Source organism: Pseudomonas sp. GW821-FHT05H12 (assembly GCF_059419385.1).
In genome coordinates, this window is sequence record NZ_JBWKRS010000007.1 from 125621 (window position 1) to 224204 (window position 98584).

Consider the following 98584-nt stretch of genomic DNA (forward strand, 5'->3'; position numbering starts at 1 on the left):
GCTTGCCGGCGATAGCGGTGGGTCAGTCGCACAGAGGTCGACCGACACGCCGCCATCGCCGGCAAGCCGGCTCCTACATTCAACGCCGGAAGGAAAAATCCTACGATTTGCAGGGATTGGTCCTACGCCAACGCTCCAGTCCAGTGCCCATCATTCGCCTTCCTCAATGATTGAAGGACGATCGACGTTCCTCGTGTGTTGCACCCACCGAACAGCCAAGGGGAGAGCCGACTGCCGATTTGTGTTGCAGAAAGGAAAGCTATGTCTAGCGCGTTAGTTGTGGACGACCACCCCTTTATCCGCGCCTCGGTCAAAATGCTGCTGGCCAGGGAAGGGTTCACTGATATTGCCGAAGCCGGTGATGGCGCCGAGGCGGTCCGCTGCGTTCGCGAGCGGGTGCCGGACCTGATCATTCTTGAACTGACCCTCCCCACACTCGACGGGCTGGAGCTGATTGCCCGGGTCACGGGTAAGAATGGCCCCAGCAAAGCCCTCGTGTTGACCTCCCAGCCTGCGCTGCGCTACTGCGCGCGCTGCATGAAGGCGGGCGCGGCCGGGTTTGTCTCCAAGAGCAATGAGCTGGGCGAGTTGGTGAAGGCGGTCGCCGCCGTGATGAACGGTTATACGTATTTTCCCGACCTGGCCAGCAACACCGTGCGGCGCAGTGACACCCAGCGATCGGACCATGACCTGGTGCAACGCCTGTCGGACCGCGAACTGAGCATCCTGCAGCAACTGGCCCTGGGCATGACCAACAAGCAGATCGGCGATGCCATGCTGATCAGCAACAAGACGGTCAGCACCTACAAGACCCGCCTGATCGAGAAACTCAACGTCAAGTCGGTGGTGTACCTGGCGGACTTTGCCAAGCGCAACAACCTGGTGTGAGTGAAAACCTTGGCCTGAGGAAATTTCCTACAAGTTGGTGGGAAATCGGCTGCGCGTTGGGTGATATCGATTTCCCATAATCGCGCCTCTTCTGGCCTTGGCGCCCGACCTCGATCATCCGGCAGGCTGACGGCAACCTATGCCCACAGTCGTGCTCAGCAGGATTTCAAACATGAATTTCAGATCACGACTGCTCAGTTGCCTGGGGGCATCGTCCCTGTCGCTAGCGGCGGTGCCAGCACTGGCCGACTGCAGCTGGACATCGGGCGGTACCACGGCCAAGCCGCTGATGTTCAACGCGGGCACTTACTTCGCGCCGCGGGATATTCCGATCGGCAGTTCGTTGAACAGTCGCCCGGCCGCGATCCAGACCGTCAACTTCGGTGACACGCTGCGTTGCACGGCTTCGGCGTTCTACACCACCACGCTGATCGGCCCGCTGGCCATGGGGGTGCCGGTGGACTACGCCATCGTGCCAGCCAATGCACTCTTGCAGACCAACGTGCCCGGCATTGGCCTGGCCATCTACATGACCGGCTTCACGCCAGAGTGGGCCCTGCCACCGGACAACCCGAACCGCTTTATTCCGTTCACGCTCACTTACGATGCGCCGGCGCCGGTGACAATGCCTTCCATGCGGTTTCGCTTCGCGTTGTTCAAGACCGGCGACATTGCGGCGGGCACCCACAGCATCAACCAGGTAGTTGCCTCCGGTACATCGAACATGGGGCCGATATTCGACCTGACATTCGCCGCCAGCATCACCGTGGCCGGCTGTTCGCTGCCGGCTGCTCCCGGCAATCAGATCGACGTACCCATGGGCACCTGGGAAAAGCGCGTGTTCAGTGGCAAACACTCCACCACGCCGGCCCAGCCATTTGCCATCACCCTGACAGCGTGCATTGCCGGCACCAATTACCCCAACAACGCGGGCGGCTATTTCAACGGCAACTACGCCAATATCCAGATCGATGGCAACAACACCTCTACCATCCTGGACGCGGCCAACGGCATCTTGAGCCTGTCGAGCGATTCTACCGCCCAGGGCCTGGCCATCCAGGTACTCAGGGCTGATGACACGCCCATGAACCTGGGCCAGCCGGTACGCCTGAATCGCATCGCCGACGGCACCACCACGGTGCCGCTCAAGGCGCGCTATATCCAGACCGGCGACGGGCCGACGCCAATGCCGGGGTCTGCCAATGGTTATGCGAGTTTTTCGGTGACCTATCGCTGAACCCGTTCTGACAGTTTGTTTTACGTGCATCCCTGGGTTTCCTGGCCTCATGCCGGCACCCGTTTCCAGCAGGACATCAATCATGCATTTCAGATCACGGCTCTTGAGTTACCTGGGTACTGCGGCCCTGTTGTCTGCTGCGATCCCTTCGGTGGCCTGCACATGGAACTCTGGCAGCACGACGGCCAAGGCGCTGACCTACAACGCCGGGACAGTGTTCTCACCGCGCGATGTGCCCATCGGCACCACGCTGAACAACCCTTCGCCGATCCGTGCCGTCAACTTTGGTGACGGCCTGCGATGCGGCTCGTCGTCGATCTACAACGTCAGGCTGCTCGGGCCGCTGGCCGCCGATATACCGGTGGACTACCTCAACGTGCCCGCCAATGCGTTGTTGCAGACCAACGTGCCCGGGGTTGGCCTCGCGATCTACATGACGGGCTTTGCCGCCGGCTGGCGCACCCCGGCGGACAACCCGAACCGGTTTGTGCCGCTCAACCTGACCTACGCCTCGGGGACCATCGCCGAGATGCCTTCCATCATGTTTCGCTACCTGCTGGTCAAGACCGGCGATATTCCGGCCGGCACCCACAGCATCAACCAACTGGTCGCCTCGGGTACGACCAACACGGTCCCCATGTTCGACCTGACGTTCACCGCCACCCTCACCGTGGCCGGTTGTTCGATGCCGGCCGCCCCCGGCAACCAGATCGATGTGCCGATGGGTACGTGGGAAAAGCGCGTGTTCAACGGCAAGAACTCCACCACGTCGGCAACGTCGTTTGCCATCACGTTGAGTTCGTGTATCGCGGGCAGCAACTACCCCAACAACGCCAACGGCTACTTCAATGGCAACTACGCCAACATCCAGATCGATGGCAATAAGACGTCCAGCATCGTGGATGCGGCCAACGGCATCCTGAGCCTGTCGAGCGACTCCACCGCCCAGGGCGTGGCCATCCAGGTGTTGCAAGCCAATGACACGCCGATGAACCTGGGCCAGCCGGTACGCCTCAATCGCATTGTCAGTGGCACCACTTCGGTACCGCTCAAGGCGCGCTATATCCAGACGGGTGATGGGCCGACGCCGGTGCCGGGCACCGCCAATGGTTACGCGAGTTTCACGGTGACCTACCGCTGATCGTAGGAAATTTCCTACGAATTGGCGGGAAGTCGGCTACGGGTTGGGTGATGGCGATTTTCGATAATCAGGTTTCACCCGGTTTTTATGCCTGCTCCCTCTGATGAGGCCAAAGACCGTCCATGCCTGCAGTTGCTCTTACGAGGACTTCAATCATGAAACAGAGATCCATACTCACCACCGGCTTTGCCGCCTTCGCCCTGGCGCTGGTGGCAAAGCCCGCCATGGCAGCCTGCACCTGGGACTCCAACAACGGCACGCCCAAGCAACTGACCCTGGCCGCCGGTACCGTATTTGCGCCGCGTGACGTGCCGATCGGCACCACGCTCAACAACAACGCGCCGATTCGCACGGTGCCGTTCAACGACCGTCTGGTGTGTGGCCTGGTCGCGCGTTACGCCACCACGCTGGTCGGCCCCGTGGTCACCGATGTCCCGGTGGATGTGGTGCGGGTGCCCGCCAGTTCGTTGCTACAAACCAATGTGCCCGGCATCAGCCTGGCGATCTATATGACCGGTTTTGCCGCCGAGTGGAGAGGGCAGGCGGATAACCCCAGCCGCTTCATTCCGTTTGAACTCAACATGAATATTTCCTATGCCGTCAGCGGAATGACCGGGGCTTTGATGCGCTATACCCTGGTCAAAACCGGCGATATCGCACCGGGCACCCATACCATCAATCAACTGGTGGCCACGGGGACTTCTGATCGTGGCCCGATTTTCGACCTGACCTTTACCGCCTCGGTGACGGTCGCCGGCTGTTCGATGCCAGCCGCGCCGGGTAATCAGATCGATGTGCCGATGGGCACCTGGGAAAAGCGTGTGTTCAACGGCAAGAACTCCACCACGCCCGCCCAGCCGTTCGCCGTCACGCTGGACTCGTGCATCGCGGGCAGCAATTACCCGAACAACGCCAACGGCAATTTCAATGGTAACTACGCCAACATCCAGGTCGATGGCAACAAGACCTCGACCATCCTGGATGCGGCCAATGGCGTGCTGAGCCTGTCGAGTGATTCCACCGCCCAGGGCGTGGCCATCCAGGTGTTGCAGGCCAATGACACGCCGCTGAACCTGGGCCAGCCGGTACGCCTCACGCGCATCGTCAACGGCACCACCACGGTGCCGCTCAAGGCGCGCTACATCCAGACGGCCGACGGACCTACGCCCACCCCGGGTTCGGCCAATGGTTATGCGAGCTTTTCCGTGACCTATCGCTGAGGTTTTCCAGCGCTGCAACGCCAACGCCACGGGGGCATCGCACCTGTGGCGTTGGCGTTTCTGCAGCCCGGTGAAAGGTAGTTATTCGTGGGAAATTTCCTACAACCACAAGGACGTTTCCTACATAGGTGTACCCCTCCAACTTCCAATAATGACACCAGACGAAACGCGCTGACCCGCAGTCGGGTAGCCCCGTCGCTCCGTCTGGATGCCTCCTGCAGGCGCACAGATAACCCCTCTCTTTACTGTGGATGTGATCATGAAAAAGTACGCTCTCAAAGGTTTGACCCTGGCCCTGGTTCTGGGCGGTGCTTCGCAAGCGGCCCTGGCCGCTGATGGCGAAATCAACTTCATCGGCAGCGTCACCGACAACACCTGCCCGGTGGTGGTATCGGACCTCAACGGTTCGGCCGGCGCGGGTGACGTGACCCTGGGCAGCGTCCCTGCCACTTCCCTGGCAAGCGCTGGCGCAGTCGCCGGTGGCGGTGCGTTCACCCTGACCATCGACACCACCGCGCCAGGTTGCAGCGTCACCGGCAAGAAAGCCGTGGTCAAGTTCCTGTCCCTGAGCGGCAACGCCGGCGCCAGCGGCCAGTGGATCGGCCTGACCCCGGATCCGGGTGTGGCTACCAACGTCGCCGTACAGATCAAGGACGCCACCGGCAAGGACGTGCAACTGGGCCTGGAGTCCTCGCCGTACCTGGACCTGACCCAACCGTTGCGCTTCACCGCCAACTACATCGCCACCGGTGCTGCGACCTCGGGCCCGGCCAACGCCAAGGCCGCGTTCACCGTCGACTACCAGTAAGCCCTGTGACACGCCCCAGCCCAGCCGGGTTGGGGCGCCAAGAGGATGACCGATATGAAACGTTTTGCGACCCCATTCAAAGCCACAGCGATGCTGGCCGTGTTGCTCGCCACGACGCTGGTTGGCACCGCAAGCCAGGCCGGTGTGATGCTCGGCGGCACGCGTATCGTGTTCGACGGCAGCAAGCGCGATGCGTCCATCAGCGTCGGCAACACCACCACACAGCCCTATGCGGTACAGACCTGGATCAACACCGAGGCTGACGACAACACCAGCGCAACGCCTTTCGTGGCCACGCCGCCCCTGTTTCGCCTGGACCCGCGCAAAGAGCAGATGGTGCGCATCCAGAAAGTCCCGGGCGCGCTGCCGGAAGACCGCGAGTCGGTGTTCTACTTCAACGCCCAGGAAATCCCGGTGGCCGGCAAGGCCGACGAGAACACCCTGAAGATCGCCATGCGCACCCGCATCAAGCTGTTCTATCGCCCGGCCAGCCTCAAGGGCAACCCGCTGGACGCACTGCCACAACTGCGCTGGAGCCTTGCGCAGGAGCAGGGCAAGACCGTGCTGGTGGTCAACAACCCGTCGGCGTTTCACGTGTCCTTCATCGGCGTGAAGGTATTGGCCGGTGCACACAGCGTGGAAGTCGACGAGCCCAAGATGGTCGCGCCGATGAGCAGCCAGCGTTATGCCTTGCCCGGCTTCAGTGGCAGCGGCGGTGAGGTGATGTTCTCCGCCATCAATGACTACGGCGGCTACAGCGAACCAACCAAAGTCGCGCTGACCCGCACGCCCTGATCCCACTTTTCTTGTCCTTGCGAAGGTGCTCCCGCGTTGCCCCGGCAACGTGATGGCAGCCCATTGAGTATTGTCATGCGAATCGATGCCCTGAACCTCGACTGGTCCTCACTGCCGTTTGCCCCGCTGCGCCTGTCCGCCGCCATCCTGGCTGCGTTGATGGCCGGTGTGGCGCAGGCCGATGACGCAGTGAAGTTTGACTCAAGCTTCATGCAATCCTTTGGTGGCACCGATGCCGGGCCGAACCTGGACCTGGATGCGATTGCCAACAGCGGCAGCCTCGGCCCTGGCACCTACCCGGTGGTCATTCGCCTGAACCAGAGCTTTTTTGATCGCCGCGACATGACCTTCAGCCAGGACGAAAAAACCGGCGACGTGCGGGCGTGCCTGTCGGCAGCGTTTCTCACTGAGCTGGGGGTCAAGCTGGAGGCCTTCCAGGTGCCCGGCGAAAGCCTGCCCGAGTGCATCGACCTCGCGGCGCTGGTGGACGGCGCTGCGGTCAGCTTCGACGCCAACCACCTGGCCCTGGACATCAGCGTGCCGCAGATCGCTTTGCGCCGTGACGCGGCCGGCTACGTGGCGCCGCAGGAATGGGACAGCGGGATCAACGCTGCGATGCTCAACTATCAGTTCTCGGCGGCACAGACCCAATCCAACGCGCGGGGCAGCGGTACGCAATACAACCTCTACAGCAACGGCGGTTTCAACCTGGGCGACTGGCGCTTTCGTACCAGTTCGTCGTTCCGCCAGGACGAGGAGGGCAAGCAGGATTGGCAGCGCAGCAACACCTATGCACAACGGGACGTGACGGCCCTGAAGGGCACGCTGACCGTGGGCGAAAGTTTCACGCCGGGGGATGTGTTCGACAGCATCCCGTTTCGCGGTGTGCAGTTGGCCTCGGACATGGGCATGTTGCCGGACTCGATGCAGGGCTATGCGCCGATCATTCGCGGTATCGCGGAAACCCAGGCCAAGGTCGAAGTGCGCCAGAACGGCTACTCGCTGTACACCACCTATGTGGCACCGGGCGCGTTCGAGATCGATGACCTCAACGCCGCCTCCGGCAGTGGTGACCTGGAAATCGTGATTACCGAGGCCGACGGCCGCGAACGACGTTTCACCCAGCCTTACGCGACCCTGGGCAACATGCTGCGTGAGAAGACCTGGCGCTACAGCATGACCGTCGGCGAGTACAACGCTGTCGATGGCGGCCAGCGCCCGTCGTTTGCCCAGGCCTCGCTGGCCTATGGCTTGCCGTTCGACCTGACGCTGTACGGTGGCTTGCTCGGCGCCAATTTCTACAACGCCGGCGTGGTCGGCATGGGCAAGAGCCTGGGCAGCCTGGGTGCGGTGTCGATGGACGTGACGGCAGCCAAGACCGAAGTGCCGCAGGCGTCCGGCAACCCGGCAGGCAAACAGAATGGCCAGAGTGTCAGCGTGCGCTACGGCAAGGCTTTCGAGACAGGTACCTCGGTGCGTTTTGCCGGTTATCGCTATTCCACCGAAGGCTACCGGGACTTTGACGAGGCCGTGCGCCTGCAAGAGCCCGACAGCTACTACAACCTGTCCCGGCGCTCCAAGGTCGAGGCGAGCATCAACCAGGCGCTGGGCAGTGCCGGTTCGTTTTACCTGAACATGAGCCAGCAGAACTACTGGGGCTCGTCGCGCCAGGACAAGCAGATGCAACTGGGCTTCAGCAGCCAGTACAAGGGCGTGACCTATGGCGCCTATGCCAGCAAGACCCTGACCGACAACTACGGCCAGAACAACCAGGTGGTGTTCACCGTGTCGATGCCGATCGGCCAGACCCGCAGCACCGCCACCTACGCCGTCACACGCAACACCGACGGCAGCCTGGACCAGCGCGCGGGCCTCAGTGGGCGCGATGGCGAGATGACGTACAACGTCAACGCCAACCGTTCGGACAACGCCGGCAATAACGGCTCGGCGCTGATTGGCTACCGCGCACCCTTTGCCCAGTTGGGCGCTGGCGTCAGCGTGGGCAGTGGCTACCGCCAGACGTCGGTGAGTGCGGCAGGTTCGGTGTTGGCCCACAGCGATGGTGTCGAATTCGGGCAGAGCCTGGGTGAAACGGTAGCCCTGGTGGAAATCAAGGACACGCCGAACGTGGGTGTGCTCAACGCCCCTGGCACCTTGACCAACAAGAAGGGCTACGCGCTGGTGCCGTATGTGATGCCGTACCGCAAGAACCGTGTGGCACTGGACACCAGCGAGCTGGACAGCCAGGTGGACATCGAGGACGGCGTAACCAATGTGGTGCCGCGTCGCGGTGCCGTGGTCAAGGCGACATTCGCCGCCAGCCGTTCGGAGAAAGTCGTAGCCACGGTGCGCCTCGCTGACGGCGGCCTGCCACCGTTCGGCACTTCGGTGCTGGATGCAAAGGGCCTGAGTGTCGGCGTGGTCGGGCAGGCCGGGCAGGTGTTGATGGCGGTGGGTGAGGGCACCCGGTTCAGCATGAAGTGGGGCGAAAAGGACGCGCAACGTTGCACGTTCGAATTGGATATCAGCAAGACCGAGCCGGTGGATGGGTACCGTGTGATGGCGGCGACTTGTGCGGCGCCATGAGGCGCAATAGGACAAATCTGTAAGGGGTGCCCCAGGGAAAATTCCTACAGTCCGAGCGGAACGAGCTTACATTTCAACTTCCGCATACACCGCATTATTTGTCCCGCACTACAGATGTTTGAAGTTATTGAATACCGATGATGTTGGCCGCACTTTAACTGACTGAACAACGAAAACACTCAAGCTGATACTTGAGTTGTTTTAACGGATGAATGTTGTTTGGCGGGGGAACTAGTGATGCAGCAGGGTTGTGTATTAAGGCTCCAGCATCTTTGTGCCAATCCCACTATTAATTCAAGAGTTGTACTCATGAAAAAGCTTGTTGCTGTTACTGCCGCTACTGTTGTTATGGGTCTTGCTTCGTTCGCCAACGCTGCCACGCCGGCCACCGGCAACCCGGGCACCGTGCGCTTCATTGGTGAAATCGTTTCCGGCGCTTGCGGTATCGATGCCAACTCTCTGGACCAGACCGTGTCCCTGGGCCAAGTGCCGTCGAACCAGTTCAAGGCCATTGGTGATCGTTCGACCCCGACCAAGTTCGACATCGTCCTGACCGAGTGCGACACCTCCACCCAGAAGAACGCCCGCTTCACCTTCAGCGGCGTGCAAGACCCTGTGGTTCCAGGCCTGTTCGCCACCACCGGCCTGGCCCAGAACGTCGGTATCCGCCTGCAGGCCAGCGCTGGCGAAATGCTGGACAACGGCACTGAGCAAGTCGCACCGGTAGTGCTGCAAGACGGCAACAACACCGTCACCTTCGCCGCGATGTACGAAGCCACCGCCGCTTCCGTCACCACCGGTGAAGCCGACAGCGTTGCCAACTTCACCGTCGCCTACAACTGATACGTGCGCGGGTGGGTTCGCCCTTGATCATGTAGTGAGCGGGCTCGCCCCGCGCTGCGCCGGCACAGGTCCTGAGTGTCTTTAGTTGGAATGAGGTGGCTGGACTAACGCCGCGCGGGGTAAACCCGCTCACGACAGGTTTTGTCTATCAGTGTTCGTTGTTGGTGTTGTAACACTTTGGGACGCAAGCCCCTTTTTTATTGTCTCTTTCGGTGCTGATAAAAGGGTAATGCCCGTGTACTGCCGCACACTTATTCTGTCTTGCGTATTACTGCCTTGCACGGGTTATACCTATGCGCTGGAGTTTAATACTGAGTTTTTAAATATTGACGGTCATGACGGTGTCAGTCTCGGGCAATTTACTCATGCGCATTACACTGTGCCGGGCAACTACGTATTGGATATCGTGGTTAATCAACGTTACTTCGGAACACGTTCCATTGAATTCAAGAGCGGTGATCAACCGCAACAAAGTTATGCCTGTTTGCCACAGTCGCTGGTCGAGACGTTCGGGCTCAAGCCCGACCTGTTCAAGCGCCTGCCACGCATTGCCGATGGCCAATGTGTCGACCTGAGTGTGATCGAAAACGCCAGCGTCACCTACGCCCAGAACCTGGGACGGTTGCTGATCAGCCTGCCCCAGGCGTCATTCGAATATGATGACCCCAATTACATCCCGCCGGCCGCCTGGAGCGAAGGGCTGGATGGCGCGTTGCTCGATTACCGGGTAATCGCCAACAGCCGCCAGACCACCGGCTCGGCGTCCAGCGGCGACTCCACCTCGTTACAGAGCTACGGCACCGCAGGCCTGAACGTCGATGCCTGGCGGCTGCGTGCCGATTACCAGGCCCAACAGGTCACCGGTAACCAAGGCGGCGGCAACAATGGCCAGGCGTTCCAGCTGAACCGCTTGTATGCCTATCGCGCGCTGCCGTCGATCCACTCGAAACTGTCGGTGGGCGAGGACTACCTGAACTCCGACGTGTTCGACACCTTCGCCCTGCGCGGCGCGAGCCTGAGCAGTGACGACCGCATGCTGCCGCCGAACCTGCGCGGTTACGCGCCGCTGATCAGCGGCCTGGCGCGCACCAACGCCACGGTGACCGTGTCGCAGCAAGGCCGCGTGCTGTATTCCACCACGGTGACCCCGGGTGCGTTCAGCCTCCAGGACATCAACAGCAGTGTGCAAGGCACGCTGGATGTGACCGTGCGCGAAGAAGACGGCACCGAGCAGAAATTTACCGTCACCACCGCCGCTGTGCCGTTCCTCGCCCGCGAAGGCGAGTTGCGCTACAAACTCTCGGCGGGCCAGCCACGTCTGACGGGCAGGGGCGGCACCGAACCGAGCTTTGTCGCCTCCGAACTGGCCTACGGTTTATCCCGCGACTGGACGGTGTACGGCGGCATGCTGGCGGCCACCGACTACCTGTCCAGCGCCGTGGGCGTGGGCCGCGACCTGGGGGTGTTCGGCGCGGTGTCGGCAGACGTCACCACCTCGCGCGCCAAATTGCGCTGGACCGGTGAGACGGCAGTGGGCAACTCCTACCGCATCAACTATTCCAAGCATTTCGACGCCATCGGCACCGACCTGCGCTTTCTCGGTTATCGCTTTTCCGACCGCACCTTCACCAATTTTTCGCAGTTTGTCGGCGACCCGGATTCCTACGCGTTGAACTCGGGCAAACAACGCTATTCGGTGATGCTCGCCAAGCGTTTTTCCTGGCTGTCGACGAGCCTGTCCTTCGACCACTCGACCTTTTGGGACGCTGCCCCTTCGGACCGCTTCGGCCTGACGCTGGCGCGCAGTTTCACCCTGGGCAACGTCAAGAACATCAACCTCAACCTGTCGGCCTACCAGACCCGGAACGCGCAAAACAGCGACTCGCAACTCTACCTGGGCGTGAGCATTCCATTGGGCGGGCGCTCGATGATGTCGAGCAACTTCCAGCGCGGCAGTTCGGGCACATCCTCTGCCAACGTCGGCTTCAGCCACGATGACGGCGAAGGCATGAACTACCAGGTCTATGGCGGGTTGGGCGACAACAAATACGTCAACGCCTACGTGGGCCAACGTGCGTCGACCTATCGCGCCAATGCGTCGGCGACCACCGATGGCAGCACCTACCGCTCGCTCACCGGCGAACTCGACAGCTCGCTGGTGGTGACCCGTTATGGCGTGACCGCCCACGGTAATGGCTCGAATGGGGACACGCGGTTGCTGGTGTCCACCGATGGCGTACCGGACGTGACGTTCACCGGCCAGGCGCGCACCAATGCGCAGGGCTACGCGGTGATGGACGGCCTGCCGTCGTTCCAGGCGTATGAGGCGCGGGTCAATCTGGAGAAGTTGCCACTCAAGACCGAAGTTTCCAACCCGATCCAGCGCCTGGCATTGACGGAGGGGGCCATCGGCTACGTCAGTTTCGCCGCCGCCCAAGGCCACAACGCCTATGTCGAACTGATCCAGCAAGACGGCCGGCCGGTGCCTTTTGGCGCATCGGTGCAGGACAAGCACAGCCATAAGGAAGTGGGCATCGTCGGGGAGGCGGGCGTTACCTATTTGCTGGGCGCCAAGACCGGCGGCGAACTGGTGGCGCGCTGGGACGACAGCAAGTCCTGCGCCCTTGAGGTGCTGCCCGATGCAGACGTTGTCACCAATATCGCCGCGTCGGTGCGGTGTTTGTGAACCCTCTTTCAACCCTTTTGGAGCACCCTGATGTCTCGATTGATGTTCAACCGTTTTGCCCGCCTGGTGCTGGTCTGTGTGCCATTGCTGGCGAATGCCGCCGTGGTGCCCGACCGCACCCGGGTGATTTACGAAGAGGGCGCCACCTCGGTGAGCGTCACCGTGAGCAACAAGAACCTGCAACTGCCCTTTGTGGTGCAGTCGTGGATCGAAGATGCCAGCGGCAAAAAAATCAGCTCGCCGTTCATGGTGCTGCCGCCGCTGCAACGCATCGAGCCCAATGAAAGCAGCATGCTACGCATTGTGAAGCTGCCCGAGGCCACGTTGCCCAAGGATCGCGAGTCGGTGTTCTACCTCAATATCCGCGAGATCCCGCCCAAGAGCGAGGCGGTCAACGCGATGCAGATTGCCTTGCAATCGAAGATCAAGCTGTTCTACCGCCCGGCATCGGTCAAGCGAGAGCGCGGTGAAGACCTGGCCCAGCGGCTGAACCTGAAAATCGACCCCATCGGCAAGCAACTGTTGATCGACAACCCGTCACCGTTCCATATCACCGTGGTGGGCCTGCTGGCCGGGCCGCAGATGACCAAGCTGCCGGTCGAGACCGTGATGATCGCGCCGTTCAGTGGCGCACGGTTGCCGTTGAGCACCACCGCTCTCGGTGAACTGCGGGTGTCGAACATGAATGACTTCGGCGGCCAGACCGACACGCTGTTCCAGTGCGCAGCCGAGGCGTGCAAGGCAGTGAAACCGTGAACATCAAACCACTGCTGAGCGTGGGGTTGGCGCTGCTGATGCTGGGATTTTCCAGCGCGTCGTGGGCCCTGATCTGCAAGTCGCAGTCCGACGGCGATTTTCTCAGCGAATACATCGGCCCGGTGTCGGTGCCGGACACAGTGCCCGACGGTACGATCATCTGGCGCTCGCAAACCCATGTGGTGCCGGCCAAGTGCTGGAAGCTGCGGGACATACACTTCAACGAAGACGACCCGATCTATTTCTATGGCAACCCCGCGGGGCTCAATGCCACGGCCTGGGGCATCGAGTTCGGCCTGGTGTACCGGCAGGTGACGGCCTGGGATGGGGATTGGAGTTCCGACCCGACCCTGGGCGTCAATACCGGGTTCGTGTCTCGTGGCTGCCCGGCGGCCACCAACAATGAAGAGATGCTGCCGTGTTCATTGGCCACGCCGAACATTGCGTTTCAGGTGGTGATCCGCAAGCGCGGGCTGCTGCCCTTGCAGCGCCCGTCCCAGGACACCTACGACGTCTTCCAGTTTGACGGCCAGTACGGTCTCAACGGTGGGGTGGGCAACCCGTTCAACAACTTCCGCTTCAAGCTCAGCGGCCTGCAGAACATTGTCGGCACGGCGTGCACGGTCGACGTCACGGTGACGCCGGAACCGGGCATTGTCGATTTCGGCGTGATCCAGAAAACCGCCACGGGGCTGTCTCCGCCCAGCCCGACCAAGCCGTTCAGCCTGGCCCTGGAGAAAAAGTGCAGCAGCGCCATCAACGTCGGCGCCACCTTCGTGACCGCCAACCAGCAAGGCCTGTACACGGTGTTGCCGACGGCCGACAGCGGGTTTGGCATTCAGGTGCGCGATGGGCGTAACGCACTGGTGCCCATCAACGAACCGTTCCCCCTGGCCACCTTTGCCGCCAATGTGAGCCACATCGATGTGCCGTTCAGCGCAACGGTGGTGGCCCAGGGGGACCCCCAGGTCGGCGCGTTCGAAGCCATTATGGTGGTGCAGATCATCTACTACTGAGGCGCCTTAGAAGCTCGCCTTGACCTGCAACCCCAGCACCAGGGCATTGTCGATGTCGCTGCCGGAAAACGCCCCGGGCTCGATGATGTATTGCACGTCCGGGCGCAGGGTCAGCCACGGCGTGGCCTGGTAGCCGTAACTCAGCTCGATCAACTGCTCGGCGTTGTTCAGGTTGGGGTAGTCGGTGCCGGCGTTGAACGCGGCCAGTTCCTGCGCGTCACGGCTGCGCGGGTTGGGCACGGCGCGGCCATAGCCCAGGGCGAGGGTGTCGCGCGGGCGGCCTTCGAACGGTTTGTACAGCACCACGCCCGCGCCATACCACCGGGTGAAGGGTGATGCGGCCAAGCTTGCTGCCGAGTACTGGCCGAAGGCGTGCAACACGCGGCCGGCAGAGGACTCCGAAGCCCACACCGCCTGGTCGACCAGCAAGTAATGCCCGCTGCGCCCGCTGACTTCCTGTTTACTACCGATGCGTTTCACGTCGGAGCTGTCGTAGTAATACCCCACCTTGTATTCACCCGGCAGGGTGCCCGCGTGCTTGTAGATCAGCTCGATGGGCAGCACGGTGCCGGTGGTGCGTTTCGGGTCCAGGCGCCAGGCGCGGCTGGAGTTGCCGTTGCTGTCCGGGTCCACGTTGAAGGCGGCGACGCGCAGTTGCCAGTTTGGTGAAAAGTCGTATTTCACCCGCGCACCCAGGCGTGCGTTCGGGTAGTTGGTCCAGCCGCTGCCACCGGACATGTTCAGCGGGTGGCCGCAGAAACCGGCGTTCATGAAGTTGCACAGGATGCCGCTGTCGAGGCCGCCAAGGTCGTTGCCCATGGCCATGTAGCCGAGCTTGACGTTGAGCGCCGGGGTGAACAGGGTTCGCTCGTAGCTCAGCTCGGTGAGGCGGGTGTAGAGGCCGCCGTAGTTTTCCTGGATCGGCAGGCGGTTGCCCACCAGGTCCTCTGAAGCGCTGTTGCCGCGACGGTCGTTGATCGTGACCTGGATGCGGTCGCCATTATTGAAACCGTAGAGCTTGCCCAGGTCGAACTGCACGCCGAGCTTGATGTTTTGGGAGTAGCGCGCCGAGCGGTGCAGGCCGCCATCGGCGTTGTAGGCGGTCTCGCCGCTGTAGTCGCCGGTGAAGCGAATGCCTTGTTCGTCGAGTTCGCGGCGCAGGCCGCCCCAGTCGCCGGTCAAGGTGGTGTCATCGGCTTGCACGGGCAGGGCTGCGCCCAGGGCCAGGCCAAGCAACAGGCGCCCAAGGGAAATCTGAGAAGTGGGGGTCATGCGAAATTTTCCAAAAAAAAGCGCGGCGCCGGGGGAGGCGCCGCGCAAACAGAAGGGGTTATGGCAGGGCGTAGGCGATCACATAGTCGCCACGGTCCGTGGACTGGCGTGCGCCGCCAGCGGTGATGACGATGTACTGCTTGCCGGTCTTGGGCGACACGTAGGTCATCGGACCGCCTTGGCTGCCCACGGGCAGGCGGGCTTTCCAGACTTCGTCACCGTTGCCGCTGTTGAAGGCGCGCAGGTAGAAGTCCTGGGTGCCGGCGATGAAGATCAGGCCACCTTGGGTGGACAGGGTGCCGCCGAGGGTTGGCAGGCCAATCTTGATCGGCAGGTGCATGCGGATGCCCAGGGGGCCGGTGTCTTCAACGGTGCCCACCGGCACTTGCCAGGCGATCTTCTGGGTTTTCATGTCGATGGCGGTCAGGGTGCCGAACGGTGGTGCCTGGCACGGAATACCGGCCACCGACAGGAAGCGGTTTTTGTTCACCGCATACGGCGTGCCCTTGAGCGGCACGGCGCCCATGCCGGTGTTCAGCGCTTCGCCACCGGAGGAGGCCTGGGCCTTGTTCTGCGACGGCACCATCTGGATCCACAGGCCCAGGCGCATGTCGTTGACGAAGATAAAGCCATGCACCGGGTCGGTGGAGAGGCTGCCCCAGTTCATGCCGCCCAGGGAGCCCGGGAAACTCAAGGATTTGTCGGTGCCCGGCGCGGTGTACAGGCCGTCATAGCGCATGCCCTTGAAGTCGATGCGGCACAGCAACTGGTCGTACGGCGTAGCGCCCCACATGTCCGATTCGGTCAGGGTTTGCGCGCCGATCTGCGGCATGCCGACGGATTTTGGCTGGGTGGGCGAGTAAGGCTCGTTAGGGATGTTGGCGGCCTTGACCGGCACTTCACGCACGTCGGTCAACGGCTTGCCGGTGGCACGGTCGAGCACGTAGATCTGGCCGGCCTTGGTGCCGATCACCACCGCAGGCACCGCCTTGTCGCTGCCCGGTGGGGTGAAGTCGATCAGGCTGGGTTGCATCGGCAGGTCGAAGTCCCACAGGTCGTTGTGGACGGTCTGGTACACCCACTTTTCAGCACCGGTGGAGGCGTCCAGCGCCAGCACGGAAGCGCCGTATTTGTGGTTGAGCTGGGTACGTTCCACGCCATAGATGTCGGTGGACGAACTGCCCATCGGCAGGAAGACCGTGTTCATCAGCGGGTCATAGGACATCGGCGCCCAGCTGTTCGGGGTGCTGCGCACGTAGGTGCTGCCGGCGGTCGGGGCTTGCTTGTCTTCTGGGTTGCCCGGGTCGAAGGCCCAGCGCATCTGGCCGGTGATCACGTCAAAACCACGGATCACACCGCCAGGCATGTCGGTTTGCACGTTGTCAGCCACACGGCCGCCGACTACCACGGTGGTTCCGGCCATCAGCGGGGCGGAGGACAGTTGGTAGTAGCTGTCGGGGACGTCGCCCAGGCCGGCCTTGAGGTCCACTTGGCCGTGGGTGCCGAAGTCTTCGCAGAACTTGCCGGTGTCGGCGTCTACGGCGATCAGGCGCGCGTCGATGGTGTTGGTCAGCAAACGACGCTGGCACTGCGCACCGGCCGGTACGCTGGCGGCGATGATCGGCGAGCTGTTGGGCTGGGTGGGCGCGGCAATCGGCGCGGTGGCGTCGAAGTAAGCCATGCCGCGGCAACGCTGCCACACCGCTGACTTGGCGTTGACTTCGTTCTTCCACAGCTCTTTGCCGGTGTCGGCGTCGAGGGCGATCAGGTTGTTGTGCGGGGTGCAGATGAACACCTTGTTGCCGATCTGCAGCGGGGTGAGCTGGTCTTCGGCGCCGTTGCCGTCGCTGATGGCCACGTCACCGGTGTGGTAAGTCCAGGCTACTTTCAGCTTGTTGACGGTGTCGCGGTTGATCTGGTCCAGCGCGGCGAAGCGGCTGCCACCTTCGGTATTGCCGTAGTGCGCCCAGTCTTTCTGCGCATCGGCCGAGGCCACGGGCGTCACGCCCGGGCCTGCGCCGGTAGGGGCGACGCTCGGGTGCGCGACGAACATATTGCCCGCCGCAACGGCCACGCCAACGGCCAATACGGCGGCAACGCCATAGGCGCCACGCGCCGGCTTGCCCGCGAGCAGCGGGTACACCAACGCTACCACCAAGCCAATCACGCTGAACATGAACAGGCGTGAGAACAGCGGCCAGAACACCAGGCCCACATCCGCCAACGCCCAAACGGCGGTGCCCACCAGGAACGCCGCAAACAGCCACGCCCCTGCAGGCTTGCGCCGGGCAATCAGCACGCCGGAAACCGCCATGGCCAGGCCGCCGATCAGGAAGTACCAGGAGCCGCCCAGGCTGACCAGCCTGGCGCCGCCAACGGCCAGCGCCACGCCGAGCAGGGCGATGACGACGCCCAGGCCCAGCAGGATAAATCTAGAGACGCCAGCGGCGCGCGATGCTCGTTTCATATCGATAAATGCTCGAAGGTGAGAGGGCAAAGACGCGATTTTAGCAAGATAAGTAACTGGTTAGTACATTTAGCTCCGCAATAGACTATTACAGGTAATGCGATGATGCGGTGTGGCCAAATGTCGCCTGGGGTGCGATGCGGCTTTTTTTGCCTGCATCGCACCGCGTGCTGTACGCGTCTGTAAAAGACGCTAGACGGTTTTTTTACCGCGGGGCTTTTTTTGCCCGGGTTCGGTGTCGGCGCCCGCCAGTGCATCGCCGCCCAGGCTGCGTGTCAGCTCGACGGCCGCTTGTTGGAAGAGCGGGTGAAGTGTCTGCGCTTGCTCGGCGGTCAGGCGGCTGGCCGGGCCGGACAGTACCAGCGCGCCGATCAGGTTTTCGCCGGGGCCAAAAATCGGCAGGGCCATGGAGGAGGCGTGCGGGTCGGTGGCGCCGTGGGAGAAGATCGGCTTGATCATCTTCGCGGCGAGCGAATAAGGCGTGCGCAATGCTTCGGCGCCCGCCGCGCCGTCCATGGGCCGGGTATCGCCCGGTTGCAGGTGCAGGCGCAGGTGATGCGGGGAGTTCACGCGGTAGAGGCACATCCGATAGGCGCCGTGGCGCACATAGAAAGACGCGGTTTCCCCGGTTTCCTGGGTCAGGCGGTGCAGCAGGGGGGTGATGTGGCGTTCCAGGTCGAGCCCGTCCTGGTACACGGTGTTCAGGCGCATGATCTCGGTGGCCAACTGGTAGCGGCCGTCTGCCAGGCGGGTGATCAGGCCGTGGTCTTCCAGGGAGACCATCAGGCGCATGATGGTGCTTTTGATCAGGCCGGTGCGGGCGGCCAGTTCGGCCAGTTCCAGGGCGGTGTCCCCCATTTTGAAGGCGGTGAGCACGGTGAGTACCCGATCGGCCGAGGCCACCCCGGTGACTGCGGGGCGTGGGCGGGTTTTTACCATGGGGGGCTCCTTGTTGGGGGTAGGCTGCAAAATACTGGTATTGGCGGGTGGGGGCAATGTTGGGGTGGTTCTGCGATCCAAGTGTGGGAGCGGGCTTGCTCGCGAAGGCGGTCTGTCAGGCGACTGATTTTTATTGGGTGTACCGCGCGCTCTAATTGTAGGAGCTGGCTTGCCAGCGATGGCTATGTGTGTGGCGCTGGAGCTTTTTGGTTGGAGTACATATCCGTTGCTGCGGTAACGGCGGCTATGGGTTCCGCTCTTACAGCGGCTCACTTTTGATAGAGCGCAAAAGTAAGCAAAACGCTCTTGCCCCAACACTCGGCACCTCGCCTAGGCTCGGTGTGCCCGTAATCCGACAGGTATTTGGGGGGGCGCCGCCACGCGCCATCCATGGCGCGGGGCGGCTAAACCGGCATCCCTGCCGGTTTACCCCCCAAATCCCTGCCGAATTCCGGCCAGCGTGTTTGATGGGGCGCCTGAGATCAAAATCAACAGCAGATCAACAGCCTGGTCCTGCGGTTAGCTTGCGTTCGCGGGTTTGTTGAATTCAGCCGCTTCACTCACTTCTTTCATCTGTTTACGGCCCATCAACAACACCATCACGGCGCCCGCCGTGCACAGCGCGGCGAGTGGCAGCAGCGCAATGGCGTAGCTGCCTGTAGCGTGATGAATTGTGCCGTAGACGTTGACCATGATCCCGCCGCCTATCAGGTTGGCCATCGCGCCGACAGCGGCCAGGCCAGCGGCGGCGGTGGAGGAGGACAGCCAGGTGGAGACCAGTGCCCAGAACGGTCCCTTCATGGAGTACGCACCAATCAGCACCATCGACAGCATCAGCACGGTGGCGACCAAAGACGACGTCACCAGCGCCATCAGCAAGCCGGCGGTGATCAGCAGCAAAGTGGTCGCGGTGTGCCAGCGGCGTTCACCGGTTTTGTCGGAGCTGCGGCCCCACACGATCATCAGGATTGAGGCCAAGCCGTAGGGGATGGCGTTGACCAGGCCGATTTCCAGGTTGTTCAGGCCAAAGGTCTTGAGCAACTGCGGCGCCCACACGCTCATGGTGCTACCCGCTGCCGAGGCGCCGGAGTAGATCAGGGCCAATACCCAGATGTGTTTGTGGCGCAGCAGTTTCCACAGCGAGATATGCCCGATTGCGGTTTTGCGGCTGCGCTCTTCATTCAGTCGGCTGGTCAGCCAATGACGTTGTTCGTTGCTCAACCAGGTGGCGTGTTCAGGGCGGTCGGTGAGCACGAACAGGCAAGCGATACCCAGCAGTACAGCCGGAATACCTTCAATAATGAACAGCCAATGCCAGCCGCGCATGCCGAACCAGCCGTCCAGGCTCAGCAATAATCCCGACAGGGGCGAGCCGATGAAGTTGGCGCCGGGAATGGCCACCATGAAGATCGCGACCATGCGTCCACGGTAGGCCGCCGGCAGCCAGTAGGTGAGGTAAAGCAGTACGCCTGGAAAGAAGCCCGCCTCAGCCGCGCCCAACAGGAATCGCATGACGTACAGGGAGTTGGCGCCGGTGACAAAGGCGGTGCCGGCGGAGATCAGCCCCCAGGTGATCATGATCCGCGCAATCCACACCCGCGCGCCGAAGCGTTGCAGGGCCAGGTTGCTCGGCACCTCCACCAGGAAGTACGAGACAAAGAACAAGCTGCTGGCAAAACCGAAGATCGCCGGGGTGAGGCCCAGGTCCTGGTTCATCTGCAGGGAGGCCATGCCGATATTGCCGCGGTCGATGATCGCGAGCAGGTAGCAAACGATCAGGAACGGCAACAATCGCCACGCCACCTTGCGCATGGTTGCGCGCTCGAGTGCGCTGATTTCGGTAGAACGGATAGGCATGACTCTCTCCCGTGTTGTTTTTTTTGGAGATAGGTAATGAACCCGCACCCAAAGTGCGGGCGATGTCAGTGTGCGTAGAGGTGGCGGTTGACCACCGCTCGCGGCTCCGGTGCGGTGCCATCCCAGAAATCGATGATTTGTTGCAGCGCCAGCAGACCCACGCGGTCCCGTGCTTCGGCGGTGTTGGCGCCGACATGCGGCGTCGCCACCAGGGTCGGCAAACCCCACAGCGCCGAGTCCGCAGGCGGCGGTTCGGGGTTGAACGTATCAAGGCCGGCGCCGGCGATCTGGCCGGTGCTCAGGGCGTGCACGAGGGCGTCGGTGTCGATCAACTCACCGCGCGCCGTGTTGATCAGAATGCTGCCCGGGCGCATACGCTTGAACTGCGCCGGACCAAAGAGGTTGCGGTTCTGTTCGGTCAGCGGGCAATGCAGGCTGATGATATCGCAGCTCGTCAGCAGCTCATCAACGCTGTCGACACGCTGCACATTGGGCAGGTCTGCGAGATACGGGTCGAACACCTTGACGGTCATGCGCAGCGGGGCCACCAGCTCCATCAGGATCCGGCCAATGGCGCCGAGGCCCACCAGGCCGAGTGTCTTGCCCGACAGCTCGATGCCCACCGACGTCGCCTTGTCCCAATGCCCATCACGCATGCGCGCATCGAGCAGGGCGGTCTGGCGGGCGACGCTGAACATCAGCGCCAGTGCGTGCTCGGCCACGGACTGGGCGTTGGCGCCCAGGGCGATGGTTACAGGGATGCGGCGCTCGGCGGCGGCGGCAATGTCGATGGTGTCGTAGCCCACGCCGTGTTTGGCAATGATCTTCAGCGAGGTCGATGCGTTGATCATCTCCCGGGTCAATTTGCCCTGGCGCACGATGATCGCGTCGGGCTGTTCGCGGGCAATGATCGCGGTGAGTTCCTCGGCGGGTGCGTAGGGCGTCGTGGGGATGACACGCACGCCATGGGCGGCGGCGTGGGCCATGGCTTCGACGGTCAGTTCCAGGCCGGTCAGCAGCAGGGTTCGGGTCATTTTGTGCACCTTGGTGTTCTTATCGGTGTGCAGTTGGAGCGCGTTGCAGCGTTCAACAGTGGTTGAAACCTATCATAATGAAATGGCGTTGCAATAAATAAATTTTTAGAACAGCACCGGAATACACGCGATATTTTTGGTTAAGTCCTTTGCCCACTGAGATTTAAGGGCTTTTTGGCGTTTGTTTACCGTTGGTGGCAAGCGATCTGACGTCAGCCTGGAGTCTTGTTGATTTCAATTCATGATGTTAATTTTGAAATGGCGTTTCAAAATTAAATAAAAATTAGCAGAGGAATACCCCATGTCCATTGGATTCAGAGTGCTCAAGCAGCAACGCAAAGTCGCTGCCGAATGGGTCGAACGTTATCGGGCCGTGCCTGTTGCCAATGTCAGCGACTCGATGAACCGCATGACCGCGGGCGGCGCCAGCCTGCAACCGATGCATCGCTCTGGTGTGCTGGCGGGGCCTGCACTCACGGTCAAGGCGCGTCCCGGGGACAACCTCATGCTGCACCACGCGCTGGATATCGCAGAACCCGGCGACGTGATTGTGGTGGACGCCGGCGGTGACCTCAGCAATGCGTTGATCGGCGAAATGATGGTGGCTTACGCGATCAAGAAAGGCGTGGCGGGCATTGTCATCAATGGCGCCATCCGTGATGCGGCCAGCATTGGCGCGGGAGAGTTTCCGGTGTTCGCCGCCGGCGTGACCCATCGCGGCCCTTACAAAGACGGCCCGGGCGAGGTCAATGTGCCGATTGCCCTGGATGGCATGGTGATTGAACCGGGCGATCTGATCATCGGCGACGAGGATGGTTTACTGTGCGTGCCGTTCGAACAGGTCGGCGAGGTGTATGATCGCGCCTACGCCAAACATGCCGCCGAGCAGAAGCAGTTGGAACAGATTGCGCTGGGCGAAAACGACCGCTCCTGGGTCCTGAAATCCCTTGTACAAAAGGGCTGCGAGTTTATTTGAACCCTGCTTCTACCTCCCGCTGGCCCGCGCCCATCCGCGCGCTGAGCCATCGCAATTTCCAGATCTACTTTGTCGGCCAGGGCCTCTCCACCCTGGGCAAGTGGGTGCAACAGGTCGCGCTGTCCTGGCTGGCGTACCACCTGACGGGCTCGGCCGTGTTGCTGGGGGCGATTGCGTTTCTGACGCTGTTGCCTCAATTGCTGGTCGGGCCATTGGCGGGTGCCTGGTCCGACCGGCATGACAAGCGCCGTCTGTTGATGGGGGTACAAGCCATACTGGCGCTGCAATCACTGGCCCTGGCCGTGCTCACCTGGCAGCAGTTGATGGGGCGTGAAGTGATCATCGCGATGGCGCTGCTGCTGGGCTTGCTCAACGCGTTGGAAACGCCCTTGCGGCAAGCCTTGATTGGCAGTTTTGTCGACGACCCCAAGGACCTGCCCAACGCGCTCGTGCTCAATGCCATGTTGATCAACGCGGCACGCTTTATTGGCCCGCCCTTGGCGGGTTTGTTGATTAACTGGAGTGGCGAGGCCGGCTGCTTTTTGCTGACCGCCTTCGCGTTCGGCATGTTGCTGATTGGCCTGGGCAAGGTGCAAAGTCGCGCCCAGGCACGGGCCCAAGGCTCGACCGGCGAGATCTTCCGTGAAGGGTTGCGTTACCTGTGGGGCACGCGGTCCATTCGGCAACTGCTCATCAGCGTGGTGATGGTCAACCTCCTGGCGTCTTGCTACACGGTGCTACTGCCGATTCTGGCCAAGCACGTGTTCAGCGGTGACGCACAAACCCTGGGCTGGTTATGGGGCGCAGCCGGTGCGGGTGCGTTTGTGGCCACGATCTTCCTGGCGTTCGCCGGCAGTTCGTCGAACCTGAGCCGTATCATCGCGGCGGGCACGACTGTCTGCGCGGTTTCATTGTGCGCAGTGGCGGCCGACCCGCCGTTGTGGTTCACCCTGGCGGCGCTCGCCGGGCTGGGCTTCGGGATCACCGTGAGTAATGTCAGCAGCAACATGACCCTGCAAAGTGCCGCACCGGAAACGCTGCGGGGCAGGGTGATCGCCTTCTACATCGCCATGCGTTTCGGTTTTGAAGCCATCGGCGGCTTATTGGCCGGCCTGCTGGCGGCGGCGTTGAGCGTGCAATGGACATTGCTGCTGGCGGGGAGCTTGCTGGGGGGCTATCAGCTAGTCAGTTGGCTCCTCGGCCGTGGGCGCGGCTGAAAACAACCACCGGCCCACGGCGCCTTGTCAGCGGAGCGCGGGTTCTACCTGCTGCAGAAACTGCCCCACACACGCCATGCACGCCTCGCGCTCTTCCACGTGAGGCATGTGGCTGGACTGCTCGAAAATCTGCCAGCGTACGTCAGCGATGCCGTCGGCGAACGGCTGCACGGTCGCCGGGGTGGCTTCATCGTAGCGCCCGGAAATCAGCAGCGTCGGCACCTGAATGCGCGACAGGCGATCGATGATGCTCCAGTGACGCATGCTGCCGATCACGTGGAACTCGTTGGGGCCATTCATGGTGTGGTAGACGGTGGGGTCGTCTTCGATGGCCGCGTCGGTGCGCGCCACCTCGTCGGGCACCGGGTTGAGGCGGCACACATGGCGCGCGTAATACACGTCCGAGGCGGTGCGGTATTCAGCGCTGTCGGTGGTGCCGGCAGCTTCATGCCGTTGCAGAGTGGCCTGCACTTCGGCCGGCAGCGCCCGACGCAGCTCGTCGGCCGCCTCGCACCACAGGCCCATGGAGGCGGGTGAGTTGGCGATGATCAGTGCTTTGAGGCCGGCCGGTTGGCGCACCGCGTGTTCGGCGCCGAGCATGCCGCCCCAGGATTGGCCCAGCAACACGTAGTCGCGGATGCCCAGGTGAGCGATCAGGTTGTTCAGTTCGGCAAGGAACAGCTCCACCGTCCAGAAATCGCGGGTCGCTTCGCGCAGGTGGGTCGAGCGGCCATTGCCGAGTTGGTCGTAGTGCACCACGGCGCGGCCGGTGCTGGCCAAGTCCTTGAAGCTGTCGACGTAGTCATGGGTGCAGCCGGGGCCGCCGTGGGCAATGATCAAGGGCAGGCGCCCTGAATCCAGGTCGCCCGTGACCCGGAACCACGTCCGATGGCCACGGAAATCGGCATAACCTTCACGGACTTGCATGTTCTGTACCTCCTTGGTGAGCAATGAGGTACAGGCTAGCCAAAAGTGCGCGAGAAGGGCACTGGCAAAAATGATAGGTTCTGTAGGCGCCCTTAAGATCGCTATCGCCGGTAAGCCAGCTCTTACACAAGCAGAATGGGGTGCGCCGCGAACCTGTAGGAGCCGGCTTGCCGGCGATGGCGTCCGCAAAGTGGCTATCGCCGGCAAGCCAGCTCCTACACATCGATAGCGTCCGCAAGGTCGCCGCCGCCGGCAAGGTCAGAACTTGAAGCGGCCCACCAACCCTTTGAGTTGACCGGAAATATCCGTCAACCGCCCGGAACCGGTCTGTGCCGAATGGGCAAAGCCTTCGACCAACTGCGCATCCGCATGGATCTGCGCGATGTGCCGGTTGATCTCCTCGGCCACCTGATGCTGCTCTTCGGCGGCGGTGGCGATCTGGGTGTTCTGGTCGCGGATCGAATCCACCGACCCGCGGATCTTGTCGAAACTGTCGCGGGCCTGTTGGATGCGTTCCACGCTGGTGTGGGACACCAGCAGGCTGCCCTGCATCTGCTGCGTGACTTCCTGGGTGCGGCGGGCGAGGTTGCCCAGCAGGCTGTCAATCTCGCCGGTGGAGTCGGCGGTACGGCGGGCGAGGGCGCGCACTTCGTCAGCCACCACCGCAAAACCACGGCCCTGGTCACCGGCGCGGGCCGCCTCGATTGCCGCGTTGAGCGCCAGCAGGTTGGTCTGTTCGGCAATCGAGCGGATGGTGTCGAGGATGGTGTTGATGTTTTTGCTGTCCTGCTCCAGCTGCTGCATGGTCTGGGTCGAGCGCTGCAGGTCTTCACTCAACTTGAGCACGCTGCCGGTGGCTTCGCCGATGTGCTGCTGGCCGTCATGCACGTCGCGGTAGCCTTCGTCGGCACTCGACGCGGCAGCGCTGCAGGAGCGGGCTACTTCGTTGGCGGTGGCGACCATCTCGTTGAACGCGGTGCTCACCAGTTCCACGGCTTCCCGCTGGCGCCCGGCCGCCTGGTTCATGTTGTGCGCCACCTCGCTGGTGTCGGCGGCGGCGGTCTGCAGGTCGGAGGACGCGTTGCCGATGCGCTGCACCAGCTGGGCAATCATGCTCAGGAACTGGTTGAACCAGCCCGCCAGGCTCGCGGTTTCGTCCTTGCCCTCGACCTTGAGCTGGCGCGTCAGGTCACCTTCACCTTCGGCAATCTCCTGCAGGCCGTCGGCAACCCCACGGATCGGACGCACGATCACCCGGGCAAAACTGGCACCGACAATCGCAAAGATTACCGCCAGCACCGCCGCGATGGCGGCGATCAACCAGGTGAGGCTAGCGGCCTGGGCCATGACCTCATCGCGCTTGATCAGGCCGATAAAGCGCCAGCCCAGGTCTTTGGAACTGACCACGTTGGCCATGTAGGTCACGCCGTTGATGTCGATCTGGGTCACGCCATCGCCACGCTTGGCCAGCTCGGCGTAATTGGCGCCCAGGTCAGCCAGGGGCTTGAAGTTGTGCTTGGCATCGCTGGGGTCGACCAGCACGTTGCCATTGGCTTCGACCAGCATCAAGTAGCCGCTGTCGCCGAGCTTGATGTTGCGCACCAGCTCAGTGAGCTGCTTGAGCGACACGTCCAGGCCGACCACGCCAAGGATATTGCCGCTGGCATCGGCCACGGTGTGCACGGTGCCGATCAGCGTCACGTCGTCCGGCGCCCAATAATAGGCGCCGGTGCGCACGGTCTTGCCCGGCGCGGCGATGGCCGCCTGGTACCAGGGGCGCACGCGTGGGTCGTAGTTGTTCAGCTTGGTGTCGTCGGGCCAGCTGGCGTAGCCGCCATCCTTCAAACCCAGGGACAGGTAGGCGGTGCTCGGGTGGCTCTTGGCGAACTGGTCGAAAATCTCCAGCAGCGTCTTGTTGGTCGGGGTGAGGGGGATTTGCGCGGCGTCGGCGCCGGCGTAGCTCTTGAGGTCCTTGGCCGCGACAACGCGCGGGTCCTTGGCCACGTAGTCGACGTTCTGGCTGATGCCGTCGAAGAACTGCTTCATGCCATTGTCGATCTGGCGGATCTCGCGGCCGCTGCTGTCGAGGAAATTGGCCAGGGCCCCCTCGCGCAGGTTCAGCACAACCAGCACCGCGACCAAAATAACCGGGACGCACGCGATGGCGGCAAACGCCCAGGTCAGCTTTTGCTTGATATTCATGACTTCACCTGCGGGTATTTATAATTTTGGCAAGGAGAAAACAGTAGCGTCGAGCGTCGCATGTGTTGTTTTGAGGGGATAGGGCCCATGCGTACCCCCTGTATATCGACTGCGGGGGAACGCACTTTAGGCCGTAAGGCGGGTTTAAACGATACGCTCGCCGCCCAGCGCATCACGCTGCATCGACTGCAGGTTTTTCTCGATGGTTTCGCAGATCGTTTCCATCTGGATCTGGTGTTCGCTGGAATGAAACGGGCTTTGCAGGTCGGTGCCGATGCGCTCGATGGCCAGCAGCATGAAGCCCACCACCGTGGAGGCCAGCGGGGTGAACCAGCCCAGGGATTCCACCAGACCCACCGGCACGATCAGGCAGAACAGCGAAATGAACAGGCGCGGGAAATACACGTAGGGGTAGGGCAGTGGCGTATTGGCGATGCGCTCCATGCCGCCCTGGGCGTTGGACAAGTCCACCAGCGTCGACTCCAGCCGCGCCAGGCGGATGCTGTCCAGGTGGCCGGCCTTGTATTCCTTGGCGAGCAACGCGGCGGAGCCGGTGAGGATGTCATTGGCAAAGTTGTTGGTCGCGCCGCTGCGGGCGAACTCCTCTGGCGGGATAAACGCACGCACTTCGTCGGGGCACGGCTGGCCCTTGAGGTGGGCGGCCAGGCAATTCACATAGGCCACATGGCGGCGCAGCAAGGTGGCCTTGACCGGGTTGGCCTCGCTGCCGTGATCGTCCAGCAGCGTCAGCACCTGGCGCGCAAAGCTGCGCGAGTTGTTGACCATCGCGCCCCACAGCGTGCGTGCCTCCCACCAACGGTTGTAGGCGCTGCTGTTGCGAAAACTGATCAGCACCACCAGGGCCGAACCCAGCAGGGTCAGTGGCATCAGCGGCAGGTTGATCTTGGCGTTGAGGAACAGCATGAAATCCACCGTCACGGCGATGTCCCACAACAACAGCCAGAACAGGGCCCAGCCCACGTAGCCCATGGTCTTGATGATCAGGCGGTACTTCTTGAGGATGGCGGCTTTCAAACGAGAACCTCGCGGCGGTTGGCAACAGTGCCTTAGCTCGGACGCAGGTTCATGCACAAAGGTTCGACGCCGCTGAATCGTTTCTACTGCCCGGCCGCCAAGGGTTCGATGATATGCGGCCCCTCGTGGCGCGGGTTGCCCACCGCACAGTCCACCTTGAACCACTCAAAAACGTCCGAGGGCTCGCCCTGCAACAACACCATCTGCTCGGCGCGGCCGCGCGGCGTCGCCGGGTCCAGCCATTCTCGTGCAAGCGTGGGGTTCAACACCACGGGGCGGCGATCATGGATGTCGACCATGCCACCGGCGCTGTCGGCGGTGATGATCACAAACCCGTCGTGTTCGCCCGCGCCCTCATCGGCGTCGGGCAATTGGCCGATGGCCGCGCAGAGCACGGGCGCGCCATCGCGTCGACGAACCAGGTAGGGCTGTTTTTTCGGGCCGCCTTCGTCCACCCATTCAAACCAGTTGTCGACCGGGGCGATGGCGCGGTGTGGCCAGATCGCCCGAAAGAACGCGCCATTCGCGACTTTTTCCACACGGGCATTGATCGGCGGCGCGCGGTCCTTGGCCCAGTGCGGGCGCCAGCCCCAGCGCACACGGTCGGCATGCAACACCGCCTGCTCCAGGTGCAACAGGGCAACCCCTGTCGAGGGCGCCACGTTGTAGCGCCCAAGCGGTTGCTCGCCCACGCTGTTGACCAGGGCATTGGGCATGCTCAAGGCCGCCACGAAGTCATGGATACCGCGGTACTGCGAGAGTCGTCCGCACATGGCCGCTTCCTCCGGCTGAACCCTGAGCGTAGACGCTGTTGCAGTGGCCGTTATTCGATGGGGTATTTCCTAAACGCCGGGTGCTCCTCCAGCCGCTCGGCATGGCGCTTCAGGTGGGGGAACGCATCCGCCTTGACCACCGACGCCACGGTGAACTGGCTGAACGACCAGGCGACGGCGGCCGTAATCGACGCCTGGGTCAGTGCCTCGCTGTCAGGCAGTTGTTTTTCCAGCAGCGAGTAGGCCGCCAGCAATTGGCCGCTGACCCGATCCAGCCACGGTGCATGCTGTTTCTCGGCCGGGCGCAGGTTGTGTTCATAGACGATCTGCACGCTTTTCTCGCAGGCCGCCAGGGCCAGGCCCAGCAACTGCAAGTCACGAGCGCGGGCGGCGGGCGCCTGGGGCAGCAGCTTTTTGTCGGCTGGGGCGAGGGTTTCCAGGTAGTCGAGGATCAGGCTGGAATCCATCAGCACCGTGCCGTCGTCCAGCACCAGGGTCGGGGCCTTGACCACCGGGTTGATCTGGGCGAACTCATTGAAGGTGCGAAACACCGACAGCGGTTCATGCACGAATTCCACGCCGTACAGCTCCAGGGAAATGGCCACGCGGCGTACGTAAGGCGAGTCCAGCATGCCGATCAGTTTCATGAAGCCTCCATTGCTTACAGTGACGGGCTCAAGAGAGTAAGGGCTCAGGATCGGCGTGCGCAATGGCCTCGTGCAGGGCTTGATAAGCCTCCACCAACTGCTCCAGATTGAATGCCAGGTTGCGCCCGCTGGGGTTGGGCAGCACCCACACCGCTGCGCCGCCGAAAGCCTGTGGCTGCAAACCCCAGGCGATGTCGCGCTGGCCTGACAGCGCGCTGTAACCGGCCTTGCCCAGGAACGCCACGAAGCGGGGCGCGCAACGGCGGGTTTTCTGTTCGAACGCTGCTGCTGCATCCTTGAATTCATGCCGAGCCAACTCGCCCGCGCTCGCCGTGGGGCGCTCCACCACGGTGGTCAGACCGCAGCCATAGTGCAACAGCGTGAGGCCATCCTGCGGGTGGAGTTCATGGGGCGTGAAGCCGGCGAGGTGTAAGGTGCGCCAGAAGCGGTTGCTGCGATTGGCAAAATGCAGGCCCAGGGCGGCGGAACCCTTGCCGGGGTTGATACCGCAGAACAGCACGTCCAGGTGATCGGCGAGGATATCGTCGAGGCGGTCGTTCATGTCGGGCTCCTGCTGCGCTGACGGCTGGCCCCCGGTGGTTGGCCGGTAATGCGCTTGAACGCACGGCTGAAAGCTGCCTGCGAGGTATAACCCAGCCGCAGCGCCACTTCTTCGATAGGCAAACGCTCCAGGGTCAGCCATTGGCTCGCCAGGCGCATGCGCAACTCTGTCACGTAGCGCAGGGGCGGGATGCCCAGGGTGGCCTGGAAGCGCTCGGCGAACACCGAGCGTGAGGTGTGACAGTGCGCAGCCAATTCGTCCACGCGCCAATCGCGACCCGGTTGCTGATGCAGCGCGAGCAGGGCACCGGCCAATCGCGTGTCGCGCAGCGCCGCCACCAACCCGGACGCATTACCGCAGGCGCATTCCACCCAGCCTCGCACGATCATGGCGGCCACCACATCGGCGAGCCGCGCGAGGATGCCCGAGTAGCCCATACGAGCAGCGGACACCTCACGTTCCATCACCGCCAGGATCGGCATCAGGCCGGGGTAACGCTGGCCCTGGGCATCGATCAGCATCAAGGCTGGCATCAGGCTGCCAAGCCCCTGGAGGCTGCCAAGTTCGAACGCCATGCAGGCGCTGAACAGCAAGGTGTTGGGGGGCGTATCGGGAGATGCATCCACGGCACACACGGTATCGCCCAACGGGGTCGCGCCAAAGCCGCCAATGTCTTGCACAGGCGCGTTTGCGTCGGAGGACAGCGCATGGGCGCCGCCGTGGGAGATGAACACGGCATTGCCCGCCGACAACTCAAACAGGCTGCCGTCGTCGGTGCGCAGGGTGGCCGTTCCCGCTGCCAGGAAGTGGAAGTAGGCGTGTCCGGGTTTGGCCTCAAAGCCCATGCCGAACCTTGGCCCGGCCTGGATGCGCCGGTACTGCACCCCGCTCAGGCGCATGCCGCGCAGCAGTTCGTCGATCAGGTCGGAAGACAGATTGAAAGGGGCCAATGCGCTCATGTTCGGGGTTTTGGTCAAAAACTCAAGGGTATGCATCATAGATCATCCGGATGGGCGAACCTAGACTGGCCGTCGCGCTAATTTACCGAGGATGTCGTGTGATGAATGATTGTGTCGCTCATGCCGCTAACCCTGCCCACGTGGAGCCTGATGCGCCTGCCTGGATGGCGGTGTTTTCCCTGGCCATGGGGGTGTTCGGGCTATTGACGGCGGAGTACCTGCCGGCCAGCTTGTTGACGCCAATGGCGATGGACCTGGGCGTGTCCGAGGCGCTGGCGGGCCAGGCCGTGACCGTAACGGCAGTGGTGGCGCTGTTTGCCGGGCTGCTGGTGCCCGGCCTCACGCGGGGGATCGACCGGCGCGTGGTGCTGCTGGGCTTCTCCGTGTTGATGATTGCCTCAAACCTGTTGGTGGCGTTCTCTTCAAGCCTGGCGGTGTTGCTGCTGATGCGCATCTTGCTGGGCATCGCCCTGGGCGGTTTCTGGAGCATGGCGGCCGCGGTGGCCATGCGCTTGGTGCCGGCGGCACTGCTGCCCCGTGCGCTGTCGATCATCTTCAGTGGTATTGCGGTGGGCACGGTGGTCGCCGTGCCGCTGGGCAGCTACCTCGGGGGGCTGTATGGCTGGCGCAGTGCGTTCGTTGCCGCCGCCGCCGTCGGTGGCGTGACGCTGGCGTTCCAGCTGTTCACGCTGCCACGCCTGGCGCCCACGGGTGCCGCACGTCTGCGCACGGTACTGGAGGTGTTGCTGCGCCCGGGTATTGCCATCGGCATGTTTGGCTGCGTGCTGGTACACACCGGGCACTTTGCGCTGTTCACCTACATCCGGCCGTTCCTGGAAAGCACCACGGGCGTGGGCACCGAAGGGCTGGCCCTGATGCTGCTGGGATTCGGTGCAGCCAACTTTGTTGGCACGCTGTCGGCCGGTTGGATGCTGGTGCGTTATCCGCGTGGCACCTTGGTGTTGATGCCGGTGGTAGTGGGCGTCGCGGCACTCGCCCTGGTGATGTTGCCTGCGTCCCTGTCAGGGCAGGCGGCGCTGCTGATGCTGTGGGGCATGGCCTTTGGCGCAGTGCCCGTGGCGTGGTCGAACTGGGTGGCCCGCGCCGTGCCGGATCAGGCTGAAAGTGCCGGTGGCATGGTCGTGGCTTCGGTGCAGTCGGCCATCGCGGCAGGAGCGGCCGGTGGGGGCGCGATGTTCAGTCTCAGCGGCATAAGCGGGGTGTTCCTGGGGGCGGGGGGACTCATGCTGTTGGCTGCCTTGTTGATCGCACTGCGCGTGCAGGTACCACGCGCCGAAGCAGGCGTGGGCGTGGCGCTGCACCTGTGAGCTAGCTGGTCAGGTTGGCCAGCAGCCACGCCGTGAAACTGCGCGCCAGCGGGTCGTGTTCGCTGTCGCGATGGGTCAGCAGCGCCCAGCTCGGCCCGCGGATTGTCGCTTCCACCAAGGGCACGAGCAGGCCGTCTTGCTGCGCTTGGCGGCACAGCAACTGGCTGACCAAGCCAATCCCCAGGCCGGTGCACACGGCGTCCAACAACAGGCCAGGGTCGGAGAAGTTCAGTCCCTGGTCTAGTTGGCCCACATCAATCCCGGCTTCCACCGCCCAGTGGCTCCAATCCATTTCGCGCTCGCCGTGCAGGGTGGTGCGTTGCTCTTTGGGCTGCTCCAGCACGCGCGGGTGGCAGGCGGGAAACAAGCGATCGGCATGCAGCACCCGGAAGCTGCATTCGGCCTGGGAGCTGATGTCGTCGCGCACCGCCAGGTCGATGGTCTGGCTGGCCATGTCGGGGACTTCGTCGGTGCTGAAGATCCACAGGTCGACTTCCGGGTGTTGCCGGCGAAAATCCGCAAGCCGTGGCAACAGCCAATGGCGCGCAAAGGTGGGGGTGGTGTTGAGCACCAGTTGGTTGGGTTTGCGGTACTGGCCCAGGCGCCGCACGCCCACCGCCAGTTGTTGCAGCAGGGCCTGGGTGGTGCTGAGGAAGTCATGGCCGGCGTCGGTCAGGCTCACGCTGCGCCCGCTGCGGAAAAACAGCGGCTGTTCCAGGTACGCCTCCAGGCTGCGGATCTGCTGGCTGATCGCCGATTGGGTCAGGTGCAGTTCTTCGGCAGCCTTGTGGAAGCTGCCCAGCCGGGCCGCGGCTTCGAAGCCGCGCAGGGTGCCGAGGGGCGGCCAGTGGTTGAGCATGCTGATAAGTTCCTCTAATCAGTTTTCTACAAAATCCATCGTTTGTCCGGCTTTGCAGCCCGCCATAGCATGTACGCCAAGACTCCGTGGGCAGTTTTCACTGAACACAATGACTTAACTGAAGGGTACTTGTCATGCAGCAGAATGCAATGCAAAGCAATGGTTGGTGGATGCCTGCGGAGTGGGCTCGGCACGCGGCGACCTGGATGGTCTGGCCGCATAACCGCGCCTTGTGGGAAACCACCTGGGGCGTGACCCTGGCGCAGGTGCAGCAGGATTTCGCACGGGTCGCCAATGCGATCGCCCGCTTTGAACCGGTGAAGATGCTGGTCGATCCGTCCGCAGTCGCGGGCGCCAGGGCCCTGTGCGGTCCCGGCATCGAACTGATCGAGCAGGCCGTCAACGACAGCTGGTGCCGCGACTCCGGCCCGAGCTTTGTCTGTCACCCGCAACTGGGCACGGCCGGGGTGAGCTGGCGCTTCAATGCCTGGGGCGGCAAGTCGGCCCATGATCTGGACGAAAGCCTGGCGCGCCGGGTGCTCAATCACCTGGGCCTGGAGTGCTTCGGCACGCCGCTGAGCAACGAAGGCGGGGCGATCCATGTGGACGGCGAGGGCACCTTGATCACCACCGAATCGGTGCTGCTCAACCCCAACCGCAACCCCGGCGTGACCAAGGCCGAGATGGAGGCGATTTTTGCGCGGCTACTGGGCATCAAGAAGACCATTTGGCTGCCCGGCGACCCGGACTACGTCACGGGCGACATGACCGACGGCCATGTCGACGGTGTCTGCGCATTCGCCCGTCCCGGAGTGTTGCTGGTCGATGCGACCCATGACCGAAGCTCTGTCTACGCCGAGGTCGTGCGGGAAAACCGCCGCGCCCTGCAACTCGCCACCGACGCCCAAGGCCGGCGTTTCGAGCTGATCGACTTGTATGAAGCCACCGACGCGGTCGACACCGAGGCCGAGGTGTTCTGCGCGTCCTATACCAATTTCTACATCGCCAACGGCGCAATCATCATGCCGGCGTATGGCATTGCTGCCGATCAGGTGGCGGCCGAGGTCCTGGCCGGGGCGTTCCCGGGGCGCGAAATCGTGCCGGTGCAGATCAATCACCTGGCCCATGGCGGCGGTGGCGTGCACTGCATCACCCAGCAACAACCTGCGTGGGTGCAGCCATGAGCCTCCTGACGATTGCGACGACCCAGATGCCTTGCACCTGGGACTTGCCGGGCAATCTCGACCGTGCCGAGCAGTTGGTGCGAGAGGCGGCGGCGCAGGGCGCCCAGGTGATTCTGTTGCAGGAGCTGTTCGCCACGCCGTATTTCTGCATCGAACAGCATCACAAGCACCTGGCGCTGGCCGAGGAATATCAGCACAGCGGTGTGCTCAAGCGCTTCGCCGCGTTGGCCAAGGAGCTGGGCGTGGTGCTGCCGCTGAGCTGGTTCGAACAAGCCGGCAATGCGTTCTTCAACTCCCTGAGCGTGGCCGATGCCGACGGGCGCTTGCTCGGCGTGTACCGCAAGACCCATATCCCAAATGCCATCGGCTATCAGGAGAAGGAGTATTTCAGCCCCGGCGATACGGGTTTTCGCGTGTGGGACACGGCCTTCGGGCGCCTCGGCGTGGGAATCTGCTGGGACCAGTGGTTTCCCGAAACCGCGCGTTGCCTGGCCTTGCAGGGCGCCGAGGTGCTGCTGTTTCCCACGGCCATCGGCTCGGAACCGGGCTGCGCGACCCTCGATTCCCGCGACCATTGGCAGATGACCATGCGCGGCCACGCGGCGGCGAACCTGTTGCCAGTGGTGGCGGCCAACCGCGTCGGGCGTGAAGTGGCGACCACAGATCCTGCCTTGCAAATGGACTTCTACGGCTCGTCGTTCATCTGCAACCACAAGGGCAAGCTGCTGGCCGAGGCCGACCGCGACAGCACCGGCGTGCTCGTGCACAGCCTGGACCTGTCTGCCATGCGCGAAGACCGCCTGACCTGGGGCATCTTCCGCGACCGCCGCCCGGAAATGTACGGCGGCCTACTCACCCTGGATGGGCGCCCATCATGAAACGTCTATTGAGTTGCGTACTGATGCTCACGAGTGCCTGCGCCCTGGCCGACGACAAAACCCTGAGGCTCTACAACTGGGCCGACTATTTTGCCGCCGACACCTTGGCCAAGTTCACGGCCGAGACTGGTATCCAGGTGATCTACGACGTGATGGATGGCAGCGAAACCCTGGAAGCCAAGTTGATGGCGGGCGGCAGCGGTTACGACTTGATCTTCCCCGGTGACACCGTGGCCGAGCGCCTGATGCGGGCGGGCAGCCTACAGGCACTGGACCCTGCCAAGCTCACCGCGTTGAACGATATCGAACCGGGTCTGCAAACGCTGCGCACCCATTACGTCAATTCGAACAAGGCCACGGTGCCCTACACCTGGGGCACCATCGGCCTGACCTACAACACGCGGCAGATCGAGCAGCGCTTACCAAATGCGCCGGTCAACAGCCTGGACCTGCTGTTCAAGCCTGAGCTGGCGGCTAAATTTGCCGATTGCGGCATCTCGCTGATTGACTCGCCGGACGAGGTGTTGGCCGTGGTGCTCAACTACCTGGGCCGCGACCCGCGCAGTGCCAAGCGTGAAGACCTGGCCGCTGCCAGCGACGTGTTACTCAAGCTGCGCCCGTACATCCGCAAGTTCCAGTCGCAACCGGTGACCGATCTGGTCAACGGCAACCTCTGCCTGTCCCTGGGCTACAGTGGCGACATGACCCAGGCCCAGCGCGCCGCCGATGCCGCCGGCAAGCCGGTGACCTTTGGTTATCACATCCCCCGCGAGGGCACGACGGTGTGGATGGACACCATGGCCATTCCCGTCGACGCCAAGCACCCGGAATACGCCTACGCGTTTATCAACTTCGTGATGCGCCCGGAAAACATGGCCGCCATCACCAACTTCACCGGTTACCCCACGGCCAACGCCAAGGCCCGGCCGGAGGTGGAGGCCAGCATGCGCGACAACCCCGACATCTACCCGGACGCGGCCACGTTCGAACGGTTGATCGCCGGCAAAGACATCCCCCAGGCGGACATGCGTGCACGGATGCGCGTGTGGACTAAATTCAAAACCCAACAATGAACGTTTTTCAATTCAATACCGTATGCAGGAACCACCATGCCAACCCGTCGTACCTTCATCAAACAAGCCAGCGTGGTCTGCGCCATGACATTGCTCACTACCCACGTGCGAGCTGCCGTCAAAGGCCGCTTCTACATGCCCGACGAGGGTGAAAAACACCGCCAGGCGTTCATTGCCTTTGGCGCCCAGGATGCTATCTGGGAAGATTTCACCGCCGACGTGCAGGTCGCGTTGGGCCGTATCGCCAGGGCGATTGCCCAATACGAACCCGTCACCGTGTTCTGCCGCGAAGACGAGCGCGCCCTCGCCGAGCAGCACTGCGGCACGCGCAATATCACCTTTGTGGAGACCGAACTGGACGACATCTGGATGCGCGACACCGGCGCCAATTTTGTCATCGACGGCACGGGCGGCCAGGCGGCGGTGGACTTCAATTTCAACGGCTGGGGCAACAAGCAGCAGCACGCAGACGACGCGCACGTGGCGGCCCTGGTCGCCGAAGAAACCGGCGCGCGCCACATTCGCAGCGAACTGGTAGGCGAGGGCGGTGCCATCGAGGTGGATGGCCTGGGCACCGGCATCATGACCGAAAGCAGCTGGATCAACCGCAATCGCAACCCCGACTGGAGCAAGGCCGACGTCGAAGCCGAACTCAAGGAGCGCCTGGGCTTGCGCAAGATCATCTGGCTGCCCGGCATCAAGGGCAAGGACATCACCGACGCCCACGTGGATTTCTACGCGCGCTTCGTCGCCCCGGGCGTGGTGCTGGCCAACCTCGACACCGACCCCGAGTCCTACGACCACAAGGTCACCCTGGCGCACCTGGACATCCTCAAAAACGCCACCGACGCCGACGGCCGGCCGCTGACCGTGCACACCGTGTCGCCACCGCTGAACCCACGCAAAAGCAAGTTCAGCCGGGGCAATGAGGATTTCGCGGCGGGGTACATCAATTACTTCGTGATCAACGGCGCGGTGATTGCGCCAGAGTTTGGTGATGCGGTGGCCGACCGCAAGGCGCTGGACCTGCTCTCGCAGCTCTACCCGAACCGCAGGGTGGTGCAGCTCAATATCGACGCGATCGCGGCGGGTGGCGGTGGCATTCACTGCGTGACCAACCACCAGCCGATGGCTTAGTCGTCCTTGGCCAGCAGCACCTTGGCAAATTCGTCGGAGGCGATGAAGTCCAGGGTCTGGCGCAACTGCGCCGCGGCTTCGCGGCCGAACGCCTGATCGAAGCGTTCGGCCATTTTCAGCGACACCTGCCGGGCCACCGCGTGGGTCTGCACACCGGCTTCGGTCAGCAGCACGCGGCGGGTGCGGCGGTCCAGTTCGTCCACGCGCAACTCCACCAGCCCGTCACGCACCAGCGGCTTGAGCGTGTGGCCCAGGGCCGACAGGTCCATCACCAGGTTTTGCGCCAACTCACCCATCTTCGGCGTGCCGGCCTTGGCAATCTGATTGAGCACTGCGTACTGGGTGGCTTTCAAACCGCAGGGGGCATACGCCTCGTCATAGATCTGACCCAGGCGGCGGGACGTGCGACGCACGGCACCGTTCACGCAGGCGCTGGGGCTCTCGGAGCAAGGCTTTGCAGCTTTCAAGGGCGGATACTCTCTGATACAAAAAACGACGTGGCAATTATGCCGTTCGAACCCTTCAGGACAAGGCTTTTCGGCCGGATATGCCCTTCCAGATGAAGACTGAGACAGCTTGAAACAAATTAGTTGCGTACGCCACTAAATTCGATATCGTGGCGTATGCCTCTTTGTGACTCGGATGTCGTTGCAAATTCCCCAGGAAGCGCATGGGGTGAGGCGGAAAAAAGGCGCGGCCCTGCCGGCTTGAACATCCAACCCCCTGTCTGGATCACCTCCTATGCTGAGCCTCGTGCGCATCGCGTTGCGGCGCCCCTATACCTTTCTGGTATTGGCCATTTTCATTCTGATCATCGGCCCGCTGGCGGCCTGGCGAACACCCACCGACATCTTTCCGGAAATCCGCATCCCGGTGATTGCCGTGATCTGGCAGTACACCGGTTTGCCGCCAGACCAGATGGCGGGGCGCATCACCTCGCCGTTCGAGCGGGTGCTGACCACCACGGTCAACGACATCCGGCACATCGAAGCGCAATCGATGAACGGCTACGGCATCGTGAAGATCTTCTTCCAGCCCGGCGTCAACATCAGTACCGCCAACGCCCAGGTGACCTCGGTGTCCCAGGCGATCCTGCGCCAGCTGCCGCCGGGCACCGTGCCGCCGCTGGTACTCAACTACAGCGCATCCACCGTGCCCATCGTGCAGTTGGCCTTGTCGGGCCCGGGCCTGAGTGAGCAGCAACTGGGCGATATCGGCATCAACTCCGTGCGCCTGATGCTCACCACCGTGCCGGGGGCGGCGCTGCCGTACCCGTTCGGCGGCAAGAGCCGGCAGGTGCAGATCGACCTCGACTCGGCGCGCATGCAAGCCCGTGGCCTGTCGGCGCAGGACGTCGCCACCGCCCTGGCCACCCAGAACCTGATCACCCCGGTGGGCACGCAAAAGATCGGCAGCTACGAATTCAACCTGCAGTTGAACAACTCGCCGTCGGACTTCCATGACCTGGAAAACCTGCCGATCAAGACCGCCGACGGCACCACCGTGCTGATCCGCGACGTGGCCACGGTGCGCGACGGTAACCCGCCACAAACCAACATCGTGCACGTGAACGGTAACCGTTCGGTGCTGCTGACCGTGCTCAAGACCGGTTCAGCGTCGACCTTGGGCGTGATCGCCGGGGTCAAGGACAAGCTGGCCGACAACAAGGCCGCCTTGCCGCCCAACCTGAACATCGACCTGATCGGTGACCAATCACTGTTCGTGCGCTCGGCCATCGGCGGCGTAGCCCGTGAAGGCTTGATCGCAGCGGCGCTGACCAGTCTGATGATCCTGTTGTTCCTCGGCAGCTGGCGTTCCACCGTGATCATCGCCACGTCGATTCCCTTGGCGATCCTGGCCTCGATTGCCACGCTCTCGGCCCTGGGCGAAACCCTCAACATCATGACCCTCGGCGGCCTGGCGCTGGCCGTGGGGATCCTGGTGGACGACGCCACGGTAACCATCGAAAACATCAACTGGCACCTGGAGCAGGGCAAGCCGGTGGAGACGGCGATTCTTGACGGCGCGGCGCAGATCGTGACCCCGGCGTTCGTCTCGCTGCTGTGCATCTGCATCGTGTTCGTGCCGATGTTCTTCCTCGACGGCGTGGCGCGCTTCCTGTTCGTGCCGATGGCCGAAGCGGTGATCTTCGCGATGATCGCCTCGTTCATCCTGTCGCGGACCCTGGTGCCGACCCTCGCCAACTACCTGCTCAAGCCCCATGTGCACGGCGAAGACGGGCATGCACCGTCGCGCAACCCACTGGTGAAATTCCAGCGCGGGTTCGAGCGGCACTTTGAAGCGTTCCGCGAGCGCTACCACGGCGTGCTCGACACGGCCTTGCATCATCGCCGCGCAGTGGTGGTGGGCTTGCTGGCGTTTGTCGCGGTGTCGTTTGCGCTGGTGCCGTTTTTGGGCCGCAACTTTTTCCCCGAGGTCGACTCCGGGCTGATCCTGTTGCACGTGCGTGCCCCGGTGGGCACACGAGTGGAAAGCAATGCGCACCTGATCGCCGACATCGAGAATTCGATCCGCCGCAAGATCCCGGGCGAAGACCTCAAGGCCCTGGTGGACAACATCGGCCTGTCCATCAGCGGTATCAACGTGGTGTACAACAACACCGGCACCGTGGGCTCCCAGGACAGCGACATCCAGATCAGCCTCAACGAAGGCCATCGTCCGACCGCCGAATACATGCGTGAGCTGCGCGAAAGCCTGCCACGGGAATTCCCGAGCGCGGTGTTCTCGTTCCCGGCGTCGGACATCGTCGGGCAGATCCTCAACTTCGGTTCATCGGCGCCGGTGGACGTGCAAGTCACAGGGAACAACCTGGCGGCCAACTTCACTTATGCCAGCGCGTTGCTACGGGATATCCGCCGCGTGCCCGGGGTGGTGGACGCGCGTATCCAGCAGTCGCGGCAGTTGCCCACGTTCAACATCGACGTGGACCGCACCCGTGCGCAACTGGTTGGCCTGACCGAGCGTGATGTGACCAACAGCCTGGTGGTCAACCTGGCTGGTTCCAGCCAAGTGGCGCCGACGTTCTGGTTGAACCCGGCCAACGGCATTTCCTACCCTATCGTCATGCAAACCCCGCAGTACAGCCTGGAAAGCCTGGCGGCCCTGCATAACCTGCCACTCAGTGGCAGCGCCGGCGCGGCCACCGATCAGACCCTGGGCGGCCTGGCCAATATCCAGCGCAGCCACAGCAACTCGGTGATCACCCAGTCGGATATCCAGCCGGTGGTCGAAGTGCTTACTGCGATCCAAGGCCGTGACCTCGGCGCCGTGGCGGCCGATATCCAGAAGATCATCGCCGCCCACGCCAGTGAAGTGCCCACTGGCTCCAAGGTGCTGTTGCAGGGCCAGGTGCAGACCATGAACGCCGCGTTCAGCGGCTTGTTGTTCGGCCTGCTGGGGGCGGTGGTGCTGATCTACCTGTTGATCGTGGTCAACTTCCAGTCGTGGAGCGACCCGTTCGTGATCATCACCGCCTTGCCGGCCGCATTGGCGGGGATCGTGTGGATGCTGTTCGTCACCCATACACCGCTGTCGGTGCCGGCGCTGACAGGGGCGATCATGTGCATGGGCGTGGCCACTGCCAACGCCATCCTGGTGGTGAGCTTCTGTCGCGAGCGCCTGGCGGTGCATGGCGATGCCGTGCAGGCCGCATTGGAAGCCGGCTTTACCCGGCTGCGGCCGGTGTTGATGACCGCCATTTCGATGATTATCGGCATGGCGCCCATGGCCCTGGGCCTGGGGGAGGGCGGCGAGCAGAACGCGCCGCTCGGCCGTGCGGTGATTGGCGGCCTGGCGTTTGCCACCATCGCCACGCTGATTCTGGTTCCGCTGATTTTCAGTCTTGTCCACGGGCGTCGCCAGCACGCCACGCTGGCGACCACCGTTACCCAAGGGGTTTGACATGTCCGTTTCTCTTTCTAAACCGAAGTCTTCCCGTGGGCTGCTCTGGCTGGTCGTTGGCGGGGTGGTGGTGGTTGCCATCGTGGGCGTGGGCATCGGCGTGCGCGCCAATGAATCCCGTGACCTCAAGACCTGGACCGATGCGCAGGCGCTGCCCAGCGTGAAGTTGATCAAACCGTTGGTGCAGGCCCAGGGCCCGGTGCTCAACCTGCCGGGGCGCATGGAAGCCTATTCCCGTGCGTCGATCTTTGCGCGGGTCAACGGCTACCTCAAATCCTGGAACGTCGACATCGGCACCCGGGTGAAAGCCGGCCAAGTGCTGGCTGAAATCGACACTCCGGAACTCGACCAGCAACTGCTGCAGGCCCGTGCCACCTTGGCCTCGGCCCAGGCCGATGCGCACCTTGCCGAAACCACCGCCAAGCGTTGGCAGGCGATGTTGGCGACCGACTCGGTGTCGCGCCAGGACGTGGACGAGCGCACCGGTGACCTGACCGCCAAACAAGCCAAGGTGGCGGCGGCCAAGGCCAATGTCGACCAGTTGGTGGCGACCAAGGGCTTCCAGCGCCTGGTGGCGCCGTTTGCCGGCGTGGTCACCGCGCGCAGCACCGACGTGGGTGCGCTGATCAGTGCCGGTGGAGCTGCCGGCAAAGAGCTGTTCGCCGTGGCCGACGTCAGCCGCCTGCGCGTGTACGTGCAGGTGCCGCAGACCTTTTCGCCGCAGATCCGCGAAGGCACCACGGCGCGCCTGAGCGTGCCGGAATACCGCGGCGAAACCTTCACCGGCAAGGTGATCGCCACTGCCGACGCGGTCAATGCCGCGTCCGGCAGCACCCTGGTGCAACTGCTGGTGGACAACCCGGGCGGGCGCCTGCTGCCGGGCGGCTACACCAGCGTGCAGTTCGATTTGCCGGTGCAAGCCGATGTGCTGCGGGTGCCTTCCAGCGCCCTGGTGTTCGATGACCACGGCATGCGCGTCGCCACCCTCGACAGCACGGATCACGTGCGCTTCAAGACCGTCAGCATTGCCCGCGACTTTGGCGATAGCGTGGAAATTGCCAGCGGCCTGCAAGCGAACGAACGTGTGATCGACACACCACCCGATGGCCTGGCCGACAACGATGCGGTGCAATTGGCGGCCGCTCCCGCCGAGGTCAAACCCCATGGCTAAGCGCACTTTCTTCGGCCTGGTCGCCACCTTGAGCCTGGGGGCGTGCTCGTTGGCGCCGCCGCTCAAGGTGCCCGAAACCCCGGTGGCGGCACAGTTTCATACCCAGGCCCCGTGGACCGTCGGCACCCCCAACGACCAGGCCAACCGCGATGGTTGGTGGCACATCTACAACGACCCGCAGCTGGACGCGATGCAGCAGCAGTTGCTGAAAAACAACCCCGACCTGAGTGCGGCACTGGCCCACTACGAGCAGTCCCAGGGCTATGTGGCCCAAGCGCGTTCGGGGCTGTTCCCGACGATATCGGCCATCGGCAACGGCCAGCGCATTCGCCAGTCCGACACCAAGCCGCTGCGTTCGGCCACCTCGCCAAATGTCTACAACTCGGCCACCCTGGGCCTGGAAGTCGACTATGAAGTGGACCTGTGGGGCCGCGTGCGCGACACCGTCGCGGCCGGCACCAGCGATTCCGAAGCGGCCAAGGCCGACCTCGCGTCGGTGCGCCTGAGCCTGCAGGCGCAATTGGCCGACAGCTACATTCGCCTGCGCGGCATCGACTGGCAGAACCAGCTGCTGGAACAGACCCGCGACGCCTACGCCAAAGCGTTGGGCCTGACCGAAGGCCTGCACGGCGGCGGGATTGTCTCCGGCCTCGACGTGGCACGGGCGCGCACGCAGCTGTCCACGGTCAAGTCGCAATTGAGCCAGAGCCTGGTGCAGCGCGCGGTGCTAGAGCATTCGATTGCGGCGATGCTGGGGGAGTCGGCGTCGACCTACTCGGTGGCGGTCAACGTTGCGCCGATTGCCTTGCCGAACGTGCCCACCGGTGTGCCGTCGAGCTTGTTGCAACGCCGGCCAGACATCGCCGCCGCCGAGCGCCGCATCGCCGCAGCCAACGCACGAATCGGCGTGGCCAAGGCCGCGTGGTTTCCGCAGATCACCTTGAGCGCCCAGGGCGGCTATCAGAGCGATGAGTTTGCGCGGCTGCTCAGCGCGCCGAACCTGTTCTGGGCCATCGGCCCGTCACTGGTGGGCACGCTGTTCGACGGCGGTGCACGCCAGGCGCAGGTCGACATTGCCAAGGCCGCCACCGATGAAGCCGCCGCCAAATACCGGGGCGTGGTGCTGGGGGCGTTCGAGCAGGTGGAAGACAACCTTTCGCAGATCGCCGGGCTGGGTAGCGCCCTGGACGACCAGCGTGATGCAGCGGCCGCTGCGCAGTACGCCGAGGACCTTTCCACCTCGCGCTATCGCCAGGGCGCCGTGGCCTACCTCGATGTGGTGACCGCCCAAGTGGCTGCGCTGGAAGCCAAGCGCACGGTATTGCAACTGCAAACCCAGCAATTGAGCGCTAATGTGGGCCTGATCAAGGCACTGGGTGGCGGCTGGAACGTGGCGCAACTGGCGGCGTCGAACCCTATTCAACCCAAGGAGCAGTAACGATGACTGACTACGTACCCCCGAAAGTCTGGACCTGGGACACCGAAAGCGGCGGCACTTTCGCCAGCATCAACCGGCCCATCGCCGGAGCGACCCACGAGCAGGAATTGCCGGTGGGCAAGCACCCGCTGCAACTGTATTCACTGGCCACGCCCAACGGGCAAAAGGTCACCATCCTGCTTGAAGAACTGTTGGCCCTGGGGCACAGCGGCGCGGAATACGACGCCTGGCTGATCAAGATCGGCGATGGCGACCAGTTCGGCAGCGGCTTTGTGGGTGTCAACCCGAACTCCAAGATTCCCGCATTGCTGGACCGCAGCGGCGCCACGCCGATCCGGGTGTTCGAGTCGGGAGCGATCCTGCAATACCTCGCGGAGAAGTTCGGTGCGTTCTTCCCCACCGAGCCGGCGGCACGAGCCGAATGCCTGTCGTGGCTGTTCTGGCAAATGGGCAGCGCGCCGTACCTGGGCGGTGGTTTCGGGCATTTCTATGCGTATGCGCCGAGCAAGATGGAATACGCGATCAACCGCTTTGCCATGGAGACCAAGCGCCAACTCGATGTGCTCGACCAGCGTTTGGCCGTGAGCGAATACATTGCCGGGGATGAGTACACCATTGCCGATATCGCGATCTGGCCTTGGTACGGCGGCCTGGTGAAGGGCCGGTTGTACGGCGCGGCAGAGTTCCTGTCGGTGCATGAATACAAGCATGTGCTGCGCTGGGCGGACGCCATCGAGGCCCGGCCTGCGGTACAGCGTGGACGCCGGGTGAACCGCGTGTCCGGCGAGCCGCACGAGCAACTGCGCGAGCGCCACGACGCCAGCGACCTGGATTGAATATCTGCCTGCAGGCGCCTCGGTGCATCAGGTACACCGGGTAGAGGCCATCGCCGGCAAGCCGGCTCCTACAGGTGACTGCGCTCGGCCGCCTTTTTGTAGGAGCCCGGCTTGCCGGCGATGCAGGCGGCTCGGTGTATCAGGCAAAATCGGTTGCGCGGGAAACGCTTTCCCAGGCGCTGATCTCGGCTTGCAACGCCGTGAGCTTGGCCGTCACATGCTCCACCGCGTCATTGCCCAGCAGCAAATGCGCCGGTGGCTCGGTGCTTGCCACCACCTGCATCATCGCCAGGGCTGCTTTTGCCGGGTCGCCGTCCTGTCGCCCGCTGCGGGCTTGTCGTGCTGCTCGCACGGCATCAAACGAGGCGTCGTAGTCGGCGATGCTGCGTTCGGCCCTGACCATCGAACGACCCGCCCAATCGGTGCGAAAGCCCCCCGGCTCAATCGCGGTGACGTGAATGCCGAACGGTTTCACCTCCTTGCCCAGCGCTTCGGAGATACCTTCCAGCGCAAATTTGCTGCCGTGGTACACGCCCAGGCCGGGGAAGGTGGTCAGGCCGCCCATCGAGGTGATGTTGAGAATATGCCCACGGCGGCGCTTGCGCATAAACGGCAGCACCGCCTGGATCATCGCCACCGCGCCGAACACGTTGACTTCAAATTGCTGGCGTACATCGTCCAGGGACGACTCTTCCAGCACGCCCTCAAAACCGTAGCCGGCGTTGTTGACCAGCACATCAATCGCGCCAACGTTCTTTTCGATCTCGGCCACCACGGCCGGGACAAACAGGCTGTCGGTGACATCTAGCAAGCGCGCAAAGGAGTAGCCAGGTTTGATGCGGTCGAACGCGTCGATGGCCTCCGGCGTGCGCACGGTGCCGACGACGCGCTCGCCGGCAGCCAACAGGGTCTCGGCCAGGGCTTTGCCGAAGCCGGAACTGATACCGGTGATAAGCCAGGTTTTCTGGGGTTGTGCAGGCATGGTGATCTCCCGTGAGTGTGCCTGGGATCTTTCTCCGTTAAGGCCAGGCACACAATCGGGCAGACGCTGCTCAGGCTTTGAAGCCGTGCTTCACAATGCCTGCTTGTAGCGCTGCTCAAACACCGCCACTTGCTCGGGTTTGATCAGCTCGAAGGGCACCCAGACTTCTGGCTCGATGGGCTCACCCTTGATCATCCGGATGGCCGCCTGCACGGCCTGGGTCGCCTGAGCCTTGGGGTCCTGGAACACCGAGGCGGTCAGCAGGCCACGCTTGATGGCCGCGAGGCCATCCGGCAAGCCATCGATGCCGATAATCGCCACCTCGCCCTTGGCCTTGCCGGACTGTTGCAATGCCATGGCGGCGCCGATGGCCATTTCATCGTTGTTAGCGACGATCGCATCGAACTGCGTACCCGCCAGCAGCCAGTTGCTGGTCAGGTCCATGCCCTTGCTGCGCTGCCATTCGGCGCTTTGCTGCTCCACCACCTTGATCCCGGGGAATTCCTTGAGCACCTGCCTGGCGCCTTCGGTGCGGTCATGGGTGGCGTTTTGCGCGAGGTCGCCCATGATGATCGCCACGTTGCCTTTGCCACCGAGCTTTTCTGCGAGGTAGCGCATTTGCAACTGCCCGGCCTCGATGTCGTTGGAGGCCACGGTGACCACGCCCTTGGGCAGGGTGCGTTCATCCGGGTGGCGGTTGACGTACACCAGCGGCGTCTTCGCGGCGACGGCGGCGCGAGTCATGTTGGCGGTGGCGGCGGTGTCCACCGGCAACACGATCACGGCGTCGACCTTCTGGTTGAGAAAACCCTCGACCTGATTGAGTTGGCGCACCACGTCGCCCTGGGCGTCTTCGAACTGGATCTGCACATCTTGCTGTTTGGCGGCGGCTTCGAGGCCGGTGCGCACATAGGTCATGAAGTTATCGTCGACTCGGGCGATGCTCACGCCAATGCGGTAGGCGGCGAAGGTCCATTGGCTGAACAGCAGCAACAACGTGGCAACGAGCAATGAATAGCGATGCATGAGGGTGGTCCTTTTATTGTTATAGGGTGAAGGCCTGGCGGAAACGCTCCAGGGCCAACTCGCTGTCGCCACTGGCCCAGCCTTCCAGCCCGACCACGCCGGTATAGCCCATGGCGTGCAGGGCCCTGGCAATGGCCGGGTAGTGGATTTCGCCGGTGCCGGGCTCCTTGCGGCCAGGCACATCGGCCACCTGGATTTCACCGATGGAACCGCCGGCGCGCTGGATCAGTTCGATCAGGTTTCCTTCGCCAATCTGCGCGTGGTACAGGTCCAGGTTCATCTTCAAGTGCGGGCTGCCCACGGCTTCGATGAGCGCCAGGGTGTCGTCGGCGCGGGCGAAGGGCGTGCCGGGGTGGTCGACCTCGGTGTTGAGGTTTTCCAGCAGGAACACGCGGCCGGCGTCCTCTCCCAGGCGGGCGATTTTTTCCAGGGTCTTGCAGGCGCTCAGCCACATGCGCCCGGTGGTCTGGTTGACCGGTTGCACGGGCAGGCCGCCTTCACCCAGGCCGGTGCCGTGCAGGTTGAGGCTGGGGCAGTCGAGTTGCTCGGCGATGCCGATGGATTCGCGGGCGCTGTCGAGCAATTGGCGGACGCCGTCGGGGTCGGTGAGGGTGCCGCTGATGTAGCCGGTCATGGAGGTGAAGTCAGCACCGGTGGCGGCGAGGGCGCTGATGTCCTTGTCGGTCCAGTTCCAGATTTCCGCACTGAACCCCAATTGATGAATGCGCTTCACGCGCTCGATGAAGGGCAGGTCGAGAAAGACCATTTCGGCGCTGACCGCCAGCTTGAAAGGGATCATGGGCGGGTTCCCTGTACAGCCACGGCCTTGCCGGTTTCGAACGACTCGATACAGGCGCGAGCAATTGCCAGGGCGGCGCGGGCGTCTTCGCCGCTGGCCATCGGCTTGGCGCCCGTGCGCAGGCAGTCGGCGAAATGGTTGAGTTCGGCGATGTAGGCGTCGCGCAGCAGGTCGGTGTCCATGCGTTGGGTGTCGGCCTGGATGCCCTGGGCCAGGTAGCGCACCAGGTCGGAATCGTTGAGGCTGCCCATGCTCAACATGCCCTCGCTGCCGAACACTTCGCCGCGCACGTCGTAGCCGTACACCGCCTGGAAGTTGGCTTCGGCGGTGGCGATGGCGCCGTTGTCGAAGCGGATCGCGACCACGGCAGTGTCGAGGAAGCCTTTGCTTTTGAAGGCCGGGGCGATCAAGGCGTCGGCCATCACATAGACCTGCACCGCCTCGGCCCCGGGGTTGAGGTAGCGCAGGGTGTCGAAGTCGTGGATCAGGGTTTCCAGGAAGATCACCCACTGCGGCGAAGCGGCCGGGTTGTTCAGCGCCGGGTCGCGGGTCAGCGAACGCAGCAACTGCGGGGTGCCGATACGGCCGGCAGCGACATCCAGGTGAGCGGTGCGAAAGCTCTTGGCGAAGCGCCGGTTGAAGCCCACCTGCAACGGCACCCGCGCATCGGCCGCAGCCGCTATGGCACGGTCGGCTTCGTCGAGGGTGATGGCCATGGGTTTTTCGCAGAAGATGCCCTTGCCGGCGCGGGCGGCGCTAATCACCAGTTCGGCGTGGCTGCGGGCGGGGGCGGCGATGATCACGCCGTCGATGTCCGGGTCGTCGAGCAGCTGTTGCGGGTCGGTGTAGACCTTGGCTACCCCCAATTCAGCGGCGAGGCGCGCGGCCTGGCCTGGTGTCGGGTCGGCAATCGCCACCAGGCTGGCGCCGGGGATGTGCCGCGCAGCGGTCAGACCGTGGAAGCTGCCCATGCGACCGGCACCGATCAGACCCAGGCGGATGTTCTGTGTATTCATGAATTGACCCCTTCTTATTGTTGGCCTCAGGACGGTCCTGATGGGCAATGAGGTAGGAGCAAGGGCTGTGCCAATTCATAAGCTGCTGATATTTATCGATTAATTAATCTTTATAAACAAAAAGTGTTCATTTAAATGACATGTCTATACTGACATGTCGAAAATATGAACATGGGTACCCCGGATGAGCATGGCGTTCAGCGTACAAGACCTCGATTACCTCACGGCCCTGGGGCCTGCGGCGCTGAATGACGGCCCCGTTCCAGCCCTGGAGCAGGCGTGGCGAGCATGCCTGGCGGGTGAGGTCGAGCGCCCGGCCGGGGTGCGGCAGGTCATCTGGGATTCGTGGCGGCGCAGCGTCGAGGCGGGGCTCGACCCGGCTGACGGCGCGTATCGCTTTGTCGCCGACGAAGCACTGGCCGCCACCCTGGCCACTCACCGCGTCCTGATCGCCGCCGCCGCGCACGTCATGCATGGGCTGCTGGCCTATAACCCACGCGGGCATATCAACCTCACCGATGCTCACGGCACCACCTTGTACTTCTGCGGGCTGGATATCACGCCGGTCGGCAGCCGCCTGCTGGAGTCGGTGCAGGGCACTAATTGCACCGGCCTGGCCCTGGCCGAAGACCGCCTGGTGTATGTGCTGGCCGAAGAAAACTTCGCCACGGGCTTGCGCCAACGCCGCATGCACTGCGCCGCCGCGCCGATCAAAAACGCCCAGGGCCAGACCCTGGCGATGCTGACCCTCACGGCCGAGCCTGGCTGGTTTCATTTCCATACCCTGGGCACCGTGCAGGCCGCAGCCGAAGCAGTGTCGCGGCAGATGGCGCTGCACGGTTTGCTGGAAGAGCAGCAAGCCGTGCTCGAAGTGCTCAACGAAGGCCTGGTGGTGCTGGATGAGCGCGGCTGCATCAAGGCGCTCAACCGTTATGCGCGGCAATTGTTCGGCGTGGGCCCGGAGCTGGTCGGCAGCCCGTTCCAGCGTTTGGGCCGCAGCGAGTTGAGCGACGTGCTGGGCGAGCCGGTGCGCGACCTCGATTGCACCTTTCACCTGCAGGACCGCAGCCAGCTCGCCTGCCTGGTTTCGGTGTGCCCGCTGGAACAGGGCGGGGTGATCGTCTCGCTACGCGAGAACCGGCGGATCCGCGAGATTACCCGGCGCATCATCGGCACCCAGGCCCGCTACACCTTTGAGACCATCCAGGGCAGTTCGCGGGCCATTCACGACGCGTTGCACCTGGGGCGCATCGCCAGTCGCAGCGATTCCACCACCTTGATTCTCGGCGAAAGCGGCACCGGCAAGGAGCTGTTCGCCCAGGCGATCCACAACGGCAGCGACCGTCATAAAGGCCCATTCGTGGCGGTCAACTGCGGTGCGATCCCGCGGGATCTGGTGCAAAGCGAGCTGTTCGGGCATGTGGAAGGCGCGTTCACCGGTGCCACCCGTGGCGGTTCGGCGGGCAAGTTTGAATTGGCGGATGGCGGCACGATCTTCCTGGATGAGATTGGTGACATGTCCTTCGATGCCCAGGTGAGTTTGCTGCGGGTGTTGCAGGAGGGTGAAGTCACCCGCGTGGGCGCGAAAAACTCGCGGCGGGTGGATGTGCGCATCATTGCGGCCACCCATCGCAACCTGAGCCAGGCGGTGGCGGAGGGCGCCTTTCGCGAAGACCTCTACTATCGCCTCAACGTGCTGAACCTCACCGTGCCGCCGCTGCGTATGCGCCGCGAAGACATCCCATTGCTGGCACGGCATTTTCTTGCGCGCTTTGCCCGCTCACTGCGTAAATCGGTGCAGGGTTTTGCGCCGGAGGCGCTGGCATTGCTGTCGGCCTACGGTTGGCCGGGCAATGTGCGCGAGTTGGAAAACAGCATCGAACGGGCAACCAACCTGGCCACGGGTGAGTTGATCCAGGCGAGCGACCTGCCGCTGGAGACCCGCCACCGAGCGCCGGCACGCGCTTATGAGCCGCAGCCTGCCCAAGACCTGAGCAGTCATGAAATGCAGGCGATTGCGGCGGCTTTGCAGAACACCGGAGGCAATATCCGCCTGGCTGCGCGGCAGCTCAACGTGTCGCGGGGCGGGCTGTACAACAAGATGAGCCGCTTGGGCCTGAATGCCGCCGATTTCCGAACAAGCACCCCAGCCCCGTAGGAGCCGGCTTGCCGGCGATGAGGCCATTGTTTTCAGCACATACCTTGAGGCCGCCATCGCCGGCAAGCCGGCTCCTACAAGGGTTTGAGTTGCTTCCAGTCGATGCCGAAGCGCGCCAGGTATTTGCGCAGGCGGTCTGCGTCGTTCGGCTGGGCCTTGGCTTGGCGCGAGACGCCGAACAGGCGGCGGCCGGCGTCGGAGAGGCTGTCGGCCTGCAGGCACACATCGATCACCGCCTTGAGTTGCAGCTGGTCGAACAGGTCCAGGTCGTCGGGCAGAAAGGCCTGCGGTTCGGACAGTCCCCAGGCGTAGCGCAGGCGCCGAATTTCTTCTTCGACCTGGGTTTCATCGATGCGCCCGCTGTCGGCCAGGGTGGCCATGCGGGTGATCGACGCGGACAGTTCGCGAAAGTTACCCAGCCACGCCGCTTCGCTGGAGCTGGCGAACGCCAGGTAGCGACGCCGCGCTTCCAGGTTGAAGCGCACGCGGCGGCCTTGTTCGCGGGCATGGCGTTCCAGCTCGAAGTCGAGGTTCGGCTCGATGTCTTCCCGTCGGCCCGCCAGGCCGGGCAGGTCGAATGTCCACAGGTTGATTCGCGCGTACAGGTCTTCGCGAAACAGTCCCTCGGCCACGCGCCCGCGCAGGTCGCGGTGGGTGCCGGCGATAATCAGGAAGTCGCTGGCCACTTCGCGGTCGGCGCCCATGGGGTAGAAGCGTTTTTCTTCGATGGCCTTGAGCAGCATCGCCTGTTCGTCCAGGCCCAGCTCGCCGATTTCATCAAGGAACAGCATGCCGCCGTCCGCCGCGCGCAGCAGGCCGTCGCGGGCGTTTTGCGCGCCGGTGAAGGCGCCTTTGATATGCCCGAACAACGCCGACATCGCGCCGTCGCCGCGCAGGGTGGCGCAGTTCACTTCGACGAAACGCCCCTGCACTTGATGGCGGCTGCGCTTGAGCTCAAAGATGCGCCGGGCCAGGAAGGATTTGCCCGCGCCCGTCGGGCCGATCAACAGCATCGGCGCGGTAGAGCGCACGGCCACCCGTTCGATTTGTTCGATGGACGCATTGAACGCGCTGTTGCGCGTGGCGATCCCGGATTTCAGGAAGGCCAGGCCCTCCAGGCGCTGATGGGCAAAACGCGAGGCGATGCGGTCGTAGCGCGACAGGTCGAGGTCGATCAGGGTATGGGTGCCGGTGGCGGGCGCCGTTTCGTCCAGGCGGCGCGTGGGGGAGGTCTGGACCAGTCGCGCTGGCAGGTTGCGCGCCTCGGTCAGCAGGAACCAGCAGATCTGCGCCACGTGGGTGCCGGTGGTGATGTGGACCAGGTAGTCCTCGTGCTCGGTGTCGAAGCGGTAGTTGGCGGTGAAGTCGTGCAGCGCGCCGTACACTTCTTCGAAATCCCAGGGGTTGTTCAGCGGCATCGGGTGCAGGCGCACGTCGGTGTGCGGCGAGACTTGTCCGATGTCGGCGCGTATCCGCTCGGCAATGCTGACGTCGCGGGCGTCGATGTCGTGGATCAGCTCCAGGCGATCAATTTGCAGGTTGTCCTGCTGGCACAAGCCGACGCTGGGGCGCCAATGGTTCCAGCGATTGGCGCCCTTGCCGATGCGATCCAGTTTGGAGCCGATAAACCCGATGGCGACCGTGCGCTTGTGTTTCATGGATAGACCAAAATATAAATGACGATAGGTAAGGATATGGATGTGATGAAAGGGCTGTCATGGTTTTTTCGTAGAGATTTCTTGATTATGAAAAATACCTATCAAAAACAATTGGTTAAAAATTTTATGTGAACTTTCTGAATATCTGGCATGACCGCTGCTATATCCCAGCCAACGCCGCAGTGACGGCTTTCAAGAAAAGAATCGAGATCATGCAAGAGAAGACCTACCAACTGCTGGAAGTGGCCAACGGCAAGCCGATCAAACTCTGGACCCAGGGCGTGCCTGTTGAACCCGAAGCCCGCCAGCAATTGATGAACACCGCCCAGATGCCGTTCATCTTCAAACACCTGGCAGTAATGCCGGATGTGCACCTGGGCAAGGGGTCGACCATTGGCAGTGTGATCCCCACCGTGGGCGCAATCATCCCGGCAGCGGTGGGGGTGGACATCGGTTGCGGCATGATCGCCGCCCGCACCACATTGATGGCCGGTGACTTGCCCGACAACCTGTTTGGCTTGCGCTGCGCCATCGAGGCCGCCGTGCCCCATGGCCGCACCCGCAGCCGAAAAGGCCGCGATAAAGGTGCCTGGGAAGACGTCCCGGCCGAAGCGGATCAGGTGTGGGCGGCGTTGCACCCGCGCTTCAAGGCGATCACCGACAAGTACCCGCAACTGGAACGCGCCAACCACCGCCAGCACCTGGGTACATTGGGCACCGGCAACCACTTTGTCGAGGTGTGCCTGGATGAAGCCAACCGTGTCTGGTTCATGTTGCACAGCGGTTCCCGTGGCGTCGGTAACGCGATCGGTAACTTGTTTATCCAGCTGGCCCAGGCCGATATGCGCCAGCACATCGCCAACTTGCCGGACCGTGACCTGGCGTATTTCGAAGAGGGCAGCCAGCATTTCGATGACTATGTAGAAGCGGTGGGCTGGGCCCAGGATTTTGCCCGGCAGAACCGCGAGTTGATGATGCGCGCCGTGGTGCAGGCCACGCGCCAGGTGATCAGGAAGCCGTTTGAAGTGGCGTTGGAAGCCGTGAACTGCCATCACAACTATGTGCAGAAAGAGCGGCATTTTGGCGAAGAGGTGCTGGTTACGCGCAAAGGCGCGGTGTCGGCGAAGAAGGGCGAGCTGGGGATTATCCCGGGCTCCATGGGCGCCAAGAGCTTCATCGTGCGCGGCCTGGGTAACGAAGAGTCGTTCTGCTCCTGCAGCCACGGTGCCGGCCGCACCATGAGCCGCACCAAGGCGAAGAACACCTTCACCGTGGCCGACCAGGTGCGTGCGACGGCCCACGTGGAATGCCGCAAGGACGCCGATGTGATCGATGAAATACCGATGGCCTACAAGGACATCGACCAGGTCATGCACGCCCAGCGCGAGCTGGTGGAAGTGCTGCACACCTTACGCCAAGTGGTGTGTGTCAAAGGATAGGAGGAGGGGAATCAGGATGGAAAGGGAAGAGCGTCACCCACTCTGCGACGCCATGCGTGCGCGGGTGTTGCAAGAGCTGGAAAGGATCGAGCGCGAGCGCAATGTCACGGTGTTGTACGCCTGTGAGTCCGGCAGCCGGGCCTGGGGCTTTGCCTCCACCGACAGTGACTACGATGTGCGCTTCGTCTACGTGGAGAAGCCCGATTGGTTCATGCAGGTGGACACGCCACGGGACGTGATCGAGCGCCCGCTGGATGACGAGCTGGACATCAGCGGTTGGGAACTGCGCAAAACCCTGGGGCTGCTGCGCAAATCCAATCCCACGTTGCTGGAGTGGCTGGATTCGCCGCTGGTGTATCGCCAGGACGCTACCGCCACTGCGCAATTGCGTGGGTTAGCCGAGGCGTTCTACAGCCCGCCGGCTGCGCGCAGTCATTACTTGTCGATGGCCAAGAAGAATTTTCGCGGTTACCTGCAAGGCGATTCGGTGCGTTTCAAGAAGTACTTCTACGTGCTGCGACCGTTACTCGCGGTGCGTTGGATTGACCTGGGCCTGGGCCGCCCGCCGATGACCTTTGCCGACCTCCTGGGGACGGTGGATGACGCGCAACTGTTGGATGAAGTAGCGGCCCTGCTGGTATTGAAGCGCAATGCCGACGAGGCGGCCTACGGGCCACGGCGCCCTGCATTGCATGCCTATATCCAGCGTGAACTGGAGCGCCAAGTGCCGTCATTGCCACGCACCCACGCAGACTCACAACAACTGGATGACTACCTGCGCAGCACCGTCAAACACTTTGCATAAGGAAATACGAAATGATTGAACTTGACGGCGCCATGGGCGGTGGCCAGGTACTGCGCAGTGGCTTGAGCCTGGCGATGGTCACAGGGCAAAACCTGCACATCCGCAACATCCGCGCCAAGCGCAGCCGGCCGGGGTTGATGCGTCAACACCTGACGGCTGTGCTGGCGGCGGCACAGGTGTGTGGTGCCAAGGTGGAAGGGGCCGAGTTGGGCTCCCAGACGCTGCGCTTTGAACCGGGCGCGATTCAGGGCGGTGAATACCGCTTCAGCATCGGCACTGCCGGCAGTTGCACCCTGGTGCTGCAAACCTTGTTGCCAGCGTTGTTGCGCGCACCGACGGCCAGCCGCGTGACGATCTGCGGCGGCACCCACAACCCACTGGCGCCGCCGGTGGACTTCCTGCAACGGGCCTGGCTGCCGTTGTTGCGCCGCATGGGCGCGCGCATTGAACTGAGCCTGAATCGGTATGGGTTTGCCCCGGCAGGCGGTGGCGAACTGGAGGCTTTTATCCAGCCGTCCGAACTGGCACCGCTGCACCTGATGCAGCGCGGCAAGTTGCTCGAATCACGCGCGATTGCCCTGAACGCGGGGTTGCCCGCCGAGGTCAGCGAGCGTGAGCTCAAGCGCGTGGGCCAGCGCCTGGGGTTCGACGACACGCAACTGCTTTCGGTCGCCATCGACCCGGAACAAGGCCCTGGTAATCTGCTGATGCTGGAGTATGTGCACGAACACGTCACCGAGGTGTTCAGCGCCTTCGGCATGCACAGGCTGCGTGCCGAAAAGGTGGCCGACCAGGCCATCGAGCAGTCGCAGGCATGGCGTTGCACGCAGACGGCAGTGGGTGAGCATTTAGCCGATCAATTGCTGCTGCCGATGGCAATGGCCGGTGGCGGCAGTTTTACCACGCCGCACATGAGCGACCATTTGCACAGCAATATGCACGTGATCCAGCGCTTCCTGCCGGTGGCGATTGACAGCCATGTGCTGGAAGAGGGTGGGCTTAAAATCGAGTGCCGCGCGCTTTAAAGGTTCTCCGAGGTCACGATCTGCGGCGCAATGTACATCCGGTGCCGCACCGGGTCGAAGGTCTCGGCGGTCTGCAAATCCACCAGCAATTCGATCAGCGCCGTGGCCGTCTGGCGCGGTTGTGAATCCATCACCACATCGATCAGGCCTTGGCGCAACGCCTGGCGCGACAGTTCGGTGGACTCCTGCAGGATGCAGCACAACGCCGGTCGTTTGGGCAACTGCGCCAGGGCGCTGATGATGCCGTCTCCGCCGCCACCCACTACGCACAGGCCGCGCAGGTCTGTGTGGCGGGTGATGAGGTCGAGGGTGGCCTCTTCGGTGATGTCGCTGTTATCCAGGTTGATCAGCGGTTCCAGTGGCTTGAGCCCCGGCGCGTGTTCGGCCAGGTAGCTGTGCAAACCTTCGACCCGCGCCTGGTGGCCGAGGAAGCGATGGCCGCCCAATAGAATCCCCACACTGCCTTTGCGCGCCCCACAGGTGCGGGCCAGCAACCAGCCCATGGTGCGCCCGACCACATGATTGTCCTGGCCCACATAGGGTTCGGCGGCGTGTTCGTGGATATCCGAGAGCAGCGCCACCACCGGCACGCCGGCTTCGCGGATTTGCGCCAATGTGGCGTTGATCAGCGGGTGGGCAAAGCTGACCACGGCGAGGGCGTCGCATTGCACGGCCAGTTGTTCGATTTGGGCGGCGATCACGCTTGGCGTGCGGTCCACGATGTACTCGAACTGGCAGGTCAGGTTGGCACCGGCGTGACGCTGCGCCGCTTCGCCAATCGCCTGCGCCAGGCTGGCGTAGAACGCTTGAGCGGTGGCCAGCAGCAGGATGCCGAAACGGTAGGTTGGCCTACGTTCGCGAATGCGCTGGCCGATCAGCCGCGCGGCAAAATAACCCACGGCTTCGGCGGCCTGGAACACCTGCTCGGCGGTCTGTGGGTTGACCGGCGCGCGGGCGTTCAACACCCGGTCGACGGTGGCCACGCTCAGCCCTGCATGGGCGGCAACGGTGGCGATGGTTGGGCGTTTGTTGTTGTTCATGGCTGGCCCTGTCTGCGTCTTGATAGAAAACTATCAAGCCCCGCTGGACCTGGATGATAGCTTGATAGGGAATGGATTCAAGGCCTTGAGGGTGAATCACCCGTTCTCTATCGTGGGTTTCGCAAAGCCCCTGAAACCCACGCTTGCGGAGAACAATAACAATGCCTCAACCCACCCGACGCGACTACAGCCTCACAGGCCCCGAAGCGGCCCGCGCGGCCGAAAAGGGCCTGGTATCAGCCAACTGGTACCAATCGCCGATTGCCCGTAAACGCATGAAGGAACTGATGCAACGCCGCGACGGCCCGGCCTTGCGCGACACCGCCCTGTGGGTGGCCACACTGTTCGCCACCGGCTTTGGCGGCTACTGGTTCTGGGGCACCTGGGCCTGCGTGCCGTTCTTCATCGCCTATGGCGTGCTGTACGGCACCGCCTCCAACCCGCGCTGGCACGAAACCGGCCACGGCACCGCGTTCAAGACCCGCTGGATGAACGACGGGCTGTATCAGGTCGCCAGCTTCATGTGCATCTTCGAACCCCATGTGTGGCGCTGGAGCCATGCGCGGCACCACACCGACACCATCGTGGTGGGCCGCGACCCGGAGATCGTCGAGCCGCGCCCGCCCAGCTTCCTGATGATGTTCCTCAGCCTGTTCAACCTGCCCCTGGCCTGGAAAACCTTCAGCGGCGTGGCGCGCCATGCCATCGGCAAGATGAGTGCCCAGGAGGCGGATTTCATCCCTGAATCCGAATGGCCCAAGGTGTTCCGTGCGGCGCGGATCTGGGTGGGTATCTATGCCGTGATCATCGGCGCCGCCCTGTATCTGCACAGTTGGCTGCCACTGATGCTGGTAGGCCTTCCGAGCCTCTACGGTGCGTGGCTTGGCTACCTGTTCGGCCTCACCCAGCACGTTGGCCTGGCCGAAGACGTGCTGGACCATCGCAGCAACTGCCGCACGATCTACATGAACCGCGTGCTGCGTTTTATCTACATGGACATGAACTACCACCTCGAGCACCACATGTACCCGATGGTGCCGTACCACGCCCTGGCCCAGTTGCACGAAGAGATCCGCAACGACTGCCCGCCGCCCTACGCCAACCTGCTGGAGGCCTACAGGGAAATCCTCCCGACGATCTGGCGCCAGCGCCGCGACCCGAATTACTTCATCCAACGCCCGGGCCCTTGTAGTGAGCGAGCTTGCTCGCGCTGGGCCGCGCAGCAGCCCCAATAACGCCACCGCGTTTTCCAGACAATTCTGCGGCATGTTTACGGCCGCCGCGCGAGCAAGCTCGCTCACTACAGGAACCCTCATGAACGACCAATGGATCGACGTCTGCGCCGTGGGCGAAATAGACGAAGAAGACGTGTTGCGCTTCGACCACGGGCCGCACACCTACGCGGTGTACCGTTCGGCCGATAATGAATTCTTCGCCACGGCGGGCCTGTGCACCCACGAGAAAATCCACCTCGCCGACGGCCTGGTGATGGACCACATCATCGAATGCCCCAAGCACAACGGGCGCTTCGATTACCGCACCGGCAAAGCCATGGGCGCACCGGTGTGCGTCAACCTCAAGACCTACCCGGTGCGGGTCGAAGCGGGGCGAGTGCTGCTCGCTGTCATGGCCTGATGATGAACGCCCCCCTGATTATCGTCGGCGCCGGCCATGCCGGTGGCCGTGCGGCGCTGACCCTGCGCGAAGAAGGCTACACCGGACGGCTGATCCTGATTGGCGATGAAGCGCACTTGCCCTACGAGCGACCGCCACTGTCCAAGGGATTGTTGCAGGGCGCCACGGACCTGGCCGGGTGCAGCCTGCTCAGCAGCGAGCGACTCGCCGAGTTGGGCATCGAGCATATTGCCGGTAACCCGGTGAGCCGGTTGGAACCCTCGCAACATCGCCTGCAATTGGCTGACGGCCAGTGGTTGTCTTACGCCGGGCTGTTGCTGGCGACCGGGGGCAGGGCGCGGCGTTTGCCCCAGGAACAGGCCAATGTGCTTTACCTGCGTACCCATGATGAAGCCCTGGCCCTGCGCAGCGTGCTGAACCCCGGCACGCGGCTGGTGGTGGTCGGCGGCGGCTTTATCGGCCTGGAAGTGGCGGCGACCGCACGTGGGCTTGGCTGTGCAGTCACGGTGCTGGAAGCCGGGCCACGGCTGGCGGGCCGCGTGCTGCCGGCGATTATCTCCCAGGCGCTGCTGGACCTGCATCGCGAACACGGCGTGGACGTGCGATTGAATGTGGCGCTGGAATCGATCCAGGCCGACGCCGTATTGCTGGTCGACGGGCAACGCTTGCCCTGCGACCTCATCGTGGTCGGTATTGGCATGCAGCCGAATATCGAACTGGCCGCTGGCGCAGGGTTGGAGGTGGGGCAGGGTATTCGAGTCGATGAATACCTGCGCGCCAGTGCGCCCAACATTTATGCGGCGGGTGACGTGTGTGAGTTTCGCCTGGGGGGCCTCTATCAACGCCAGGAGACCTGGCGCAACGCCGAGGCCCAGGGGCGCCATGCGGCACTCAATTTGTTGGGGCGTGAAGTGCCGTTCGAAACGATCCCGGGCTTCTGGTCCGATCAGTACGACTGGGGCTTGCAGACCGTGGGGGTGCTGACGCCGATGACGATCAGCCGCCCACTGCCGGGAGGCGGCATGCTGCTGTTTTGCCTGGATGCCGATCAGCGTTTGCAAGGTGCCTGCGGCTGGGCCTCGGGCAACGGCGTGGCCAAAGACATCAAGCTGTGCGAGCGCCTGATCACCGCACGCATTGCCCTCGACGCCGCCGCGCTGGCGGACCCCGGGCAGTCCCTTAAACACCTGCTGCGAGGCTGATATGCGCCAACTCCTGGTATTCCAATCCCTGTGGGCCATGCAAACCGAACCCGGCCCGCTGGAGGCGCAGCTCGATCGCATCAAGGCTGCGGGATTCGATGGCATCACCGACCACTACTGGCAGCCTGCCGACGTGGCCCGACTGCACGCAGCGGCCACGGCCAGGGGCTTGCAGATCGAAGGCCAGCTGTTCCCGCAAAGCGTCGACGACCTGGCGGCAGCGTTGGACGTGATCAGCCGCCATGGTTGCCATCACCTCACCCTACAAGCCGACGTGCGCCCGCGCACCCAGAGCGAAGCCGCGCGGTTGGTGGAGGGTTGGCAGCGATTGGCCGAGCAGGTGGACTTTCCGGTACTGCTGGAAACCCATCGCTATCGCCTGACCAACGACCTGCTGTTCACCCTCGACCTGCTGGCGCAAATGCCCGACCTGAAACTGCTGGCCGACCTGTCCCACTACGTGGTCGGGCGTGAATTGCCCGAACCTGGCGCGCTTGAAGACGACGAGCAGATCCGCACGATCCTGCGCCATAGCTGGGGTTTTCACGGCCGTGTCGCCAGTAGCGAACAGGTGCAGGTCTCGCTGGAGTTTCCCCAGCACCAGGCCTGGGTACAGCGGTTTACTGAGTGGTGGCGCTACGGGATCAACGACTGGCTGGCCCGCCCCGACACGCCGCAGAGCCTGTCCTTCACCTGCGAACTCGGCCCGCCGCCCTATGCGATCACTGGCGCCGATGGCCACGAGATCAGTGATCGCTGGGCCGAAGCCTTGAAACTGCAGGCGCTGATTCGCACCCTATGGCACCGCTGCACCCACCCCCTGTAGGAGCCGGCTTGCCGGCGATGGCGTCCGTAAAATCGCCATCGGATCTGCTAATCTGCCCGGGTCTTTAGCCCCCAGCCCGGAGCTTCACCATGTCGACATCCTCCGTTCAGCCGCCCCTGGAACCGCAATCCGTCTGCCACCCCATCACCAGCAGCGCCATCTTCATGGTCGCCACCATCGCTCCCGGCAGTGAAGACACGGTGCGCGGCTGGTGCGCCGACATCGCCGGGCTGGTGCGTTCGGTGGGCAAGCGCGTGCCGGCGGGCAACCTCACCTGCGTGTGCGGGTTTGGCTCGGATGCCTGGGATCGACTGTTCGGCGCGCCACGCCCGGCCGCGCTGCACCCGTTCCGCGAATTCGGTGTGCCAGGGCGCCTGGCGGTGTCGACACCGGGGGATATCCTGCTGCACATCCGCGCCGAGCAGATGGACCTGTGCTTCGAGCTGGCCACCCATCTCATGGCGGCCCTGGGCGACGCGGTGAAGGTGGTGGATGAGGTGCAGGGTTTCCGCTACTTCGACATGCGCAGCATCATCGGCTTTGTCGACGGCACCGAGAACCCGGTGGGGCGCAAGGCCGAGGGTTTCACCATCGTGGGCGATGAAGACAGCGAATTCCGTGGCGGCAGCTATGTGCTGGTGCAGAAGTACCTGCACAACATGACGGCCTGGAACGGCCTGACCGTGGAGGCCCAGGAGAAGGTGATCGGGCGCACCAAACTGTCGGATATCGAGCTGGACGAGGAGGCTAAGCCGAGCAATTCCCATAGCGCGCTCACTGTCATCACGGACGAGAACGGTGAGGAAGTGAAGATCCTGCGCGACAACATGCCCTTCGGCCGGCCGGGGGCAGGGGAGTTCGGCACCTATTTCATTGGGTATGCACGCTCGCCGCAGCCGTTGGAGTTGATGCTGGAGAACATGTTCGTCGGGCGCCCGGTGGGCAATTACGACCGCTTGCTGGATTTCAGCACGGCGGTTACTGGCGGGTTGTTCTTCGTACCCTCGGCCGACCTGCTCGAAGCATTGGCCGACCGCTAACCACGATCCCCTGTAGGAGCCGGCTTGCCGGCGATAGCGGTGTATCAGGTAAAAAACAGGCTGCCTGACACACCGCCATCGCCGGCAAGCCGGCTCCTACAGGGGGTGGTGTCAGCTCAGCAGGCCGGTGCTGACCGCCACAATCAGGAACACCCCGAGCAACGCCCGGTAGATCACGAACGGCCAGGTGGAGAACCGCTCCAGGAACTTCATCAAGCCCCAGATCGCAAAGAACGCCGAGACGCTTGCCACCACCAGCCCGAAGATCAGGTGTGGCCAGGCGTGGGCCGGCATGTCCGCATGCAACAACACCCACAGCTCCTTCAAACCGGCGAGGGCGATGGCCGGCAGGCCCAGCAGGAAGGAGAAGCGCGCCGCTTCTTCACGCTTGAAGTTGAGAAACAGCGCGGCGGTGAGGGTGGAACCGGAGCGCGATACGCCGGGGATCAACGCGCCAATCTGTGCGATACCCACGATCAACGCATCGCGCAGGCGCATTTCGCTCACCTCGCGGGTGTGGCGTGCGCGTACTTCGGCCACTGCCAGCAACACCGCCATGACCACGCAGGAAATGCCGATCACCATCAACCCGCGCAACGGCGAGTTGCAGGCGTTGAGGGTCGAGGACAGCGCGAGGCCGGCAATCCCGATCGGGATGGTCGCCAGCACAATCGCCACCGCCAGCTTGAACCAGCGGTCGTTGTAGTCGCCCCGGCGCACCGCGCCGATGCTGCCGGTGGTCACTTGGCGCACATCACGCCAGAAGTAACTGACCACCGCCGCCAGCGCCGCCAACTGCATGGCCGCCGAAAACGCCGAGCCCGGGTCCTGCCAGCCGAGCAGGGCCGGCACCACCCGCATGTGGGCCGTGGACGACACCGGCAACAGCTCGGTAATGCCCTGGATCACGCCCAGGATGAAGATCTGCAGGTAATCCAGGGAGGCAAAGCCCACATCCAGGCCGGCGGTACAGACGTTGGTCAAAATACATGTCCTTAAAATGAATAACCGGAACCTGTAGTGAGCGGGCTCGCCCCGCGCCGCGCCAGTCCTGGCACCGCACACTCATGGGAGAAACCCGGAGCCTGGTCTGGCGCCGCGCGGGGCAAGCCCGCTCACTACAATTTGGGGAAGTTTATTCTAAATGTTTCAGGATTTTGGGCGGGGCCGGGCAAATCCGCAATCGGTTCAGCAAACAGAAAGGTTATGCAATGTATTGGCCTGCGCAGGGCTTTTGTGAACAATGGCGCCCTGCGTTTTTTGACCGAGAGCCCCATGCCTGAAACCACCGTCGAATTGATCCAGACCGGCCCTGACGCCCTGGAGCTGATCCGCAATCTCTACCAGTACTACGCCTATGAGTCCTCCGACTGGGAACAGGAAGATGTCGAGTCCGACGGACGCTTCTATATCCACGACGAGCACCTAGTGCGCTACTGGGAAGACCCGCAGTGGAGCGCCCACCTGCTGCTGGTGGAGGGTTACATCGCCGGTTTCCTGCTGATCGAAGGCAGCGAGTTGCCCGGTGTTGATGCCCTGGAGCTGGCCGACCTGTTCATCCTCAAGCGCTATCGGCGCAAAGGCATTGGCCGCGCCATCGCCACCCAGGTGCTGTGCAGCGGCGAGCGCAACTGGCTGGTGCGTTTCTATGACCAGGACGAAGTGTCCCAGGCGTTCTGGCGCACGGTGCTGGACAACCTGCCACGCCCGGTGCAGGCCCTGGACCTGGACGATGACCCGCAGCTGGTCAATTACCTGATCACGCGGGTGGCGCTGCATTGAGGATTGGCGGGTTCATCTAAAAGAGGCTTCGGCCTCTTTTTTTTGTCTGCGTTTCAGCCTATTCGCTGTAGCTGTCTCTGACCTTAATGTTTTTATGTGCATAAAAAAACATTTACAAGCATGGTGCATGCTGTGAATATGTCCCGGCGAATTTAAAAAAACAAAAAACATCCGCGGCCATGACCTCGCTCAGGCCATAACAATAACGACCTAACACAGGCTTGAAGCCGGCTCCTGCCCCAGGCCGGTCTTCTCAGCGAAGGAGAACGTCTCCCGTGAATCGCTTACTCAATGGAACGCTGTGCCTCACCCTCGCACTGGGCGCCGGCCTCGCGCAGGCCCAGAGCACTTTGCGCGTGGGCTTGAACGCCGATATCCGCAGCACTGAACCGGGCGTCAACCGTGATGAGAACACCGACACGGTGATGCTGCACATCGTCGAAGGCCTGGTGGCTCATAGAGAGGATGCCTCCGTCGGCCCGTTGCTGGCCCGCGAAGTGCTGCGCTCGGACGACGGCATGACCTACACCTTCAAACTGCGTGAAGGCGTGCACTTCCAGAATGGCGCCACCCTGACCGCCCAGGACGTGAAGTGGACCTGGGAGCGTTACCTCAACCCCAAGACCCAATGGCGCTGCCTGGCCGAATTCGATGGTCGTGGCGGGGCGAAGATCACCGGCATCGACACGCCGGACCCACTCACGGTGGTGTTCCACCTTGACCAGCCCAGTGGCTTGTTCCTGGCCTCGATGGCACGCCCCGACTGCGGTGGCAGCGGCATCCTGCACCGCGACTCGCTGGCGGCCGATGGCAGTTGGAAGGCGCCGGTGGGCACTGGCCCGTTCAGCCTCACCGAATGGAAGCCCGGCCAATACGTGGTGTTGTCGCGTTTCAAGGACTACAGCCCGCGTGACGAAGCCGGGCCGGATGGTTTCACCGGCAAGAAGCAGGCGCTGGTGGATGACCTGCGCTTCATGGTGATACCCGACCCGTCGTCGGCCAAAGCCGCCTTGATGTCCAACAACATCGACCTGCTGCCCAACGTCAGTGCCAGCGATGCCGAGGAGCTGAAAGCCACGCCGGGAGTGCAGATTTCGTTCAGCCCGATCATGGCCATCTGTGGCTTGCTGTTCCAGACCAACGACCCGCTGCTCAAGGATGTGCGTATCCGCCGGGCCATCGCTGCCTCCCTCGACTATGGGCAGATGGTCACCGCGCTGTCCAATGGCACCTCCGAGCCGAACAACTCGGCGATCCCGCAGACCAGCCCGTTCTACAGCGCCACCGCCAAGCAGGGTTACCACCACGACCCGCAACTGGCCCAGCGCCTGCTCAAAGAGGCCGGCTACAACGGCCAGCCGATCAAGATGATCGTCAACAAGCGTTACTCGCAGATGTTCGACATGGGCCTGCTCAGCCAGGCCATGGCGGTGGCCAGCGGCTTGAATATCCAGATGGAAACCCTGGAGTGGGGCACCCAGCTGGAGCGCTACCAGAGCGGCAACTACCAGATGATGGCGTTTTCTTATTCCTCGCGCCTGGACCCGGCCACCAGCTTCGACTCGCTGATGGGCGACAAGACCAAGGAACCCCGCAAAGTCTGGGACAACCCCCAGGCCCAGGCAGTGCTGCGCGAAGCGGTGCGTGAGAGCGACACGGCCAAGCGCCAAGCGCTGTTCGACCAACTGCACACGATGATGATCCACGACACGCCGATGGTGATCATCTACAACGGCACGGTCGCCGCAGCGCTGCGCGACAGCGTCAAGGGCTTCCATTCGTGGCCGGTGTCGTCGCCACGGTTGTGGGGCGTCAGCCTCGCGGCACAGTAACAGGGCCTGAACATGTTGCGTTTTATCCTGCAAAAACTCGGCATGGCGGTGCCTACGCTGTTGCTGATTTCGGTGATGGTGTTCGCGTTGATCCGCCTGATTCCCGGCGATCCGGCGCTGCTGATGTTGGGTGATATGGCCGACCCACAAAGCCTGGCGGACATGCGCCACACCCTGGGCCTGGATCACTCGCTGGTGACCCAGTTCCTGATCTGGTTCAAGGCCGTGCTGAGCTTTGACCTGGGCTTCTCCATCAGCACCAAACAGGCGGTGCTGCCGCTGATTCTCGACCGGTTCAGCGTCAGCGCGACCATCGTGCTGGTGGCGGTGTTGCTGGCCACGTTGATCGCGGTGCCGATCGGCTTGGTTGCCGCCTGGAAGCAGAACAGTGCCCTCGACCTGGGGTTGGTGTCCGTGGCGACCTTGCTGCTGTCGATCCCCAGCTTCTGGCTCGGCTTGTTGTTGCTGCATGCCTTTGGCATCCAGTTGGGCTGGCTGCCGGTGGTGGGCTACGTGAGTTTCGCACAGGCTCCCTGGCAAGCCATGAGCTACATGGTGCTGCCGGTTGTGACCCTGACTCTGGTGGAAGTCGGCGCGATCACTCGCATGGCGCGGGCCAGCACTATCGAAGTGCTGCGTCTGGAATACATTGCCCATGCCCGGGCCAAGGGCCTGTCGGAGCGTGCCGTACTGTGGAAACACGCCTTGCCCAACGCCTTTGCGCCCACCTGGACCCTGGTGGGGTTGATCCTCGGCAACCTGCTGGGGGGGATTGCGGTGCTGGAAACGGTGTTCACCTTGCCGGGTATCGGCCGGTTGATGGTGGACGCGATTTTCGCCCGCGACTATCCCGTGCTACAGGGCTGCCTGTTGCTGATCACCTTTATCTACGTGCTGGTCAACCTGTGTGTGGATCTGCTCTATCCGCTGTTCGATCCAAGGGTGAAGTTATGAGTTCGACAATTGCCGTGTCGGCGCCCGCCAAGCGCCGCCGCGCTTGGGCACCGGCTAACGCCTTGATCGGCGGCGGGTTACTGGTGGCTCTGGTGGCCCTGGCCTTGATGGGGTTGGTGTGGTCGCCGTACGACCCGCTGAAGATCGACTTGCTGTCGCGCTTCCAGGCGCCATCGGCCGCCCATTGGCTGGGCACCGATGAGTTCGGTCGCGATGTGTTCAGTCGCTTGTTGATCGGTGCGCGCACCAGCCTGTGGGTGAGCCTGCTGACGGTGAGTGTGGCGGTCGTCGCCGGCACCTTGATCGGCATGCTCGCCGGTTACCTGCGCGGCTGGACCGACCGCCTGTTGATGATGTTCAACGATGCGCTGCTGGCATTCCCCGGCATCCTCATGGCCCTGGGCATCATGGCGATCATCGGCGCGAGCAAGTACGGCATCGTGTTGGCCCTGGGTATCGCCTATACGCCTTCGGTGGTGCGCGTGGTGCGCGGCACGGTGTTATCCCTGCGCGAGCTGGAGTACATCGAAGCGTCGCGGGTCATCGGCAATTCCGAGCTGTACACCATGCTGCGGCACATCGCACCGAACTGCCTGGCACCGCTGTGCGTGCTCGCCACCAGTATGTTCGGCTGGGCATTGCTGTCGGAAAGTGCCCTGAGCTTCCTTGGCTTGGGCGTGCCGCCACCGGCCGCAACCTGGGGCAACATGCTCGCCAGCAGCCGCCCCTACATCGCCTCTGCACCCTGGCTGGGCGTATTCCCCGGGCTGTTTATCTGCCTGACGTTGCTGGCGATCAACCTGTTTGGCGATGCACTGCGTGATCGCCTCGACCCACGGATGAGGAAGTGAACATGTCGACCAATCCTGTTTTGCTCAACGTGGAACACCTGAAAATCCGTGTGGGTGAGCACGGCCCGTTGGCGGTGGATGACTTGAGTTTCAGCATCGCCCCCGGTGAGATCGTGGCGTTGGTGGGCGAGTCTGGCAGCGGCAAGACCATGGCCGCCCGCGCCGCCATCGGCCTGCTGCCGTTGCCCATGCAGGTGTGCGGTGGGCGCCTGGATTTTCAGGGGCGTGACCTGGCCAGCGTGAGCAGCGAAGAACTGCGCGGCATTCGCGGCGCGAGCATCGGCATGGTGTTCCAGGAACCCATGGTGTCGCTCAACCCGGCGTTGAAGATCGGCCAGCAGATGAGCGAAGCGCTCAGGCTGCACACCGACCTCGATCCGCCGCAGATTCGCGAACGTTGCCTGACCATGCTGCGGCGCATCGGTATCAAGGCGGCCGAACGTTGCCTGGAGTCTTACCCGCACCAGTTCTCCGGTGGCATGCGCCAGCGCATCATGCTGGCCTCGGTGATGCTGCTGCGCCCGGCGTTGTTGATCGCCGACGAGCCCACCACCGCGCTGGACTGCCTGGCGCAGTTGGACGTGATCGAGTTGATGCTGGAACTGACCCGCGAGCAGGGCACCGCGATCCTGTTTATCAGCCATGATCTGTCCCTGGTCGCCCGTTATGCCCACAAGGTGGTGGTGATGCGCCACGGCAAGGCCGTGGAGCAGGGCAGCATCGACGACATCCTGCTGGCTCCCAGGGCCGACTACACCCGCCAACTGCTGGAAGCCTTGCCCCGGCGTGGCGAGCTGGCAGCGCTGCCGGCGAGTAATGGGCCATTGGTCGAGGTGGACCAGGTGTGCATCGAGCACCCCGGGCCGACCTCGTTCTGGGGCAAGCGCCAGTTCAATCGTGTGGTGCATTCGGCCAGCCTGGTGATCGCCCCGGGCGAAACCCTGGCGCTGGTGGGTGGCAGCGGTTCGGGCAAGACCACCCTGGGGCGTTCGCTGGTGGGGTTGATCAAGCCCTGCGCCGGGGCGATCCGCTTCAAGGGCGTGGACATCCTCAAGGCGGCCAACCGTACCCATCGCTTGCAGTGCCAGATGATTTTCCAGGACCCGTATTCGTCCCTGAACCCACGGATGAAAATCGGTGAAATTCTCGCCGAACCGTTGCGCCACGAGCCCGGCCTGAACGCTGCCGAGCGCCGCGAGCGGGTGACGCAGACCCTCAAGGACATCGGCCTGGGCGAGCAGTTTGTCGAGCGCTTCCCCCATCAGCTCTCGGGGGGGCAGCGCCAGCGCGTGGCCATCGGCCGGGCCCTGGTGCGTCACCCGCAACTGGTGATCGCCGACGAGCCGATCTCGGCCCTGGACATGACCATCCAGAAGCAGATCCTCGAGCTGTTCGAGCGTTTGCAGGCCCAGTACGGCTTTGCCTGCCTGTTCATTTCCCATGACCTGGCGGCGGTGGAGCGCATCGCCCATCGGGTGGCGGTGATGCACCAGGGCAATGTGGTGGAAGTGGGTTCGCGCGAGCAGATCTTCGATCACCCGCAGCACCCGTACACCCGGCAGTTGCTGGCCGCCGCCAGCCCGCTGGAACAGTTGCCGGACGGCGGCTACCGAATACGCCCGGCCATTTAAAACCCTGATTTCACTCGGCGCGCAGGCCGTGAAGCCTGCGCGATGGGGAACGTCGTGCCCAGAAAAACAATAAGACCTACTCACTCCCAACGACTGCCAGGAGCCAAGACCATGCATAACAACAACACGCTCAACCTGATCCTGAAGGGCGCCGGCCTCGTGAGCGGGGGCCTGCTGTGCGCCCCCGCCCAGGCGGACTTCATCAAGGACAGCAAGGCGGATCTGGAGCTGAAAAACTACTACTTCAACCGCGATTACCGTGAAGACGCCGGGCAATCCAAGCGCGAGGAATGGGCCCAGGGGTTCATCCTCAACCTCAAGTCGGGGTTCACCGAGGGCACCGTGGGGTTGGGTATCGACGTGGTCGGCATGCTCGGGCTGAAGCTCGACTCCAGCCCGGATCGTTCCGGCTCGGGCCTGTTGTCCCGGGACAACGACGCCACGCCGGACAAACCGAGCTACGCCAAGCGCGCCCATGACGAATATTCCAAATACGGCGTGACCGGCAAGGTGCGCTTTGCCAAGAGCGAACTGCGCAGCGGCTACCTGCTGCCCGACCTGCCGACCTTGCAGCCCAACACCAGCCGGTTGTTCCCGCAGACCTTTCGCGGTACCCAGGTGACCTCCACCGATATCGCCGGGCTGGCCCTGATCGGCGGGCAGATCGACCAGACCAGGCAGCGCGAGTCCACCGACTACGAAGACATGGCGCTGACCAGCCAGAACGGCGCTTATAAAAGCACGGGCAAGAGTGATCGTTTCCGCTTTGCCGGTGGTGATTACAAGCTCACTCCGGGCATGACCCTCAGCTATCACTTTGCGCAGTTGGAGGACATCTACCAGCAGCACTTTGTGGGCGTGAAAAACAGCTTTGCCCTGGGCGGCGGCACGCTCAAGACCGATATCCGCTATTTCGACGCCGACAAGTCCGGCGCCGGCCTGGCCGGCAAGGTGGACAACCGTGCGCTGAGTACGCGGGCCATGTTCAGCTACAAGGGCCACAGCTTCGGAGGCGGCTATCAGGAACAGTACGGTGAGACGCCGTTCACCTACGTGGACGGCACCAACACCTACCTGTTTTCCGAGTACCAGTTGAGCAACTTTTCCCAGACCAACGAGCGGGTCTGGCATGCGCGTTATGACTTCGACTTTGCGGCACTCGGGGTGCCCGGGCTGACGTTTTCCACGCGGTGGGCCAAGGGTGACCAGGCCGAGGTGAAGGGGTTTGCGGGGGAGGGGCGTGAGTGGGAGCGGGACATCGACCTGGGCTATGTGTTTCAGTCCGGAGCGCTCAAGGGGGTGTCACTGCGCTGGCGCAATGGGCTGAGCAAGGCCAACTATTTCCGGGACATGAATGAGAACCGGGTGATTGTTGGCTACACCGTGGCGCTCTGGTAATGACGATGGGCGGGGTGTGGCGTGCTCGGTCCACATGTGGGAGCTGGCTTGCCTGCGATAACGGTCTCTCGGTGTGCGTATCCGTTGCGGCAGTCAAACCTGCGTTCGGCCAGCGTGCTCGGTCTCCCCGCACGACGCCAAGGTCATTAGCCCTTGTTCCTGGCCACCCGCAACTTGCTCGCCACATCCAAATGCCGGTGCAACAACGTCGACGCCCACTCGTTATCCCCTTGCTCCAGCGCATCCAGGATTGCCAGGTGCTCGCAGCACGACACCTTGACGCGCTCCGGGTTGTTGACGGTGTGGAACTCGGTCAGGCGGCGCAGGCGGTTCTGCTGCTGGATGGCTTGCAGGAGGTAGCCATTGCCCGATGCCGCCGCCAGCAGTTCATGGAACTCGGCGTTGTACTCGATGAAGCGTTGCCCATCGACCTTGCCTTCAAGCAGTTCCATCTGGCGTTCGCGGCAGCGGCGGAACTGTTCGGGGTTGATCTTGAAGGTCGGCTCCATCAACCCCGCAGGCTCCAGCAGCATGCGAAAGCGGTAGCTCTCGAAACGGGTCTGTGGGCTGTTCAGGGTCGGCAGGAACTGCCAGCCGTGGCCGTGCTTGCGTTGCATCACGCCTTCGTCCGACAGGCGCAGCAGGCAGCGGCGCAACACGCTTTTGCCGACGCCGTAGCGGCGCAGCAGGTCGCTTTCGGAAATCTGATCGGGCAGCACCTGGTTCAGCCGGTCGTCAATCAGCCGGGTGTACAGCGCGTCCTCTTCGTTGTGCAACTGCGTGAACTGTTGCACCAGGCCATCGGCCGCTTCCAGTGGCACGCGATAGCCCTGCTGGGGCAGCGGCTCGATGGCCTTCTGTTCGGCCAGGTACACCAGCGCGCTGCGGATCGGCGAGCGCGATACCCCCAGGCGCTGGGCCAACTCCACTTCCTTAAGGTGCAAACCGGGTTGCAGGTCGCCGCTGGTGATGGCGGCCAGGATCTGGCCGGCGACTTTGGTCTGCAGCGAAGTGAGTGAGGACATGGCGCGTGATCGTTCCTGTGACAGGGAGGGCAAGGATACCCGGAAAGTCTGGATTATAGAGGGCTCAAATACATCTGGGCCGCTGCGAACAAATCTTTATCTGCATTATTTGAAATATAAAAACATTTTCGAGGACCCATCATGACCTACATCCCGCTGCCAAGGGCCTTGCCCGCCGACCGTGGCGTCGATCCCGCCGGCGTTGTCGACTTCCTCCAGGCCGTCGCCGACATCGGCCTCGAACTGCACAGTTTCCTGCTGTATCGCCAAGGCGCCGTGGTGGTCGAGGCCTATTGGCAGCCCTATTCGGCCCACCGCATGCACGTGCAGCATTCGGCAACCAAGAGCTGGACCGCCACCGCGATCGGTCTGTTGATCGACGACGGCCGCCTGAGCCTGGATGCCAAGGTGGTCAGCTTCTTCCCCGAACTCTGCCCGCAGCCCATCAGCGCCAACCTCGCGGCAATGACCGTGGAAGACCTGCTGACCATGCGCACCGGCCACTCTCGCGGAATCTCCGGGGGCGACTGGCGCAACCTGCAGAGCAGTTGGGTCGAAGCGTTCCTCAATGAGCCGGTGGATGAGCCACCGGGTCAGTCATTCATTTACAGCAGCGCGTCGAGCTTCATGTTGTCGGCCATTGTGACCCAGGTCACTGGGCAAACGATGCAGGCGCTGTTGCAGGAGCGCGTGCTCGGTGACTTGGGGCTCGACCACCTGGAATGGGACCTGGCCCCGGAAGGTTTCAACTCCGGGGGCAATGGCCTGAGCTGCACCAGTGAAGACTCGCTGAAATTCGGCGTGCTGCACCTCAACCGGGGCCAGTGGCAGGGGCGCCAGTTGTTATCGCCACACTGGGTGGCCGATGCCACGCGTAACCAGGTGGACGACGTGTGGATGGGCGAGTTCGACGGCAAGCAATACCTGCCGCGTGACAAGAACAAGGCCAATGAGGCCCAGCGCGAAGGCTACGGCTACCAATGGTGGATGACCGAGCACGGCGGCTACTACGCCTCGGGTGTGTTCGGCCAACACTGCATGGTACTGCCGGACCAGGACACGGTGATTGTCTTCACCAGTGGCTTGCGCCTGGGGGAGAAACGCTTGCACGCGGCGCTGTGGCAGCACCTGTTCCCGGCGTTGGGCCGCACGGCCATCGATGCCCAGGCCAGCCAGGCAAAGCTGGAGGCGCTGATCGACGGCCTGCGTTTGCCGAGCTTGCATGGTTTGAAAACTTCGCCGGCCAGCCAGGGCTTGCAAGGCCGTTTCGCCATGGAGCCGAACGAAGACGGCGTGCGCGAAATCGCCTTTGATTTCCAGGGCGATCACTGCGATTTCACCCTGGTGGATCATCGCGGCACTCACCACGTGCGCGCCGGTTTCCAGCAGCCGCTGGAGACGCTCACCAGCATCACCGGCAACTACCTGCACCACCAATACCAGCCGGAACAGACCCCGGTGATCGCCCAGGCACGCTGGTCCACCGAGGGGGCGCTGATCATGGATTGGCGCTTTGTCGAAACGGCCTTCGGTGACCATGTCAGCTGCCGTCTGCAGGACGGTCGCTTGCGCTTCGACCGTGGCGTCAACACCAACGCCGGCAGCCTGCAACGTCCGACCCTGAGCGGGTCGCGCATCCAGCTTTAAGGAGTACACCTCATGACCTCATCCCTGTGGGCCCCGTTTACCGCGATGCGCCCGTTCAACCGCCAGCCGATGTTGTTCGACCGCGCGGCCGGCATGCACTACACCACCCCCGAAGGCCGTCAGGTGCTGGATGCCATGGCCGGGTTGTGGTGCGTCAATGCCGGGCACGGTCAGGCGCAGATCGTCGAGGCGATTCGTGAAGCGGCGGGGCGCCTGGACTTCGTGTCCTCGTTCAAGATGAGCCATCCGGCCGCGCTGACCCTGGCCGACCGCCTGGTGGACACGGCCCCGGCCGGCCTGGACAAGGTGTTTTTCACCAACTCCGGTTCCGAAGCGGTGGACACTGCGCTGAAGATCGCCCGTGCCTACCACCAGGCCCGGGGCGACTGCCGCAGGACCAAGCTCATCGGCCGTGCCAAGGGCTATCACGGCATGGGGTTTGGCGGGTTGTCGGTGTCGGGGATCGGCCGGCAGAAACGGGATTTCGGCCCGTTGCTCGGCGACGTGGCGCACTTGCCGTTGCCCTATGACGCGGGTTCGCGGTTCAGTGCCGGCCAGCCAGAGCAGGGTGCGCACTATGCCGATGCGCTACTGCAACTGCTGGAGGTCCACGACCCGGCCACTGTGGCGGCGGTGATTGTCGAGCCGGTCACCGGTTCCGGTGGGGTGTATGCACCGCCACTGGGCTACCTGCAAAAGCTGCGCGAGCTGTGTGATCGCCATGGGCTGCTGCTGATTTTCGACGAGGTCATCACCGGATTCGGGCGCGTGGGGCATTCGTTCGCCGCCCAGGCGTTCGGTGTGACGCCAGACCTGATGTGCCTGGCCAAAGGGCTCACCAACGGCGCCGTGCCCATGGGCGGTGTGCTGGTCAGCGGCGCGGTGTATGAGGCTTTCATGCAAGGCCCGGAACAGGCCATCGAGCTGATGCACGGCTACACCTATTCAGCCCATCCGCTGGCCTGCGCGGCCGGTTTGGCCACCCTGGAGGTGCATGCGGTACTGGGCATCAATGCCCGTGTGCAGCAGATTGCACCACTGTGGCAGCGCACCGCCCTGGGGTTGCGCGATAACCCGTGGGTGCAGGACGTGCGCGCCATCGGCTTGCTGTGTGCCGTCGAACTCAAACCCCGCGACGGTGCCCCGGGCGCCAGGGCGGGCGAGGTGGCGCAGCACTGTTTCGACGCCGGTGTGCTGGTACGGGCTTCCGGGGAAAACATCGTGCTGTCGCCACCGTTGATCATCGACGAAGAACAGGTCGCGCTGGTGTTCAACACCTTGCGCCACGCCCTTGAGGCCACCCGATGAACAGCCTGGATTTCTATATCGACGGTGCCTGGGTCAAACCGTCGGGCGGCGAAACCTTGTCGGTGATCAATCCCGCCACCGAACGCCCCATCGCGACCATCAGCCTGGGCACTGCCGTCTACCTTGACCGTGCCGTGGCTGCGGCCAGGCGCGGATTCGACGGCTACGCGCAGTGGTCCCGCGAACAGCGCCTTGACCTGCTGGCGGCCATCATCGACGGTTACCGCCAACACAGCGAAGCGCTGGCGCAGTGTGTGCACCAGGAGATGGGCGCACCGTTGTCCCTGGCTCGCAGCGCGCACGTTCCGGCAGGTCTGGGCCACTTGCAGCGTGCCCATGAGGTGCTCAAGGACTATGCCTTCGACCAGATCCACGGCAGCACGCTGATCAGCCGCGAGCCGATTGGCGTGTGCGGCTTGATCACACCGTGGAACTGGCCGCTCAACCAGCTCACCTGCAAACTCGCCCCGGCCCTGGCGGCGGGGTGCAGCGTGGTGCTCAAACCGAGTGAAAAAGCGCCGTTGTCGGCCATGTTGCTGGCGGACATCCTGCATCAGGCCGGCGTGCCCAAGGGTGTATTCAACCTGATCAACGGTGATGGGCCGACCCTCGGTGACGGCATCGCTCGGCATGCCGGTATCGACATGGTGTCGTTCACCGGTTCCACCGGGGCGGGCATTGCAGTGGCGAAGGCAGCGGCGGATACGGTCAAGCGGGTGTCCCAGGAATTGGGTGGCAAGTCGGCCAACCTGATCCTGGCCGACGCTGACTTTGAGGTTGCCGTGCGCCATGGCGTGAGCAGTTGTTTTCGCAACAGCGGGCAGTCGTGCAATGCGCCGACGCGCATGCTGGTGCCCCGTGCCTTGCAGGCCCGTGCAGTGACGATTGCCCGGGACGTCGCTGCTGGCATCTGCTTTGACGATAGCCACCCTGGGAGCGCCATGGGCCCCTTGGCCAACCAGGCCCAGTTCGAACGGGTCCAGGCGTTGCTGGGTAGCGTGGACATTGCACCGGTGTGCGGTGGTGTGGGGCGGCCCGAAGGCATGACCACAGGCTTCTACGCACGACCGACGGTGTTTGCCGATGTGCACCCTGAGTCGCCCATTGCCCGTGAGGAAGTGTTCGGCCCGGTGCTGGTGATCATCCCCTATGACAGCGAAGAACACGCCATCGCCCTCGCCAATGACAGCCCCTATGGTCTGTCGGGCTATGTCAGCGCCGGCAGCCTGGAACGGGCGCAGGCTGTGGCACGGCGCTTGCGCACCGGTATGGTTCATCTCAATGGCAGCAAGGCCGACAACGGCGCGCCGTTCGGTGGCTACAAACAATCGGGCAACGGTCGCGAGTGGGGGGTGTTCGGCCTGGAGGATTACCTGGAGGTGAAGTCGCTGTTCGGCTACCAACCGGGAGAGGGTTGGCGATAAGGTTGAACTTAGCCGAGCCTGCTGGCTCCTAGACTCGTCGGCCGCTCTGGCCATTAATTTCACAAGGAAGCGAAATGAGCCTGTTCCCTTTGCCAAAAATGCTTGTCAGTGCCGCGTTGCTGTTGACCCTGGGCGGTTGCGTGACGATGTCCGGCGATTACAACGTCACGGCCGTGGACGCCAATGGCCAGCCGATCAAGATGGTGATGACCAGCCATGGCAGTGCGATCTACTCCTCGCGCAACGCGTTCTGCAGCAATTTCCCGAAAGCCACGGTGACCATCCGCGACGTCCACACCGGCGAAGAACTCAAGAGCGAAAGCCCTTACCACTGCCGCTAGGCGTTCTAGCTCCTGAACACCTGCTGCATGGCCTGGGGCGGTTGCCCGAAGGCCCGCAGGAACGCCTGACGCATGCGCTCGCGATCACCGAAGCCGGTTTCGCGGGCTACCACCTCGACCGGGTGTCGGCTGGTTTCCATCAGCACCCGGGCGGCTTCCACCCGCAGCGATTCGATGGCCTTGGCCGGCGTTTGCCCGGTTTCCTCGCGGAACACCCGGCTGAACTGACGTGGGCTCAAGCGCGCCACATCGGCCAGGGCGTCCACCGACAGGTCGTGGGTGAGGTTCTCGCGGGCATAGGCCAGGGCCAGTTGCACGCGGTCGGACCTGGGGTCCAGCTCCAGCAGGGCCGACACCTGCGACTGCTCGCTGCCCCGACGCTGGGCGATCACCAGCTTGCGTGCGATGCGTCGGGCGAGGTCGTTGCCCAGGTCGTTCTCCACCATGGCCAGTGCCAGGTCCACGCCGGCGCTCATGCCGGCCCCGGTCCACACCTGGCCGTCGACCACGAACAACTTGTCCTCTTCCAACTGGATATGCGGATAACGCTTGCGAAAGGCCGGCGCGTGGATCCAGTGAGTGGTGGTGCGCTTGCCCTCCAGCAGGCCGGCGTCGGCCAGCACGAAGATGCCCATGCACAACGAAGCCACGCGCCGTGACTGGGCCGAAGCGGCCTTGACCTGCTCCAGCAGGCTGGCTTCCGGCAGGCGGAACTCCATGTAGCCGCCGACGATCAATGTGTCATAGCCCTGTGGCCGGATCGGTGTGGTGTTCACCGAGAAACCCTGGGACGTCATCACCGCGCCGCCGTTTTCCGACACCAGGTGGAATTCGTAGGCTGGCTCGCCCTGCAACAGGTTTGCGCATTCGAACACCGAGGCCACGCTGAGGCTCAGGCATTCGAAATTCGGGTAAACCAGCAGCGCAACACTGTGCATCGTCATTCTCCAGGGGGCATGGCAAGGAGGGGATTGTCGGCGGCGGGTGGGCAAACGGCAACTGCCATCGGGCATGTCCGAAAACCTTGCGGATATGACGTTGTGGCAACACTCCCTGGCTCCTAAGCTTCAACCCACACTCATCCCGAGGCACTCGACAATGAAAGTATTGATGGTATTGACCTCTCACGATCAGTTGGGAGACACCGGCCGCAAGACCGGCTTCTGGCTTGAAGAGTTTGCCGCACCCTATTACGCGTTCAAGGACGCCGGTGCCCAGATCGTGCTGGCATCCCCGGCCGGTGGCCAGCCGCCGCTGGACCCGGTCAGCGACCTGCCGGACTTCCAGACCGAGCAGACCCACCGCTTCGCCGCCGACCCGGCTGCACAACAGGCCCTGGCCAACACGGTGAAGCTGGACACGGTCAAGGCTGCCGACTTCGACACGGTGTTCTACCCCGGTGGCCACGGCCCGCTGTGGGACCTGGCCGAATCGCCCACCTCCATCGCCCTGATCGAGGCGTTCGAGCGGGCCGGCAAGCCCATCGGTTTCGTGTGCCACGCGCCGGGCGCCCTGCGCCACGTCAAGGCCGCCAACGGTGAGCCGCTGGTCAAGGGCCGTCGCGTGACCGGGTTCTCCAACTCGGAAGAAGCCGCCGTGGAACTGACCGATGTGGTGCCGTTCCTGGTGGAAGACGAATTCAAGACACTGGGCGGCCTGTACGAGAAGGGTGCTGACTGGCAATCCTTCGTGATCGTGGACGGCACGTTGGTCACCGGGCAAAACCCCGGCAGCTCGAGTGACGTGGCCAAGGCCCTGCTGAAACTCACCGCTTGATCTAATTAATCCCCTTATTGATTGGCGACTCCCAGGAGTCGCCAATGCTTTTGCTCGTCCAAAATTTGGAAAACCTCCCATGACAGACCCCATTTTAAGCACCCCGGTAACGCTGGGCGGCCATACCTTGCGCAATCGTATTGTGCTGCCGCCGCTGACCCGCCAGCGCAGCGCCCAACCCGGTGATATCGCCACTGACCTGATGGCGCAGTATTACCGCCAGCGCGCCACGGCGGGTTTTATGGTCAGCGAAGGTACGCAGATCGAACCCCGTGGCCAGGGTTATGCCTGGACGCCGGGCATCTACACGCCGGAGCAAATCGAGGGTTGGCGCAAGGTCACGGATGCCGTGCATAGCGAAGGCGGGGTGATCTTTGCCCAGCTGTGGCATGTGGGGCGTGTGTCTCACCACGGCTTGCAGCCAGAGGGTGAGGCCCCGGTAGCACCGTCGGCGCTCCCGCCCCGGCAGGTCAAAGCCTTTATCGAAACCGGGCCAGGGGCAGGGGAGTTGGTTCAGCCGCCGGTTCCTCGCGCGCTAAGGACTGAGGAGGTCAAGGACTTGGTTCGCCTGTATGCCGAGGCCGCACGCAATGCGATGGCGGCGGGTTTTGACGGCGTGGAGATTCATTCGGCCAATGGCTACCTGGTCAACCAATTCATTTCGGCGCATGCCAACACCCGGGACGACGAATACGGCGGCTCGGTGCACAACCGCCTGCGTTTCCTGCGTGAAATCGTCGCTGCCGTGAGTGAGGTGGTCGGCCCGCAACGCCTGGGCGTGCGGTTCTCGCCCTTGTTCAGCGGCACCGACCTGGACCGTGTGTACATCGGCCTGGTGGAAGAGGACCCGCATTACACCTACCTCGAAGCGATCAAGCTGCTGGAGGCGGCGGGAATCGCCTACGTGTCCATCGCCGAAGCCGACTGGGACAATGCTCCGGAACTGCCGGACACGTTCCGCCGTGATGTGCGCGATACCTTCAGCGGGCGGATCATCTATGCCGGCCGCTACACCGCCGAGCGTGGCGCGCGGCTGATCGAGGCGGGGCTGGCGGACTTGATCGGCTTTGGTCGCCCGTTCATCGCCAACCCGGACCTGCCGCAGCGGCTGTTCAACGGCTGGCCGTTGAATCCATTGCGGGTGAAAGGGATGTACGGGGGCTCGGAGCAGGGTTATACCGATTATCCCGCCTATCGCTAGCTGTGAAGTCAATGTGGGAGGGGGCAAGGCCCCTCCCATTTTTTATCGACGGTGTTGTTAGATAACCCGCAACACAATCTTGCCGATGTGATCCCCACCTTCCATACGCCCATGCGCCTGGTCGGCCGCGGTGTAGTCGAACACCTGGTCGATCATCGGCAGGCAGCGTCCGGCCGACAGCAGCGGCCATACGTGCTCACGCAGTTGGGCAGCAATCGCTGCTTTTTCTTCGCCGGTGCGCGGGCGCAGCAATGAACCGGTGACGACCGCACGCTTGCCGAGGATGGTCAGCAGGTCCACATCATTGGCCCGGGCGCCGCCGAGGAAGCCCAGCATCACCAGCCGGCCGTCCATGGCCAGGGCCTTGAGGTTATTGTTGAAGTAGGAGCCACCCATGATGTCGAGGATCACATTTACGCCCTGGCCCTCGGTTTTCTGGGCGATGACCTCGGCAAAATCCTGCTCGCGGTAATTGATCGCTTCGGCGCCCAAGGCACGGATGGCCGCGCATTTGTCTTCGCTGCCGGCTGTGGCAAAGGCCTGGATGCCCAGCTCGCGGCACAGCATCAAGGCGGTGGTGCCGATACCGCTGGTGCCGCCGTGGATCAACACGCGCTGGCCTTTATGCGCGCCACCCAAGCCGAACAGGTTGGCCCAAACGGTAAAGAAGGTCTCCGGGATCGCGGCCGCGTGCACCCAGTCCATCCCGTCGGGAATGGGCAAGGCCTGGCCGGCCGGTACCGCACAGAATTGCGCATAGCCACAGCCGTTGGTCAGGGCGCAGACCTTGTCGCCAATTGCATATGCACTCACACCATCGCCCAGCGCTACTACTTCGCCGGCCACTTCCAGCCCGGGAAACGGGCTCATGCCAGGGCGCATCGGGTAGGTGCCGGCGCGCTGCAAGGCGTCGGGGCGGTTGACCCCGGCGGCGTGCACGCGAATCAGGATTTCGCCCGGGGCCGGGGAGGGCACGGGCTGCTGACGTGGCTTGAGCACCTCGGGGCCGCCCGGGGTGGTGATTTCAATCAGGGTCATCTGTGCTGGCAGGGTCATGGTGCGAATCCTGTGACGGTGAACGTATGGGGTGGGACCGCAAGGCGCGGTCATTGATTCAGTGGTGTTTCCATGGCGCCCAGCATAGCGGCGATTTTTGATGCAATAATGCTGCGAATTGGCAAGCCATTGATGCATATATGCAGCGGGGAGGCGCGTATGAACTGGGATGATGCCCGGGTGTTCCTGGCGGTGTGCCGCGAGTCGACCTTGCGCGGCGCCGCACGGGTGTTGGGGGTGGACCAGGCGACGGTCGGTCGACGGGTCAATGCCCTGGAAAAGTCCTTGAACGCGACGTTGTTTTTGCGCACCTCCGAGGGCTATGCGCTGACGGCGGTGGGCGAGGCGGCCCTATTGTCGGTGGAAAAGATGGAGCGCTCGGCGATTGAACTTGAGCGCCAGATCCAGGGCCTGGATGACCGCCTGACCGGCACCGTGCGGGTCAGCACCACCGATTCCCTGGCCATCGACTTCCTGATCCCGGCGATTGCCTGCCTGCACGACAAGCACCCCGACGTGCGCGTGCAACTGGACGCCACCACCCAGATCCTCAGCCTGGCCAAGCGCGAAGCCGATATTGCCGTGCGCAACACCCGCCCGGAAAACCCCGACCTGATTGCCCGGCGCATCGCCCGCTGGCCGGTGGGGTTGTTTGCGTCCCAGGGTTATATCGACCGCCACGGCCTGCCGGAACCGGGCAGCGTGTTTGAAGGCCACGACCTGGTGGTCTATCACCCGCACCTGCACAGCCAGAAAGACCTGGCCCTGGTCAACGAGCCGCTGGGGCGCGGGCGCATTGTGGCAGCGGTGGGGTCCAGCCTGTTGGTGCGCCGTTCCATCGCCGCCGGTATTGGCCTGGGTGAATTGCCGGTAGTGACCGGTGAGCGCGACGGGCTGGTGCGCGTCTGGCCCGAGCGCACCCGGGTTTTGCCCTACGACGTCTGGCTGGTGACCCATGCCGACCTGCGCCACACCGCACGGGTGCGGGCAGTGATCGATGAAATTGTCGCAGCGTTTGCGGGGCTGGCCGTGTGACGCCAGGCCCGCTCACCCCAATCAGCGGTTAAGGAAGGCCAGCAGGTCTTCGTTCAGCGCTTGGGTGTGGGTGGCTGCGAAGCCATGCGGCGCATCCTTGTAGACCTTCAACTGGGCGCCCTTGATCAGCTCGGCGGCGGCCTTGCCGGTGGTCTCGAACGGCACGATCTGGTCGCCATCACCGTGGATCACCAGGGTAGGGACATCGATCTTCGCCATGTCCGGGCGGAAGTCCGTCTCGGAGAACGCAGTGACGCAATCCACCGTCGACTTGAGCGAGGCCTGCAAAGCGATTTGCAAGGTTTGGGTCAGCACGCCGGCGGAGACCGTCTGGCCCTTGTTGATCCCGAAGAACGGGGTATTGAAGTCGGTGATGAACTGCGCGCGGTCCTTCAGCAGCCCGGCCTTGATGCCGTCGAACACGGCGGTGGGCACGCCTTGCGGGTAATCCGGTTTCTGGCCGAACAGCGGGGTGACTGCACCCAGCAACACCAGGCCGGCCACGCGGGCGCTGCCGTGGCGTGCGATGTAACGCGCCACGTCGCCGCCGCCCATGGAGAAGCCCACCAGCGTCACGTCCTTGAGGTCCAGGTGCTCGATCAACTGCGCGATGTCATCGGCGAAGGTGTTGTAGTCGTTGCCGGACCACGGCTGGTCCGAACGCCCGAAGCCGCGACGGTCGAACGCGAGGGTGCGAAAGCCGCGGCTGCTCAGGTATTCCATCTGGTATTCCCACATATCGGCATCCAGCGGCCAGCCGTGGCTGAACAGCACGGGCTTGCCGCTGCCCCAATCCTTGAAGTAGATCTGCGTACCGTCTTTGGCAACGAATGTGCTCATGGGAAACTCCTGGGAGGGTGGGATGAAAGCATTACGTCGCACTATTGCGCCAAACCGGACGAAGGGCTTGTACGGATGTGCTCGGTTGAACGGTTCAGCGTCTATGCTGGTCCACTGACCTCCAACGTCAGATCACACAGGTGAACGAAATGGCCAAGACTTACAGCTACGCCGCCCAGAACGCCAAGGATTCCCTCAAGCCCTACACCTTCGAACGCCGCGCGCCGGGGGCTGATGACGTACAGATCGACATTCTCTTCTGCGGAGTCTGCCACTCCGACCTGCACACCGTGCGCAACGAATGGAACAACACCCTGTACCCGTCGGTGCCGGGCCATGAAATCGTCGGTCGCGTCACGGCGGTGGGCGCCAATGTGAAGACCTTCAAGGTCGGCGACCTGGCCGGTGTTGGCTGCATGGTCGACAGTTGCCAGCACTGCGCATCCTGCGCCGAGGGCGAGGAGCAGTATTGCGAGAACGGTTTTACCGGCACCTACAATGGGCCGATGTTCGGGGGCGAGAACACCTTCGGCGGTTACTCGGACAATATCGTGGTCAAGGAGAAGTTCGTGCTGCGCATCTCCCATGGCGATGCCAACCTGGCCGCCGTGGCACCGTTGCTCTGCGCCGGGATCACCACCTATTCACCGCTGCACCACTGGAAGGTCGGCCCGGGTAAAAAAGTTGGGGTGGTCGGCCTTGGCGGCCTGGGCCACATGGCGGTGAAAATCGCCCACGCCATGGGCGCCCACGTGACGCTGTTCACCACTTCACCCAACAAACGCGAAGACGGCCTGCGCCTGGGCGCCGATCAGGTGGTGGTGTCGAAGAACCCGGATGAAATGGCCAAGGTTGCCAACAGCCTGGACTTCATCCTCAACACCGTCGCCGCACCGCACAACCTCGACGCGTTCATCAGCCTGCTCAAGCGCGACGGCACCATGACCCTGGTTGGCGCACCCGACAGTCCGCACCCGTCGCCGGCGGTGTTCAACCTGATCTTCAAGCGCCGCAGCCTGGCGGGTTCGTTGATCGGCGGCATCCAGGAAACCCAGGACATGCTGGACTTCTGCGCCAAGCACAAGATTGTCTCGGACATCGAGATGATCGATATCCAGGGCATTAACGAAGCCTATGAACGGATGCTCAAGGGCGACGTGAAATACCGCTTCGTCATTGACATGCAGAGCCTGAAAAAGGAAAGCCACGCCGCCTGACAACCGCCATCGCCGGCAAGCCACCGCCGATCTCCTGTAGGCGCTGGCTTGCCAGCGATAGCTATCTACCAGACGCTGGTACCGTTCAGGCCGACAGGTGCTCATACAAAATAGTCGCACCCACCAGCATCAACACCACGCCGCCGACCATCTCGGCGCGTTTGCCCACCACGGTACCCAGCACACGCCCGAGCATCATGCCGATCGTGACCATGGTCATGGTCGCCAGGCCAATGGCGGCTGCAGCCACCAGGATATTCACGTCGACAAACGCCAGGCCCACGCCAACAGCCAGGGCATCGATGCTGGTGGCAAACGCCGTCACGGCCAGGATCATGAATGAATGCTGGGTCGGTTTCTCGACCTCTTCATCCTCGGCCTTGAACCCGTTGTAGATCATGTGCAGGCCCAGCGCGACGAGCAGGGTAAAGGCGATCCAGTGGTCCCAGTGTTCAACCCAACGGGTGGCAGCGTGGCCGATGGCCCAGCCGATCATCGGCGTGATGGCCTCGATCACACCAAAGATCAGGCCGGCGCGCAGGGCTTCGGTGAGGCGTGGTTTGTGCAGGCTGGAGCCTTTGCCGATGGCCGCCGCAAAGGCGTCCGTGGACATGGCCAGGGCGAGAAGAATCAGGGAAATGGGGTTCACGGTCAGGCTTCCAGTCGGGCTGCATGAGTCAACGACACACCCACACGCCCGACTTCCGGCATGGATATGTCGCTGGTCTCACCAACCACAACGGTGTTCGTACCACGGCAGGTTGCCGAATATGTTGATACGAACGCTTCTGAACGGGTCAGAAGCCGGTTACTCCCCAACGAAGGGCTGCATCATAGAGGGCCAAACATGAAAAAACCGTCAACGCCTTTCACCCGCGCTTGATGTTCAGCTCTATCAGTTGGTCGGGATGATCTTCGACACCAGCTCCACCACCGTTTTGGCCTGCAACTTCCTCATTAGCCGCGCGCGGTGCACTTCCACCGTGCGATGGGAGATCGCCAGGCGCTGGGCGATTTCCTTGGACTTGTAGCCGTTGACGATCAGCAGGGCGATTTCCCGCTCCCGTGGCGTGAGGTCGCCGGTGCCCTGGTGGGCGCGATCCAGGCGCTCGAAATGCCAGATCATCAGCTTGAACGGGTCCTCGGGCGTGAGGGTGTAGCCGTGGGACTTGGCCCAGAACACCTCACCGTTTTTGTGCTGCATGAAACGCTCGTCGGAGTAGAAACCGTTGTCGCTGTCGAGCAGCCAGTCGTGGCTGCGCTTGCCGATGGCGTGGTAGTCGGCCTGGGACGGGTAGATCAACAGGGTCAACTGGTTGAGCAGGGCTTCGCGCGGGTAGCCGAACAGCTGCAGGAAGGCTTCGTTGCAGTCGATCATCACGCGGTGGCTGGTCACCAGCTGCGGTGCGGGGGAGCGTTGGAACGCCAGGCGTTCGATGTCGGGAAATTGCCGGGTAAACACGGTCATCAGGCATCCTGCCTCGTTGTTTTTCTCACCTGGAGGCTACTTATCCGTGTAAGTAGTTACACGAATTGGCGAGCGACCAGTGGTGGGGCATTGTAGGGAATGTACGCACCAAAAACAGAAGAAATTGATTATGACTGCTCAAAGCGTCTCCATTGTTGCCGCCGGTCATTCGCGTTTTGGACGCCTGGAAGGCACCACCCTTGAAGACCTGATCGTGCAGGTCACCCGCGAAGCCCTGGTGGATGCGGCCATCGATGCCGCGCAAATCGATGCGGTGTTCCTCGGGCATTTCAACGCGGGGCTGGTGCCTGACGGCTTTGCCTCTTCTCTGCTGCTGCAGGCCGACCCGGGGCTGCGCTTCAAACCCGCCACGCGTTGCGAAAACGCCTGCGCGTCCGGCTCGGCAGCGATCCAGGCCGGGGTTAACGCGATCCTGTCCGGCAGCGCCGAGCTGGTGCTGGTGGTCGGTGCCGAAAAGATGACCCACACCTCCACGGCGGCCGTCACTCAGGCCCTGGCCGGCGCCGGCTATCAGAATGACCCGGCAGAAGCCGGCCTGAGTTTCCCGCAGCTGTTCGGCCGCGCGGCGCGGCAGTACGCCGAGCGCTACCACTGTCCGCTGGGCTCGATGGCGGCCATCGCCACCAAGAACCACTCCAATGCCATGGCCAACCCGCTGGCGCAGATGCACCGGGTGATGGATTTTGAGCACTGCAACAATGTGTCGCCGAGCAACCCGTTTGTGGCCGACTCCCTGCGGCTCACCGACTGCTCGCTGATCAGCGACGGCGCCGCCGCCATCATCCTGGCTTCGCCCAAGCGTGCCCGTGCCTTTCGCCGTGACGTGCAGATCTGCGCGATGACCCAGGTCAACGACTGCCTGCCCATCGCCCAGCGTGACATTCTCGCCTTCGAAGGCCCGCAACGGGCGATCCACGCAGCGTTGCGCGGGGCGAACATCACCCTGGCCGACCTGAGTTTCGCCGAGGTGCACGACTGCTTCACCATCGCCGAACTGCTGATCTATGAAGCCATGGGCCTGGCGCCCAAAGGCGAGGGCCATCGCGTGCTCGACAGCGGCGTAGTGCGCGCCGGTGGACGCTTGCCGGTGAACCTGTCCGGTGGCCTCAAGGCCAAGGGGCACCCGGTGGGGGCGACCGGGGTGTCGATGCATGCCTTGGCGTTCCACCAATTGACCGGCGAACCGATCGGTCTGGCAGTGCCCAACCCCGAGTTCGGCCTGGTGTTCAACATGGGCGGGATGGCGGTGGCCAACTATGCCTCGGTCCTCCATGCGCGGCGCTGCTGAACCATGAACATTGCCAACTGGCTGCACGACACCCAACGCCGCGATCCTCAACGCCCCGCGCTGTTCGACGGCACGCGGCAAACCGCGGACTATTCCACCTTCGCCGCCCATGCCCGCCAACGCGCCGCCTGCCTGGTGGACCAGCACGGGCTGGTGCCCGGCGATGCGGTGGCGGTGCTGATGAAAAACAGCGGCGACTACCTGGAATTGCTCTACGCCATCTGGTGGATGGGGGCGGTCGCGGTACCGATCAACGCCAAGCTGCACCCGGCCGAGGCGGCATGGATCGCGACTAACGCCGAGGCGCGCCTGATCTTCACCGATGGCGGCAGGGTGTTTGCCGCACGCGACCTGCCTACAGTCTGCAAGGAGCTGGACGGCCACGTGTTGCCCCCGACACGCCCCTGGCCCACCCTGGAACACCCGGTGCCACGCCAGGACTCAGACCTTGCCTGGCTGTTCTACACCTCCGGCACCACGGGGCGTTCCAAGGGCGTGATGCTGTCCCATGGCAACCTCATGGCGATGTCGCTGTGTTACCCCACCGATGTCGACTCGGTGAGTGGAGATGACGCGGTGGTGTATGCCGCGCCGATGTCCCATGGCGCAGGGCTCTACAACTTCATCCATGTGCGCTGCGGTGCACGGCATGTGGTGCCGGCTTCCCATGGCTTTGACGCCGCCGAGCTGTTCGGGCTCGCGGCCGAGTTGGGCAACGTTTCATTGTTTGCTGCGCCCACCATGGTCAAGCGTATGGTCGAACAGGCGCGGCGCCAGGGTTATGCCGGCGAGGGCATCAAGACCATCGTCTACGGCGGTGGCCCGATGTACTTGGCGGACCTGCGCGAAGCCCTGGACACCTTCGGCCCGCGCTTCGTGCAGATCTACGGCCAGGGCGAGAGCCCGATGACCATCAGCGTGCTGCCACGCGCACTGATCGCCGACCGCCAGCGGCCGGATTGGGCGACCCTGGCTGCGTCCGTCGGCCACGCCCAATCCTGTGTGGAAATCCGCATTCTGAATGCAGAGCACCAGCCAGTGGCCACCGGCGAGCGGGGTGAAATTGCCGTGCGCGGAGCCACGGTGATGCAGGGCTACTGGCGCAATCCCCAGGCCAGCGAGCAAGCCTTGTTAGACGGCTGGCTGTTGACCGGCGATATCGGCTTTCTTGACCCGGCCGGCTACCTGACCCTCACGGACCGTTCCAAGGACGTGATCATCACGGGCGGCAGCAACGTGTACCCGCGTGAAGTCGAGGAAGTGCTGGCCCAACATCCCGAGGTGTTTGAAGTGTGCGTGGTGGGCGAGCCGGACGCGCAGTGGGGCGAGTCGGTGGTGGCGTTTGTGGTAACCCGCAGTGGTCAGGCCCTCGACGATGCCGAATTGACTGCCTGGTTTCTCGAACGCATGGCCTCGTTCAAGAAGCCCAAAAAATATGTGTTCCGCGATGAGCTGCCGAAGAACAGCTACGGCAAAATCCTCAAGACCGACTTGCGACAGTTGTTGAAAGCAGGGAGTATCGCCGCCGTTCGCTGAACCCGTTTTCCATGGATAGATAACAGACAAGGAGTCCCTTCAATGGGCATTCACGTGCAAGACACGGTCCGCAAGCGGCGCCGTGCGTTTCTCGGTGCCACCTCCGGCCACTTGATCGAGTGGTACGACTATGGCGTCTACGGCTTTCTCGCCGTGTACATCGGCCAGGCGTTTTTTGTCTCCGATGACCCCACCACCAGCCTGCTGGCGAGCTTCGCCGCGTTTGCCCTGAGCTTCTTCATCCGGCCGCTGGGCGGCCTGTTCTTCGGCCCGCTGGCCGACAAGATTGGCCGTCGCAAGACCCTGATCATGGCGCTGGTGATGATGACCGGTTCCACGGTGTTGCTCGGCCTGTTACCGACTTATGCCACCCTTGGCATCGCCGCGCCGATCCTGTTGATCCTGGTGCGCTGCGTGCAGGGCTTCTCGGCGGGTGGCGAGATCGGCACGGTCACCAGTTTCATCTCCGAATACGCCGGCCCCGGTCGACGCGGCTTTGCCACCTGCTGGCTGATGGTCACCGCCGTGCTCGGTCTGTTGCTGGGCGGCGCCGTGGCCAATGGCATGACCTGGGTGCTGGGCGCCGACGTGATGCAGGAGTGGGCGTGGCGCGTGCCGTTCCTGATTGCCGCACCGCTGGGCTTTATCTCCATGTACATCCGCCTCAAGCTTGAAGACAGCCCCGAGTTCCTCGCCCTGCAACGCGCCGGGCAAACCTCCCGCGCGCCGCTGCGTGAGGTCTGGCAGTGGAAGCGGGCGATTGCCCTGGTGTTTTTCATCATCACCCTGCACAGCTCGATCTTCTACCTGGTGCTGACCTTCGCCTCGACCTACATGGCCAAGATCCTCAAGTTCGACAGCGGCACCACTTTACTCTACGTGTTCGTGGCCAGTTTCTCGGCGGCGTTTGTGATGCCGTTCGGGGGGGCGTTCACCGACAAGTACGGGCGCAAGCCGTTCCTGATGGTGATCGGCACCCTGGCCACCCTGGCGATGTTCTGGCTGTTCAAGTCGGCACCCACCGCCACACCGGCGTCGTTCTTTGCACCCTTGATGGCGGTGGCGATCCTGTTCGGGCTGTATGCATCGTCCACCTATGCGCTGATGAGCGAACTGTTGCCCACGCGCATCCGCTCCACCGGGATTGCCGTGGCGTACAACGTGCCGGTGGCGGTGTTCGGCGGCAGCGCGCCGTTGATCTCTACCTGGCTGATCAAGGTGACAGGCGACATCACCTCGCCGTGGTACTTCTACGTGGCCACCGGCGTGGTGTCGTTGATTGCCCTGGTGGTCTTGCGCAAGGAAGACTTTGTCGCCAGCAGCCGCCCGGCCGTGGTGCAGGCACCAGAGGGGCTGGCCAGCGCGGCCTGACGTTCAGGGACGCTGCGGCTTGACCGACGTCCCGAACGTGTTACCCATGCGCACACTGGTCGCCGCCGGCGTGGATAAACCCACCTGGTTCGGCGGCCGCTTCTCTACCGGAATGTTCTGGGCCTCGCGGTTTTTCTGCGCGGCCCTGGCGGCGTCCGGCGTGTTGCCCATCTGCTGGCTCAGGCAGCCATAATCGGGCGCCTTATACCCATCCACCGTGACTTCCGTGCAGCTTGGGGCAGCGGTTTCGGCGTGGGCGACCAATGGCAATACGGCGCACAGCAACAGGCTGGCAAGGGGTACAAAGCGCTTCATACGGGCCTCCTGGCAGGCCCGCGAAGGGGGCCGTCAACCCTGGCAAGTGTAGTGCAGCGGGCTTGCCGTCACCGTGATGTTTTTTTTGCCATCACCGTAACATCAGGTTCATAAACTGGCCTCAGGATGACGGTTTTCAAGGACACGTCAGCCGTGCAGCGATGCGGAGCGGGGGGTGAGCAAGGGAGCTTGAGGCGCGCCACATGCGCCCTGGTCTTGCTATGGCTGCTTGCAGGTGCGCAGCCGGCGATCGCCGAGTCGCCGCTGTTGCTTCTGGACTTGCCAGCACAAGACCTGGAACACGCACTGCAAGCGTATAGCCGCGCCACTGGGATGGCGGTGCTGGTGGACCGCGAGTTGACGCAGGGCCGGCGCTCCATCGGTGTGCGCGGGCGCTACACGGCGCAAGAAGCACTGGCGATGTTGCTGGCAGGGAGTGGCCTGATGGCACGTTATGCACGCAACGATGCGTTCACTTTGCAACGCCCCGACGTCGAACAGGCGCCTGCGCCGCGTGGCCTCTCTGCACGCAACGCCGCGCGGCTCAACAGCAGCTACGCCGCGGCGTTGCAGCAGGCGATCGAAGCCAGCCTGTGCCGTACGCCGTTGACTCGCCCGGGAACTTACCGTGCGCTGGTGCAGGTGTGGGTCAACCCGCAAGGGCTGATCGAACATAGCCGGCTGGTCAGTTCCACGGGTGATACGCAACGCGACGAAGCCCTGGTGCGCGGCCTTGGCACCGCCCGGGTTGAACGCCCGGCACCCAGTTCGCTGCGCCAGCCCGTGACCTTACTTTTGATGCCCGACACAACAGGAATGCGCATGGAATGCACAGCAGGGAAAGGAGCCACGGGCGGATGAAAAATACCGGGCACAGTACGATGGTCAGCTTGTTCCTGGCGTCCTACGAGGACTTCAAGGTGCGTTTGCGCAAGCGCCTGGGCTCCGAGGACCTGGCCAACGACGTCCTGCACGAAACCTACTTGCGGGTCGACCGCATGGACGTGCCACCCAACCTGCAACAGCCCAACGCCTACCTGTACCGCATGGCCCTGAACATTGCCGCCGACCGCCGCCAGGCCGACGCGCGCTTGCTCACTGGCAGCGAAGTCGAAGAGCTGCTGCAAACCGGCGACGAAGCCCTGGACCCGTCGCGGGTGGTGGGTGGCCAGCGCGAGATCCAGTCCCTGGTCAAGGCGCTTTACGAGCTGCCGGCACGCCGGCGCAAGATCCTCATCGCGGCGCGCCTGGAGGAGGCGCCACACCTGGAAATCTCCCAGCGTTTTGGCATCTCCACGCGCATGGTCGAGAAGGAAATCAAGGCCGCCCTGGGCCATTGCGCCAAGCGCCTGGAAAGAAAAGTGATTCAGCGGTTCGGTCCCGGGGCCGGAAAACCGTCTTAGTGTCGAGTCCCTGATAAATCCGTGAGTATTTGCGCGCTTGAACATTTTTAGCCTCTCCGCCGCCCGGCAATCCGCCGCCAGCCCCCTGCACGATGAAGCCCGCGACTGGCTGCTGTTGCTGACCTCGGGGCGCGCCACCGTGGCCGACGCCAAGGCGTTGCGCGCCTGGTGCGCCCAGAGCCCGGAACATGCCCAGGCGTTCGAGCAGGCCAAGCTGTTGTGGCAGCACATCGGCACGGCCGCCGAGCAATCGGCCGCGCCCCGTCACTTTGGACGACGCGCGTTCCTCGGCGGGGCGATTGCCGCCTCCGCTGCCGTGGTGATGGTGCGTGTTGGCGTGCCGGGTGGGTTTGCCGGCGTGACCGCCGACTACAAGACCGAAGTCGGCGAGCAGCGCCAGGTGGTCTTGAGCGAGGGCGTGAGCCTGGAACTCAACACCCAGACGCGCATCAGCCGAGTAGGGCAGGGCATCGAATTGCTCGAAGGTGAAGTGGAGGTGCTTGCCCGGGTGACGCAACCGCTCAAGGTCCAGGCCGGTGAGGGCTGGGTGAGTGCCGGGCAAGCGCGCTTCAATGTGCGCAACACCGACCATAGCGTGTGCGTGACCTGCCTTGAAGGTTGGTTGTCGGTGGACGTGGCCGGGCGCAGCGTACGCCTCGACAGCGGCCGCCAACTGACCTACGGCGCGGCTGGCATCGGTGAGCCGGTGTCCGTGGACACCCAGGCGGTGGTGGCGTGGCGCGAGCAGGTGCTGGTGTTCAACAACGCAACGCTTTCGACGGTGGTGGATGAGATCAACCGCTACCGACCGGGGATGCTGGTGTTGCTCAACAAGCAATTGGGCCAACGGCGGGTGCAGGCGCGGTTCAACCTGCAACAGTTGGCGGGTGTCGCGCTGTTGATTCGTGATGCCTACGGCGCCAAGTGCACCGAGTTGCCGGGTGGGGTGGTGCTGTTGAGCTAGGTTGTATCAGTTCAACGGCCCCATCACCTGCCGATACCGCTCCACGCCCTGGGGTGTCTGCCGCACCAGGCTGATCTCCATGCCCAGCGGGTCTTCCCGTCGATTGCCACTCAGCTGGCGCCACCCCTTGTCCGCTTCCCAGACCCGCACTTGCAGGTCGCTGACGCCCGTCAAAACCACAACGCCATCTTTCGCGGCCGGCAGCGGGAAACGATCCCGGCTTGGCGCGGCTGCGCGGTAGAGGTTGTCGCCCTTGAGCCACCAGCGCACGCGCTGCAAGCCATCGCCGGCTGCGGGCGCACTGCGGATCACATCCAACCGGAAGCCTTTGCTGTCGGAGCTGCGCACGGTGACGGCAGCGAGCCCGCCGGTTTTGTCTGTCTCTTCCTGGGGGGTGCCGGGCGTCGTCAATTCAACACTGGCGCGCAGGCTGATGTCGCGCTGCATCTGGTTCAATGCGCGCAACAGCGCTTCGGTCTGCTCGGTGCTGGCCTGCAAGTGCTGGTCGGCACGGGTGACGCTGTCCAGGCCGCGCCAGGCGATGAGGCTGACCACCGCCATCAGCATGATTGCCACCATCACCTCGATCAGCGTGAAGCCTTTTTGCGATGGACTCATTTTCGGGTTCTCCTTGTAGTGAGCGGGCTTGCCCCGCGCCGCGGTACACCTGACGCCTTGAACCTGTCTGATACATCGCCGCGCGGGGCAAGCCCGCTCACTACAGGCGTAGTGGGTTAGTCGCGGGGCGAGTCATTACAAGGGCGTCACGACGCGTAGCAGCCCGGCGGCATCGCGTTGCAGGCTGAGGCTGTGTTGCCCGTCCGACAGCACCACGCGCACGGGCGGGTTGATCCATTCGGCGTTGAGCACCAGGGTCTGCTGGGGTTCGATGTTGATTTGCATCGGTGTGCTTTCCCATAGGCGTGGTCGTAGCGAGTCGTCGTTTTTGAAGGTCTCCATGCCCAATCCATCATCACTGTGGCGGCTGAAGCGAAAGCCCTTGGCATCAGCGCGCCAAGTGATCGGCCGACCGTCGGCGCGGGCTTCGGCCTGGGCCACTTGCAGCAGTTGGCTCAGGCGCTCGGCGTCCTTGCGCAGCAGGTGCAGCGGGTCAGGCTTGATGGTGAGGCTGATGGCCGCGCTGGCGATGCCGATGATCACCAGCACCACCATCAGCTCGATCAGGGTGAAGCCGCGTTGTTTCATTGCAAGGCACCTGGGGAACTGGAGAGGTTGTGAAATAAAAACGTGCGAATTGGCCTGTAGGCTGGTGCCACGGACAAACAGGAGGTCCTGGACATGGCATTCGCTCATCGTTTTACCCTGGCCCACGGCGTGCAGGTGCTGGGCGTGTTGGCCGCGCTGGCGGGCGTGGCGGTCTGGACACCGCTGTTGCTCACCTCGGCCGAATCCCACACGCCCCAGGCCACCCCCCAGGCCTTGGCGGCGCGCAGTGACAGCCCGGCGTTGCAATGGTTTTCGAATGCGCCGACGGCGGTGCAGATCAAGGTCTCGGGTGTGCTCGCCGGGGCACGGGGCGCGGTGGCGATCCTCAGCCTCAACGACGGCCCGCCGCGCAGTTTTCTGTTGGGCGAGCGGGTGAGCCCTGGCGTGCGCCTCACGGCCATCGAAGGCGATGGGGTAGAGATCGAGCGCGGTGGCGAGAAGCAGCGGGTCCACCTCGACAAGCTGGCGCCGGCCCCGGAACTGGCGCCGCTCACTCGGCCATGACCTGGGTGTCCAGGCGGGCCAGGGGCGGCGCCTCGCGGCTGGCGTCCAGCACCTGCACCCTGACCTGATACAGGCGGCCGTCGGCGTTGATGGTCTGCTCGCAGCGCAGCTTCAAGCGGCCCTGGTCACACTCGAACGTCTTCTTGCCGGTGCGCAAGTGCCCCTCCAGGCGCAGCTCCGCCAGGCGGCTCTGTGCCGCCAGCAAGGCCATCGACTTGTCGCGCAGCAGCCCATTGCTCTGGGTCATCAGGCCCGCCACGCGCACGGCGGCCGCCATGGCCACAGCGATGATCGCCAGCGCCACCAGCACTTCAATGAGGGTAAAACCTTGCGCGTTTCGACGGCCGACCATGGCGCTCTCAAACCCCGGAAACAGGCCCGCAGACTAGCGCCGGCAGTTGACCGATTGGCGACCAAACCTCCCGAGGATTTTCAATACGACTGACATGTGTTCTTGCAACACTGCGCCACGAATTGAACCCCAGCCAAGGAATGTCGAGATGGATATCGCGCCCCTTAACGCCCCATTGCCAGGCCCTCGCGGCCAACGTGGCTTCACCCTGATCGAGATCATGGTGGTGGTGGTCATCCTCGGGATTCTTGCGGCGATGGTGGTGCCCAAGGTGCTGGACCGCCCGGACCAGGCACGGGCCACGGCGGCGAAACAGGACATCGGCGGGCTGATGCAGGCACTGAAACTGTATCGCCTCGACCACGGCACTTACCCCAGCATGAACCAGGGTTTGAAAGTACTGGTGGAACGCCCGGCCGATGCCAAGAACAGCAACTGGCGCGCCTACCTTGACCGCCTGCCGAACGACCCGTGGGGCAACCCTTATCACTACCTCAACCCGGGCGCCAACGGCGAGGTCGATGTGTTCTCCCTGGGGGCCGACGGCAAGCCAGACGGCGACGGCGTGAATGCCGATATCGGCTCCTGGCAGTTGTAAGGCCCGCCATGAAACGGCATTCGCCCGCAGCGGCGAAGCAGCGCGGCATGGCGATCATCAGCGCCTTGCTGATCGCGGCAGTGGTGGCGGTGCTCGCCGGCAGCATGCTCACGCGCCAGACCGTGTTCACCCGCAGCCTGGAAGCCGAGCAACTGCGCATTCAGGGCCAGTGGCTGTTGCAGGGTGGCCTGGAGCAGAGCCGTCGCCTGTTGTGGGACGCCCGCCAGAAAGACGTGCTGACCCGCCTCGACCAACCGTGGGCGCACGCCCAGAGCGGTGCATTTGAGGGGCGGCTGGCCGATGAACAAGGCAAGTTCAACCTGCGCAACCTGGTCAACCGCCAGCAGGTGGACGTCGAGCAACTGCAGCGTTTCGAGCGCCTGTGTCGCCTGATCGGCGTCGACCCAAGCCTGAGCCGACGCATCAGCCAGAGGGTGATTGGCTCCTATGATCAGCGCACAGGGGATGACGCTTTGCCCGCCAAGTACCCGGTGCTGCGCAGCCTGGACGACCTCAGTGGCCTCGAAGGCCTCGACCCGCTGCTGCTGCAGCGTCTGCAGACCTTTATCAGCGTGCTGCCCGGCAATACCTGGGTCAACGGCAACACCGCCAGCGCCGAAGTGCTCAGTGCGGTGGTGCCGCAACTGAGCCTGTCCCAGGCCCAGGGGCTGGTGGCCGAGCGGGACAGCGGGCGCTGGTTTATCAACCGCGGGGATTTCGTCAACCGTCTGCACTTGCCCCAGGTGGCGGTGGATTCGGTGGAGGTGGGCATTACCAGCGAGTGGTTCCGCCTGCAGGGCCAGGCGCGGCGCGAGCAGCGGCGGGTGACACTCGATGCTTTGCTGCACCGCCCGGAAGACCGCCAGCCCCGGGTGATCTGGTCGCGGGTGGGCGTATGAAACGCTTGCGCATTGGCTTGCCGCCCCTCGATCAACTCAGCGCTGACAGCCCGGTGACTTTTGCCTGGGTGGAGCGTGGGGCGGTGGTGAGTGAAGGCCAGGAGCGCCTGGCGCAATTGGGCAAGCATCGCCAGGCCGTCGACTGCTTCCTGCACCCGCGTGACAGCCTGCTGACTGGCTTGGAACTGCCGCCATTGCCGGCGGCTAAAACCCAGGCCGCCGTGGCTTGCGCAGCACAGGCATTGATCCTCGGCCCGGTGGAGCAGATGCAGGTTGCCCACGGCCCACGCGAAAGCGACGGGCGTGTGCAAGTAGCTTGGTTGCCCAGGGACGGCTTGCAGCGCTTGGGCCAAGTGTTGGCCCAGGCACAACTCAAGCTGCGCGGCGTGTACCCGGCGCCCTATGCGTTGCCGGTGGGCACCTCGGTGCTGGAAGACGGGTATCTGTTGACGCGTGACACCCTGCAACAAGGCGCGGTGCATCCCTTGGGGCAGCCGGCGCTGGACGTACAGTGGGTCGATGCGGCGCAGCGCTGGAGCGGCGCAACACCGGCGTGGGGCTTGCAGGGCCGCCTGAGTCCGCCGTCTACCGTGGGGTGGGGCAGGGCGTTAGCCTGCATTGGGGTGGCCGCTGCGATCTGGACGATTGGCCTGAACCTGTACGCCGCCCGCCAGGCGGATGAAGGCCAACGAATCAAGGCAATGCTCAGCCAGCAAGTGCGCCAGGCATTCCCCGAATTGCCGGTGGTGCTCAACCCCTTGCAGCAGGCCCGCCAGCAGTTGGCCGCGCGGCAGAGCGGTGCGGCGGGCGACCCGGGCCAGCGCTTTAGCAGCCTGTTGCAACTGGCCGGCAGCCAGCTGCCGTTCATGGTCGGCAGTGTCGAGAGCCTGACGTTCGAACAGGGGCGTTTGCACTTGGCTTTGTTAGCCGACAGCCGCAGCCCCGCTGTAGAAGGGGAGTGGCAAGCCGCCCTGGCCCAGGCCGGTTTCAGCGCCGTTCGCGACGACCATGGCTGGACCCTCGGCCCCGCTGAAACCGCCAGCGTCCAGGAAGCCAGCGATGAATAAGTGGCAGCAACTGCGTGGCCAATCCCGGGTGTTCTGGAGCGGCCTGGCCCTGCGTGAAAAACGCATGCTGGTCGGCACCGGCCTGGCCTTGGCGAGCCTGTTGAGTTGGCTGATGCTGGTGCAGCCGGCGCTGAAAAAAATCGATTACTGGCAGGCCGAAACCCCGAAATTGCGTTCCCAGGCGCAAGCCCTGCACGTGCTGTTGCAGGACGTCGCTGCGCCTCGGCCGGCTGACGAACCCTCGCTGCGCCAGGCCCTGGATGGCGCCGGTTTGCACGGCCGCTATCAATTGGAGGCGCTGGCACCGGGCGGCTGGCGCCTGACCTTCGACAATGCACCGGCCGACGCCGTGGTGAGCTGGCTGCTGGGCAACCCCCGTTCGTTCTCTCTGGAGGTGTCCGAGGCGCGTTTGCAGCGCGCAGAGGACGCCGTCGACAACTCGGCCGGCACTGTGTCCGGGACCGTTCGCATGGATCAGGCGCTTGGCGCTAAGGAAGCTTCATGAAGTGGTCAGTCCCGCCTTTCCGTTTGGCCGCACCCTTGCTGGTGCTGGCCCTGAGCGCGTGCAGCAACAACCAGCCCGTCAAGCCGCTGCTGGTGGATAGCGAACTCGGCCAGCCCTTGGCCGAAACCCGCCATAGCGATACGCCGCTGGATCGCCAGCGCGAACCCGCACCCCGGCCGCCCGTGCAACACCCGGTGACCAACAGCGCCCGTGGTCATGCCCCGGCGGTGGTCAAGGCGCGCAACCCGCTGGGCGACCAGCCGGTGCAGCTGAATTTCGTCGATGCGGATATCCAGGCGGTGGTGCGCGCGCTGTCCCGTGCCACCGGCCAGCAGTTCCTGGTGGACCCACGGGTGAAGGGCAACCTGACCCTGGTCAGCGAAGGCCAGGTGCCGGCGCACCAGGCCTACGACATGCTGCTGGCGGCGCTGCGCATGCAGGGGTTCAGCGTGGTGGACGTGGGCGGTGTGGCCCAGGTGGTGCCGGAAGCCGACGCCAAGCTGCTCGGCGGCCCGATCTACAGCGCCGGCGCCACGGGCATGCAGACCCGCACGTTCCGCCTGCAATACGAAAACGCAGTGAACCTGATCCCGGTGCTGCGCCCCATCGTGTCACCGAACAACCCGATCAATGCCTACCCCGGCAACAACAGCATCGTCATCACCGACTACGCCGAAAACCTCGCGCGCGTGGCGCAGATCATCAGCGGCATCGACACCCCGAGCGCCATCGACACCGACGTGGTGAAAGTGCAGAACGGCATTGCCGTGGACATCGCGGCCATGGTCGCTGAACTCCTGGAAACCCAGGGTGCCGACCAGACCCAGAAGATCAACGTGGTGGGCGACCCGCGCTCCAACTCGATCATCATCCGCTCTGGCAGCCCCGAACGTACGGAGCTTGCGCGCAACCTCATCTACAAGCTCGACAACGCCCAGAGCAACCCGAGCAACATGCACGTGGTGTACCTGCGCAACGCCCAGGCCGGCAAGCTGGCTCAGTCACTGCGTGGCCTGCTGACCGGCGAGAGTGACTCCGGTGTCAGTGACGAGGCGCGTGGCAAGCTCAGCAGCATGGGCGGCACCGGCCAGAACGGCCAGGGCGCCCCCATGCAGAACAGCAGCGGCACCCTCACCGGCAGCGGCGTGCAGGCGGGCTACGGCCAGCAGGCCAACTCGGCAACGACCTCCACCGGCAGCACGTCCAATGACCAGAACACCGCGTTCAGTGCCGGCGGCGTGACGATCCAGGCGGACGCCACCACCAACACCTTGCTGATCTCGGCGCCCGACCCGCTGTACCGCAACCTGCGCGAAGTGATCGACATGCTCGACCAGCGCCGCGCCCAGGTGGTGATCGAGAGCCTGATCGTTGAAGTCAACGAAGACGATGCCACGGAGTTCGGCGTGCAGTGGCAGGCTGGCAACCTGGGTGGCAGAGGGGGCTTTGGCGGTGTGAACCTGGGGGGCAGCGGTCTGAATGGCACGCCTACCAGCAAAACCAGTATCGATGTGCTGCCCAAGGGCCTGAACATCGGTCTGGTCAATGGCACCGTGGACATTCCTGGTATCGGCAAGGTGCTCGACTTGAAGGTGCTGGCCCGTGCGTTGAAGAGCAAGGGCGGCACCAACGTGCTGTCGACGCCGAACCTGCTGACCCTGGATAACGAGGCGGCGAGCATTTTTGTGGGGCAGACCATTCCGTTTGTCACCGGCAGTTATGTGACCGGTGGCGGGGGCACCAGCAATAACCCGTTCCAAACCGTGCAGCGTGAAGAGGTGGGGCTGAAGCTGAACGTGCGGCCGCAGATTTCCGAGGGCGGCACGGTGAAGCTGGATATTTACCAGGAGGTCAGCAGCGTCGATGCGCGGGCTTCGGTGGACGCGGGGACGGTGACCAACAAGCGGGCGATCGATACCAGCATTCTGTTGGATGACGGGCAAATCATGGTGCTGGGGGGGTTGTTGCAGGATGGGTACAGCCAGAGCAATGACGCGGTGCCTTGGTTGTCGGATATCCCCGGGTTGGGGGCGTTGTTTCGTAATGAAAAGCGCAGCGTGAACAAGACCAATTTGATGGTGTTTTTGCGGCCCTACATTATTCGCGACAGTGGGGCGGGGCGCAGTATTACGTTGAACCGGTATGAGTTTATGCGCCGGGCCCAGGGTGGGTTGCAGCCGGAGCGTAGTTGGGCGATGCCGGATGTGCAGGCGCCGCAGTTGCCTTCGGTGGAGAAGGCGATTCCTGTGGGGCAGCAGGGGCCGAGGGCGGTGATTCGGGCGGTGCCTCAGTGATTGGGGGGATCTCTAACTGTGGGAGCTGGCTTGCCTGCGATGGCGATCTGTTTGTGTACATATCCGTTGCTGCGGTAACGGCGGCTTATGGTTCCGCTCTTACAGCGGGTCACTTTTGGAAAGGCCCAAAAGTAA

87 protein-coding genes, 2 pseudogenes and 1 riboswitch are annotated in these 98584 nt (G+C 63.4%); of the genes and pseudogenes, 57 read left to right on the top strand and 32 right to left on the bottom strand.

Going from position 1 to position 98584, the window contains the following annotated elements:
- Positions 1-261: 261 nt before the first annotated feature.
- The 11 genes from AC07SU_RS08530 to AC07SU_RS08580 all read left to right on the top strand — a co-directional run bounded on the left by AC07SU_RS08530 (position 262) and on the right by AC07SU_RS08580 (position 13976).
- The gene (locus AC07SU_RS08530; protein ID WP_494996765.1) at positions 262-888 is read left to right on the top strand and encodes a response regulator; all 627 of its coding nucleotides are present in this window, start codon (positions 262-264) and stop codon (positions 886-888) included.
- 172 nt (positions 889-1060) lie between these two features.
- Positions 1061-2125, top strand: coding sequence for a fimbrial protein (locus AC07SU_RS08535; protein WP_494996766.1), 1065 nt, complete (start codon positions 1061-1063; stop codon positions 2123-2125).
- Positions 2126-2207: 82 nt separating this feature from the next.
- Complete coding sequence (locus AC07SU_RS08540) at positions 2208-3266, top strand: fimbrial protein (RefSeq protein ID WP_494996767.1); 1059 nt, start codon at positions 2208-2210, stop codon at positions 3264-3266.
- A gap of 155 nt (positions 3267-3421) precedes the next feature.
- Positions 3422-4486, top strand: a complete 1065-nt coding sequence (locus AC07SU_RS08545; RefSeq protein WP_494996768.1) for a fimbrial protein — start codon at positions 3422-3424, stop codon at positions 4484-4486.
- Between the two features lie 259 nt (positions 4487-4745).
- Positions 4746-5294: a fimbrial protein gene (locus tag AC07SU_RS08550; RefSeq protein WP_176997647.1), complete on the top strand. Its 549-nt coding sequence runs from the start codon at positions 4746-4748 to the stop codon at positions 5292-5294.
- Positions 5295-5348: 54 nt separating this feature from the next.
- The gene (locus AC07SU_RS08555) at positions 5349-6089 is read left to right on the top strand and encodes a fimbrial biogenesis chaperone (protein ID WP_176997648.1); all 741 of its coding nucleotides are present in this window, start codon (positions 5349-5351) and stop codon (positions 6087-6089) included.
- A 75-nt stretch (positions 6090-6164) separates the two neighbouring features.
- Complete coding sequence (locus AC07SU_RS08560; protein WP_494996769.1) at positions 6165-8675, top strand: fimbria/pilus outer membrane usher protein; 2511 nt, start codon at positions 6165-6167, stop codon at positions 8673-8675.
- A 309-nt stretch (positions 8676-8984) separates the two neighbouring features.
- Positions 8985-9518 (top strand): fimbrial protein, encoded by a 534-nt coding sequence (locus tag AC07SU_RS08565; protein WP_176997650.1) that lies wholly within the window; start codon positions 8985-8987, stop codon positions 9516-9518.
- A gap of 229 nt (positions 9519-9747) precedes the next feature.
- On the top strand, positions 9748-12204 hold the full coding sequence (locus tag AC07SU_RS08570) for a fimbria/pilus outer membrane usher protein (protein ID WP_494996770.1): 2457 nt from the start codon (positions 9748-9750) through the stop codon (positions 12202-12204).
- A gap of 30 nt (positions 12205-12234) precedes the next feature.
- Positions 12235-12960, top strand: coding sequence for a fimbrial biogenesis chaperone (locus AC07SU_RS08575; RefSeq protein ID WP_494996771.1), 726 nt, complete (start codon positions 12235-12237; stop codon positions 12958-12960).
- Complete coding sequence (locus AC07SU_RS08580; protein WP_494996772.1) at positions 12957-13976, top strand: fimbrial protein; 1020 nt, start codon at positions 12957-12959, stop codon at positions 13974-13976. Before AC07SU_RS08575 ends, AC07SU_RS08580 begins: the two co-directional genes overlap by 4 nt.
- A 6-nt stretch (positions 13977-13982) precedes the next feature.
- On the opposite strand, the gene AC07SU_RS08585 is transcribed toward AC07SU_RS08580, so the two are convergent.
- The 5 genes from AC07SU_RS08585 to AC07SU_RS08605 all read right to left on the bottom strand — a co-directional run bounded on the left by AC07SU_RS08585 (position 13983) and on the right by AC07SU_RS08605 (position 21545).
- Positions 13983-15248 (bottom strand): carbohydrate porin, encoded by a 1266-nt coding sequence (locus AC07SU_RS08585; protein ID WP_494996773.1) that lies wholly within the window; start codon positions 15246-15248, stop codon positions 13983-13985.
- 58 nt (positions 15249-15306) lie between these two features.
- On the bottom strand, positions 15307-17715 hold the full coding sequence (locus AC07SU_RS08590; protein ID WP_494996774.1) for a glucose/quinate/shikimate family membrane-bound PQQ-dependent dehydrogenase: 2409 nt from the start codon (positions 17713-17715) through the stop codon (positions 15307-15309).
- Positions 17716-17907: 192 nt separating this feature from the next.
- Positions 17908-18654, bottom strand: a complete 747-nt coding sequence (locus AC07SU_RS08595) for an IclR family transcriptional regulator (protein WP_494996775.1) — start codon at positions 18652-18654, stop codon at positions 17908-17910.
- Between the two features lie 519 nt (positions 18655-19173).
- Entirely contained in the window at positions 19174-20511 is a 1338-nt protein-coding gene (locus AC07SU_RS08600; protein ID WP_494996776.1) for an MFS transporter, read from the bottom strand.
- 65 nt (positions 20512-20576) lie between these two features.
- Positions 20577-21545 (bottom strand): hydroxyacid dehydrogenase, encoded by a 969-nt coding sequence (locus tag AC07SU_RS08605; protein ID WP_494996777.1) that lies wholly within the window; start codon positions 21543-21545, stop codon positions 20577-20579.
- Between the two features lie 301 nt (positions 21546-21846).
- On the opposite strand from AC07SU_RS08605, the gene AC07SU_RS08610 reads away from it, so the two are divergent.
- Both AC07SU_RS08610 and AC07SU_RS08615 read left to right on the top strand, forming a co-directional pair.
- The gene (locus tag AC07SU_RS08610) at positions 21847-22521 is read left to right on the top strand and encodes an RraA family protein (RefSeq protein WP_494996778.1); all 675 of its coding nucleotides are present in this window, start codon (positions 21847-21849) and stop codon (positions 22519-22521) included.
- Complete coding sequence (locus AC07SU_RS08615; protein WP_494996779.1) at positions 22518-23738, top strand: MFS transporter; 1221 nt, start codon at positions 22518-22520, stop codon at positions 23736-23738. The genes AC07SU_RS08610 and AC07SU_RS08615 overlap by 4 nt, the downstream gene beginning before the upstream one ends.
- Before the next feature lie 27 nt (positions 23739-23765).
- Here AC07SU_RS08615 and AC07SU_RS08620 read toward each other — a convergent pair whose 3' ends face one another.
- From AC07SU_RS08620 to AC07SU_RS08655, 8 genes and pseudogenes are all read right to left on the bottom strand, one after another.
- Positions 23766-24665, bottom strand: coding sequence for a proline iminopeptidase-family hydrolase (locus AC07SU_RS08620; RefSeq protein ID WP_176997660.1), 900 nt, complete (start codon positions 24663-24665; stop codon positions 23766-23768).
- A 258-nt stretch (positions 24666-24923) separates the two neighbouring features.
- Positions 24924-25466, bottom strand: a pseudogene (locus tag AC07SU_RS08625) (methyl-accepting chemotaxis protein); the annotation flags it as partial.
- A 321-nt stretch (positions 25467-25787) separates the two neighbouring features.
- Positions 25788-26867: pseudogene (locus tag AC07SU_RS08630) on the bottom strand (HAMP domain-containing protein); the annotation flags it as partial.
- A 144-nt stretch (positions 26868-27011) separates the two neighbouring features.
- Complete coding sequence (locus tag AC07SU_RS08635; protein ID WP_494996780.1) at positions 27012-27902, bottom strand: bestrophin family protein; 891 nt, start codon at positions 27900-27902, stop codon at positions 27012-27014.
- Positions 27903-27985: 83 nt separating this feature from the next.
- Positions 27986-28675 carry an SOS response-associated peptidase family protein gene (locus AC07SU_RS08640; protein ID WP_176997663.1) on the bottom strand — a complete coding sequence of 230 codons (690 nt, stop codon included), beginning with the start codon at positions 28673-28675 and terminating at the stop codon, positions 27986-27988.
- 50 nt (positions 28676-28725) lie between these two features.
- A complete protein-coding gene (locus AC07SU_RS08645; RefSeq protein ID WP_494996781.1) occupies positions 28726-29322 on the bottom strand; it encodes a glutathione S-transferase family protein in 597 nt (198 codons plus the stop codon).
- A gap of 28 nt (positions 29323-29350) precedes the next feature.
- Entirely contained in the window at positions 29351-29884 is a 534-nt protein-coding gene (gene mug, locus AC07SU_RS08650; protein WP_494996782.1) for a G/U mismatch-specific DNA glycosylase, read from the bottom strand.
- A complete protein-coding gene (locus tag AC07SU_RS08655; protein WP_494996837.1) occupies positions 29881-30879 on the bottom strand; it encodes a cupin domain-containing protein in 999 nt (332 codons plus the stop codon). Before AC07SU_RS08655 ends, mug begins: the two co-directional genes overlap by 4 nt.
- 65 nt (positions 30880-30944) lie before the next feature.
- On the opposite strand from AC07SU_RS08655, the gene AC07SU_RS08660 reads away from it, so the two are divergent.
- Positions 30945-32171, top strand: a complete 1227-nt coding sequence (locus AC07SU_RS08660) for an MFS transporter (RefSeq protein ID WP_494996783.1) — start codon at positions 30945-30947, stop codon at positions 32169-32171.
- A gap of 1 nt (position 32172) precedes the next feature.
- Here AC07SU_RS08660 and AC07SU_RS08665 read toward each other — a convergent pair whose 3' ends face one another.
- Positions 32173-33030, bottom strand: a complete 858-nt coding sequence (locus AC07SU_RS08665) for a LysR substrate-binding domain-containing protein (protein ID WP_494996784.1) — start codon at positions 33028-33030, stop codon at positions 32173-32175.
- 134 nt (positions 33031-33164) lie between these two features.
- On the opposite strand from AC07SU_RS08665, the gene AC07SU_RS08670 reads away from it, so the two are divergent.
- The 4 genes from AC07SU_RS08670 to AC07SU_RS08685 are packed head-to-tail and all read left to right on the top strand — an operon-like array spanning position 33165 to position 37302.
- On the top strand, positions 33165-34214 hold the full coding sequence (locus AC07SU_RS08670; RefSeq protein ID WP_494996785.1) for an agmatine deiminase family protein: 1050 nt from the start codon (positions 33165-33167) through the stop codon (positions 34212-34214).
- On the top strand, positions 34211-35092 hold the full coding sequence (gene aguB / locus AC07SU_RS08675) for an N-carbamoylputrescine amidase (RefSeq protein WP_494996786.1): 882 nt from the start codon (positions 34211-34213) through the stop codon (positions 35090-35092). Before AC07SU_RS08670 ends, aguB begins: the two co-directional genes overlap by 4 nt.
- On the top strand, positions 35089-36165 hold the full coding sequence (locus AC07SU_RS08680; protein ID WP_494996787.1) for an extracellular solute-binding protein: 1077 nt from the start codon (positions 35089-35091) through the stop codon (positions 36163-36165). The genes aguB and AC07SU_RS08680 overlap by 4 nt, the downstream gene beginning before the upstream one ends.
- A gap of 36 nt (positions 36166-36201) precedes the next feature.
- The gene (locus tag AC07SU_RS08685) at positions 36202-37302 is read left to right on the top strand and encodes an agmatine deiminase family protein (RefSeq protein WP_494996788.1); all 1101 of its coding nucleotides are present in this window, start codon (positions 36202-36204) and stop codon (positions 37300-37302) included.
- Here AC07SU_RS08685 and AC07SU_RS08690 read toward each other — a convergent pair.
- Complete coding sequence (locus tag AC07SU_RS08690; RefSeq protein WP_176997730.1) at positions 37299-37715, bottom strand: MarR family transcriptional regulator; 417 nt, start codon at positions 37713-37715, stop codon at positions 37299-37301. The genes AC07SU_RS08685 and AC07SU_RS08690 overlap by 4 nt on opposite strands.
- 328 nt (positions 37716-38043) lie before the next feature.
- On the opposite strand from AC07SU_RS08690, the gene AC07SU_RS08695 reads away from it, so the two are divergent.
- The 4 genes from AC07SU_RS08695 to yghU are packed head-to-tail and all read left to right on the top strand — an operon-like array spanning position 38044 to position 44668.
- Positions 38044-41223, top strand: coding sequence for an efflux RND transporter permease subunit (locus AC07SU_RS08695; protein ID WP_494996789.1), 3180 nt, complete (start codon positions 38044-38046; stop codon positions 41221-41223).
- Between the two features lies 1 nt (position 41224).
- Entirely contained in the window at positions 41225-42394 is a 1170-nt protein-coding gene (locus AC07SU_RS08700; protein WP_494996790.1) for an efflux RND transporter periplasmic adaptor subunit, read from the top strand.
- On the top strand, positions 42387-43832 hold the full coding sequence (locus tag AC07SU_RS08705) for an efflux transporter outer membrane subunit (protein WP_494996791.1): 1446 nt from the start codon (positions 42387-42389) through the stop codon (positions 43830-43832). The genes AC07SU_RS08700 and AC07SU_RS08705 overlap by 8 nt, the downstream gene beginning before the upstream one ends.
- 2 nt (positions 43833-43834) lie before the next feature.
- On the top strand, positions 43835-44668 hold the full coding sequence (yghU, locus tag AC07SU_RS08710; protein WP_176997674.1) for a glutathione-dependent disulfide-bond oxidoreductase: 834 nt from the start codon (positions 43835-43837) through the stop codon (positions 44666-44668).
- A 139-nt stretch (positions 44669-44807) separates the two neighbouring features.
- On the opposite strand, the gene AC07SU_RS08715 is transcribed toward yghU, so the two are convergent.
- The 4 genes from AC07SU_RS08715 to AC07SU_RS08730 all read right to left on the bottom strand — a co-directional run bounded on the left by AC07SU_RS08715 (position 44808) and on the right by AC07SU_RS08730 (position 48491).
- On the bottom strand, positions 44808-45650 hold the full coding sequence (locus AC07SU_RS08715) for an oxidoreductase (protein WP_494996792.1): 843 nt from the start codon (positions 45648-45650) through the stop codon (positions 44808-44810).
- Between the two features lie 90 nt (positions 45651-45740).
- Positions 45741-46676 carry a sugar ABC transporter substrate-binding protein gene (locus tag AC07SU_RS08720; RefSeq protein WP_494996793.1) on the bottom strand — a complete coding sequence of 312 codons (936 nt, stop codon included), beginning with the start codon at positions 46674-46676 and terminating at the stop codon, positions 45741-45743.
- Between the two features lie 19 nt (positions 46677-46695).
- Positions 46696-47475, bottom strand: a complete 780-nt coding sequence (locus AC07SU_RS08725) for a TIM barrel protein (protein WP_494996794.1) — start codon at positions 47473-47475, stop codon at positions 46696-46698.
- Positions 47472-48491 (bottom strand): Gfo/Idh/MocA family oxidoreductase, encoded by a 1020-nt coding sequence (locus AC07SU_RS08730; protein WP_494996795.1) that lies wholly within the window; start codon positions 48489-48491, stop codon positions 47472-47474. Before AC07SU_RS08730 ends, AC07SU_RS08725 begins: the two co-directional genes overlap by 4 nt.
- A gap of 184 nt (positions 48492-48675) precedes the next feature.
- Between AC07SU_RS08730 and AC07SU_RS08735 the strand changes: the two genes are divergently transcribed.
- On the top strand, positions 48676-50649 hold the full coding sequence (locus AC07SU_RS08735) for a sigma-54 interaction domain-containing protein (RefSeq protein WP_494996796.1): 1974 nt from the start codon (positions 48676-48678) through the stop codon (positions 50647-50649).
- A 74-nt stretch (positions 50650-50723) separates the two neighbouring features.
- Here the strand turns inward: AC07SU_RS08735 and rtcR are convergent, their stop codons facing one another.
- Positions 50724-52307: an RNA repair transcriptional activator RtcR gene (gene rtcR / locus AC07SU_RS08740; protein ID WP_494996797.1), complete on the bottom strand. Its 1584-nt coding sequence runs from the start codon at positions 52305-52307 to the stop codon at positions 50724-50726.
- Between the two features lie 212 nt (positions 52308-52519).
- Between rtcR and AC07SU_RS08745 the strand changes: the two genes are divergently transcribed.
- The 3 genes from AC07SU_RS08745 to rtcA are packed head-to-tail and all read left to right on the top strand — an operon-like array spanning position 52520 to position 55576.
- Complete coding sequence (locus tag AC07SU_RS08745; protein WP_494996798.1) at positions 52520-53746, top strand: RtcB family protein; 1227 nt, start codon at positions 52520-52522, stop codon at positions 53744-53746.
- A 16-nt stretch (positions 53747-53762) separates the two neighbouring features.
- Positions 53763-54551, top strand: coding sequence for a nucleotidyltransferase domain-containing protein (locus AC07SU_RS08750; RefSeq protein ID WP_494996799.1), 789 nt, complete (start codon positions 53763-53765; stop codon positions 54549-54551).
- A gap of 11 nt (positions 54552-54562) precedes the next feature.
- Positions 54563-55576: an RNA 3'-terminal phosphate cyclase gene (gene rtcA / locus AC07SU_RS08755; RefSeq protein WP_494996800.1), complete on the top strand. Its 1014-nt coding sequence runs from the start codon at positions 54563-54565 to the stop codon at positions 55574-55576.
- Here the strand turns inward: rtcA and AC07SU_RS08760 are convergent.
- Positions 55573-56616 carry a LacI family DNA-binding transcriptional regulator gene (locus AC07SU_RS08760; RefSeq protein ID WP_494996801.1) on the bottom strand — a complete coding sequence of 348 codons (1044 nt, stop codon included), beginning with the start codon at positions 56614-56616 and terminating at the stop codon, positions 55573-55575. The genes rtcA and AC07SU_RS08760 overlap by 4 nt on opposite strands.
- Positions 56617-56777: 161 nt before the next feature.
- Here AC07SU_RS08760 and AC07SU_RS08765 point away from each other — a divergent pair, with 161 nt between their 5' ends.
- The 5 genes from AC07SU_RS08765 to AC07SU_RS08785 all read left to right on the top strand — a co-directional run bounded on the left by AC07SU_RS08765 (position 56778) and on the right by AC07SU_RS08785 (position 61319).
- Positions 56778-57851, top strand: coding sequence for a fatty acid desaturase family protein (locus AC07SU_RS08765; RefSeq protein ID WP_494996802.1), 1074 nt, complete (start codon positions 56778-56780; stop codon positions 57849-57851).
- A gap of 79 nt (positions 57852-57930) precedes the next feature.
- Entirely contained in the window at positions 57931-58251 is a 321-nt protein-coding gene (locus AC07SU_RS08770; protein WP_176997685.1) for a MocE family 2Fe-2S type ferredoxin, read from the top strand.
- Between the two features lie 2 nt (positions 58252-58253).
- Positions 58254-59453, top strand: a complete 1200-nt coding sequence (locus AC07SU_RS08775) for an NAD(P)/FAD-dependent oxidoreductase (protein ID WP_494996803.1) — start codon at positions 58254-58256, stop codon at positions 59451-59453.
- A 1-nt stretch (position 59454) separates the two neighbouring features.
- On the top strand, positions 59455-60279 hold the full coding sequence (locus tag AC07SU_RS08780; protein ID WP_494996804.1) for a sugar phosphate isomerase/epimerase family protein: 825 nt from the start codon (positions 59455-59457) through the stop codon (positions 60277-60279).
- A gap of 89 nt (positions 60280-60368) precedes the next feature.
- Entirely contained in the window at positions 60369-61319 is a 951-nt protein-coding gene (locus AC07SU_RS08785) for a Dyp-type peroxidase (protein ID WP_494996805.1), read from the top strand.
- 111 nt (positions 61320-61430) lie between these two features.
- On the opposite strand, the gene AC07SU_RS08790 is transcribed toward AC07SU_RS08785, so the two are convergent.
- Positions 61431-62303, bottom strand: a complete 873-nt coding sequence (locus AC07SU_RS08790) for an undecaprenyl-diphosphate phosphatase (RefSeq protein WP_178919688.1) — start codon at positions 62301-62303, stop codon at positions 61431-61433.
- Between the two features lie 291 nt (positions 62304-62594).
- Between AC07SU_RS08790 and AC07SU_RS08795 the strand changes: the two genes are divergently transcribed.
- The 6 genes from AC07SU_RS08795 to AC07SU_RS08820 all read left to right on the top strand — a co-directional run bounded on the left by AC07SU_RS08795 (position 62595) and on the right by AC07SU_RS08820 (position 69767).
- Positions 62595-63101, top strand: a complete 507-nt coding sequence (locus AC07SU_RS08795; RefSeq protein ID WP_256349874.1) for a GNAT family N-acetyltransferase — start codon at positions 62595-62597, stop codon at positions 63099-63101.
- Positions 63102-63376: 275 nt separating this feature from the next.
- The gene (locus AC07SU_RS08800; RefSeq protein ID WP_494996806.1) at positions 63377-64933 is read left to right on the top strand and encodes an ABC transporter substrate-binding protein; all 1557 of its coding nucleotides are present in this window, start codon (positions 63377-63379) and stop codon (positions 64931-64933) included.
- A gap of 12 nt (positions 64934-64945) precedes the next feature.
- Positions 64946-65887 carry an ABC transporter permease gene (locus tag AC07SU_RS08805; RefSeq protein ID WP_176997692.1) on the top strand — a complete coding sequence of 314 codons (942 nt, stop codon included), beginning with the start codon at positions 64946-64948 and terminating at the stop codon, positions 65885-65887.
- Positions 65884-66738: an ABC transporter permease gene (locus AC07SU_RS08810; protein WP_494996807.1), complete on the top strand. Its 855-nt coding sequence runs from the start codon at positions 65884-65886 to the stop codon at positions 66736-66738. Before AC07SU_RS08805 ends, AC07SU_RS08810 begins: the two co-directional genes overlap by 4 nt.
- Positions 66739-66740: 2 nt before the next feature.
- Entirely contained in the window at positions 66741-68369 is a 1629-nt protein-coding gene (locus AC07SU_RS08815) for an ABC transporter ATP-binding protein (RefSeq protein ID WP_494996808.1), read from the top strand.
- A gap of 111 nt (positions 68370-68480) precedes the next feature.
- Positions 68481-69767, top strand: a complete 1287-nt coding sequence (locus AC07SU_RS08820; protein ID WP_494996809.1) for an OprD family porin — start codon at positions 68481-68483, stop codon at positions 69765-69767.
- 146 nt (positions 69768-69913) lie between these two features.
- Here AC07SU_RS08820 and AC07SU_RS08825 read toward each other — a convergent pair whose 3' ends face one another.
- Positions 69914-70792 (bottom strand): FCD domain-containing protein, encoded by an 879-nt coding sequence (locus AC07SU_RS08825; protein WP_176997696.1) that lies wholly within the window; start codon positions 70790-70792, stop codon positions 69914-69916.
- Between the two features lie 141 nt (positions 70793-70933).
- On the opposite strand from AC07SU_RS08825, the gene AC07SU_RS08830 reads away from it, so the two are divergent.
- The 4 genes from AC07SU_RS08830 to AC07SU_RS08845 all read left to right on the top strand — a co-directional run bounded on the left by AC07SU_RS08830 (position 70934) and on the right by AC07SU_RS08845 (position 75512).
- Entirely contained in the window at positions 70934-72439 is a 1506-nt protein-coding gene (locus tag AC07SU_RS08830) for a serine hydrolase domain-containing protein (protein ID WP_494996810.1), read from the top strand.
- 12 nt (positions 72440-72451) lie between these two features.
- On the top strand, positions 72452-73747 hold the full coding sequence (gene aptA / locus AC07SU_RS08835; protein WP_494996811.1) for an omega-aminotransferase AptA: 1296 nt from the start codon (positions 72452-72454) through the stop codon (positions 73745-73747).
- Positions 73744-75171, top strand: a complete 1428-nt coding sequence (locus tag AC07SU_RS08840) for an aldehyde dehydrogenase family protein (RefSeq protein ID WP_494996812.1) — start codon at positions 73744-73746, stop codon at positions 75169-75171. The genes aptA and AC07SU_RS08840 overlap by 4 nt, the downstream gene beginning before the upstream one ends.
- A 74-nt stretch (positions 75172-75245) precedes the next feature.
- Complete coding sequence (locus AC07SU_RS08845; protein ID WP_494996813.1) at positions 75246-75512, top strand: hypothetical protein; 267 nt, start codon at positions 75246-75248, stop codon at positions 75510-75512.
- Positions 75513-75517: 5 nt separating this feature from the next.
- On the opposite strand, the gene AC07SU_RS08850 is transcribed toward AC07SU_RS08845, so the two are convergent.
- Entirely contained in the window at positions 75518-76450 is a 933-nt protein-coding gene (locus AC07SU_RS08850; RefSeq protein WP_494996814.1) for a GlxA family transcriptional regulator, read from the bottom strand.
- Positions 76451-76610: 160 nt separating this feature from the next.
- On the opposite strand from AC07SU_RS08850, the gene AC07SU_RS08855 reads away from it, so the two are divergent.
- Together AC07SU_RS08855 and AC07SU_RS08860 are read left to right on the top strand one after the other, a co-directional pair.
- Positions 76611-77288: a type 1 glutamine amidotransferase domain-containing protein gene (locus AC07SU_RS08855; protein ID WP_494996815.1), complete on the top strand. Its 678-nt coding sequence runs from the start codon at positions 76611-76613 to the stop codon at positions 77286-77288.
- 79 nt (positions 77289-77367) lie between these two features.
- Positions 77368-78489: an alkene reductase gene (locus AC07SU_RS08860; RefSeq protein ID WP_494996816.1), complete on the top strand. Its 1122-nt coding sequence runs from the start codon at positions 77368-77370 to the stop codon at positions 78487-78489.
- A 57-nt stretch (positions 78490-78546) separates the two neighbouring features.
- On the opposite strand, the gene AC07SU_RS08865 is transcribed toward AC07SU_RS08860, so the two are convergent.
- Positions 78547-79545 (bottom strand): NAD(P)H-quinone oxidoreductase, encoded by a 999-nt coding sequence (locus AC07SU_RS08865; RefSeq protein WP_494996817.1) that lies wholly within the window; start codon positions 79543-79545, stop codon positions 78547-78549.
- A gap of 159 nt (positions 79546-79704) precedes the next feature.
- Here AC07SU_RS08865 and AC07SU_RS08870 point away from each other — a divergent pair, with 159 nt between their 5' ends.
- Positions 79705-80580: a LysR family transcriptional regulator gene (locus tag AC07SU_RS08870; RefSeq protein WP_494996818.1), complete on the top strand. Its 876-nt coding sequence runs from the start codon at positions 79705-79707 to the stop codon at positions 80578-80580.
- Positions 80581-80601: 21 nt separating this feature from the next.
- Here the strand turns inward: AC07SU_RS08870 and AC07SU_RS08875 are convergent, their stop codons facing one another.
- Complete coding sequence (locus AC07SU_RS08875) at positions 80602-81420, bottom strand: alpha/beta fold hydrolase (protein WP_494996819.1); 819 nt, start codon at positions 81418-81420, stop codon at positions 80602-80604.
- 149 nt (positions 81421-81569) lie between these two features.
- On the opposite strand from AC07SU_RS08875, the gene AC07SU_RS08880 reads away from it, so the two are divergent.
- Positions 81570-82637, top strand: a complete 1068-nt coding sequence (locus AC07SU_RS08880; RefSeq protein WP_494996820.1) for an NAD(P)-dependent alcohol dehydrogenase — start codon at positions 81570-81572, stop codon at positions 82635-82637.
- Between the two features lie 85 nt (positions 82638-82722).
- Here AC07SU_RS08880 and mntP read toward each other — a convergent pair whose 3' ends face one another.
- Entirely contained in the window at positions 82723-83286 is a 564-nt protein-coding gene (mntP, locus tag AC07SU_RS08885) for a manganese efflux pump MntP (RefSeq protein WP_494996821.1), read from the bottom strand.
- Positions 83287-83296: 10 nt separating this feature from the next.
- A riboswitch (yybP-ykoY riboswitch) is annotated at positions 83297-83466 on the bottom strand.
- Positions 83467-83532: 66 nt separating this feature from the next.
- A complete protein-coding gene (locus AC07SU_RS08890; RefSeq protein ID WP_494996822.1) occupies positions 83533-84105 on the bottom strand; it encodes a LuxR C-terminal-related transcriptional regulator in 573 nt (190 codons plus the stop codon).
- A 130-nt stretch (positions 84106-84235) separates the two neighbouring features.
- Between AC07SU_RS08890 and AC07SU_RS08895 the strand changes: the two genes are divergently transcribed.
- Genes AC07SU_RS08895 through AC07SU_RS08905 form a run of 3 tightly spaced genes read left to right on the top strand, consistent with a single transcriptional unit; the run spans position 84236 to position 88321 of the window.
- Complete coding sequence (locus AC07SU_RS08895) at positions 84236-85414, top strand: acetyl-CoA acetyltransferase (protein ID WP_494996823.1); 1179 nt, start codon at positions 84236-84238, stop codon at positions 85412-85414.
- Positions 85415-85417: 3 nt separating this feature from the next.
- On the top strand, positions 85418-86950 hold the full coding sequence (locus AC07SU_RS08900; RefSeq protein WP_494996824.1) for a class I adenylate-forming enzyme family protein: 1533 nt from the start codon (positions 85418-85420) through the stop codon (positions 86948-86950).
- Between the two features lie 42 nt (positions 86951-86992).
- The gene (locus AC07SU_RS08905; RefSeq protein WP_494996825.1) at positions 86993-88321 is read left to right on the top strand and encodes an MFS transporter; all 1329 of its coding nucleotides are present in this window, start codon (positions 86993-86995) and stop codon (positions 88319-88321) included.
- Positions 88322-88324: 3 nt separating this feature from the next.
- On the opposite strand, the gene AC07SU_RS08910 is transcribed toward AC07SU_RS08905, so the two are convergent.
- A complete protein-coding gene (locus tag AC07SU_RS08910) occupies positions 88325-88636 on the bottom strand; it encodes a hypothetical protein (protein ID WP_494996826.1) in 312 nt (103 codons plus the stop codon).
- A gap of 216 nt (positions 88637-88852) precedes the next feature.
- Between AC07SU_RS08910 and AC07SU_RS08915 the strand changes: the two genes are divergently transcribed.
- From AC07SU_RS08915 to AC07SU_RS08925, 3 genes are read left to right on the top strand one after another with little or no spacing between them, the layout of a single operon-like run.
- Positions 88853-89497, top strand: coding sequence for a secretin and TonB N-terminal domain-containing protein (locus AC07SU_RS08915; protein WP_494996827.1), 645 nt, complete (start codon positions 88853-88855; stop codon positions 89495-89497).
- Positions 89494-90039, top strand: coding sequence for an RNA polymerase sigma factor (locus AC07SU_RS08920; protein ID WP_176997714.1), 546 nt, complete (start codon positions 89494-89496; stop codon positions 90037-90039). The genes AC07SU_RS08915 and AC07SU_RS08920 overlap by 4 nt, the downstream gene beginning before the upstream one ends.
- A 37-nt stretch (positions 90040-90076) precedes the next feature.
- Positions 90077-91003: a FecR family protein gene (locus AC07SU_RS08925; RefSeq protein WP_494996828.1), complete on the top strand. Its 927-nt coding sequence runs from the start codon at positions 90077-90079 to the stop codon at positions 91001-91003.
- Positions 91004-91009: 6 nt separating this feature from the next.
- Here the strand turns inward: AC07SU_RS08925 and AC07SU_RS08930 are convergent, their stop codons facing one another.
- Together AC07SU_RS08930 and gspH are read right to left on the bottom strand one after the other, a co-directional pair.
- Positions 91010-91621 carry a type II secretion system protein GspJ gene (locus tag AC07SU_RS08930; RefSeq protein ID WP_494996829.1) on the bottom strand — a complete coding sequence of 204 codons (612 nt, stop codon included), beginning with the start codon at positions 91619-91621 and terminating at the stop codon, positions 91010-91012.
- Positions 91622-91756: 135 nt separating this feature from the next.
- Positions 91757-92209: a type II secretion system minor pseudopilin GspH gene (gene gspH, locus AC07SU_RS08935; protein ID WP_494996830.1), complete on the bottom strand. Its 453-nt coding sequence runs from the start codon at positions 92207-92209 to the stop codon at positions 91757-91759.
- Positions 92210-92302: 93 nt separating this feature from the next.
- On the opposite strand from gspH, the gene AC07SU_RS08940 reads away from it, so the two are divergent.
- Positions 92303-92734: a type II secretion system protein N gene (locus tag AC07SU_RS08940; RefSeq protein ID WP_494996831.1), complete on the top strand. Its 432-nt coding sequence runs from the start codon at positions 92303-92305 to the stop codon at positions 92732-92734.
- Here AC07SU_RS08940 and gspI read toward each other — a convergent pair.
- Positions 92721-93086 carry a type II secretion system minor pseudopilin GspI gene (gspI, locus tag AC07SU_RS08945; protein ID WP_176997719.1) on the bottom strand — a complete coding sequence of 122 codons (366 nt, stop codon included), beginning with the start codon at positions 93084-93086 and terminating at the stop codon, positions 92721-92723. The two genes, AC07SU_RS08940 and gspI, sit on opposite strands and share 14 nt — an antisense overlap.
- Before the next feature lie 148 nt (positions 93087-93234).
- Between gspI and gspG the strand changes: the two genes are divergently transcribed.
- Genes gspG through gspD form a run of 5 tightly spaced genes read left to right on the top strand, consistent with a single transcriptional unit; the run spans position 93235 to position 98449 of the window.
- A complete protein-coding gene (gene gspG, locus AC07SU_RS08950) occupies positions 93235-93684 on the top strand; it encodes a type II secretion system major pseudopilin GspG (protein ID WP_176997720.1) in 450 nt (149 codons plus the stop codon).
- 8 nt (positions 93685-93692) lie between these two features.
- The gene (gene gspK, locus AC07SU_RS08955) at positions 93693-94583 is read left to right on the top strand and encodes a type II secretion system minor pseudopilin GspK (protein WP_494996832.1); all 891 of its coding nucleotides are present in this window, start codon (positions 93693-93695) and stop codon (positions 94581-94583) included.
- Entirely contained in the window at positions 94580-95650 is a 1071-nt protein-coding gene (gspL, locus tag AC07SU_RS08960; protein ID WP_494996833.1) for a type II secretion system protein GspL, read from the top strand. The genes gspK and gspL overlap by 4 nt, the downstream gene beginning before the upstream one ends.
- On the top strand, positions 95643-96155 hold the full coding sequence (locus AC07SU_RS08965) for a type II secretion system protein M (protein ID WP_494996834.1): 513 nt from the start codon (positions 95643-95645) through the stop codon (positions 96153-96155). The genes gspL and AC07SU_RS08965 overlap by 8 nt, the downstream gene beginning before the upstream one ends.
- Complete coding sequence (gene gspD / locus AC07SU_RS08970; RefSeq protein ID WP_494996835.1) at positions 96152-98449, top strand: type II secretion system secretin GspD; 2298 nt, start codon at positions 96152-96154, stop codon at positions 98447-98449. Before AC07SU_RS08965 ends, gspD begins: the two co-directional genes overlap by 4 nt.
- The last annotated feature ends 135 nt before the right edge of the window (positions 98450-98584 follow it).

Excerpts from the sequence above, each read along its gene's own strand:
- aptA (WP_494996811.1), top strand. The coding sequence starts at position 72,452 with ATGACCTCATCCCTGTGGGCCCCGTTTACCGCGATGCGCCCGTTCAAC.
- mug (WP_494996782.1), bottom strand. The coding sequence starts at position 29,884 with ATGAACGACCGCCTCGACGATATCCTCGCCGATCACCTGGACGTGCTG.
- AC07SU_RS08855 (WP_494996815.1), top strand. The coding sequence starts at position 76,611 with ATGAAAGTATTGATGGTATTGACCTCTCACGATCAGTTGGGAGACACC.
- gspL (WP_494996833.1), top strand. The coding sequence starts at position 94,580 with ATGAAACGCTTGCGCATTGGCTTGCCGCCCCTCGATCAACTCAGCGCT.
- AC07SU_RS08765 (WP_494996802.1), top strand. The coding sequence starts at position 56,778 with ATGCCTCAACCCACCCGACGCGACTACAGCCTCACAGGCCCCGAAGCG.
- AC07SU_RS08585 (WP_494996773.1), bottom strand. The coding sequence starts at position 15,248 with ATGACCCCCACTTCTCAGATTTCCCTTGGGCGCCTGTTGCTTGGCCTG.
- rtcA (WP_494996800.1), top strand. The coding sequence starts at position 54,563 with ATGATTGAACTTGACGGCGCCATGGGCGGTGGCCAGGTACTGCGCAGT.
- AC07SU_RS08745 (WP_494996798.1), top strand. The coding sequence starts at position 52,520 with ATGCAAGAGAAGACCTACCAACTGCTGGAAGTGGCCAACGGCAAGCCG.
- AC07SU_RS08880 (WP_494996820.1), top strand. The coding sequence starts at position 81,570 with ATGGCCAAGACTTACAGCTACGCCGCCCAGAACGCCAAGGATTCCCTC.
- AC07SU_RS08905 (WP_494996825.1), top strand. The coding sequence starts at position 86,993 with ATGGGCATTCACGTGCAAGACACGGTCCGCAAGCGGCGCCGTGCGTTT.
- AC07SU_RS08760 (WP_494996801.1), bottom strand. The coding sequence starts at position 56,616 with ATGAACAACAACAAACGCCCAACCATCGCCACCGTTGCCGCCCATGCA.
- AC07SU_RS08655 (WP_494996837.1), bottom strand. The coding sequence starts at position 30,879 with ATGCATACCCTTGAGTTTTTGACCAAAACCCCGAACATGAGCGCATTG.
- AC07SU_RS08590 (WP_494996774.1), bottom strand. The coding sequence starts at position 17,715 with ATGAAACGAGCATCGCGCGCCGCTGGCGTCTCTAGATTTATCCTGCTG.
- AC07SU_RS08720 (WP_494996793.1), bottom strand. The coding sequence starts at position 46,676 with ATGCATCGCTATTCATTGCTCGTTGCCACGTTGTTGCTGCTGTTCAGC.
- AC07SU_RS08735 (WP_494996796.1), top strand. The coding sequence starts at position 48,676 with ATGAGCATGGCGTTCAGCGTACAAGACCTCGATTACCTCACGGCCCTG.
- AC07SU_RS08860 (WP_494996816.1), top strand. The coding sequence starts at position 77,368 with ATGACAGACCCCATTTTAAGCACCCCGGTAACGCTGGGCGGCCATACC.
- AC07SU_RS08770 (WP_176997685.1), top strand. The coding sequence starts at position 57,931 with ATGAACGACCAATGGATCGACGTCTGCGCCGTGGGCGAAATAGACGAA.
- AC07SU_RS08900 (WP_494996824.1), top strand. The coding sequence starts at position 85,418 with ATGAACATTGCCAACTGGCTGCACGACACCCAACGCCGCGATCCTCAA.
- AC07SU_RS08555 (WP_176997648.1), top strand. The coding sequence starts at position 5,349 with ATGAAACGTTTTGCGACCCCATTCAAAGCCACAGCGATGCTGGCCGTG.
- AC07SU_RS08750 (WP_494996799.1), top strand. The coding sequence starts at position 53,763 with ATGGAAAGGGAAGAGCGTCACCCACTCTGCGACGCCATGCGTGCGCGG.
- AC07SU_RS08830 (WP_494996810.1), top strand. The coding sequence starts at position 70,934 with ATGACCTACATCCCGCTGCCAAGGGCCTTGCCCGCCGACCGTGGCGTC.
- AC07SU_RS08920 (WP_176997714.1), top strand. The coding sequence starts at position 89,494 with ATGAAAAATACCGGGCACAGTACGATGGTCAGCTTGTTCCTGGCGTCC.
- AC07SU_RS08870 (WP_494996818.1), top strand. The coding sequence starts at position 79,705 with ATGAACTGGGATGATGCCCGGGTGTTCCTGGCGGTGTGCCGCGAGTCG.
- AC07SU_RS08665 (WP_494996784.1), bottom strand. The coding sequence starts at position 33,030 with ATGCTCAACCACTGGCCGCCCCTCGGCACCCTGCGCGGCTTCGAAGCC.
- AC07SU_RS08540 (WP_494996767.1), top strand. The coding sequence starts at position 2,208 with ATGCATTTCAGATCACGGCTCTTGAGTTACCTGGGTACTGCGGCCCTG.
- AC07SU_RS08785 (WP_494996805.1), top strand. The coding sequence starts at position 60,369 with ATGTCGACATCCTCCGTTCAGCCGCCCCTGGAACCGCAATCCGTCTGC.
- AC07SU_RS08685 (WP_494996788.1), top strand. The coding sequence starts at position 36,202 with ATGCCAACCCGTCGTACCTTCATCAAACAAGCCAGCGTGGTCTGCGCC.
- AC07SU_RS08570 (WP_494996770.1), top strand. The coding sequence starts at position 9,748 with ATGCCCGTGTACTGCCGCACACTTATTCTGTCTTGCGTATTACTGCCT.
- AC07SU_RS08895 (WP_494996823.1), top strand. The coding sequence starts at position 84,236 with ATGACTGCTCAAAGCGTCTCCATTGTTGCCGCCGGTCATTCGCGTTTT.
- AC07SU_RS08535 (WP_494996766.1), top strand. The coding sequence starts at position 1,061 with ATGAATTTCAGATCACGACTGCTCAGTTGCCTGGGGGCATCGTCCCTG.
- AC07SU_RS08600 (WP_494996776.1), bottom strand. The coding sequence starts at position 20,511 with ATGCCTATCCGTTCTACCGAAATCAGCGCACTCGAGCGCGCAACCATG.
- AC07SU_RS08910 (WP_494996826.1), bottom strand. The coding sequence starts at position 88,636 with ATGAAGCGCTTTGTACCCCTTGCCAGCCTGTTGCTGTGCGCCGTATTG.
- AC07SU_RS08700 (WP_494996790.1), top strand. The coding sequence starts at position 41,225 with ATGTCCGTTTCTCTTTCTAAACCGAAGTCTTCCCGTGGGCTGCTCTGG.
- AC07SU_RS08550 (WP_176997647.1), top strand. The coding sequence starts at position 4,746 with ATGAAAAAGTACGCTCTCAAAGGTTTGACCCTGGCCCTGGTTCTGGGC.
- AC07SU_RS08850 (WP_494996814.1), bottom strand. The coding sequence starts at position 76,450 with ATGCACAGTGTTGCGCTGCTGGTTTACCCGAATTTCGAATGCCTGAGC.
- AC07SU_RS08775 (WP_494996803.1), top strand. The coding sequence starts at position 58,254 with ATGAACGCCCCCCTGATTATCGTCGGCGCCGGCCATGCCGGTGGCCGT.
- AC07SU_RS08695 (WP_494996789.1), top strand. The coding sequence starts at position 38,044 with ATGCTGAGCCTCGTGCGCATCGCGTTGCGGCGCCCCTATACCTTTCTG.
- AC07SU_RS08560 (WP_494996769.1), top strand. The coding sequence starts at position 6,165 with ATGCGAATCGATGCCCTGAACCTCGACTGGTCCTCACTGCCGTTTGCC.
- AC07SU_RS08670 (WP_494996785.1), top strand. The coding sequence starts at position 33,165 with ATGCAGCAGAATGCAATGCAAAGCAATGGTTGGTGGATGCCTGCGGAG.
- AC07SU_RS08530 (WP_494996765.1), top strand. The coding sequence starts at position 262 with ATGTCTAGCGCGTTAGTTGTGGACGACCACCCCTTTATCCGCGCCTCG.
- AC07SU_RS08930 (WP_494996829.1), bottom strand. The coding sequence starts at position 91,621 with ATGAGTCCATCGCAAAAAGGCTTCACGCTGATCGAGGTGATGGTGGCA.
- AC07SU_RS08595 (WP_494996775.1), bottom strand. The coding sequence starts at position 18,654 with ATGGTAAAAACCCGCCCACGCCCCGCAGTCACCGGGGTGGCCTCGGCC.
- AC07SU_RS08825 (WP_176997696.1), bottom strand. The coding sequence starts at position 70,792 with ATGTCCTCACTCACTTCGCTGCAGACCAAAGTCGCCGGCCAGATCCTG.
- AC07SU_RS08795 (WP_256349874.1), top strand. The coding sequence starts at position 62,595 with ATGCCTGAAACCACCGTCGAATTGATCCAGACCGGCCCTGACGCCCTG.
- gspK (WP_494996832.1), top strand. The coding sequence starts at position 93,693 with ATGAAACGGCATTCGCCCGCAGCGGCGAAGCAGCGCGGCATGGCGATC.
- AC07SU_RS08845 (WP_494996813.1), top strand. The coding sequence starts at position 75,246 with ATGAGCCTGTTCCCTTTGCCAAAAATGCTTGTCAGTGCCGCGTTGCTG.
- AC07SU_RS08865 (WP_494996817.1), bottom strand. The coding sequence starts at position 79,545 with ATGACCCTGCCAGCACAGATGACCCTGATTGAAATCACCACCCCGGGC.
- AC07SU_RS08805 (WP_176997692.1), top strand. The coding sequence starts at position 64,946 with ATGTTGCGTTTTATCCTGCAAAAACTCGGCATGGCGGTGCCTACGCTG.
- yghU (WP_176997674.1), top strand. The coding sequence starts at position 43,835 with ATGACTGACTACGTACCCCCGAAAGTCTGGACCTGGGACACCGAAAGC.
- AC07SU_RS08810 (WP_494996807.1), top strand. The coding sequence starts at position 65,884 with ATGAGTTCGACAATTGCCGTGTCGGCGCCCGCCAAGCGCCGCCGCGCT.
- gspH (WP_494996830.1), bottom strand. The coding sequence starts at position 92,209 with ATGAAACAACGCGGCTTCACCCTGATCGAGCTGATGGTGGTGCTGGTG.
- AC07SU_RS08730 (WP_494996795.1), bottom strand. The coding sequence starts at position 48,491 with ATGAATACACAGAACATCCGCCTGGGTCTGATCGGTGCCGGTCGCATG.
- aguB (WP_494996786.1), top strand. The coding sequence starts at position 34,211 with ATGAGCCTCCTGACGATTGCGACGACCCAGATGCCTTGCACCTGGGAC.
- AC07SU_RS08820 (WP_494996809.1), top strand. The coding sequence starts at position 68,481 with ATGCATAACAACAACACGCTCAACCTGATCCTGAAGGGCGCCGGCCTC.
- AC07SU_RS08545 (WP_494996768.1), top strand. The coding sequence starts at position 3,422 with ATGAAACAGAGATCCATACTCACCACCGGCTTTGCCGCCTTCGCCCTG.
- AC07SU_RS08680 (WP_494996787.1), top strand. The coding sequence starts at position 35,089 with ATGAAACGTCTATTGAGTTGCGTACTGATGCTCACGAGTGCCTGCGCC.
- gspI (WP_176997719.1), bottom strand. The coding sequence starts at position 93,086 with ATGGTCGGCCGTCGAAACGCGCAAGGTTTTACCCTCATTGAAGTGCTG.
- gspG (WP_176997720.1), top strand. The coding sequence starts at position 93,235 with ATGGATATCGCGCCCCTTAACGCCCCATTGCCAGGCCCTCGCGGCCAA.
- AC07SU_RS08620 (WP_176997660.1), bottom strand. The coding sequence starts at position 24,665 with ATGCAAGTCCGTGAAGGTTATGCCGATTTCCGTGGCCATCGGACGTGG.
- AC07SU_RS08965 (WP_494996834.1), top strand. The coding sequence starts at position 95,643 with ATGAATAAGTGGCAGCAACTGCGTGGCCAATCCCGGGTGTTCTGGAGC.
- AC07SU_RS08640 (WP_176997663.1), bottom strand. The coding sequence starts at position 28,675 with ATGTGCGGACGACTCTCGCAGTACCGCGGTATCCATGACTTCGTGGCG.
- AC07SU_RS08815 (WP_494996808.1), top strand. The coding sequence starts at position 66,741 with ATGTCGACCAATCCTGTTTTGCTCAACGTGGAACACCTGAAAATCCGT.
- AC07SU_RS08610 (WP_494996778.1), top strand. The coding sequence starts at position 21,847 with ATGTCCATTGGATTCAGAGTGCTCAAGCAGCAACGCAAAGTCGCTGCC.
- AC07SU_RS08840 (WP_494996812.1), top strand. The coding sequence starts at position 73,744 with ATGAACAGCCTGGATTTCTATATCGACGGTGCCTGGGTCAAACCGTCG.
- AC07SU_RS08565 (WP_176997650.1), top strand. The coding sequence starts at position 8,985 with ATGAAAAAGCTTGTTGCTGTTACTGCCGCTACTGTTGTTATGGGTCTT.
- AC07SU_RS08875 (WP_494996819.1), bottom strand. The coding sequence starts at position 81,420 with ATGAGCACATTCGTTGCCAAAGACGGTACGCAGATCTACTTCAAGGAT.
- AC07SU_RS08940 (WP_494996831.1), top strand. The coding sequence starts at position 92,303 with ATGGCATTCGCTCATCGTTTTACCCTGGCCCACGGCGTGCAGGTGCTG.
- AC07SU_RS08725 (WP_494996794.1), bottom strand. The coding sequence starts at position 47,475 with ATGATCCCTTTCAAGCTGGCGGTCAGCGCCGAAATGGTCTTTCTCGAC.
- AC07SU_RS08705 (WP_494996791.1), top strand. The coding sequence starts at position 42,387 with ATGGCTAAGCGCACTTTCTTCGGCCTGGTCGCCACCTTGAGCCTGGGG.
- rtcR (WP_494996797.1), bottom strand. The coding sequence starts at position 52,307 with ATGAAACACAAGCGCACGGTCGCCATCGGGTTTATCGGCTCCAAACTG.
- AC07SU_RS08780 (WP_494996804.1), top strand. The coding sequence starts at position 59,455 with ATGCGCCAACTCCTGGTATTCCAATCCCTGTGGGCCATGCAAACCGAA.
- AC07SU_RS08660 (WP_494996783.1), top strand. The coding sequence starts at position 30,945 with ATGAATGATTGTGTCGCTCATGCCGCTAACCCTGCCCACGTGGAGCCT.
- AC07SU_RS08645 (WP_494996781.1), bottom strand. The coding sequence starts at position 29,322 with ATGAAACTGATCGGCATGCTGGACTCGCCTTACGTACGCCGCGTGGCC.
- AC07SU_RS08890 (WP_494996822.1), bottom strand. The coding sequence starts at position 84,105 with ATGACCGTGTTTACCCGGCAATTTCCCGACATCGAACGCCTGGCGTTC.
- gspD (WP_494996835.1), top strand. The coding sequence starts at position 96,152 with ATGAAGTGGTCAGTCCCGCCTTTCCGTTTGGCCGCACCCTTGCTGGTG.
- AC07SU_RS08575 (WP_494996771.1), top strand. The coding sequence starts at position 12,235 with ATGTCTCGATTGATGTTCAACCGTTTTGCCCGCCTGGTGCTGGTCTGT.
- AC07SU_RS08715 (WP_494996792.1), bottom strand. The coding sequence starts at position 45,650 with ATGCCTGCACAACCCCAGAAAACCTGGCTTATCACCGGTATCAGTTCC.
- AC07SU_RS08605 (WP_494996777.1), bottom strand. The coding sequence starts at position 21,545 with ATGACCCGAACCCTGCTGCTGACCGGCCTGGAACTGACCGTCGAAGCC.